This is a genomic window from Gemmiger qucibialis (genome assembly GCF_027689445.1).
In the GTDB taxonomy this organism is placed as follows: Bacteria; Bacillota; Clostridia; order Oscillospirales; family Ruminococcaceae; genus Gemmiger; species Gemmiger qucibialis.
Genome location: NZ_JAQFEN010000002.1, coordinates 1 through 115,343, shown reverse-complemented (window position 1 = coordinate 115,343; position 115,343 = coordinate 1). Strand labels below are relative to the sequence as shown.

Sequence of the window (115,343 nt, the reverse complement as noted above, 5' to 3'; positions counted from 1 at the left end):
CCGCGCTGGGCCAGTCGTTCCGAGTTCTGGCGGATGGTGGTCAGCCGCGGGTTGCTGTAGCGCCCCAGCGCAATACCGTCATAGCCCGAAACCGAGATATCCTGCGGCACACGCAGGCCATGGTCATTCAGGGCACGGATCGCGCCCAGGGCCATCAGGTCCGACATGGCAAACACTGCCGTAATATCCGGGCAGTGCTTGAGCAGGTATTCCATGGCGGTATATCCGCTTTGCAGCGAAAACCGGGCATAGGCATACTGCTTTTCCATCTCGAACGGCAGGCCAAGGCGGAACATAGCGCTCTGGCTGCCGGTCAGACGGGACAGACTGGGGCGGGACTGGTCTGGCTTACCGCCGATCAGCCCGATCTTGCGGTGGCCCTGCGCATACAGGTACTCAATCATCAGGGACGATGCCGAAACATCGTCCACGCTGACGCTGGACAGGTTGGGGATGTTCAGGGTTGCGGCGCTGTTGGTCAGCAGCAGGCATGGAACACGCAGTTCCGCCAGCTGCGGTGTGAAGTATTCCAGGTTAGAGCCAAGGAAAGCAATACCATAAGGTTTGCGCTCGGCGCAGATCAGTTCGGCCTGCGCAACTTCGTTGGCTTCTTCATCAATATAATAGACCGTGGAAACATATCCGCGTTCCTCCAGGATAGCCTGCATTTTTTCCAGAATGTCCACAAACAACATGTTCTGGGTGCCCTTTACGATCAGGGCAAGGCCATCGCTGCTTTGCTGTTTCAGGTGTTTGGCGTTGGAGTTTGGCTGATAATTATACCGCTTGATGACCTCAAGAATCTTGGCGCGGGCGGCCGGACTGACGCTGGGGTTATTGTTGAGCACCCGCGAAACCGTGCCGATGGCATACCCCGATTCTTTTGCAATATCTTTGATGGTCATACACAGAAAACTCCTTCCGGCAGCAGGGTGCCGCAGCCATTAGCCCTTTACAGCACCGGCCACCACACCATCAATGATATACTTTTGGCAGATCAGATACAGAATAATGACCGGCAGAATGGTGATCATGATGCAGGCCATCATGGGCGCCATTTCCACCTTGCCGTAACTGCCGCGGAAATACTGAATCGCCATGGGGATGGTGCGGTAGGTTTTGATATCCAGCACCAGGGTGGGCAGCAGATAGTCGTTCCAGACCCACATGGTTTCCAGGATTGCGGTAGAGATCATCGTCGGCTTTAAGATCGGGCAGACCACGCGGAAGAAAATCTGCAGCGGGTTGCAGCCATCGATCATAGCGGCTTCCTCAATTTCAACCGGCATGCTCTTCATAAAGCCGGTGAACATGAACACCGCGAGACCGGCACCGAAACCGAGGTAGATGATGCAGATGTTGTAAGGGTTGTTCAATTTTAAGCTATCCGCTGTTTTGGCCAGGGTAAACATGACCATCTGGAACGGCACCACCATGCTGAACATGCACAAGCCGTACATCAGTTTGGAAAGTTTGCCGTTGACACGGGTGATGAACCATGCGCACATGGAGCAGCACAGCAGAATCAGCACAACGGAACTGACAGTAATGACTAGGCTATACCAGAAGGAAGACAAAAAGTCCATTTCCTGGATGCCGTAAATATAGTTTTTGAGACCGACAAAGGTTCCGGCCGTGGGCAGCTCAAACGCGCGGGAGGTGGTAATGGCGCGCTCGGTTTTGAGGGAGTTAAAGAAGATCATGACGATGGGGTAGATCCATGCAACGCACAGCACTCCAAGCACCACGCTGAGAATGGCATTGATGCGGCGGTCCGCTTTGCCAACGGTAGGTTTTTCTTCCACCGGTTTTTTGATGGTTTTTTCCATTACTGCTGCACCTCCTTGGACTGGGTCAGCTTTTGCTGGAGTACGGCCAGCACCACAACAAACAGGCAGAACACAACAGCCTTTGCCTGGCCGATGCCCTTCCACTGGGGTCCGGAGCGGGCATAGAAGGTATCATAAATGTTGTAAGCCAGCATCATGGTCTGCTTGGCCGGTTCGCCGCCGGTCAGGGACAGGTTCTGGTCAAACAGCTTGAAGGAGTTGGTCAAAGTCAGGAAGGTGCAGATGGTAATGCTGGGCATAACCATGGGGATCTTGATCTTGAACAGGATCTGCTTGGCGTTTGCGCCATCGATCTTGGCGGCTTCGATCAGATCCAGCGGCACGTTCTGCAGGCCAGCAATGTAGATGATCATCATGTAACCGATCTGCTGCCAGCACATCAGAATGACAAGGCCCAAGAAGCCGTACGTGGCGTTCAGGGAAAGCAGCGGTTTTTCGAGTGCGCTGAGTACGCCGTTGAGCAGAATCTGCCAGATATAGCCAAGGATAATGCCGCCGATCAGGTTGGGCATAAAGAAGGTGGTACGGAAGATGTTGGTGCCGCGGATGCCGCGGGTAAGCAGCAGCGCAATGCCGAACGCCAGCACATTGATGAGCACCGTGGACACCACAGTAAACACCGCAGTGAACCAGAACGCATGGGTGAAGGTATCATCCAGCCAGATCTTGGCATAGTTGCCGAGACCAACAAAGGTAACATTTTGAACAGTTGTGAATTTGCAGAACGAAAGCGCCACGCCCCAGATAAACGGCCAGATAAAGCCGATGATAAAGGCCAGCAGGGTGGGCAACACGAACACGGGCCAATAGCGCTGGATCGCTTTTTCCATAACAGTACCCCCTTGAGCACGTACTTGAGCACATAAAAGAGCAGGGCGGGCGAATCATCGCCCGCCCCGCTTTTAACATTCAGGTCTCGCTATTTTGGTTCATATCAGCCTGCATTCAGGGCAGCTTCGGTCTTCCAGCCATCCACAAAGGCGGTCACAACAGCGTTCCAATCGCCAGTGCCGGCTGCGTAAGCAGTCAGAGCAGAGCCAACGCCGTTCTTCCAGTTTTCGGAAGGCATGGTGGAGAAGCACCAGGCAACAGGAGTCTTGCCCTCAGCGGTCAGAGCATTATCAACCTTAACGAAGAGGTTGGGGGATTCCTGAGCATTCTTGAAGGGGATAACAAAGCCCATATCGTTTGCCATGGCCTTGGTGCCCTCATCAGAGCTGACGCACCAGTAGATGAAGTCGAGAGTTGCATCGATATCTGCCTGGTCGGCTTCCTTGTTTACACACCAGTAGTTCTCGGTGCCGGTGCACAGGCCCTGGTTGGCCTCATCGCCCACGCCAATGTAGATGGGGATCATGGTCAGGTCGTCATCGGTGAAGGGCTTGCCATCGCCGACGAGGTTGGTATATTCCCAAGAACCGTTCTGGAAGAAGACAGCCTCATTGTCCAGGAACTCGTTGCGGCTGTCATCGCCAGTCTTGCCAGCCAGCTCAGTGGGAGCGCAGGTGGAGTTGTTGATGTACAGGTCAAACATGTTCTTGTAGTTATCCAGGTAGGTGCCCTTGATGGCATCCGTGGAGCCGATGCCGTCAGCCTGGTACTCAAAGTAGATGGGCAGGTTGGCCAGGTGGGTCTTGAAGCGCCAGTCAGAGGAAGAATCCATACCGGCGGAGGTGAATGCTGCAAAGCCAAGTTCGTCCTTGCGGGCGGTGATGTCCTCGGCAACCTTCTTCAGGTCTGCGAAGCTCTTGATATCATCGGTGGTGTAACCGGCCTTTTCCAGCAGGGTCTTGTTGGTGATCAGGCCGTAGCTCTCGATAACGTAGCCGATGGCCACGGTGGCGTCGCCATCTTTCAGGGCGTAAGAATCGCTGGTCAGGTCGCCCAGGATCTTGGAGCCGGTCAGGTCATAGCAGTAATCCTTCCAGTTAGCCAGGCCGACAGGGCCGTTGACCTGGAACAGGGTGGGCGCATCGCTCTTGGCCATTTCGCTCATCAGAGTGGTTTCGTACTGGCCGGAAGCAGCGGTCACAACGGTAACGGGAACGCCGGTCTCTTCGGTGTAGGTCTTTGCCAGGGCCTGCCAGGCTTCATCCTGCTCGGGCTTGAAGTTCAGGTAGTAGACCTTGCCGGCGGCAGTGGTATCTGCCGGGGCGGCTGCTTCGGAGCTGGCAGCTTCGGAAGAAGCTGCGGTGCTTTCTGCAGCAGAGGAAGCAGTGGAAGATGCGGTGGAACCGCAACCTGCCAGCAGGCCGGCAGCCATCATGGATGCCACGGCGAGAGAGATTGTTTGCTTGGATTTCATGGTATTATCCTCCTTTTTAAGTGGAACCAGTTGCACCGTTGCTGACGGGTGTGGTTCACGGGTTGGTAACGTTTCCAACCTTGCTATGGCTTTATACTACACCCGTGTTTTGCAAAAATCAATCGTTTTTTGGATTTTGAGTGCAAGATTGTAGCCTTGCACGAATCGCAACCGTTTTCCTTGTCGAATATAACAAGAAAGTAGTATTCATTTTGATGAAACGTTTCAATTTCACGGCAAAATGCGACTTTATAAACCAAAAGCAGCCCCGCGGCGGCGGGAGCTGCTTTTGATTGTCATATTTTTGCGCAACTTGTTTCACACCCGCTGGTAAGCGAACCAGTAGAAAGCGGCGTGGTTGGTGCCGGTGGTGCCGTTGGCGGAGGCATACATGCCAACGGTGCAGCCGGTAAAGCCGCCGGTTATCTCGGTGCTCAAAAAGCTCAGGGCAATACATGGATTTTTCGGTGCATTTTCGGCCCGGCCCTTACACTTTTTTCGTTTCCGCCTGTACCAGGGCGCGGTACAGGGTAAAATCCGGCACGGGGGCCGCCGGGGCACCAGGCAGTGGAGCCTGCCAGGCGGCATAATCCGGCCCGTCCCCGGCCGCGCGGGGAATCGCCATCAGACCGGTCAGAACGCGGGCGGTCAGTGCGCCGTCCAGCATGGTATCGCTGCAAAAGCCGACCCAGAACCCAGTTTTGGGCTGCAGCAGAGCCGCCATGGCACCAAAATCATCCGCCGCACGGCCCAGGGTGCAAAAACAGTTCTGCCAGTCCTTATCCAAAAACTGCTCCCGCGCGGTGCAAAAGCGCACCGCCCCGCGCAGGGCGTACAGGTACAGCCGCACGCTGAACACCACCTGCTCCTGCCAGAGCGGCGTGGTGGCCCGCCCGGCGTAAGAACAGCCGGGCAGCAGCGTTTCATAATTTTCCAGCGCGGAAGTGCAGAGCTGCTGATAGGCAGCCAGCTGTTCCGCATAGCTTTCTGCGGGCAGCAGAGCGGCAAGTTCCTGAATCGGACCCTGCGTTTTGCCGCACAGCCAGGCCGAAGCAAACAGCCGGGTGCTGCGGGTCAGGAACGCTTCGCCCACCGGCTGCGGCGGGCTGCCCGCCTGCACGGCGCTTTCGGCACGGGCGCGCAGGCAGACCGAAAGATCCTCCAGTGCGCTGTCCGTCAGTGCCCAGCCATCCGGCGCACGGTAGGTACAGCGCAGGTAAGCCGTGCGCTGCGCGGCGCAGTCGGTATCCGGGGTACACCACAAAGCACCGGTCAGGTTCAACTCCATCAGGGAGGGGCGCAGGTCCCCGGTGCCAACCATCCAGAAGCTGCGCACCCCGCCGCGCCAGGCTCCCTGCAGCATTCCGTTAACGGCGGTATCGCCGCCGGGGTAGGCGGTCATGGGGTTGCCGGTCAGCTTATCGCGGCGGCAAAGGCTGAACCACAGCCCGTGCTGCGCGCCGGGACCAGGGCCGCCCGCACTGCTGGCACTGGGGGCCGGGGTTAAAACGGGGATAACGCTATCCGGGATTTTGAGTTTTCCCTCCTGGTAGAGCGCAACGGTTTCGCCCTGCAGCAGAATATAGGCAGCGGCACCGGGCACCGTGGCGTTCAGCAGCTGCCATTGCTCTTGCAGCGCCGCAGTGCTGGCTGTGCCATCGGGATCACCCCCCATCCCGTCAATGCCCAGCGCCCAGATGCGCGGGCTGGTTTTGAGAGTGCGGATAGAATCCTGCCAGATTTTATGGCGTTCTTCCGGGTTTTCCGCCGCAGCCTGCTGCGGGGCAGCCCCCAGCGGGGTCTGCGGGTTCTGCACAGGGCGCAGGCCCATGGCGGCGGCAAGGTCCGCCTGTTTGTCGGTGCGCACCATATTGCCGCGGTAGCGCAGCAGGGATTCAAAAATCATCTCCCAGCCGTTTTCGGTGGCATCCGCCCAGGCGGACAGCCATGGTGCATCCGAAAGATCCCACCCGCGCAAGCCGACAGCGGCGGCTGGCCCGGTAATGCGGCCCTCCGGCACAGTGGCAAAGGGTTTGGGCTCAAACTGCTGCTGGTTCCAGAACCAGAATGGTGCTACCCCCAGGTAATGACGGCTGATATCCAGCAGGCCGTACACCGCGCCCAAATCATCCGCCGCGCAGAGGGTGAGCTGGTTTTCCGTCACATCCAGCGTATAACTTTCCGGCGGCAGGGCGGGGGCAAGGCAGATCATCAGGCGGTTATCCGGCACAAAACCGGTGGTGGAAAGAGTCATTTCCATATCACGCCAAAAGCGCGCCACGGCATGCTGCACGGGCGCACTGGCCCACTGCGCCGTGACCCGTGTGGCACGGCTGAGCATAAAATCCATTGTTTTCCTGCCTTTCAATACACTCTACCATCATCCCCGCCGTATCGGCGCTTGGATGGATGCAGTATTCCCTTACTGGTCCAAAAATTCGCGGATCTCGGCTTCCACGGCACGCACCTCGCGCTCAAATGCGCGGGCGGATACCCGTAGCGCACCGTTGCCCAGAATAATGATCTGTTCCGCACCATCGGAGCTGACCACCCGCACGCGGTGGTTTTTGGCCAGCTCATGGGTGGTGCGCTCGATGAACATATCGGCGGTTTCGGCTTCGCGGGTATAAATCACGTGCAGGTTGTGCCAGGTTTCTTGTTCCCGCCCGGCGCCCTTGACGCGGTAGGCGTCAAACACCAGGATGGGCACACACTTGCGGTAGCCCGCATAGTTGCACAGAATGTCCATCAACCGGCGGCGGGCGGCATCCAGGTTTTCCGCCGCGATCTTCTTTAATTCATCCCACGCAAAAATCACGTTGTAGCCGTCTACCAGCAGGTACTCCGGCCCGCTGGGCGGCGGTGCAGCGGGGGTACGGTTCTGGCTTGGCCCCACACTGCGGAAGGCTTTGCGCGCGGCAAGCTGGTCATGCTGACCTGCGGCTTCCCCCCGGCGCTTGATCGGCCCATAGGTGCGCTCAAAAATCGCCAGCAGCTCTTTGTCCTGCTCCAGTGTGCCGCAGTAAGCGGCAGCACGGCGGCGGGCATCGGAGGCTTCATCGGAGGCATCCGCTTCTTCCTGTTTCGCCTGCTGGGCACCGGGCGCGTTGCGCCCCAGGCCGCTGGCCACATGGGCGTGGGCGGGAACTTCGTCCCATTTGACAAGGTAGCCCGCGCCGTGGCTGCAAAATACGGAATCCGCCGGGTTTTCAGTATCGGCATCCGGCTGGTAGCCAATGGCTTCCAGCACGGCTTCGGTGTTGTGGCAGGGCGCATAGCCGCGGGGCATACAGCTCAGGCGGCCCGCACCGCGGGTGTAGGCGGTCACTTCCCGCGCACAGCCCCGCATTTCGGCAACCGGGGCTTTGCCGGTAATGACGGCCAGGCCATCCTCGTTTTCCGGCGTGCTGAATTCCGCGCAGCGGCGCTGCAGATCGGCCATGGCGCGGCCAACACAGTCCTGCGGGACTTCCAGCCGGAAGTCATACCAGGGTTCCAGCAAGACCGCCTGCCCCCGGGCCGCCGCGGTGCGCAGCCCCTGCCGCACGGCGCGGTAAGTTGCCTGGCGAAAGTCCCCGCCCTCGGTGTGCTTGATGTGGGCACGGCCTGCCGTCAGGGTGATTTTCACATCGGTCAGCGGCGCACCGGCCAGCACGCCGGGGTGGCTGCGCTCCGCCAGGTGGGTCAAAATCAACCGCTGCCAGTTCAGGTCCAGCGCATCGGTGCGGCAAATGCTGGCAAACTGCAGGCCGCTGCCCGGCTCGCCGGGTTCCAGCAGCAGATGAACCTCCGCATAATGGCGCAGCGGTTCATAATGTCCCACGCCCTCCACCGGGGCAGAGATGGTCTCTTTGTATAGAATGCCGCCCTCGCCGAAGGCCACTTCCAATCCAAAGCGGCTTTGCAGCACGCTCTGCAAAATTTCCAGTTGAATTTCACCCATCAGCTGCAGGTGGATCTCGCCCAGAGCGGCGTTCCACACCACATGCAGCTGTGGATCCTCGTCCTCCAGGGTGCGCAGAGCCAGAAGGGCATTGTGGGGGGCAGCTCCTTCCGGCAGCTCCACCCGGTAGTTCAGCACCGGTTCCAGCATCGGCTGGCGGGCATCCGGCTGTACGCCAAGGCCCTGTCCGGGATAGGTTTTTGTGGGGCCCAGCACCGCGCAGACGGTGCCCGCCGGGGCTTCGCTGACCAGGCGGTATTTGCTGCCGGAGTAGACCCGCAGCTGGTCGGCCTTTTCTTCAAACTCCACACGGGCATCTGGGCGGGATACCAGGTTGGATTTGACTTTCAGCACGCCGTCCGTCACTTTCAGGTAGGTCATGCGCGCGCCGGATTCGTCTGCCCCGATCTTGAAGATGCGCGCGCCAAAGCTGCCGCCATCTGGCGGCATGCGGGTATCCCGCTGCAGACCATTGAGCAGGTCGTCAATGCCATCCAGCCGCAGAGCCGCGCCAAAATAGCAGGGGAACACCTGCCGCCGCGTGATTGCCGTGATGAGATCCGCCTGCGGCACCGTTCCTGTTGCCAACACGGCTTCCATCAGCGGTTCACTGCACACGCCAAGGGCTTCGGCGCGTTCTTCCGCCGGAACGGTGGGGGTAAAGTCCACACAGCCATCCCCAAAGCGGCCCCGCAGCTCCCGCAGGCGCAGGGCTTTGTCCGCACCGGGCAGATCCATTTTGTTGACATAGATAAAGGTTGGCACATGGTAGCGCTCCAACAGCCGCCACAATGTCATCGTGTGGCTTTGGATGCCGTCCGTGCCGGAAATGACCAGCACCGCATAATCCAGCACCTGCAGCGTGCGCTCGGCCTCCGCCGAAAAGTCCACGTGGCCGGGGGTATCCAGCAGGGTGATCTGGGTCTCTTTCAGCGGGGTGCCCGTCACCGTTCCGGCCGGCAGGGTAAGCACGGCCTGTTTGGCAAAAATGGTAATGCCGCGGGCTTTTTCCAGCGCATCGGTGTCCAAAAATGCATCCCGGTGGTCTACGCGCCCCAGCTTGCGGATACTGCCCGCACGGTAGAGCAGTGCTTCCGAAAGAGTGGTTTTTCCGCTGTCCACGTGTGCCAGAACCCCAACGACCAGACGTTTCATAACTTTCCTAACCTCATTCACAGCGTTCCCGGCTGCTGCGCCAGGGGCACCGTTTATTTTTTGCACCGCCGCCCGCCGGGCAAGGGATATCTGCCGGATTTTGGCGATCCTTTTCTATTATAATAGTACCCGTTTTAACTAGGGGATTCAACCACTAATTTGCGCGGGCTTTTGTTTTTGGGGCAGGATGCAAAAAATATTTTATAAAGGGTATTGACATTGCGGGATGTGGATGCTATACTATTTAGGCACTCAAGAGAGAGCAACTAAATATCGCGGGGTAGAGCAGATGGTAGCTCGTCGGGCTCATAACCCGGAGGTCGCAGGTTCAAGTCCTGTCCCCGCAACCAACAAAGAACGGTAAGACGTCAAGTTTTACCGTTCTTTTCTTTTGTTTTGGAATACAGTCTTAAAAATCTTAGATTTTGACCCCAAAATGACCCCAAAACGATTTTTTCTTTTCCACCGTTCATTTCTATTTGGTGGAAAATCGTAACGGACAATATAACGGACAACAGCCCCGGCCATCTGGCCAGGGCTGTTTCTGTTTGTTCAGGCTGTCTTCAGGAGAATCAGCACGCTGTTCTCCGGCACCACGATGTCTTCCTGCCGGGTGGGGATCGGCGGGTATTTGAACTGGCTCAGCGCCTTTTGGATTTGCTTTTTCGCTTCCATCAGGGCTGTTTCCATTGTGCCGGCTTGAATCTGTATTTTCGGGAAGTCCGGCGCAAAGGCTTTGCATCCCTCTTCTGTGACGGTGAACAGCACCGGGTAAGGCTGTTGCTCTACCGAGATCTCCAGGCTTATCCCGAACAGGTCATCCATTTTATCCATCTCGTTTCGCTTGTGCTCATCCATGCTGTGCACATAAGTATCCATCGTGAATGATACGGAGTAATGCCCCAGGATGGCGGACAGGGTTTTGTAGTCCATTCCCCTTTCCAGGGCTCTGGTTGCAAAGGTATGACGCAACGCATGGAACGTAAAGTGACCTATACCTGCATCCTGCAGCATCCGGTTGTAATAGTCTTTGAATGTGCGTTGCTCAAAATACATGCCTAGTTCATTGGTAACCACAAAGCCCGTGTCCTGGTATGCTGCGCCGGCCGCGTTTTGATCGGCCAGCTGAATGCTGCGCCACCTTTTGAGATCCTCGATGACGCTTCGGGTCAAAGGAATCGTCCGGCGGGCATTTTGGGTTTTGGGGGTGTCAAACACAATCTCGGTTGAGTGCTTCCCCTCGTCCTGCTCATAACGTGCCAACCGGTTGATCGTGCGCTTTACTGTCAGTTGGGCGCCGACCAGGTCGATATCTTCCCATCTGAGCGCCAGCAGTTCGCCCATCCGAAGTCCCGTGCTAAGATCCAGCCGTACGAACACACCATAACGGTGGCGATAGCTGATCTGCACCAGTGCACGCTGTTGTTCATTGGTGAGAGCCGCTATTTCCGGCTTTTCTCCCGATGGCAAGGTAACCGCATCACAGGGATTGGTTACGATCAGCCGTTCCTTTACTGCTTGCTGCAGACATTTGTGCAGCGCCATGTGGTAGTTGCGAAGCGTTTTAGCCGACAGTCCCTCTTCCCGATATTTGTAATTGTAGAACTCCTGCAGGATGCGGCCTTCCAGTTTTTTCAGGCGTATTTTGTACAACACACAAAAATGTTTATTCCCGTACCCGCGATAACTCATGTAAGTGGACTGTTTGACCTTGTCTTTCATATATGTGACCAGCCAATATTCGTACCACTCTCCCAGGGTCACAGACATCGGGTCGCGCCAACCATTCACACGGATATCATGCGCCTGCTCCTGAAGGATCGCAATAGCCTCTTGTTTCGTGTTGCAGCAGGTAGAAGTCCGCTTTGGTTTGCCGGTTTTATAGTCGATGCCGGCCGATAGGCGTACCTCCCATCGCCCGTCCGTACGTTGGCGAATATTGCCTTCATTGTGACCGCGATGCATCGGCTTTTTCGTTTTGCCTTCCATTTTTCAACGTTCCTTCTTATTTTTTTTGCAACACAAACAATACTCGAAAGCCGAGCAGAAAGCTATATCAAATACCAACAATCTTCGGGTTCTGGTTTGGGGTATTTTCTAGGGACTGCAGTTCCATCCAATCAAAAAGTCTGTCCCTGGGGATTCGCAGCATGCCCCCTACACGAATCACGGGGAATCCGGGTGTATGCAGTAACCGATATGATGCACTCCGTGAAATTCCGAACAAGGCTTGTAAATCCGACACTTTCATAACTACGGGCAATTCTGTAATCGAGTAATAGCGCGTCTTTAAATTTATGCTGTCGGGCAAGACCGTTCATCCGCCTTTCTCATGGTATGCTTGACCAGCACTGTATCCAGACCATACAGGTAGAGCTGATACCGCAGATTTTCTTCTGTTGTAATCAAAGCCACATTGTGCTTTTGCAAAGTTGCCAAGATCTTGATCAGTTTTTTCCTTGTGCGCCCCAAGCTCGAGATCCAAGTTACGGCCACCGCATCGACCTCTCCTCGTCGCACTACATGCAACATGGCCGATAAACCAGAACACCATATTACCTTTGGCGAAGCGAAGTCATAGCTCCTGCCCACACCCCTGTACCCCTCCTGTGCTGCCCAGTCAGCTAATTCACTCAGCTGCCAATCTACTGCATCATGGTCTTTTGTGCTGGTTCGCGCATACAGCCACACCCGTGGAAAGAAAAGATGCTTTTCCTTATCTTCAACCATTCCAGACCTCCTCATCATATCCGGGGAGGACCATCCAGCGACGTCCGCCGGGCTCGATCCAGTTTCCATCCTTTGCCCCGAAGGTATGGATACCATAGTGCAAAAGCGATGCCAGCAAACCTTCCAACTCCGGACGCCCACAGTACAGATGTGCTGCATCTACAACGACCAAGACGTCCGCTTCTCCGTTGGCGGCGGCATGCAGCAGCTCCACCATGCCCGGTCTGAGGGACAAAGGCTGTTCCTCTGTGCCGGCCTGCGCAAACAGTTCCAGCACGCACGGCCACCGAAGTTTGCGCAGCGCTCTACGGCACACCAGCATCTGTTCACGGATGGTCAGATCGCCTTCCTTGACTTCCTGCATAAAACAAATCGCTTTCATATCAGTTGTCCTCCGTATCGTTTTGGGGCAAAAAGTAATCCGGACCTTTATGTATCCGGAAGAAGCTGTGTATATCCTCAATCGTTTCCGCAATCGGCATATCGGGCAATGCTTCCAACACCACCTGATGATATCGCTTTCCTGGTGCTGCACGGGGGTCGAGAATAGCAACCACGCAGCTGTCGGTTTCAGTTCGGATGGCACGGCCAAAGCCCTGCCGCAGTTTGATCTGCATTTCAGGCACGACTTCAGCCTGGATATAACTGTGCAGATTGCTGTACTGCTTCCGCATGGCTTCTCCCAGCGGGTCGGGTACCTGAAATGGCAGCTTCACAATGATGAGCAAGGAGACCATATCTCCGGGGAAATCCACACCTTCCCAGCACGCTCCACTGGCGAACAGGACGGCGTTGGGAAGTTGTTTGAAGCGTTCCAGATAGATCTGTGGGTTGCGTTGTGCCTGCAGCACAGGCACCGGGAACTTATCTTTCAGTTTTTCATAGACACGGCCCATCTGATCGTAGGATGTGAACAGCACCAACGTGTGTCCGTTGTCGGTGTTGATCAGCTCCTGGATCTGACGGGCCACGCGGTCCGTATTCTGTTTGTAAGGGGCCTTCTTTCTGTGTGTTGCTGGAAAACAAAGCAAACAGTTGTTTTCGTAGTGGAAGGGGGATGGGATGCGAAGCGTGCGCAATGATGTTCCTCGATCCAGCCCGAATTGCTGTTCCGTATGCGTGAAATCCTCTCCCACCGCCAGGGTCCCTGATGTAAGGATGGCTGGTTTCTGCTCCCTCCAGAGCGCATCATACACGCACTGGGGCAGATCAAAAGGCACTGCACACAGATCAATGGCCAGAGCCCCATTTTCCTGATGGTATTCCACATAGCGAACAAAAGTGGTATCGCTGCGAAGGAAGAGCGGAATGAGTTCGTGAACATCACTCAGTTTGTTGCGCAAAACGGGCGGTACTTCCTTATTCTCCAGCCTGAAAATTTCCTGAATAGCTTTGTCCAAATGCTGCAAGGCGGCGGATTGCTCAGCTGTCAAGCAGAACAATTTTTCCCTTTCCGATTCGTTCTCTGCAGGCGCAAATGCTGTCAGGAACGCCATCCTTACACCACGGAGCTTCTGGGCTCCCAATGTGCAGTGGCTGGTGGTCAGGATTCTTTCAAAATGAAGCAAGTCTGACGAACGAATCCGCCGGGTGTTCATTTGGCGAACTGTTTCCGGCAGTTTGTGTGCCTCATCGATGACCAGTGCCTGGTAGTCTTTCAGCAGGGGCTTCCACCCGTTTTGCCGGTGGGCTGCGTCTGCCAGCAGGTAATTGTGATTGCAGACCTGAATGGTAACCGATGCACCGTTGGAATCTTTCAAATACTGTCGATACCGGCAATCGGAGTGCAAGATGCAACTGCGGCTGCAACGCTCCGGAACACAGATCAGACGGCGATCATGACGAGATATTCCCGGCAAAAGATCCAGGTCCAGGCATTGGTTGGCAGCGCGCAAGGCAGCTGCACGCCTGCGGAACCGTTCGCCACGAATGCCGATCTGCTTTTGTCGAATCAAAAGCCGCCGATCACAAGCGAAACGTTCTTTTCCTTTTCTCAGCACAGCACAAATAGGCTTCTGAATGTATCCATTTTGTATTAAAACGTTTGATAAAAACGGTATGTACTCTGTGAGAATAGCGCTTTGAAGGGCGACACTAGCAGTAGAAATCACCACCGGACGTTGCATCTGTCGTGGCCTTTGCAGCTGCCACAGCATGCAGGCAACCAGGTAGGCATAGGTCTTTCCCAGCCCCACACCGGCATCACACAGGGCCACATCCAGGCCAAACAGGGCGTCCAGCATCATGTGGCACAGACGGATCTGCCCTTCGCGTGTAACCATCCCCCTGGCTGGGAAAAATTGGCGGAAGATCTGCTCAACCTGACGATGAGCTTTTTCATAACCGGTTTCCGGATTTGTCATAGAATCATCTCCTCGTTTGAGTTGATGGCAAAATAATACGGCGCAGTGGCTTGCACTGCGCCGCACGGGTTCGACATCAACACATGGAGCTGTTGATGTTCAGAAAAAAAGAATAACATACAGAAATGCCATATTTGCTGCTCGCCCCCTGGCATTGGGGAACACGGTTCACTTTCGTTCGGCAAGCCACTTTCGCAGCTTTCACTGGTGTTCCAGGGGTCTAAGGATTTCAACCCAAGGTCGGCCACCCCGTCTGATGTGCGGGGCAACAGGCGTATCATTATCTCCCTTGCAGATCATGGCGAAGCAGTTGCCGCTGCTTTTTCAGTAGAATGGATCGCTCGGTACAATCTCGCCCATCTTGCTGGGTGTTGATTTTACGTCATGGCGCTTCTCTGATTACGCTTCCTGCACTAGGAACGTGCCTCCGTGCTGGGTATTCAGTTGTCAAGGTAAGGCACGTTGCCTATTAGGAGCCAAAATCATGAAGAATGGACTGAATGATAAGACGCTTTTCCTCTGATAAAGAAGGCAAAAGTTGTTCAAGTACTTGAATCTGAGATGAACTAAGCGATTTACGAATGGGCCTCTTTTTTCTAAAAGGTAGATTCCACCATTCTGACCGCGTTCTGTGTAAATATCGCAGTGAAGCGATAAGACAGTTATGTCTTGGCAGATTGTTTGACGTGTCACATGAAAACGCTTGGCTAGTTCTCGAGCTTTCACCTTTCCTTTCTGGCGAAGGAGCTCAACAATCGCATCTCTTCGCCAGTTCGCGTCCACCTCCCTTCACCACCTTGATTTTTGGTTCTGAAACCATCGTATCAGCTATATGTCAAATAACCCTTTACATTAAAATGTTAATTTTTTGTGTACATTGCTTTTCCATCTGCATGTATGGTCGTAGTACGCAAAGACCATAAAATAAAAATGCGCCCGCCGCATACGGGATGCGACGGGCGCGATGGGGGGGGGGACCTTGCGGTCACTGTTTACTTCTTTTCCTGCGGTTTGGGCAGGGGCTTTTCGGGGCGATGAGGCTGATAAACACCGCAAGGCGAAAACGGCGGCCAGCCGTCATAGGTACGGCGGATCATAACATCAAGGGCCTTCCGGGTTGCTTTGTGCATCATGGATTCCTTCTCATTCATGGTTTTGGATAACCTCCTTTTGGTTGACGTGTTCTTTTTTGAAACGGTGTATCTCACCGTCATCAACATGCGCAACCGCCAAAAGCACTGCTACCGCAAAGGTGGCCATCGCAATGCAGCTGGCAACCATCCCCTGATGCGCCAGTAGCGCTACAACATAAGCCAAAAACATAGTGGCTTGACGCACATACATTCTGGGTTTTACCGCTTTCAATTCTTTGGCGCTTAAATGCAACTCGGGATGGTTTGCTGGTCCCAACAGAAAAATTGCTACTTCGGACAAAAGAATAACCGTTGTCAAAACGTAGAGATCTTTTGTTGCTGCTGCAAGTAACGAAAACAGAACCTGCAACACGAATGAAACCAAAAGGCATCCATGCGGTGTACGAGCATGATAACCGCCTGTGCGTTGACGCAAGATACGGAAAGTTGCTGTATAAAACACAGACCCCCATACACCAACAATGGCGGCGCTTACCGGGAGTAACAGGCAAAGCGAAAGAATGCTCATCGTAGATTGCATCAGCATATAATGGCACCATTCCGACTGTTCCGGTACGATTAAATGCTTTTTCAGTAACCAATGGGTCATGTGTTTGACCACCTGCTCCATCTGCCGCCCACCTGCCTTGCTCTTTATGTTATGTAGAGTATATCATTATCCGAGTAAAAATGCCCAAAAAGTTGCGCTAAGTGCAAGATTTGCTCTGTAACTGCAAACTTTTAGGGATTCTGAAGAGCTACCGGCATCTTGCGGTTTTCATCATTTTCAAGTGCGACATCCGGCCATTCAACGGCAAACAAAAAATGTCTATCCTCGCAGGTCATCACATATTCGGCATTATACGATTTCAGGATGGATAGAACATTCGACAGACCGTAGCCATGTAATTCAGGCGGATGCTTAGTACTTGGGAGATGATCACCTACGATCGTAAGCGGCAAGCTTGAATTCATTACTGAGAAGAACAGTGAATTTGGCTGCGCCTCCGTGTAGATTGCTTTGACCAGAATCCGGCGCTTTTGATCTGCCGGAAGTCTCTGACAGCCTTCTATCGCGTTATCCAACAGATTGCTCATAACAACGGTAAGATCCACCACAGGGATACCCACCTTTGATAGATCGTTCAAAACAAACTGAATATCGATGTCGTTTGACTGCGCTTCATAACCTGCTTGGTTGAGGATAGCGTCGATCGTCGGATGATGAGAATTGACGAGCAAGATTCGCTCGGTTTGTTGAACTTTCAATTGTTCCAAGTATTTGCTCGCATCTTCTACTTTACCCAGCGCAAGCATATTGGACAGTGTAAAAAGATATTTGCGAAAATCATGGGTCAGACGGCGCTGGGCTGAGTAAGAGTCTGTTAGTGCCTTGATGTTCGACGCTTGGGTTTCGGCGCGCTGCCGAGTGACGGCCAACATCTCCCTCGACTGAATCCCGCTTTCTAACTGATCCAACAGGAACAACAGCGAAATATCAACGATGCACATGGCAGCGAGACAAACAAGCCAGGCAGTATTGGTCGGGTCTCCGACTTTACTCATGAAAAGGATAAAAAGCGTGCATCCCGGGAAAAATACGCCAAGTGTTACCCAGGCATGCGGCTTGGCGCGTTCCGTAAGCGGTGAATGGAAGCGGCGAAGGATGAGAGGAAGGCTGAAAAACTCAATGAGGGTTATGAACAGCACGCCAGTGTACAAAGCTCTTTGGTTCACCAGTTCTTCCCATGAAATGGACATAACAAATGCAAACAGCAGCTGTGTGAGGTAAGAAATTGAAAAAGCGCCTGCATACTGTGTGACTGTCACAAAGATTCGCCGGTCCCAGGAACCCTTGTACAGCGTTACATTCATCAAATAAAAGGCAGCAATCTCACATAAAAACAACAGAGCGCCGATGCGGTTTTGGAGGATGTTGGCTTCCACAATTATAACCGCCATCCAAAGGGCCAGCAAAGCATAAAACTTCTTTCCGGTGTACCGCCGCTCAAAAAACACGTCGAATAGCAGCGAAAATGCCCATACCTGTAGGCTCGTCAATATAACGCTCAAAGCGTAACCCATTTCATCCGAGCCCCTTCCATTCCAGATATTTTTTCTTAATCTCGGGGTAATTGTGCTGGCTGACCATCAGGAACTTCCCGTCAAGTAGAGTAACACCGCTAGACAGCAAACGCTCAATGTACGCCATATTTACCAAATAGCTGCTGTGGATACGCAAGAATCCTTCATTGGCCAGCATTTCTTCCAATTTTCTCATTGTCATTCTGCTTTTTCGTTCCGGCCGGTCTGTTTCATCCATGTGAAAAATCAGTAGGCCAGACTTTGTTTCCACATAAATGATCGTATCAATGGCTAAAGAGGTTTCTTCGCCATCACAGATCAGATTCAGCGTTCTCGCGTGTGCCTGGCATGCAGCCACTGCCTTTTCAAAATAGTCCGGCAGCTTTTCGTCCAGGCGCAGCTTCGGCAGAAAACGGAAAGCGTTCACTTCGTATCCTTCCGCCGCATACTCGCCATAATTGGTGACAAAAATCAGAATACTGTCTTTGCGTACTTCGCGAAACTTGGCAGCCAACTGGATTCCGTTTACGCTTCCCATATCAATGTCGAGGAAAATCAGGTCCATATCGCGCGCCATCTGCACCGTGATGCTCCGTGGGTCCGTAACGCATTCGATGCTCATTCGCCGCCGTGAGTAGGTGGGCAACCCTGTTATCTTCGCTTTTAACAGCGATGCAAATTCCGGCTCATCGTCACAAATCAGGATATGTAACATGGATATCCCTTCCTGCGGATATTGATCCGCGTCTACTCGTTTTTTTATCACAATAGCTGACCCTCCTTTTTCTGTCAAGACGTCTCCAAGTAAATCGGACAAATGAATAGATTCAAATCATTTTATACGTCTTTTTGTCTGCTGTCAACTTGTAATATAGATGTATATAAGCGGGAGGGGAGACATTTGCATGCTGTTTGCATTCGGTGAGCGGCTTCGGCAGTTACGACACGATAAGAACTATACAATGGGCATGGTGGAAGACCGCCTTGCGCAAAAGAATGTGTCGATTGGACAATCTGCGCTGGGAAAATATGAAGCAGGCCGAACCTATCCCAACTTGGAAACGGCTGCGGCCTTGGCAGACATATTCGATGTCTCGCTAGACTACCTTGCAATGGGATCAAAGTCTAAGACATTGACACTTCAGGATTTAAGCGAGGAGCAAATCAAGCTGTTGACAGAGTTGGCGGCTTTGCTGCGCCAGCACAACCACTCAAGTGTTTCTCCGTCCCCAACCCCTACATCGGAAGAACAAGATGTTCTATTTAGATTGATCTCACAATTCATGAAATAGGAACCTGATCGGATGCGAAGATTTGCATCCGATTTTGCATTTAGCGACGCTTTCTTGCAGTTAGGCACGATTAGTGGCGAACTCGTGCACGGTGTGGTATCGTATAGCCATAGGAAAGGGTCAGCGAACCCGGGAACTGACCACGACTTGTAATGGTCATCACTGGCGCGCGGGTGATGACTAGTCTGCTCCGAAACCACCCCAAATCACAAAATCTCATGAGAAGGAGGATTTGTGCGATGAAAACCCTGACCAAAAAGATTTTGACCGTTTGCCTGACTCTGGCAATGGCCTGCGCCCTGGCTATTCCCGCCTTTGCCGATTTCGATAATGGTTACAATGGATACCACATTCGTAACGAATCTATCGGCGGGAATAACTATTTGAACATGGAAGGTAGCGGAGGACCCTATAATAGCCGCAATGTGACGGTTTACTCCCGCACTGGTGATGGCGACCAGATTTGGTCTATTGCTAACCGCGGCAACGGCAAAAAAGTTTACAACAGCAAAACGGATAGTGCAGGCAATGCTTACACTCTCAACATCAACAGCTCTAATAACAACTGCAATGTTTATCGTGACCTTTCCAGCAATAACAACGATTCCGTCGTTTCTAACGCTGGGAATATGAGCGCGTTTACCATCCGCCTGGTAAATCACGGTAACGTCTTTGCCTACGTTAGCGGCAACAACGTTGTTTGGGGCAGTGTTGCACATGTATGGAATGAACTTGCCTGAGTAACCCAACATTTTTCTTACCAAATCCCATTCACTGAATTGACAGATGCCAGCCCGAATTGTGAGCTTCGGGCTGGCTTATCGTGATATATGGGTGGTGTAACTACTATTAATAATTGGGCCCTAGCAACTCAATCAAGTAGTTCCTTTATACGACGCAATCTGCCAATAAACTATTTCCACTGTTAAAACACTTTATGCGAGGTCATCTTATGCGAAGAAGAATTATTGCCGTCATAGCTCTTATCCCTGCCCTGCTATTTGGCTGTGCCGGTCCTACTACCAACACAACAGCACAAACAGGAAACACTTCTTCTCAAGAAGTGGCGCAAGAAGATTCTACACAGAATTCGGTTACGCTTACGGCCTTGCAACGCAGTGATGGCTGGAATTACGGCGGAAGCGGAAGTGACGGTTTTTACTATGTGAGTTCTTCCGTGCGCGATGACGGTTCCGCTAATCTCATGTATCTTGATTATGCAACCATGGAAAAAATTTACCTGTGCAACCAGCCAAATTGCAATCATGATACGGAAGCCTGTACAAGTTACTTGCCATACTCTGCGGGCGGGATTTTGCCTTGCGTAATTGGGCAGAATCTGGTACTTGTTTTTCCCGGCAACGTACATGCCTCTGCTGATACATCCTCTACCGTCATGCCTCACTTGGAGGTGATGGGTTTGGATGGGTCTAACCGCAAAACCACATTTACATTTGAATCAAATCAGCAGATAAATCGTCCTCTGGTTACGGATGGGACAAACATCTACTGTGAGCTCGATACAGCAACGGAAGATGGCCAGCTAAAGGCCGAATTAGTGCGTGTAAACCCCGTCACCGGTACAAAAGACACACTTTGTGCCTTAAATCAGGAATGGATTAAAGGCAGTGCCGGATCTACAATCATTTTGCTAAATGCCAATGGTTGCTACTCTTCCTATGACCCTGTCTCTGGTGACAGGAAGGATATTGTTACTGTTGACAACGCATCCGTGGATTCACTGCTGCAGGGGACAACACTGGCATATAAGGACAATGGCTTTTTTTGCTTGATGGATTTGTTGTCTGGAGAGAAAACATCACTTAGTGGTTTCGCGGTTCCCAGCCCCGAGGAAGCTTTTGTAAACCTTGTTGATGCTGATTCAACACACCTTTTGATCAAGATTGAAACTGCTTCACATCAGAGTGGATCAAGCATGGAAGACGGTTATTACATGATAACCGGAAGCAGCACCCCTCAACAGTGGACTCTTCTGTACTCTTCCGGCGACCAAGACACCCCATTTGAAAGAGTTACTACCATTTCCAGCAATGAGTATCTTGTTATATCTGGTGAAGAGACTCTGCCAGATACAACTGCCAACAGTCACTATGTAGCGACAGGCGAAAAGCAGTATGTAATTATGTCCCAAGAGGATTATTGGAATAGCATCGCTCCCACAGCATCCTCTACACAATAATAACTGGAAAAATTATGCCAAATGCATTATTGACAATCCGAGATTTGAAAAAATCCTACTTGATTTCCGCACCCTTATTTCGTAAATCCATTGGAAGCCGTTCTAAACAAGCCCTGGCCGGGGTATCCCTGACCCTCGGCCCAGGGCTTTACGGCCTTTTAGGCCCCAACGGTGCAGGCAAAAGTACGCTCATCAGCATCATCACCGACACGCTAGCCGCGGATTCGGGCGAGGTGCTTTGGTGCGGCAAACCCGCTAGGGGCATTCGCTTCCGCCGCGTGCTCGGGTATATGCCGCAGCAGCAGGGGTTGTATGACAGCTATACCGGTCGGCGCTTTCTGGCCTACATGGCGGCACTGAAAGAGCTTCCCCGCAAAAGCGTCCCGGCTGAGGTGGATCGCGTGGCCGCGGCAGTGAATCTTTCGTCTGAATTGGACAAGCGTCTGTCCGCCTACTCCGGCGGCATGAAGCAGCGGCTGTTACTGGCGTCTGCCTTACTGGGCGACCCCAAGTTGCTGATTCTGGACGAACCTACCGCCGGACTGGACCCCAAGGAGAGGGTGCGGCTGCGCACACTGTTGGCAGAAATGGCCACTGACCGCATTATTCTGGTAGCCACTCATGTGGTCAGTGATGTGGAGACCGTCGCCACGGAGGTGATTTTGCTGTGCGCCGGAAAAATCGTAGACGCCGCCCCGGTGCCGGACCTCATCGACAAGTACGCCCCCGGCCAGGGACTTGAGGATGTGTACCTCGCAGTATTCGGGGAGGGAGACGGGAAATGAGCCTGCTCACTGCCGAACTGCGCAAGGTCTGGGGCAACCGTGTGTTCCCGATGCTGCTTGCCGTGCTGGTGACCGCTAACCTATTATTACTCTGGATGGGTACCCGTCCCACTTCCAACCAGCCCCCCGCTGCGGCCTACCGCGCCGTGGGGGCTGATTTGGCTGCCTTGGGTTCGGATATGGCCGCCAAGGGCGACTTGTTGCACAGCAAATTGGACGAAACTGAATCCTTGCTGCGGTTGGAAAACTACTTCCGGGATTCAGCGTATGGCAACAGCGTCATTCAACAAAATTACCGGGAGGAAAATGCCGCCCTGTTCGACCAGTACGAACAGATGTACCGCGACAAGAGCTACACGCTCTACACCGATAGCCTGACGATGGAATACCGTCTGCTCACTCAACTGGTGAATGAGTATGACACGGTGGCCGGGTACACCGACTTTCTGGAAAGCGTGCAAACCAAGGCAGGACAGTTGGCAGGCATCTCGATTTTCCAAAACGATGAGACCGGGTACGATCTGAAAAACATCGAGGTCACAGCAGCGGTGTATGCCGGTTTGGGCGAAACGGCCATCGACTACTACCCGCAAAAAGGGTTGTATACCGCCATCTCCTATGCTTTTACTGATCTGATTTTGTTGGCATCCATGCTGGTGCTGGCGCTTCTGCTCGTCCGGCAGGAACGGGACAGCGGGCTCCTCTCGCTGGTGCGCAGTCTGCCCGCTGGACGTCTGCACACTGCGCTGGCAAAGCTGGGCTCGTTTGCCCTCTCATTGCTGGCTGTGCTTGTGTTGCTCTACGGCGTAAATCTCGCCTACTGTGCTGCCACCTTCGATTTGGGTCCGCTGACCCGCACGATTCAGAGTGTGCCCGCCTTAATGCGCTGTACCATGCAGATCACGGTTGGGCAGTATCTGTTCCGCTTTCTGCTAGCCAAGTGGGCTGGGGCCTTTGTCATGGGGCTTTGGGTCATGCTGGCGGCGTTGGTTGCCCGCCGAGCGACTGCCGGATGGGCTGCCGCCCTAGTTGGGCCGCTCGTGATGTTCGGCATCCGTGCCACAATCCCGGCTACCAGCCGGCTGAATGCCATCAAATACGCAAACCTTGCCAGCCTACTGCAAACCAACGAGCTGTTGGGGAACTACCGCAATCTGTATTGGTTCGGTGACCCTATCGGTTTACCGCTGGTTGAGTGGACAGCAGCTGTTCTTTACGGCGGAGCCCTGGCCTTTTCGTTTTGCTGGGTGTTCGCCCGCGCGCAACTGCTGTCTGCCACCAAGCGTGGGTTTCTGCTGGGGTTACGGCACAAGACCTGTGCCACCTCTATTATTAAGGAGGAGGCACGAAAGCTGCTGCTTCTCAACGGCGCGGCGGTGGTGCTGGCCGTCTTTATTGGATTTGGCGTTTACCAGGGTGTAACAGCTGAAAGTTACATCGGGCCAGATGAAATCTATTACGCCTACTACATGAAACATATCTCGGGCCCCTTTACTCCGGAGACCTACGATTGGCTGGAAGAGCAGGGCGAGGAATTTGCCCCGATGCTCGAAGTCCAGCAGAAGGTAGCAGCCGGCGAACTTTCCAGCGACGCAATGCTGGCCTTCAGTTCCTTGCAGCAAAAGTACAGCGTCTACAGCCAAGTCATCAACCAGAACATCAACTACTATCTGAAAGAACACCCTGGCGCCTGGCTGGTATATGAAAGCGGATACAAGGAACTGTTCGGCTTCACTGGTCAGGCTGATGTGCAAGATGCGCTGCTGGCCGGATTGGCCTGTGCGCTCTGCTTTTCCGGGCTGTTCTCGATGGAGCGCCGCGGCGGCATGGAGACCATCCTCTGCACAACGCCGCTGGGCCGTAAACGAACGGTACGGGCGAAACTTCTAGTTAGTGCTGTCGTAGCAGTGGGCATCGCGGCAACTTCCTGCTTGCCACATCTCATTCAGGTACTGCGGGACTACGGTTTGCCTGCGATGTTTGCCCCGGCCATGAGCATTTCCGAATTTGAGAGCCTTCCGGCTATCTTTACCTTGTCTGATGTGATGTTATTCTGGTTTCTTTGCCGGGTAGCGGCTTGTCTGTGCATGGGCACAATGACTTTGACTTTGGGACGCATGTTCGGCAACTTACTTCCGGCCTTATTCACCAGTGCTGTGGCCTATTGCCTCCCCGCACTCCTGAGCCTCTCCGGGATGGAAGGGGGGATTGAATGGCTGGGTTTTTGGCCACTGTTTCATGCAGCAGCCTTTTTGACTACACAAGGTTATCGCGTAACTGATGGTGAGCCGTACAACTTTTCTTGGATTGTCATTCTACTCTTGGCAGCTGTTTTATTTATTTCCTGGTTTCTAGCTATATGTTTACAAGATTCTTATGCGATGAGAGGACGGAACCTGAAGAATGACAGATAATGCACAGGCATGGACCGTGTATAATTCGCTTATGGTGGATCCTTTAACCCATACTGTGTATTCCGCCGGGGAGGAAGTTCATCTACCAGAAATGGAATATCAACTTTTATATTATTTTCTTCAGCATCCAGGGCAAACACTTTCACGTAAAACTCTTATGCTAGCGGTGTGGGGAGCACCGCCGGGTTTGAAAACGCGCACGTTAGATATTCATATCTGCCAGCTTAGGAAAAAACTCAAACTGGGCAGTTCCTTGCAAACTGTTTTTAAAGTCGGCTATAAGCTCCGTTTGCCCACAAATAGAAATGAAGGAGAACGTTGTAACCCATGAAAACAGAAGAGAAAAGTGAAAAGATCAATCGTATTCTCGGGATCATTTCCGCAGTCATCGGTATTGTTGGTAGTATCTTTGGAATCTTTCAGGCTCAGCAGGCTGCTACGTTAAAAAACGAGGTGAACAGTCTTCAGACCGCATCACAACAGACAATTGTAAATGTTGTTTCCACCTTAGGGGATGATGCTAAGACTAGTGAACTAACCGAAACCGGTGACATGGTAGCTGCAACCGATCAGCTAATCAGTGTATATAGTTCGACAAAAACTCAAAATGCGCAGCTGACAAGTGAAGCCCAAACACTACAAAGCGAAAATGAAGCCCTTAAAGCACAGGTTGAAAACCTCAAGTCAGTACTTCTGAATACCTATTCAATGGATGAAGTTGATAAAGTTGTTGCCCAAGGCTACCTAGATGAAGTAGAAACGAAGCGGTTGGATAATTTGGAAATGCTGGATAGCGAACGCTGTGAACAAGTATCATCTGTAAAAGACCTGTATGGCACAACACACAGTGTTTCTTATAAATTTGATCCCTGGCAGGAAGCCTGGGCCAAATTCAAGCTGGATGGAAAGTATGATACGTTTGAAGCAAACATCGTAACCTCTGACGACACGAACCGTGACGCCAACATGAGCATTGAAATCTATGTAGACGATGTCTTGGTCGGACGAGTTGACGATATCGTTCGTGATGAAAATGTTCGTCCTATCAGTGTAAGTGTCAACGGTGGCAAAGTTTTGATGATCAAAGCAGTAAACACGAATTCTGCAGGCAACAGTTATTGCTACGTTTCCGACACAAACTTGGCTTTGCTGCAATGATGTCTTCTATATAGGTATATCAATCATAATTGCGCATTTCAAAATGCAGATGCGCTCCCGTTGCACGTCCTGTATGCCCCACATAGGCTATAACCTGCCCTGCCTTTACCTCCTGACCCACTGTGACACAGATTCTGGAACAATGCGCATACAGCGTAGTCAGTCCACCGCCATGGTCGATTTTGACGTAATAGCCATAGCTTCCACCCCAACTGTCGAGGGCGTTGGCGACGGTCACGGTGCCGTCGGCAGCGGCCAGGATCGGGGTACCCTCGGGCACGGCGATGTCGGTGCCGCTGTGGTAGCTGGTTTTGCCGGTAAGCGGGTCGGTTCGATAGCCTTGTGGCGAGGTGATCGTACCCGCCACCGGCAGCGGCCATTGTAGGGCCCCATCTGCAAACACTGTATCCATACCGGGCGCCATGAGTTCATCGCTTCCCTGAATCAAACCACCCAGCAGTTTACCCCAAAGGATTGCGGTATCTTCTCCTGAGAGCAATGTCAGGTATTCATTCTGCCTGTCTGTAAAGTGATAGGTTTCCCGCATTTCTTCCGGTGTATGGTGGGTCAGTTCAATGATCAGAACGGTTTCGGTGATGGTTGTGGTTTCTGTCTCACCTTCCTCATTTGTTTGTTCCTCCTCTTGGAGTTGGCTTTCGGTGCGCCAATCCAGCTCGTTCATATCCCAAAGAACGGTGCGCAGCCGATCTACATTCTCCTCGTTCAAATAGGCAACAGTAGTACCGTTGGCATCACCCTCCGTTTGAGAAGCAAAGACCGCCAGGACATCCTGCCACACAATGGCATAGCTACCATCGTTGGACTCGATTTTCTGGCGGTCACATTCTACGCTGTTTTCGATTTCTTCCAACCGGTCCCGATATTCTTCGGTAAGCAGTTCTACGGCCTCTTGCACACTGATAGCATTCTCATCAGGGGACTCTGCTGCGAAAAAGATGCCATAAGCGGACCCAGCTACTAAGGCTATCAAACACATCAGCAGGATGATAAACACGGATACCCAGCCACCAGCAATCAGTGCAGCCGCAAGGCTCTGCATGGCAGTCATCCAATGTCGAATCGCCGAGCGTATGACAGCAATCCCTTTCTTGGTTGCTTCTGCGCTTTCCCCAGCGGCTTGCTTGGCCCGGTAGATCATTCTTTGTGTACGTTGTGTTACTTGACCTGCCTTTTTCCCCTTGCGGGCAGTATTGGCTGCAGTGCGGAGTTGTTTTTGATCTATATCAACGCCACGTATTTCCCGAGCTACTTTTTTGACCTGTTGCTCTATTTGTTTCTGAGCAGTGCACCGTTGCTGCTCTTGCTTTGAGGTGCCTTGCGGATTGGTTTTCGAGGGCTCTCGAACTACTGTTTCCTTCTCTCTCGGTTCCAGAGTATTCCTATACAGGGAACCTTCCTGATGGGGTTTATGCAGTTCCCTTTTGCAGGCGATCCTGTCTTTGTAAGCGGCACCTGCCTTTTGCAGCGTTAAAAGAGTAGCATCTTCCAAACAATTTTCTACTTGTTGAACACTATCTTCTTCCATCTCCTGTGCGTAAGCGTAGTTGCTATCGGGATTTGTGCGTTTTGCTGGAATCAGGTTTTCTTTGCTTTTCACCCAAGCCTCCCGTGCAATCGTTTTCGGCAATCGGGATCCTGTCTGTATTCTTTCTGCCTGGCCCCATGGTTTTTGCCTAGGTTCCTTATGTCTATTATCTTTCATTGAATCACCTGCCATTGAAATGGTTATAAAAAAGCGATATCTGCTTAATTGGGCAGATACCGCTTCTGTCTATCCTGTTACGGATCACATTGCCCACAAGGTGTATATCCTCGGGCGATCAATTCTTCACGAGGCTCATCCGTAAAACTTTTGTTTTTTTCATTCATTTGGTTAACGCCTGGGCAAGCTGGAAAATGAAACTTTTTCGTGTGTGTATACAACAAAAAATCATAATCACACACCCTTTGCCTGTCACTGTGACAAAGTAGGTGGCCCTTTATTTTTTTGTTTCATTCATATCATCCTTTCAGTTGTTCATCGGGCTTGGTGGTCATCAGGCGGTAGAGCTGCGTATTCCTGGGGAAGCTGTTGGTAAAGGGCACCAGATTTCCTGCGCAGCGGATCAGGCCGCAGCCCGCAGGCACGTTGGTGATGTATCCCAGCTGGGTGTCCGAGATGTTCAGCAGCTTGGCCAGCTCCTCCCGGTCGGTGGCGCTCTGGTTGAGCATGATCAAAAACTCCGAGTTGGCAAGCATCAGGCGGGCCGTGTCGGAACGCAGCAGTTCATCCACATTCTGCGTCATGCCGGTGATCAGGCCGTTGTACTTCCGGATGCGCTTCCAGAGCTTGTAGAAGAAATTGGCGCTGTACTCGTACCGGAACAGGATATAAAACTCATCACAGAAGATCCAGGTACGGTGTCCCCGCTTCCAGTTCTGGATCACACGGTTGTAGATGGCATTCAGTGTCACCAGCATTCCGATAGGCATCAGCTGTTCGCCCAGTTCCCGGATATCGTAGGCGATAATCTGCGCCTTGGTATCCACGTTGGTAGGCTGGGCGAATGTGCCCAGGGTGCCGGTGATGAAGAGTTCCGAGGAAAGGGCCAGCCCCTGTGCTTCCGGTTCCGGCTGCATCTTGAGCAGACGGTAGAAGTCTTTCAGCGTGGGGACCGCCCCCTTGTACCCGTTGCGGACGTAAGGCATATAGACCTGTTCCGTGCAGCGGCCCAGGATGGACTTTTCTTTGGCCGTGACCAGCCCGCTGCCGATCAGCTGCTCAAACAGGCTCAAGACAAACTCGCTCTTGGACACGATAGGATTGCGCTCATCGCCATAGGCGCGGTCCATATCCAACGCATTGATGTGGGTGTCCGACGTAGCCGAGATGCGGATGACCTCGCCGCCGAAGGCTTCCACCAGATGTCCGAACTCGGATTCCACGTCAAGAATCAGGATATCATCCTCCGTGGACAGGGCGATCTGCGCGATCTCCTCTTTGGCGCTCATCGATTTGCCGGAGCCGGATACACCCAAGCGGAAGCTGTTGCCGTTGAGCAGCTGCCGACGGTCCACCACGATACGGTTCTTACTGACGGCGTTCTGACCGTAGTACATCCCCTTATGCTGCATAATCTCCTGGGCGTGGAACGGAATGAGTACCGCCGTGCTCTCGGTGGTCAGGGTGCGCAGTGCTTCGATGCGCTGCAGTCCGTAGGGCAGCACGGTGTCCAGACCGTCCCGCTGCTGCCAGCGCAGCGTGGAAAGCTGGCACAGGTGCTTACGGGCAACGGAGAGCAGCGATTCGGTATCATCATCCAGTTGCTCTTTGGTACCTGCCATATGGACGAGGGTGACCAGCCCAAACATCATCCTCTGGTCGCGGGTGGTCAGATCATCCAGCATCTCCTTGGTTTCCTTGCGCTGAAGTTCCATGTCATAAGGTACAATGGCCGACCAGTTGTTGTTGGCGTTCTGCTTCCGCTGCCAGTTGGTCACGTTGGTTTCCACACCCAGCAGCGTGTTCTGCAACTGGCGGGCGGCCTCATCGGTGGGGATGGGCAGAATATCGATGGACAGCATCAGTTCCCGATCCAGGTCGCAGAGCTCCGACACAAAGCTGTCTTTCAGGTAGCTGGCGAAATCTTGGAGGTAGAGCACACGGCCCACGCGGTCATCGATCTTGAAATGGTCAGCAGTGAACTCCATGCTGCTGGGGCACAACCAGTCTTTGAAATGTTGGCCCCTCCGGGCCTTCTGGTGGATATCGAACTCGGCAGCAGGCGGGTCTGCAGGACGGAAAAAGTCGCGGAAGATCCGCAGGCGCTCATTGAGCGAGAGTTCCTGCGCCACCGAGGACAGTGCCGCCAGCTTGGTGGTCAGATCGGTACCGACGCGGGCAAAGTAGGTGCGGGCTTCCTCGATGTTGCGCTTGACGACACTGATGGTAAGATACCGCTCCCGGACGATGCTATTGTTGCTCTCGGTGACCTGAGCGCGCAGCATCTCGTTGAATTCCTCCCGGTAGTTGTCCAGGCCATCTTCCTTGAGAGGCAGCAGAACAGACCGCTCGAATTCCTCCTTGTTGATCCGCCGGTTGTACAGAGTGATCTTGGCCGAGGCTCCGGAGGCCAGTGCATTGAGCAGGTCACAGTAGTCCAGGAACATCGCCGTCTTATCATCCTTGCCGGCGATGGAATAGTTGATGTCGGTGAACGACCAGGTCTTGGAGAACTGGTGGCCCACCTGGAAGATCCCGTCCGCCCAGATGCGACGAATGGGAATGCAGTCCTGCACGCTGCGCGGAATGAGGAACTTTACACGCTCCTGTTTCCGCGCTTTGGACAGGGTCTTGATCAATGGCGCCTCTCCTTACGGCTGCGCTTCTTCTGTTTTGGTTTCTTCATACGCATCCCTCCCTGGATTGCATCGTAGTAATAGCTGTTGTAACGATAGACCAGCCGCTTGGGGCTCAGGAGCTCGGATTTGCACCACGCCCAAAACAACTGCTCGGCGGTCATACTGTGGTAGGAGAAGAATCCGCAAGCCGCGAAGGGCGCGGCGGCCAAGATGCAGACCCAGCCGACTTCCTCTGTTCCCAGCAGCGGACGGAGCAAAAAATAAACGCCCACTGCCACCCCGAGGGCCAACAGTGAGCAGATAAACTGCCGGGTGTTGAGACCGAAGAAGATGGTCTCGTGATAGTCCCGGACTTCTTTGGGAATTTTGATTTCGATAAGCGTCACCTCTGATTCTAATAGGAAAAGGGGCAGCCATGCCTGGCTGCCCCTTTCGGTTTACTCTATATCTTCTTCTGTTTCCTCTGGTTGGAACGAACATCCCAGCAAGATACGGATGGTATCACGTCGACCATACAGCACCCGTACCACCTGTGCGGTGGTATGTGTTCCAATGTAAAATGTCACATAGTTACCACTGGTCACATAGCGATACCCGGTATCTACTCCGTTATACTGCAAAGGTGTCCCGGACAGCGGAAATTGCTCCAACTGGCGAATTGCCTTCAGAATTCGCTCGACAGTACGCCGGGCGGCTACTGGATTGCCCAATTCCGTTTCGATATACTGCCGGATATTCAGCATATCCTGCTGTGCCAACGGAGAAATCTGTACCTTCGCCATATTTCACCCCAGCAGTGTCTTTTCCACATCGTCCAGTGCGAGCCAACCTTCTTCCTGCCCGGATCGAACGCCACGGGCCAGTTCGGTCAGCAATTTGACCATTGCCTGGCTTTTCTCGTACTCCTGAATATCCACCACGGCATAACGACCGCGGCCGTTTTTGGTCAAGAAAACCGGTTCTCCGGCCGTAACATCCCGCAAGACTTCATTGTAATTGCGCAAATCAGAGATTGGTTTGATATTCGGCATGGAGAACACCATCCTTTCTGCCATCTAGTATAGCAGAATTTTGAATCAAATTCAACGAACAATTTTAAGAATTATCTTTCACAATCATAGCCCCATAATTTCCTTGACGATCCGGTCACACCCCTTCACCGCGCCGACCAAGACCAGCAGGTTGAAGGCCAGTTCTCCCACGTAGGTCCAGACGGCGGTCACCACCGAGACGCTGGTATCCACAGCGGGCGGGCTGGAGGACACGGCGGAGAAGATAATGCAGGCCAGGGCGATGACCACGCCCTGCAGACAGACTCCGGCGTAACTGCGCAGGAAGTTCTTGCCCACATTGGACGTGGGTTCTCCGGCAAAGGACGAAAGCGGAACAGGCGCAATGGCCGCATACATCCAAAGGGAAAACATCCGGCCATACACGGTCAGGATCATCACGAAGGATAGTACGGTAATGAGCAGCCCGCCGATCAGCGTCACAGCCCAGAGCGGGATGGAGTCCCAGAAGCCCACCTCATTGATGGCGTCGATCAACTCCTGAGGTAGTGTAACGGCGCTCATTCCCAGCACACCAGATTGGTTAATAACCGTGGAGACCATCCCCTGCACGATCTGGAAGATGGCCAGCATCAGATCCAGGCCATAGGTCACAGCAGCCTTGGCCAGGGCGAAGCGGATAAAGAGCTTGAGAGCCTGTTCGGGGCGTTTGGCCTCCACGAAGGTGCCACAGGTCTTGACCACACCGGCTGCGAAGAAGAGCACCAGCAGCCCGTAGCCAATGGCCTGCAAGGCCCCGTGAATCCCCACCATCACAGCCCATACCTGGCCATCCTTGAAGGTCTGCGGACTCTGGGTCAGAAGCTGCCAGATCTCTCCCAGCTTGTCATTCCAGGTGGTCAGAGCAGCGTTGAGGTTGCTTACGATCCAGCTGTCATCCACGGTGCATCACCTCCCTCCTGATATATTCCGGCGCATCAAACTCCGGTGCCAACGATCAGGTCCAGGATTTCTTTGGCGAAGGTGATGATGATACCGCCGGCCAGCGTCAGGAAGCCCTGGCTGCGCTGGCTGGGGTCATGGCTCTGCAGCGACAGGCCCACCTGCACAATGCCCCAGCCCAGCAGGATCAGGCCGATGGCCCGGATGATGGAAAAGATGAAGGTACTGAGGTTGTTGACAACAGTCAGCGGGTCGCCCTCGGCCAGCACCGGCGTGGCGGCGCAGCAGACCAGAACCAGAGCGGCATACAGCGCGAAGGCGCGGCGGGTCAGACGTTTGGTGCGGGGCATATCAATCTTGTTGCGATGCATGGGCATTCCTCCTTGGATAAGTAAACATGGGTTTCGGTTGTTCGGCTGCCGGCAGGAAATCATCCATGTCCAGCAGTTCGTAGTTTTCGGCATTGCCCGCCAGATCCTCGTGAGCATCCGGTGCGACGGTGTAGTCATAGGGCGGTGCGCCGCCATCTTCGGTGAATCGGATGTTCGGGTGCCGGAGCAGATTGTACTTCCAGTCCATGACCGGACGTTCCCCGCGCACAAACAGCAGCGCCTTGTCATTGGAAAGCAGGCGCACTTCGTCGGGGGTCATCAGGTCGCGGGCCGTTTGCTGGTGGCTGGTACTGCTGCTTCCGCTGCGTCCTCGGGAAAGGCTTCGACTGGTGGTTTCCACTGTTTCCTTGCCGATCAGCTCGGACACATACTTGTGGGTGCCTTGCTCATTGCCGCCCAGGTAGAGAAACTCATCGCACAGACCTACCAGCGATTCCCAGCTATCCTTGTACATGGACTTCAGCTGGGCAATGTTCTGCACAATGATGGAGCAGAAGATACCGCGGGAACGCATGGTCGCCAGTGCTGACTGGAAGCTATCCTTGGGCAGTGAAATGTTGGGGAATTCGTCCATCAGGCAGTGGACCGGCACCGGGAGCCTTCCCCGATGTACACGGTCCGCCTGGTAGAAAAGCGTCTGGATCAGCTGGGTGTAGACCATACCCACCAGATAGTTCAGGCTCTTGTCGGAATCTGGAATGCAGCAGAACAGGGCCACCCGGCGTTCTCCCAAATCGTCCAGATGCAGTTCATCGGTCATGGTCAGCCGGGCAATCTGCGGCAGGTTGAAGGCAGCAAGCCGGACCCCGACACTCACCAGGATGGACTTTGCGGTTTTGCCGGCGGCCTGCTTGTAAATGCCATATTGCTTGACCGCAATGCTTTCCGGGTCACGCATGGCCAGACGCTCGAAGAGGATATCCAGAGGCGACTCGAAGTTCTCGTCCTTCTCCTTGACCTGGGCACTCCCCAGCAGTTCCATAACCATGCCGAAGTTTTGTTCCTCCGGTGGAGCCTCATGCAGCAGATACAGCATAAGAGCCTGGAGCAATGCAGTCTCAGATTTTTCCCAAAACGGGTCGGAGCTCTGCGCATGGGGCGGCGTGGTGTTTTGGATCAGGTTGGTGATCAGCTGCAACACCTCTTTGTCATCCCGCACATACCGGAATGGGTTATAGCAGAAGGACGCATCCGGGTTGAGCAGATCGAACACCCGTACTTCATATCCCGCTCGTTTGAGAAAGCCGCCAGTCTTGCGCAGAATTTCTCCTTTGGGATCTGTGATGACCATGGAACAGCCAGCTTCCAGCACATTGGGAACTGCATACGTCCGGGTCTTGCCGGTGCCGGAGCCGCCCACAACGAGTACGTTGGTATTGTGCTTGTGCTTATAGCCATCCACACCGATGCGGATGTTGCGCGTCATCAGGAGGTTTGGGCCTTGGGTATCGCGGTAACGGCGGTTGAGTTCTTTGGCGTTCCCCCAGCGGGCAGAGCCGTGTTCCTCCCCGGGGCGCGTGTTACGGTGTTCACTGGACGCGGCCAGGACAATCACGGCATACAGGCCGGTGAAGATCAGCAGGAAGCGCGGGGTCTGGTTGCTCCACTCAAAGGGAAGCGGCTCTGCCAGCATCTCATTGCAGGCGTTCAGCAGACCGGACAGATTCATACCGGGCTGCCAGCGCATGGCCAGAGCAGCTGCGACCCACCAAATCAGCGGAAGAGGCAGCAGCCAGATCCACCAAGGGGTTGGTGTTTTCTGCAATCAGCGTTCTGCCGGTTTGTGGCGGGCTTTGCTGCTTTGGTGCGGCATCTGATCAAGCAGGTTCCAGAAATCATCAGTATTCAGAACACATCCCTCCTTATCAAATAAAAATGCCAGGGAAAACTTCCCTGGCAGGATATAGATGGTAATTCAGCGCATATGGCCGAAGAGATGGAACGGCACTTTGGCGCGCAGCAGATTGGCAAGGGCCGCGTCGGCGGCATCGGTGTAACCGCCGCTGGCAATGCGCTGGTTGCGCAGGTCATTGAGGGCATTCCTTGCCAACAGGTATTCGTCATCCCCCAGGCACAGACGTCCGGGTGCCGTGGCATCGATGCGCAGAATCAGCTGGCCGATTTCGGTATAGGATTTGCCCTTGGCCTTTCTCTCGCGGTACTGCGCATGGAGTGCGCGAATGAGGATGCTTTTGTCGTTCCGGTCTATCTTCATAACTCGTTCGCTCATTGGGGTTCCTCCTTTGGTTCGTTTTACCGAAACAGTATCACGCGCCAGCACAAATAGCCATCCCCCAATTGAAAACAATCGGAAAACTTTTACCCGCGTACCAGACCGTCACGACGGATTCGGATGGGCGATCTGGGCATGGGAGAATGTTCCTTGCGGGCGGCCAGAATGGCGCGGATCTCGCCCAGTTCCAGCCGAACGCTGGGGCGCTTACCCCGGGCCCGCACCTGGTCGGCGTGGAATCCGGGCCACATAGGCGGCGATTTCTCGCTGCTGTTCGAGGAAGGCATGGACGGAGGGGCGGGTTCCGGCTCCGTCTGGTGACGGGCCGGGAAAGGAAAAACCGGTGCTTCTTCCTCCTTCCGAGGGTCTTTCTGCGGAGTGTCTGGTGCTTCAGTGGGCACAGCCTCCATGTCCTGCGCCACCTCGCCCACCGCTTCTGCTATGCCGGTGTCCACCACATCCAGCTGCAGGCGGTCAAAGATACGATTGACCTTGGAGGCATCGTCAGCCAGGATTGCAATCTCGATATGGTCGGGATCGGTCTTGTCCCGCATGGGGACAAACAGCAGGCCGTGCATTTTCGCTTCGTGGGCGAACTCCCGCATCCGCTCTTTCTCCACCGAGAAGAACTTCAGCGGCTTGCCTTCCCGCAGCAGGCGGACCAGCCTGGTTTTGCCGTGGGTCTTTTTCTGATCCTGAAGCACCGCGGCCACAAACTTGGCAAAGGTGACCGCTGCCCTGCCCGAGAGCCGCAGAGCAACCTCGGTGCCCTCCAGCGAGTAGCGAACGACCTGATCTGCCGGTTCTGCTCCGTAGTTCATCTGGCTTCTCCTTTGCGCTGATGAGTTTCTTTGGCCTTCGGACGGCTGATCACCTCAAAGGAATCCGTTCCGGGCAGAAGGCTCAGTGACCGGCCGTTGTCCCACTTCATAAGAAGCTGCCCCGCATCATCCACGCCCATCACCGTGCCTGTCGTTCCTGGCGGGATAGGCTGGGGATCGTCGGGCATAGCCAGCAACCGAACGCGGGTGCCGGGCGGATAGTGGTCACGGGCGTATTGGAGCCGATGTTTCCATTGTGTTTCGTTCATAAGCGTTTCTCCTTTCCTGTTCGGCACGGCGCTTCTGTTCTTCTTCCTGGCGCTGCGCTATTTCCAGAGAATGTTCTTCGATTCGTTTGCACAATTTGATGGTCTTGCGCAGTTCCCGCAGACGTTGGGTGAACAGCGGGATTTGGTCGCTTTCCGGATTGGTTTTGTACAGGCGATTGCGCTCTGCGTTCAGCTTCCGCACCTCTGCTTCCGTTTGGGCACGGAGATCCCGTAGCTGCGCCAGAGTGCGGGTATCCCGGTTCATCAGAAATTCGTACTGCTCAATTCGTTTGTCGAGCTGACGGATTTCCTCCCGCACGGCCGGGGATGGATGCCAAGGTTTACGGTGAAAGACCCCCAGCATATACAGTTCCCGATAATAGAAAACGCGCAAGCCTTTGAGCTTGCGCACTTTCTGATAGGTCCCGTGCAGCCGGACATGACGGACGTGTGGTTCGGCGGGGTAGGTTTTCTGTGAGTAGAGGATACGCTGTTGGATAGCCTCCGGGGTGTACTGCTTTCCCAAGGTTTTGAACCGAATCGGACGAGGTTTTCCGGGCGGCTTCAGCGTAGGATATTTTCGATTGAAACGGAAGGTGTATCCTTTCTGACTTAAACACTGCAGAAATTGCCGCCAGGTCAGAGCCTGTGAGATCGCTTCATCCACGTCCTGGCGCACCATAGATGTCCAGTTTGGACGATTCTCCTGTTCGTCCAGCCAAACGTGGTACGGCATGGAGGACTGTTCGCTTTCTTTGGTCTCAATGATGGAAAGTCCATATTTTCTGCATAGCGCATCAGAACGTGCCCGCACTTCAGTATAGTAGGACTTGGCATTGCTGTGGTATTTCCGGCCATTATCCAAAGCCACCGAACACCACACAATGTGATTGTGATAGTGTTTGGTGTTGAGGTGGGTGGTAACCACCGTTTGAAAACGGCCTTGCAGCAGTTGCTCGGCCAGCTCGACCCCGATTTGGTGAGCCAGTTCCGGCGTGACTTCTCCTTCGGCAAAACTCTGGACAAGGTGGTATCCTTGCACACCGGCTGTTTGCTGCCACCGTTGTACCGTGTCTCGCATATCCTCAAAGGCGGTTTCGCACACACAGCTGAGTCCCGTTTCAAAACAATCCAACTCCGTCTTTTCTCGGTTTATGGCATAGTCCACTGCGTCCTGCAAAGACTTGGGACCGCGTGTCGTCTTGGTTTTATCCCGCACATAGTCCACCGCTCGGTCCAGGCAGCGGACGGGGATAATGGATGTATAAGCCATCCCGCATACAACCTCCTTATGTTATGTAAATTGTCGCATATAGCCTCTTGTGCTATACTGATACCAGATATTTCATTGAGTTATCGATTAAAGGCATATTTTTCAAAGACTTGGCATGGGAGGTTGAACATGGATAAATATTTGAACGAAGATGCAATTACTGCGGAAATCATGTCCTATGTAAAGAACAGAATATACAACTATGCAGTTCTCATCGATGGTGATTGGGGAACAGGTAAAACATACTTCATCCAGAAAAGTATTATCCCAACCCTCGAAGGTTCTGGCTATATGCCTATATACATTTCTCTATACGGCGTCAACTCTACGGACACTGTTTCGCAAAAGATTGCGCTTTCCATTTTGACAAATAAGCTTCCCTCTGATAAAAGGACTGTTGCAAAGCAATGTTTACCAGCTATCGGTTCTTTTGTCCTTCCAATAGGCCAAACTCTACTAAATGCCACAGGCATATCCATTCTCGAACCACTTTTCAAATCTCCTGTAGAAGATATTCCTTGGGATACCATTTTCAAAAAATTTAATGATTCAAGAAAACGTATTTTTATCTTTGATGACTTAGAACGTTGCTCATTGCCTATCAATGAAATACTAGGTTATATCAACAGTTTGGTTGAACACGAATCTGAAAAAGTTCTTATTGTGGCCAATCAGCAGGCTATCGGAAAAATGTCTTTGCGTAATGATTTGGAAGCCAAGTATCAGGTAGTACTAACCCCCCAACTACATCTAACAGAAAAAGTACGCGACCCTTCCCAACCATACTACACATTGCAGAACAATCTTGTGGATCAACACATCACTGAATTTACACCGGATCAGCTAAAGCAACACACTGCAGAACTATTCAGTGAAAATGTGTTGTATAAAGAAATCAAGGAAAAACTGGTAGGGCAGGAACTCTATTTTCACCCCACGTTGAAAAATATACTTCCTCACATAATTGCCGAGAGTTCCTTGGATGAGGAAGTCAAAGAAGTTTTGACCCAGTCACTCGACAAAATCGTGTATGTTTTTCAACAAGAGAATTGTTTGAATTTGCGTTCTTTCCAATCAGCCCTCCTAACATTCAGCCGCATTTGGAATCTTAATTTTAATATGAACATTAACCCACTGGACAGGCACTCTCTATTAGAAACCCTGTTTATTGCAATTTTACACAGTACAATTCAGCAAAAGAGAGGCGGTCCGCGATTTAACTGGTCGGAGAAACGGTCGTACCAGCAATATTCTTATTCGAAGAAAGTCTTGGATTTTGCCAGAATGTTTGTCGGGTTCAAGTTTGTTGAGGATTATGTATTTGACTCCGAACTTGATTGTGAGAGTGCTATTTCTACTATAAATTCTTACGTCCAGAATGAAATCACCAAACCAAGAGAAAGAAGCTTCGATCCAATTCAAAAGGCAGAAAAATATTGGCTTATGGATGATCTGAAGGTTGAAGCAATTTATACTGAACTATCCAATTGCATTGAAACCCACAACTATACCCTCATTGAACTTTTCAAAATATTATCCTTTGCACATAAGCTGTCTGAGTTAGGTTTTACGGTTGATGTAGACCAGTATTTTCACAAAGTCTATAATGCCATAAACAATATGGAGCCTATCTCTAAAGAGCAGATGAGGTACTTTGAATTGTCCATGTTTGACGGTAGCTTTTTATCACAAGATTCACCTTGCTTTTCCGTCTTCAAACAACAATGTAATGAATTGCTGGCTCTTATAGAGAAAAAATCTACCAATAAAGACGACCTTCAACTCGATAATATCCTTAAGGAAAAGTTACACTGGGGGCATAAACTCTACAAATACGTTTTCGAAAGGAGGGATGCTTTTCTATCTGAAAGAGCTTTCCTTTCAAAATTCAATATTGATATTATCGTTGACAAACTCAAAAACTCGCCTCCTGATGATTGGCAAGATTTCAGGCATTGCCTCAGTGCCGTTTATGGTTTTTCAAATCTAAGGGATTACTATTCCAATGATTTAAAAAATGCAATAGCTTTAAAGGAGAAATTGGATGTCCTTGTCCTCCCCACTAAAATTCTCAATAATTTGCACAAAAAATGGTTGATTGCGGATCTCCAAGAAATAATCAACAAACTTACTCCCCAGAGTCCCAACAATAAAGAAACGGCAAATAATGGGGGTTCAGATACTACCAATTCTCAACATGTATAACACCCGATTTTTTCAACGTGCACTTTCCCTTCTGGTTTTTCTCAGAATTTTCCGTTTAGGTTGCGGTACTTTTTCCGGCAGACACGGATGGCTAATATTGCGGTAGTCCATGTTGAAGAAGATACCTCGCAGCTTGCCCGAGAAGTGGTTTGCCTTGGCGATCTTTTCCGGTGTTCCACGGCTCTCGATGTAATCGTTGGGGCCGCCATACAGGCGGGTCACCATCTCATTCTTTTCCGGGTCATAGGACATAAAGCGCAGATCAAAGCACACCGTCGACAGCTGCATCCCCACAAAGGACGCGAAGTGCTGTTGACGGTTTTCTTGCTCCGTCAGCGGAGGATGTGCTTCTGCCGAAGGCTGCAGCTGGAGCGTGGTAGTACAGACGTTGGTCCAGAACTCCACCGACAGATCAGCCGACAGGTTCAGGTTGGTGTGGTCGGGGACATAGGCCATATAGTAGCGCTCGGCGTCCGGCTCTTTCCCCACCAGAATGCCGTCTTTGCTGATTTCGCTCACCACCAGTAGGCAGTTCCAGGCTTTCTTCTTCACGTCAAATCCCATGTACCGTTGTTTGGCGCGGATGACGACGGGCGGTCTGCGAAAGTCATCATTCACAAACAACTGGTAGTCAGCATCACTGAGCACCAGCACCCGCTGTATGGAGAACTTTTGCGGCTTACTCATGAACGGCGAAATATTCTGAAGTTCAGTAACATCCAGTACACCGGATACAAAATTGGCGGTTTCCTGATATTTCTTTACCATTGATTTTTCACCTCCTTCCAGATTTCCCGGGAGATTTGAATCATTTTGTTAACACTCTCCTGACCGGCCACACCCGTACTGTTTGCCCGATGGGCCAACCATGGTTAAGCAATTTGATGTCGTTTTCTTCACCTGATATAATTATTTCAGCATCCTAGGTTATGGAAAAGGTCTAAAGACAGAAAAAGAATTCAGGATATAGGAGGTCAAAATCAAAATGCTTTTAAATGGAATGTTCGCTTTCAGAAAAACAATTGTACAAATAAAAAGGAATCCCGATACAAGCACGGAATCCATTGCAGACCAGCAACCTTCTACGTATCCTCAGCACTTATACAAATATGTTTCACTTACGACCGCTGTTCAAATTTCTCGTCTATTCGATATTCTTATGTCTCATAGACTGTATTTCCCTAGATATACTGAGCTAAATGATCCCTTGGAAGGAGCTGCAATTGATATTCCCGTAGGTGGATATGCGGGAAGTTCTATATACAAGCAAGAAGATAGAGAAGACCCCTTCATTGGAGGACTCAAGGCCCAGTATAGGATTCTTTCGCTTTCTGATGATCCATGCTCTCCCCAACTATGGGCGCATTATGCAGGGAATTATACCGGCGCATGCTTATGCTTTAGGACAGATGGGAAATTTAGTTCCGCAAAAAAGGTCCAGTATTTCCAAAGGAAACCCAAACCGAAAACCGAGACAATGGAAAATCAGCTTGAACCCTCAGTAGAAGATTGTAAGAAAATGGTGTATTCCAATTGGTTTTTAAAACAAAAAGGCTGGGAATATGAAAGAGAGTGGCGAATTGTAGAAGAATCAACATCAAATTATTTCGACTATAATCCTGGCGAGTTGGTTGGAATTATACTCGGAACCAATTTGGATTCTCATATCGGCGATGCTATTAAGCATTGTGTGCCTTCGTCTGTTCGGATACTCAAAGCTTGGCCTGGACAACGCACTTTTGAAATATTAATTACAGATGGTGAGTATCAGAAATTAGGCGATGGGTCTCCAATACCTAAAATCACAGATATAGATTCCTTTTTGTCCAGCAACGTATAAGTCATTTGGCCATTATATTTATATATCTTTTACCAATTTATCTTGACAGCATTGTAGACCTTTCGTGTTAGCTCTATCATTTTTTCCACGCTTTTTTGCTCTGCTCTTCCAGTAGAATTAGCCTGATGAGCAAGTTGGTTTGCATTATTACAAAGTCCGGACACTTTTCGCAGCAGGTCCTCATGATGGGTACAAGGACGCGGACGAATGGTTTCACCCATAATCAGCGCCCGCAGGAGTTTTTCACGAGATAACCCGCTTTGCGCTGCCAGCCGGTTCAGATGCTGCAGTTCCTTCTCGGTCAGCCGAAGGGAAATAACACGGCGGCGCTTCCGTCCGGTCACCGGACGGCATCCGGATGCCCGATGTGAATTTCCGGGTTGTGGCACGACTCAAGGGTCACCTGCTTCTTCGGCACCCCCGTAAGATCCAGAAGTGTCTTGTCCGGCAGATAGGCGCCGAATATCTGCGCGGCCACCCTGGTCAGGAGAATTGCTTCTTTTTCGGATACTGCAGTAACCAGAGAACAATGGAAGGCCCCGTACACCGTATCGTACCCTTCCTTGGGAATGTCGGTTTCAAAGGCATACCGCTGACCCAGGGCGCTGCAGAACTGCCGGTAGTCTTTGGGCGAGAGCTCCAGCAATTCTTCCGTAACGAAGGGGTACGGCACGCCTTCCGCAGCTTCTTCTTTCAGCCGTTCCAAGTCGGTCACCAGCGGGTAAAATTGTGCCCGCATTTCAAATCCACTCATGATTTCACCTGTTCCTTTCCAAATGTAACACGGCACTGTTCTCGTAGGCCGTCGGGGGTTTGGGGCATGCCCCAAGGATCTGCGTTTGGATATCCAAACGCTATGCTTGCAAAACACGTTCCCGCCCAAAGCATGGCAATCAAGTCGGATACACATACAAATTCGTATATGCTCCAGAGTGAATCAGTTCTGATTCATCCAAAAATCTTGACTCAAAAAGTGAATCAGCTTTGATTCACTCCCATGGATAGAGGTATATGCTTCTACCTGTCAAGTGTATACAAGGCGGATAAGCAGCACAATGATTTATTGAAAATTCGGAAAATAATCTGTATAATACTTATTAGATAAAGCCTATACCCATGAAAAACAAACGGTTTAACCGTCGGCACATAAACCCATTTGTTGCCCCCAAAAGGAGAACACATCGTGAACCACATCGCAGTAGTCGAGGACAGCGCGCAGGATCGGGCAGTGCTGGACTCGTATCTGGAAAAATACCAACAGGAGAAAAACTGCCATTTTCAAATCACACATTTTTCAGATGGTGACGAGATCGCGCTGGGCTATAAGGGCGGCTATGACCTGATCTTGATGGACATCGAGATGACCTTCATGGATGGTATGTCAGCAGCCGAGGAAATCCGCCGAGCCGACCCGGAGGTGCTTATCATCTTCATCACCAACTCGCCGCAGTATGCCATCAAGGGGTACGCGGTGCAGGCGCTGGACTATATCTTAAAGCCGCTGAGTTATTACGCTTTCTGCCAGCGGATGAACCATGTGCGGGAGCTGCTGGGACGCCGCCAGAAGCATTTCCTCACGGTACCCTGCGCGGGCGGTGTGCAGAAGCTCGACGCCTCCGACATTTATTATGTAGAAATTTGCGACCACGACCTGCTGTTCCACACCAAGCAGGGCGAGGTGCATTCCACCGGCTCCATGCGCGATGTGGAGCAGAAGCTGCCGCCGGAGAATTTCTTCCGCAGCAGCAAGGCGTACCTTGTCAATTTGGAGCACGTTGACGGCATCCAGGACGAGGACGCCATCGTCAACGGTGATCGGGTGCAGATCAGCCGCGCCAAGCGCAAGGCATTTTTGGCGGCGCTCAATCACTACATGGGGGAAAACATCTGATGCAAGCGGAAATTCTGGGCAACATTCCCCGCCTGTATACCGCGCTGGCGGACTGGCTTGCCTGCCTTTTGTATCTGTACTATCTGCCCAAGCGTACAGCAGGCTGGCGGCGGTATACGATCCACGCGGTGTTTTTGCTGCTGCTCGGCGTCTTTATGCAGGCAACGGGGCAGGTGCCGCAATTCTGGTTTCTGCCCTGCATTGCGGTATCCATCTTAATCATGTATCTGTACATCCGAATGCAGACCGACGTGCCCGCCCGGTGCGCGGGGTATTATTGTGTCCGCGCGTTTATTTTGGGGGAACTGGCCGCCTCGCTGGAATGGCAGCTCTACTACTATATGGTCGGGCAGCATGGCACGCCGGGCGCGGGTGTGCGTGTGTGCATTTTGGCAGTCGTCTATGCCGCAGTGTATGGTGTGGTGTTCGCGCAGGAACGCAATTATAACGATATAGCCTCGCCTCTGCACGTCCATAAAAAGGAATTTCTCAGCACGCTGTTCATCGGTGTGGCGGTCTATGCCACCAGCAACCTGAGCTATGTCAGCCCGGACACGCCGTTTTCCGGCAAGGTGACAGCGGAAATTTACAACATCCGCACGCTGGTAGACCTGGGCGGCATGGCCATTCTGTTTGCGCACCACATGCAGCTGGTGGAGTACCGCCGCAAAAAGGAGCGCGACGCTTTGCAGAACGTCTTGCAGGCGCAGTACGCACAGTACCGCTCGGCGCAGGACAGCATTGACCTTATCAATAAAAAATATCACAACCTCAAGCACCAGATTGCTGTGCTGCGCAGCGAGACCTCAGAGGAAAAAGCCCACTATCTCGACGCGATGGAGCAGGAGATCCGCAGCTATGAGGCGCAGAACAAGACCGGCAACGAGGTGCTGGACACGATCCTGACCAGCAAAAGCCTGTACTGCCAGCAGCACGGCATCACGCTGACCTGCGTGGCAGACGGTGCGGCGCTGGATTTTATGGATACGATGGACCTGTGCTCGCTGTTCGGCAATGCGCTGGACAACGCCATCGAGAGTGTAGAAAAGCTGCCCGACAGCGAGCAACGGCTCATCCATCTGGTGGTGACGCGGAAAAAGAACTTTGTGTGGATTCGGGTCGAAAACACCTACGACGGTGCTTTCCGCGCGGACGGCACGCTGCCCAAGACCACTAAGACCGACGCCCGCTACCACGGCTACGGATTAAAGAGCATCTACGACACCGCCGAAAAATACGGCGGCACGGCAGAGATCAGCACACAGGAAAAGCGCTTTACGCTGAAGGTGCTGCTGCCGGTGCAGCAAAAATAAGCCGCAGCCTGCCGGTTTGGCAGGCTGTTTTTGCGTTTTTGGCGACCTGCACAAAGACACCGGCAGATCGTTTGTCAATTATGACACACCCCAAAACCGTTCACGGTGCAAAAAGCACGGTTTACGAATGGAACACTCCTTCAAAACGAATCTTGTGCTACACTGAGAGCATCAAAGGGGAGATACCCCCCCCAAAAAAATAAGAAGGAGAAGAACATGAAGAAGCAAACGAAGAAAACTTTATGGCGCGGTCTGACCTCTACCTCGGCTGTGCTGATGGTTGTATCTCTGTTTGGTACGCAGTGCGCCATCACCTACACTGGTACGCTGAACTCGTACCTGGGCACAACGACCAGTCGTATCGTATCCACCGGGGACCCCTCGGCAGAGGATACAAACTACTACACCAGCGAGTTCGGTGACTATTCGGCGGAAAATCTCCAAAAGCTGATCCAAGCCACCTACGATGAATCTGTGCTGGAGCAGGAGGAAGGTTCTGTTCTGCTGCGTAATAACAACAGCGCCCTGCCGCTTTCCCCCAACAGCCATGTGACGCTGTTTGGTCACGCCGTTGTGCAGCCGGTGTATGCCCCCGGTGGTGCAAACAGCGGCGCAGCGTCCACCGGTACATATGTAATCGATCTGTATCAGGCGTTGAAGGATGTCGGTTTCTCTATCAATGATACGTTGTACGATGCCTATAAAAACAGCTCGACCTCTCGTGTGGCCAGCAACAACCTGACGATTTCGGGTGGTCCGAATTCTACCGGCGATTTCAATGCAGCGCCTGTATTGGGCGAAGAACCTAAGTCTTTCTACACTGCGCAGCTGCAGCAAAGCTGGGAGAACGACTACAACGATGTCGCTATCGTCATGCTGGCACGCGAGGGCGGTGAGGACTGTGAAATGATGATGGAAGACCCGGACGGTATCAGCGCCCTGGCTTTGCATCAGGACGAAAAAGATATGCTGGCAATGATCCGCGATTCCGGAAAATTCAGCAAGATCGTTGTGCTGCTGAACAGCGCCTACCCCATGGAATTAGGCTGGATGGACGAGTACAACGTGGACGCCTGTCTGTGGATCGGCGACCCCGGCCAGCGCGGCTTTGAGGGTGTCGCCAACCTGCTGACCGGCAAGGCAAATCCCTCCGGCCACCTGACCGACACCTACGCAGCTAACTCGCTGTCCTCCCCGGCTGCATACACCCAGAGCCAGAACGTTGCCGAGTGGAGCAACGTGGACGAGGTGCTGAACTCCGGTATTGTCACGGATTCCCCGCTGCATGTTTCCTATACGGCAACGCAGGCGGAGGGCATCTACGTTGGCTACAAGTACTACGAGACCCGTTATGAGGATTCTATCCTGAATCCCGCTTCCGGTGCCTCCGGCACGACAGGTTCGTCCTTTGGCGGCGGCTGGAATTATGCCGCTGAGGTCACCTACCCCTTTGGCTACGGTCTGTCCTATACAACCTTTGAGCAGACGCTGAACAGCGTGAGCTATGACGCTGATCAGGATATGTTCACTGCAACTGTCACGGTGAAAAACACCGGCAGCGTCAGCGGCAAATCGGTCGTGCAGTTGTATGTGCAGACCCCCTACGGCGACTACGAAAAGCAGAACGCCGTGGAAAAATCCGCCGTGCAGGTCATTGGCTACGGCAAGACCGACGAGCTGAAGCCCGGCCAGTCGGAGCAGGTCACGGTCACGATGGATCGCTACATGATGGCCAGCTATGACTACACCAACGCCAAGGGTTATATCCTGAGCGCAGGTGACTACTATCTGGCGCTGGGCGATAATGCCCATGACGCCCTGAACAACATTCTGGCGGCCAAGGGCGCATCCGGCATGGTCGATCAGGATGGCAATACCGTGGAGGGCAACGCCGCCAAGACCTACCGTTGGAGCTATGATACGCTGGATACCGAGAGCTACCGCTACTCTGTCACCGGCGAGGAAGTCACCAACCAGTTTGATGACTGTGACGCAAACTACTGGCAGGAGGGTTCTGTTACCTACCTGACCCGTCAGGACTGGAACGGCACATTCCCGACTAAAGCCCCCGCCATCACCTGCACCGAGGAAATGATGCAGATTTTGCAGGGCGAGCTCTACACCAAGCCGGAGGACTCCCCCTCTGTCAGCGATATTACGCAGGGGCAGAACAATGGTCTGACCTTTGTCTCGATGAAAGACGTCTCCTTTGACGATACAGAAACCTGGGATAAATACCTTGACCAGATGACGGTGGAGGAACTGGCAAGCCAAATCTCCGATATGTTCGGCACGCCGGAGGTTTCCTCCGTGGCAAAGCCCGCTTTCAGTGAGGGCGACGGAACGGCCAGTGTCGGCGCAAACACCTTCCCCGAAGAATACGGCGACACCCGCGATGTCTGCCTGTATCCCTGTTCTGTTGTGGCGGCCTGCATGTGGAACAGCGACCGCCTGACCCGCCGTGGCGAACTGATGGCGGAGGAAGCGCTGTACTGCAAGTTGCCCCTCTTCTGGACAGGCGGCGGCAATCTGCATCGCACACCGTTCGGCGGCCGCAACGGCGAATATTTCTCAGAGGATGCCATTCTGACCAACCTGTACACCACCACCGAACTGACCGCTGTGCAGAGCCGTGGCGTCACCCCCGGCATCAAGCACGTAGCTGGCAACGATCAGGAATTCCACCGCGAAGGTCTTGCCGTGTTCTTCAACGAGCAGGCTTTCCGTGAGCAGACCCTGCGCGCCTTTGAGGGTGCGCTTTCCAACGAAAACACGATGGCCTTGATGCAGTCCTTTAACCGACTCGGCCTCGTTTGGTCTTCCTCCAGCAAGGCGCTCTGCACGCAGGTGCTGCGCAAGGAATGGGGCTTCAACGGCCAGCAGGAGACCGACGGCGTGGCTGGCGGTGCGTACAAGAGCCACTTTGCCACCTCTCTGAGCGCCGGTACCACGACCTACTGCATCGATCCCACCGGCTCTGCGGCATCCGCCATTGTGGAGGAAATTCGCGGCAATGACGACGGCAATATGCTGTTGAACCTGCGTGATGCCGTCAAGCGCTACCACTATATGCTCTCTCGCACGAATTTGATTAACGGTCTGAGCATGGATGCTACGGTCGAGTCAATCATGCCGTGGTGGCAGATCGCACTGTATGCCATTGATGTCGTGTTTGTACTGCTGATGGCGGGCAGCTTGTTCATGATGTTCCGCGCCAAGCGCCGCAGCGAAGAAAAAGCCTGAGATAGGAGGACACGAAAATGAAGAACCTGTTTCAAAACAGAGCCGTAGGCTTCTGGTTGGATCTTGCCGGGACCGTTCTGGCGCTGGTCGGTATTATCCTGTATGCCTTGTATGCTGCCGACACCGGCAGCAGCAACGTCTGGGTATACATTGGACTTGTGGCGGCCGTGGCGGCCGGTGCAGCCGGGCTGGTAACGGACAATGACCTGCTGGCAATCGCAGCCCCGGCGCTCAGCGCGGTCTCCCTCTGCGCTTTTATTACGGATTCCGTTTATACCTTTGTCGGCTACTTCTTCGGCTTGGCAATGTTCGGTGACGTCAGCAAAATCGGCGCGATCATGCGTATCTGCGTGGTGGTCGCCATCAGTATGCTGGCACTTCTCATCAGTTCTTTCGTGCGCAAAGATAAAGCCATGTAAAGTGATAAAGGTCTCGGAGGCTGTGCAGCGTCCGAGGCCTTTTGGAATCTCAGGAAAGGTATACCACTATGAAACCAACCCCACTTCTCACCGGCTGGACCTGCCGCCATTTGGGCGATACCGCACCCGGCAAACCGGTGACCCTGCCCCATGATGCCATGCTGGCTGAACCCCGCACCGCCCTGAGCGCGGGCGGCACCAATACCGGCTGGTACGAGGGACATGACTACGAGTACCGGCGCACCCTGACCGTGCCGGAAAACGAGCTGGCAGACACCCACATTCTGGAGTTTGAGGGCGTCTACCATAATGCCGAGGTCTGGCTCAACGGTCAAAAGGCTGCGTTCCGCCCCTACGGCTACACCAACTTTTATGTTGATTGTGCGCCGTATCTGCACGCAGGCGAGAACGAGCTGCGTGTCATTGCCCGCAACGCCGACCAGCCCAACAGCCGATGGTATTCCGGTGCGGGCATCTACCGCCCGGTGCAGCTTTGGACGGCAAGGGGCGCGCATATCGCACTGAACGGCGTTAAAATCCGCACCCTGTCGCTTGACCCCGCCGTCGTGGAGGTGCGCGTAAAGACCACCGCCCCCGGCACGGTACGCCTGACGGTGGACGACCTGCCCGCCATGCAGCAGGAGAGCGACGGCGAGGCCGTATTTACCCTGACCCTTGATAACGCCCGCCTTTGGACACCCGAAACGCCCAACCTGTACACCTGCCGCGTCCACTTTGCCGATGATGTGGTAACCGAGACGTTCGGTGTTCGCAAGGTCGAGTGGGGTACGGACGGCTTCCTGCTCAACGGCAAGCGGTACATCATCCAGGGCGCGTGCATCCACCACGATAATGGTTTGTTGGGCGCAGTTTGTGACCCCGACGCCGTGGCGCGCAAGGTACGCCTGCTGAAAGCGAACGGCTACAACGCCATTCGCTCAGCGCACAACCCCTGCTCCAAGGCGCTGCTGACCGAGTGCGACCGCCAGGGTATGCTTGTCATGGACGAGTACATCGACCATTGGTACATCCACAAAACCGAGTATGACTACGTGGATCATTTCAACGACTGGTGGCATCAGGATCTGACCGACATGGTGGAAAAAGACTACAACCACCCCTGCGTCGTGCTCTACTCTACCGGCAACGAGGTCAGCGAGACTGCCCAAAAGCGCGGCATCGCCCTGACCAAAGAGATGACTGACTTCCTGCACGGGCTGGACGATTCCCGCCCGGTGACCTGCGGTGTGAACATCTTCTTCAACTTTTTAAGTTCCATCGGCTTCGGCGTGTACAGCGACGAAAAGGCAAAAAAAGAAGCCGAGCGTGCCGAAAAAGCCAAACAGCGCGGCGAGAAGACCTCCAAGAAAAAGGCGGTCGGCAGTCAGTTCTTCAACAATCTGGCGGGGCTGCTGGGCGATGAGTTCATGAAGCGCGGCGCGACCCTGCACGGCTGCGACGTCAAGACCCGTGACGCCTTTGCCAACATGGACATTGCGGGCTACAATTACGGCATCTACCGCTATAAGCGCGATCTAAAAAAGTACCCGCAGCGGTTGATTTTGGGCAGCGAGACCTTCTGCAACGATGCTTATAAATTCCGCGAGCTGGCCAAACAGGAGCCACGCTTAGTGGGCGACTTTGTCTGGGCGGGCATGGACTACCTTGGAGAAGTCATGGTCGGCTCATGGGAGTACGCCGACTACGCCGAAACGTTCGATGGCGGTCCGGGCTGGGTGTCGGCGGGTTCGGGACGCATCGACCTGACCGGCAAACCGCTGGGCGAAGCCCTTTATACCCGCGTGGCGCTGGAGGCCGACAACGGCCCCTATATCGCCGTCTGCCCGGTCAACCATACCGGAGACCGCCACAGCCCCAGTGCGTGGAAGATGACGAATGCCATGCCCAGCTGGAGCTGGACCGGATGCGAGGGGCGCAAGGCCAACGTGGAGGTCTACGCCCGCGCCGCCCGTGTAGAGTTGGTGCTGAACGGCCGCACCGTGGGCAGTAAAACGCTGAAAAATGATTGCCTTGCGAGGTTCAGCATTCCCTACGAGAGTGGCACGCTGGAAGCCGTCAGCTATGACGCAGCCGATCACGAAATGGGTCGCTGCAAGCTGCAGAGTGCCGGCGGCACGACCCGCCTGACGCTGGATGCAGAAGAACCCGCCGCCAAGCCAGGGCACCTGTGCTACGTCCGTCTGCGCTACACCGATGAAAACGGCATCACCAAGCCGCTGGCGCGCGGCAATATTCAGGTACAGGTGCGCGGCGGCACATTGGTGGGGCTGGGCAGTGCCTGCCCTTTCAACAAGCACAGCTATCTGGACAGAGAAACCGATACCTACTACGGCGAGGCTCTTGCCATAGTCCGCATGGGGGACGACGACGCCATGACGATTGCTGCTTCCGACGGCGAATACAGCGCGGAGCTGACCGTGCCTGCGCAAGCATGAGGTGAGCTATGGAAACGATAAAAAATTGGTGGACAAACTTCTCCCAAAAGCATAAGCTCGTGGCACAGTTTGTGAAATTCTACGCCTTTTCGCTGTTTGTCACGGTGCTGCAATATCTGCTGCTGACTTTTTTGCCGGGGCTGTTCTACAACCTGACCGACTGGTGCAGCATCCCCTGCCAGCTGATTCATCTGAACCTTGGTCCGGTGGATACCTATGTATTCAACTACCCAGTCACCGGCGACGCTACCGGCGGTATGGGCTATTTTGCGGCGTTTGCCATCACGCTGTTTCTGGCGCAGTGCGTTAATTTTCCGATGCAGCGTAATATCACGTTTAAGTCGAAGGGCAATGTGTGGTATCAGATCGCGTGGTACGTGGTGGCGTTCGTACTCATCACCATCGTGTGCAGCTTTTTGATGGGCATTTATGTGCCGCTGTGCAAGCAATTCTTCCCGCCCGCGCTGTACAACGTCCTCATCACCGTCATCAACGGCGGTGTGCAGATGGTGATTTATTTTCCAATCTATAAGATCATCTTCCCGGAGGGTGAGCAGAAGAAAAACTAAACTGCCCTTTGGAAAATAAAGCAGCAGGAAGCCTTAATCGGTTTCCTGCTGCTTTTTTATTGGTTTTCAACTTTCCAATGCCCGCTGAAGCCGCGGCCGATGTAGCGGACATTTCCCATCGCCTTGATATGGCGGCGGATGGTTTTGTAGCTGACGCCCAGCGCCATGCCGAGTTTTTCGGTGCTGATTTTGTTGTCTTTTTTGATTAAAGCCAGAATTTTGGCATCCAAATCATCTTGGGGGACATCTTGGGGGACACATTGGGGGACATCTTGAGGGACAACGTAATTCAAGTTCGGCATAACGACCGTAAACTGGTAGCGGTCAGAACGGAATGCGGGACGCTTATCTTCGGTGTAGTTGATTTGCGCTTTGTAGCCGTTCAGAATTTTACCGAAGCCGCTGCCCTTGCGCTCCATGTAGCCAAGGCGGTTGAACACATCGGCCAACGATCTGCCCGTCATCCGCCATGCCGAAAATCAGCGCGCCGCCCAGCGTGTTCGCAAAAGCACTTACGCTCTTGCACCAGCTTTTGGGCTTTTTTACCTCAAGCGCCGCTTTCTTGTCGTATTCGGTTGTTTCACCGATCAGGTTCTCGATATCCATCTGTTCCGACCACCTTTTGCGCGAAATATCGGTGCTTTTATTATACAGCCTGGCGGGGGCAGTTTGCAATCGTAAGTTGTACTCTCTGGTGTTAAGTTGTACGCATCACGGCAAGACCAGAGTGGGAAAAATCCGACTCTTTGTGGTTTTACGGATGGGATACGATAGTATCTTAGTATTTTATTTATTTAGTTATTTATTTGTGCAGGATTTACCTGTACAGGGAAATCCCGTTCAGGTAAATGCCTTTGCGGTAAAATAAAAAATCCCCGGAAAACGGGGAATTTGGGGCAATATTTGGCTGGGAGGGCAACGCTCCGACGCGGTGTGAATGCGCCCCAAAAAGGGCGTTTCTCGCGGCGACAGGGGCGGTGTGCGGGAATGTTGCGGGTTGGGTTTGCATACAACTTCTTGCTAGGGAGTAAAACTTATATATTAGTTTGCTGGGCTTTTCACTTGCGTAAACCCTGTGATGTAAGTATCCACATTTCTCAATGGAACCAAAGCTGGGCATTTATTTGATTGGTGCGTATGAGAATCTGTCTTGCAGATTTGCCCCCAAAACTGCCCCCAAAAGGAGTTGGGACGGTTCATCACCGTATGGCATTCTTTTGTACACATGGGACAAAATCCATTTCGCTCCATGGTACGCAACACTACCAAACCCAACAAAACAGCACTGTAATGCACAAATCTTAGATTTCTCATAACCCGGAGGTCGCAGGTTCAAGTCCTGTCCCCGCAACCAACAAAAGCTCGTTGAAACGACAAGTTTCAACGAGCTTTTTTCTACATCATGGAAAAAGTGGTAACAAGCTGGTAACTTTGACCCCAAAATGACCCCAAAACGGAATAATGACTGCGCCCGGGCGGTTGAGATTTTCAACCGTCCGGGCGCTTTTTGTAGATAAATTTTGCGGAGTTGGCAGGTAAAAATAGGAACGGTCGGTGCGGTCAGCTTGCCTTGACGAGTACCAACACGCTGTTGTTTGGCACGACGATCTGTTCCTGTTTGGTGGGAATGGGCGGTTTTTTGTACTGGCGCAGGGCTTTTTGGATTTGCTGCTTGACTTCCAGCAGGGCAGCATCCAATGTAGGGGTCTCCACTTCAATTTTTGGGAAATCGGGAACATGGGTAGTGCAGCCGTCTGGGGATAAGGTGCAGAGTACAGGGTAGGGCTGGTTCTCTATGGAGATACTGTACTGCATCCCGAACATATCATCCATTTTGTCCATTTCGTGCCGCTTGTGTTCGTCCATGCTGTGGACGTATGTGTCCATTGTGAACGCCACCGAGTAGTGACCGAGGATGGCTGACAGGGTCTTGTAGTCCATACCGCGCTCCAGCGCACGGGTGGCGAAGGTGTGGCGCAGGGCGTGGAAGGTAAAGTGCCCGATGTCGGCATCCTTCAACAATCGGTTGTAGTAATCCTTGAAGGTTTTCTGCTCGAAGTAGTGACCAAACTCGTTGGTGACGATGAATCCCTCGCCGGTGTACTTATCCCCTGCCCGAATCTTATCCTGCGCTTGCTGTTGTTTCCAGCGGGCAAGCTCGTCTGCCATTGTGCGGGTCAGCGGAATCGTGCGGCGAGAGTTTTTCGTTTTGGGTGTGTCGAATACGATTTCGGTCTTGTTCTCGCCGTCGTGGGATTCGTACTTGACAAGGCGGTTGATTGTACGCCTAACATGAAGCTGCGCGGTACTGAAATCAATATCTTCCCATTTCAGTGCCAGCAATTCACCCATGCGTAATCCGGTACACAAGTCTAAGCGAATAAACACGCCGTAGCGGTGGCGGTAGCTGGCTTGCACCAGTGCCCGCTGTTGGTCGTTGGTAAATACGCTGATTTCGGGCTTTTCTCCGCTGGGTAGGGTCACGGCATCACAGGGATTGTACACTAATAAGCGCTCCTTTACGGCCTGTTGTAAGCACTTGTGTAATGCCATGTGGTAGTTGCGAAGCGTCTTGGGCGACAGCCCTTCCTCGCGGAATTTGTAGTTGTAAAATTCCTGCAAGGTGTGTGGCTCTAACTTTTTCAGCAGGATTTTTCCCAGTACACAAAAGTGCTTGTTGAGATAACTGCGGTAGCTGGCGTAAGTAGATTGCTTGACGGTGTCCTTCATATAGGTGTTCAGCCAGTATTCATACCATTCGCCCAATGTCACCGACATAGGATCGCGCCAGCCCTGTGTGCGGACTTCATGGGCTTGCTGCTGTAAAATGGAGATTGCCTCTTGTCTGGTGTTACAGCAGGTGGATGTACGCTTGGGCTTGCCGGTTTTGTAGTCGATTCCGGCTGACAGTCGAACCTCCCACCGCCCGTCTGCGCGCTGACGAATGTTGCCCTCGTTATGCCCACGGCGCAGGAATGTTTTAGATGTGTCTTTCACGCTGCATCGTCTCCTTTCGTGACACAAAGACTACCACAGGTACGACCACAAAGCTATTCATCAGACCCGACAATCTTCGGGTTCTCGTTTTGGGCTTTATTGACCTTTTGCCGTTCCAGCCAGTCCAGCAGTTCATCACGTCGCACCAGCAGTCGGTTTCCAATGTGGAATGCCGGGAAACTCGCGTCATGGAATATGCGGTAGGTGGTCGAGCGTGAGATGCCAAGGTAAAAACTTACACTTTTCAAAATAAAAGGCAAGCCGTTTTATTCTGCGACTTGCCTTTTTTATTGACGCAGAGCGACCTCAGGGGGTCTGGGGGTACACCCCAGAAATGTGCATGTGGATGACCACATGCTATGCTAGCAAAACACGTTCCCGCTCAAAGCGGGAGTAATCAAAGCGGATACGCATACAAATTCACATATACTCCAGAGTGAATCAGTTTAGATTCATCCAAAAATCTTGACTCGAAAAAGTGAATCAGTTCTGATTCACTTTCCAAAGTGCTGTTATTATTCCCCTTCCTCCACGCGCGTGGTCATCACGGCGATGCTCTTTTTTCCGGGAACGGGGTAACGCACCTTCTTAAATAACAAGAAAAAACAAGAATATAGTCATGGCGTTTTCAGAGAGCCGTGTTAAAATGATATTCATGATGAATTGGAAGGATATTTGGATGACACTGTTTGGCACAGTGGATTTGTTGGGACTCAACGAGGGCTTTTGGGTGTCCATGGCGGTGGTCGCGCTGATCGTGGTCGTGATGAATGCCGTTTTTGGGGGTATGAAGCCCCGGAAGAAAGCGACCAGCGAAGTCAAGCGCACCTGACGCAGAAATACAGTCGTAGGGATCTACAAGCTGCAGAGCAAGGAGGACTGAGCCATGAAACCGCAAAAAAAATATGTGGATCACAAGCTCCATCTGTACCGTGCAGTGGCGTATATCGTTATGTTCCTGCTGAGCTTTCTGTGCTTGTTTTTCTTCTATATTCTGATCGACAACGCAACCCACAACAACTTTGATATTCAAAAGGGCTTTCAGCTGCTGCCCGGCGGCAGTTTTCTGACCAACCTGAAGAATACCATGAATGATGCCAACGTGCCGGTTCTGAGCGGTCTGCGCAACAGCCTGATTGTGGCAGGATGTTCTGCAGCACTTTCCTGCTACTTCAGCGCGCTGACAGCATACGCAATCTACGCCTACGACTTCAAGTTCAAGAATGCAGCATTTACCATCATCCTGCTCATTATGACGATGCCTATGCAGGTATCGGCGCTGGGGTTCCTTCGCCTGATGGACAATATGCACCTGACCAATACGCTGTGGCCGCTGATTTTGCCCAGCATTGCGGCACCGACTGTGTTCTTTTTCATGAAGCAATACATGGATTCCAGCCTGCCGAAGGAACTGATTGAGGCAGCTCGCATTGATGGCTCCGGCGAGTTCCACACCTTCAATGTGATCATCCTGCCGATCCTGAAGCCCGCTGTCGCAGTGCAGGCCATCTTTTCCTTTGTGGGATCGTGGAACAACTATTTCACCCCGGCGCTGATTATCAGTGATGCCAAGTGGAAAACCGTTCCGATTCTGATTGTCCAGCTGCGCGGTGCGGACTTTCTGAAGTTTGATATGGGCAAGGTCTATATGATGATCGCACTTGCGATACTTCCGGTCATCATAGTCTATCTGATTCTTTCCAAATACATTGTCCGCGGTATTGCGCTCGGCAGCGTGAAAGGGTAAAATAACACTTACGGAGGTGCAGTGCGCTTGCGCTGCACCTTTTTTGGTGTTTATGCGAAAAAAAACGACAGAAAGAACGGAGGAATACACGATGTCATTTCCGGAAAATTTCGTCTGGGGCGCGGCAACCGCAGCCTATCAGATCGAGGGCGCAGTGCAGGAGGATGGCAGGGGACTGTCCATCTGGGATACCTTCAGCCATACGCCGGGCAAAACAAGGAACGGTGATACAGGGGACATCGCCTGCGACAGCTACCACCGCTGGGCAGAGGATATTGCACTGCTGAAAGAGATGCACCTGAAGGCGTACCGGTTCTCGATTGCCTGGCCGCGCATCTTCCCGCAGGGCACGGGACCAGTCAATCCGGCAGGTCTTGCCTGGTATGACCGGCTGGTCGATGCGCTGCTTGCGGCAGGGATCGAGCCTTATGTCACGCTCTACCACTGGGATCTGCCGCAAGCCCTGCAGGACAAGGGCGGCTGGCTGAATGATGATACGGCAAAAGCCTTCGCCGGGTATGCCGCCGCGGTGGCCGCGCACTTTAAGGGGCGGGTGCAGTACTATTTTACCCTCAATGAGCCGCAGTGCAGCGTGGGGCTGGGCTACAGCAGCGGTGTACACGCACCCGGTTTCCGTCTGGATGACGGCTCGGTGTTTACAGCGTGGCACAACACGATCTACGCCCACTGCCTTGCGGCCGATGCGATCCGCAGGGCTGACCCCGATGCCCGGGTCGGCATGGCCCCGACAGGGCGCATCTGCACCCCGGCAACAGACGACCCTGCCGATATTGCGGCGGCCCGCGAGGCAACCTTTGCGCTGGCGGACGGAGACTGGACCTTCACCTATGCCCCGGCACTTGATCCGCTGTGCGGGCGCGGCTGGCCTGTGATCGCGGGCGGTCAGGCCCAGCGTGTGGTGGATGCCATCCCGCAGGAGCAGCTGGACGCTTTGCCGCTGGGCAGGCTGGATTTCATCGGGATGAACATTTACAACTCCGTCATGGTGCGCGCCGGGGCAAACGGCAAGCCGGAATTCTGCCCCCGGGCCGCAGGACATCCGCGCACAGCCATCGGCTGGCCCATCACCCCGGAGTCGATGGAGTGGGGGACACGCTTTATCTGGGAACGGTACGGTCTGCCCATCTACATCACCGAGAACGGCCTTTCCTGCACCGACAGCATCCATCTGGACGGCAAGGTGCATGACCCTGCGCGCATTGACTTCACCCACCGCTATCTTCTGGCGCTGCGCCGCGCGATTGACAGTGGCGTGGATGTGCGCGGCTATTTCCACTGGTCACTGCTGGATAATTTTGAGTGGAGCGAGGGCTATAACGAGCGCTTTGGTCTGATCTATCTCGATTACGCAACCGGCAAACGAACCCCCAAAGATAGTGCTGCCTGGTACGCCAAGGTGGCCGAAACGAACGGAAAAAATCTGTGAAAAGGCACGGTATGGCCCCTCGCTATGTGTTTGTTTCCTCTAAGAGATGCCCTCTGCGCTGATGGTCGTGCTTGCGATCGATGCAGAGAAATGCTCGCGGAATAACCATACCTGACAGGCTGCACACAAAAAATACTCCCTTATTCTGCTGCGCGCGCAGCAGGATAAGGGAGTTTTCTGGTTCGTGAAGCAGCACGCCGGTGTATAAAGACCGTACAGAAAAAGCAGCAGCCCACTGCGGGCTGCTGCTTTGCGGTAAAAGGCGGGCGGTCAGCCCATGACGATCTTGACCTCTACGGTTGAGCCGGCGGGAACAGGGGAAAGGATGTTACCGCTTACAGGCTTGCCGTCCACGGTCATGGCTTTGACGCCCTTTTCCAGATGGTCAGGGTTCTCCACAACGATTTCATAGGTTGCCCCGCGCCAGACACGGCGCAGGGTAAAGCCGTCCATCTCGTGCGGGATGCAGGGATCGATCTTCAGCCCGGCCAGCGTGGGCTGGATGCCCAGGATATACTGGCTCACATCCACAAAGGTCCAGGCCGCCGTGCCGGTCAGCCAGCTGTTTTTTGCTTCGCCAAAGGTGGCGGCGTCGCGGCCAGCCACCATCTGGCTGTAGACATACGGCTCGGTGCGGTGGATCTCACTGATGTCCTCAATGAATGCCGGGCAGGTCTTTTTGTAGATCTCAAACGCGCGGTCACCATGGCCGACTACAGTCTCGGCACAGCTGACCCATGGGTTGTTGTGGCAGAAGATGCCTGCGTTCTCCTTGTATCCCGGGGGATAGCTGGAAATTTCGCCCAGTTCGAGATGGTACTTCGTGTAGGCGGGCTGCAGCAGCACAATGCCGTACTTTGTGTCGAGCTTGTCTTTCACGCTCTGCAAAGCGGTCACGGCCTCACCGGTGTCCACACCAATACCCGCCATGACGCACATGCCCTGCGGCTCGATGAAGATCTTGCCTTCCTCGCATTCCTCACCGCCGATCACATGGCCAAAGGCATCGTAGGCGCGGCGGAACCAGCTGCCGTCCCAACCGGCAGTCAGTACGGTATGTTCCATCTCTGCAACCTCGGCGCGCACGGCGGCAGCTTCGTCGGTGTGGCCGGTGCTGTCAAGAATTTCGGCAAACTGGTTGCCGTACTTGACATACATACCGGCGATGAACACGCTCTCGGCTACGGGACCCTCGCTCGGGCCGGTGGTCTGGAAGCTTTCGCCCGGCTCCTTGCTGAAGCAGTTCAGGTTCAGGCAGTCGTTCCAGTCAGCACGGCCAATCAGCGGCAGACCGTGCGGCCCCTTGTGGGTGCGCAGATAGCCGAAGCTGCGGCGCAGATGCTCAAGCAGCGGCTGTGCAAGGCTGTGGTCGTTGTTAAAGTCCACCGGTTCGTCCAGAATCGAGTAGTCGCCCGTCTCGCCCAGATAGGCGTACACGGCAGCAATCAGCCACAGCGGGTCATCGTTGAAGCCGGAGCCGATGTCCATGTTACCCTTTTTCGTCAGCGGCTGGTACTGGTGGTAGGCGCTGCCGTCGGGGAACTGGGTGGCGGCAATGTCCAGAATGCGCTCCCGCGCGCGGGCGGGGATCAGATGCACAAAGCCGAGCAGATCCTGACAGGAATCGCGGAAGCCCATGCCGCGGCCGGTGCCGCTCTCATAATAGCTGGCAGAGCGGCTCATGTTGAAGGTGACCATGCACTGGTACTGGTTCCAGGTATTGACCATGCGGTCGAGCTTTTCATCGCTGCTCTTGACCGAGTAGGTGGACAGCAGGTTGTTCCAGTGGTCGTGCAGCCTGGCAAGTGCCGCATCGACCTGCGCATCCGTGGCATAGCGGGCAGCCATCGCCTGGGCGCGGGTCTTATTGATGACGCCGGGCGCGGTCCACTTCTCGTCCTCCGGGTTTTCTATATAGCCCAAAACAAAAATCAGGCTGCGGCTTTCGCCGGGCTGCAGGGTGACATTGACTTGATGCACGCCAACGGGTGCCCAGCCGTGGGCAACAGAGTTGGTGCAACGGCCGTTTTCCACGACCTCGGGATTCGCATTGCTGCGCCATGCGCCTAAAAAGGCGTCCCGGCTCGTGTCAAAGCCGTCAATGCGCGTGTTGACGGTGAACAATGCGTAATGGTTGCGGCGCTCGCGGTACTCGGTCTTGTGGTAGATGGTGCTGCCCTCGACCTCGACTTCGCCGGTAGAGAAATTGCGCTGGAAGTTGGTGGAATCGTCCACAGCATTCCAGAGGCAGAACTCCAGATAGCTGAATACAGTAAACGATTTCGGTGCATCACTCTCGTTGGTCAGCACCAGACGGTCGATCTCGCAGTTGTCGCCTACCGGCACAAACAGCTCCAGCTTCGCGGTCAGACTGTTCTTTTTGCCGGTAATGATGCTGTATCCGAGGCCGTGGCGGCACTCATAGCTGTCCAGCTCGGTCTGGGTGGGCTGCCAGCCGGGATTCCAGACGGTATCGCCGTCCTTAATATAGTAATACCGGCCGTTAGAGTCCGCAGGTACATTATTGTAGCGGTAGCGAGTGATACGCCGCAGCTTGGCATCCTTGTAAAAGCTGTACCCACCGGCCGTGTGGGAAACAAGGCTGAAGAATGCCTCGCTGCCCAGATAGTTGATCCACGGCAGCGGCGTGCGCGGCGTGGTGATGACATATTCGCGTGCGCTATCGGAAAAATGACCGAACTTCATAGAGACCCTCTCCTTACTTATGGAAAGCAGATAAAATCGTAAGTTCAAGCCGAAAACGATTAAGTTATTACCCTTACAATACCGCGTTTTCCGGATAATTGCAAGGGCTGCAGCTGAAATTAACGATGATTTGGCAAGTTTCACAATTTTGAAAACCGAAAATTGGCACGAAAATCGAATGCCACCTATTTTATATAAGAGTGTTTTCCGGTTGTGGCACCATAAAGAGCAAATTTGGGTCTGCATCACCGGGCCGAAAAGTGTAAAAACGGCAAGCTGGGGCACAAATTATGTCTCTTTTTCAGCGAAACTCCAAACGAAATAGCCAAAACAGGTGTTTTGGCTTTTTGCAAATCGCCAAATCGAATCGAAATGCACAAAAAATGCAAAAAAGGCATTGATTTTATGGTTGACATATTGTATAGTGAAGATGCGAAAACGATTAAGCAAGATGCAAGGAGGCGATATCATGGCATCCATCAAAGACATCGCAAAGGCATGCGGGGTCTCGGTGGCTACCGTGAGCAAGGCTCTGAACGGTCACAACGATATCAGTCAGGCCACCAAAGAAAAAGTGCGTGAGGCTGCAAGGCAGATCGGCTACATGCCAAACTCCGCAGCGCGGGCCTTAAAAACGAACCGTACCTATAATCTGGGCGTCCTTTTTGTGGACGAGGCACAAAGCGGTCTGACGCATGAATTCTTCGCGGCTGTTCTGGACAGCTTCAAACGCCACGCCGAGGGCAGAGGCTATGATATCACCTTTATCAACCATAACATTGGCCACGGCCACTCCAGCTATTTAGAGCACTGCCGCTACAGAGGCGTTGACGGTGTGATCGCTGCCTGTATCAAGTTCGATGACCCGGAGGTCATTGAGTTGGCCTACAGCAACCTGCCGATCGTCACAGTCGACCATGTCTTTAACAACCGGGCTGCCGTACTTTCCGATAACACCGACGGCGTTCACAAGCTGGTGGATCAGCTTGCCGCCTTAGGGCATGAGCGGATCGCCTATATCCACGGAGAGAATCACAGCGCAGTCACCCAGAAGCGTCTGGTCGGTTTCTACCGCGCCTGCGCCGCCCATGGGATCACGGTGCCGGATACCTACATCGTGCCGAGCACCTACCGAGATGCGAAAAGCTGCGCCGCTGCGACCCGTCAGCTGCTGGCATTGCCGCAGCGCCCCACGGCGATCCTCTTCCCGGATGACTTCTCCGCCATCGGCGGCATCCAGACGATCCGGCAGGAAGGACTTCTGATTCCGCGGGATATTTCGGTGGCCGGCTATGATGGCAACCTGATCTCGCAGATCATGTCCCCGCAGCTGACCACCTACCGGCAGGACACCGAAGCGCTGGGCCGCGCCGCGGCAGAGCTGCTTATCGAGCAGATCGAATCCCCGCGCACGGCATTGCCGGAACAGAAACTGATCTCCGGCAGCCTGCTGAAAGGGCAGTCCGTCGATGTCCCCAATCCATAGGTTCAAACCCGCGAGGATGCGGGTCACAATATCTGATTCATACATGAGTTCTTTTTTAAAAGGAGGAAAAGACATTATGAAAAAGGCAATGAGTTTATTGACCGCCACTGCAATGGCAGCCACCTTGCTGGCAGGCTGCGGCGGAGGCGCCGCAAGCTCGTCCGCAGCCCCTGCCGCTGATTCGACCTCTACCGAAGCCAGCAGCACGGCCGCAGAGCCTGCTGCCGATGCAGCCGCAGAGGAGGGAAAGGTCCTGAACATCTGGTGCTGGAACGATGAATTCCAGTCCCGCTTCAACGACTATTACCCCGGCGTCAAGGAGATTGCCGCCGACAAGTCCACCACGACGCTGGATAACGGTGTCACCGTAAAGTGGACCATCAACCCCAACGATAACAACAACTACCAGAATAAGCTGGACGAGGCCCTGCTCAAGCAGGACAGCGCCGCTGCCGATGACAAGATCGACATCTTCCTGATCGAGGCGGACTACGCGCTGAAATATGTGGATTCCGAATATACGCTGGATGTCAAGAAGGATGTCGGCCTGACCGATGATGATCTCAAGGATCAGTACCAGTACACCAAGGACATCGTTACCGTGGATGGCGTGCAGAAGGGTACCACATGGCAGGCGACCCCGGGCCTGTTTGCCTACCGCCGCTCCATCGCCAAGGATGTGCTGGGCACCGATGACCCGACCGAGGTTCAGGCCGCGCTGAGCGATTGGGATAAGTTCAACGATGTGGCTGAGAAGGCCGCTGCCAAGGGCTACAAGATGCTCTCCGGCTACGATGATTCCTACCGCACCTTCTCCAACAATGTTTCCGCCGGTTGGGTGGACGGCACGACCGTCAAGGTCGACCCCAACATTATGAACTGGGTCGATCAGACCAAGACCTACACCGATAACGGCTACAACAACAAGACCAGCCTGTGGAGCGACCAGTGGGCCGCCGATCAGGGCCCTGCCGGCAAGGTTTTCGGCTTCTTCTACTCCACTTGGGGCATCAACTTCACCCTGCTGGGCAACTCTCTGGCCACGCCTGAGTCTGAGGGAGGCAAGCAGGAAGTCGGCAACGGTATCTTCGGCGATTATGCAGTCTGTCAGGGTCCTCAGCCGTATTACTGGGGCGGCACCTGGATCTGCGCAGCAACCGGCACCGACAACATCCCCACGATCAAGGATGTTATGTACTCTCTGACCTGCGATGCCGACATCATGACCAAGATCACCGAGGATACGCAGGACTACACCAACAGCAAGAGCGCTATGGATTCCATCGCAGCTGACCCGAACTTCGGCTCCGCATTCCTCGGCGGCCAGAACCACATTGCCCTCTTTGCAGAGGTTGCACCTACCATTGATATGTCCAACGCCGGTCCGTATGATCAGGGCTGCAACGAGACCTTCCAGAGCTGCTTCAAGGATTACTTTGACGGTACGGTTGACCTTGAGACCGCGAAGAAGAACTTTGAGGATCAGATCAAGGTCAAGTATCCTGAGCTGACAAGCGTCGAATGGCCCGCATAAATACCTGTGTGACCTTAAGGCAACACCGCACAATTCCCGCCTGACGGCTTAAGCACCGCTCCGGCGGCTGCGGCACCTCGCTCGCCGTATCGGCACTTAGAATTATGCGGTATTACCTTGAACAAAACGAACTGAACCGCAAACGCCATGCCAGGGGCGGGGAGAGACGCCCGCCCCTGGTTTTGTTTTTATCAGATTTTGAAAGGCTCTGCCCCCAGCAGGGCAATGCCCACACAGCTAAGGAGGGCGAGACCTATGAAAACAAAGAGAAAGGGCATGAGCTACGCCAAATGGGGCTATATATTTCTGGCGCCGTTCTTTATTACCTTTTTCATCTTCCAGTTCTGGCCGCTGGCAACGACCATCTACTATTCCTTCTTTGAGTATTTCCGCAGCGGTCTAAAGATCATCGGCCCTAACTTTGTAGGGCTGAAAAACTATGCTGCCATGATCCAAGAGGTGCCGAAGTATTTCAGCAATACCATGATCATGTGGCTGATGGGCTTTATCCCGCAGATTATTGTATCGTTGGTGCTGGCGGCGTGGTTTACTGATCTTCGGTTGAAGCTGCGGTTTCAGGGCTTCTTCAAGACCGTCATTTATATGCCCAACCTTATCATGGCATCGGCGTTCGCCATGCTGTTCTTTACCCTGTTTTCAAACGCGGAGACAGGGCCGATCAACTCGATCCTGCTCAAGCTCGGCATTGTGGCCGAGCCGGTGCGCTGGCTTTCCAATGTCTGGACAGCGCGCGGTCTGGTTGGGCTGATGAACTTCCTGATGTGGTTCGGCAATACGACCATCATTCTGATGGCTGCCATCATGGGTGTGGACCCCGGCCTGTATGAGGCCGCCCAGCTGGACGGTGCATCCTCGACCACAATGTTCTGGCGCATCACGATCCCGCTGATCCGCCCGCTGCTCGTCTACACGCTGATCACCAGCCTCATCGGCGGCCTGCAGATGTTTGATGTGCCGCAGGTTTTGACCAACGGCAAGGGCGACCCGAACGGCTCGACCAACACCATTATCATGTACCTGAACCAGCACCTGTACAGCAAAAACTACGGCACAGCCGGCGCTATCTCGGTGCTGATGTTCCTGCTTTGCGCGGTGCTTTGCGTCATCATCTACTTTACCCTCACGCAGGAGGATGACGGCCTGACCCGTGAGCAGCGCAAGGCTGAGAAAGCCCGCATCAAGGCAGCCAAAGCGGCCGCTAAGCATCACTAAGGAAGGAGCGTGAACGGTATGCCGAACGAGACCAAAACTGCAGCCACCACTACCGCAAAGGCAAGCAAAATTCACGACCCTATGCTGACACTGCAGCGTGCAGTGGCCTATATCGTGCTGTTTGTCCTCTGCTTTATCTGCCTGTTCTTCTTCTATGTGCTGATCGTCAACGCCACGCACAACAACTTTACCATCCAGCAGGGGTTTGACCCGCTGCCCCGCGGCAGCTTTGGCGTTAACTTCTTCAACACCACCCATGATGCCAATGTGCCGATCCTGACCGGTCTGCGCAACAGCCTGATCGTGTCGGCTGCCTGTGCGGCGCTGTCGGTCTATTTCAGCGCACTGACGGCCTACGCCATCTATGCGTATGACTTCAAGCTGCGCAAGCTGGCCTTTACCGTCATTCTGCTCATCATGACGATGCCCACACAGGTTTCGGCGCTCGGCTTTTTGAACCTGATGGACTCGATGAAGCTGACCAACACCCTCTGGCCGCTGATTCTGCCGAGCATCGCCGCACCGACAGTGTTCTTCTTCATGAAGCAGTATATGGATTCGAGCCTGCCGCGCGACATTATTGATGCGGCGCGCATTGACGGCTCGGGGGAGTTCCACACCTTCAACACGGTCATTCTGCCGATCCTGAAGCCCGCCATGGCGGTACAGGCAATATTCAGCTTTGTGGGCGCATGGAACAACTACTTTATCCCGGCGCTGATCATCAACGATGCCAAGTGGAAAACGGTGCCCATTCTCGTAGCACAGCTGCGCAGCGCGGACTTTTTGAAGTTCGATATGGGCAAGGTGTATATGATGATCACCATTGCAATCCTGCCTGTTATGATCGTCTATCTGCTCCTCTCAAAATATATTGTGCGGGGCGTTGCATTGGGCAGTGTGAAAGGCTAAAAAAGTTTTATAGACCGTAAAAAGCGGGCGAACAGAAATGTTCGCCCGCTTCAGTTTGTCGAAAAAGCCCTTTTTCGGGTAGAAATGTAGAGCGCGTGTCTATCTCCGCGCTAAGAGCCGCCGCTGTGCGGCGGTTGCGCTCCGAAACGCGCCTGCGGGCGCAGTGACCGCGCCGCACCGCTGGCTGCGCGCAGCGCATAAAATCGCGCCGGACGGCGCGCGGTTTCACGGTATATCGTACTATTGGATAGGCTCCATGCGCGTCTTGATGATCTCGCTGATTTTCTCGGCGTCGCTGTCGGGTTCGGTCAGCCCAACGATCTGCCCGTCATCCGCCATGCCGAAAATAAGCGCGCCGCCCAGCGTGTTCGCAAAAGCGCTCATGCTCTTGCACCAGCTTTTGCGCGAACTATCGGTGCTTTAATTATACAACTTGGCAGGGTCGGTTTGCAATCGTAAGTTGTACTCTCCGGTGGTAAGTTGTACGCATGGCCGTAAGACCATAGCGGGATGAATCCAATTTTTTGTAGTTTTACGGATAGGATACGATAGTATATTAGTATTTTATTTATTTAATTATTTATTTGTGCAGAATTTACCTGTACAGGGAAATCCCGTTCAGGTAAATGCCTTTGCGGTAAAATAAAAAAATCCCCGGAAAGCGGGGATTTTGGGGCGGTATTTGGCTGGACGAGTACCACGCCGATGCACCGCGAATGCGCCCAAACAGGGGCATTTCTTGCGGCGACAGGGGCGGTGTGCGGGAATGCTGCGGAGTAGTGCTTGTGTACAACTTCTTGTTGGAGAATAAAACTTATATACGGATTCGTAGGGCTTTTCACTGGCAAGAACCCAGTGATGCTCGTATTCATGTTTCTCAATGAGACTAAAGCTGCACATTTATTTGAGAGTTGCGAGTCAGAATCCGTCTCACAGATTTGCCCCCAAAACTGCCCCCAAAAGGGTTTGGAACAGGTCAGCACGATGCAGCACTCCTTTGTACACATGGGACAAAATCTATTTCGAGCCTTGGTACGCAACACCACCAAACCCAACAAAACAGCACTGTAACGCACAAATTTTAGATTTCTCATAACCCGGAGGTCGCAGGTTCAAGTCCTGTCCCCGCAACCATATGAAGAGCGGTAGAACGTCAGGTTTTACCGCTCTTTTTCTTTTTTCGTGGTAACAAGTCAATTTTTTATTCAGTTTTTATTCAGCCGGTATTTCCGTGGCGGCAAAGCCAATGATGGAATTCATTGCGTTTGCTGCCTGTACCCTCCCATCATTGATAAGATGGGCATAGTAACGGTCAAGGGTTGCAGGGTCATCACCAACAAAGTCCGCCACGGAAATTTTATCAACCCCGTTATGCAACAGCAAAGAAACAACCGTATGCCGGAATTCACATCATGCAGAAGTAAACGAAAACCATAAAACCGGAGGCCGCCGCAAAGCCCCCGGTTTTATGCGTAAACAGCAGCGATTTTCGTTGCATTGCCTGCCCGGCTGCGGTACAATAACAGTGCTGCGGCAAGGAAGTACAACGATGAAAACAACAGCTATGACGGCGGAAGAGCGCGTGCGCTATATGACACAAGCACCGGTGCGCCGCCTGATTTTGGAAATGTCTGTGCCCACGGTTATCTCGATGTTCGCAAACTCGGCGCTTATTGGCTTTGGGCAGGGCTTCCAGCCAGTGTGCGGCACAAACTACGGCGCAGGCAAATGCACCCGCGTGCGGCAGGCGTTCTACTTCTGCATCCGCCTGGGCTGTGGCGCGGTGGCGGCGCTGTCGGTGCTGGCCTTCGCTTTCGCACCGCAGCTGATCCAGTTGTTCCGGGATGACGCCGACGTTGTGATTATCAGCACAGCGGTGCTGCGTGCGCAGTGCCTGACGCTGGTGCTGACGGTCTGGATTATCCTGTGTACGATGCTGCTGCAAACCATCGGTATGGCGTGGCAAGCGTCGCTGGTGGCCGCCGCGCGGCAGGGATTGTTTTTGATCCCGGTCGTCTTTATCCTGCCAAATCTTTTAGGGCAATACCGCATAATTCTAAGTGCCGATACGGCGAGCGAGGTGCGGCAGATGCCAAGCCAAAAGCGCAGATAATACTGGATGCTGCAAAGGTGAGCGCCGCCAGTGGCGGAAACAGCGAACCGAAGCAGGGGCAGCGGTCGCAGAGTGCGAGGGGCTTTTGCCCCCGAAGCACGATGCGGGTACCGTAACCCGACATTATCGAGCATTTTGGCAACGCAGATGCCGTGCCGCAGCTGCCGGAGCGGTGCTTAAGCCGCAAGGCGGGAATTGTGCGGTGTTGCCTTAGGGCTTGCAGGCGCGGAGTACGCCCAGCCCGCCGCGGATCTGCTGGCCTTTGCGCTGGCGCTGCCTATGGGGCTGTCCGTGCTGAAGACGTTTCGCAGTGATGCGCCGACACCGGCGCACACTTTACGCGAAGAATAGAAACATGGAGGAAAAGTATGTTAGTACCTGTTTTACTTTTTATCGTCGGTCTGCTGTTCCTGATTAAAGGCGGCGACTGGTTCGTCGACGGCGCATCTGCGCTGGCGCGGCGCTTCCACCTGCCGGAGCTGCTGATTGGCGCGACGGTCGTTTCCATCGGCACAACGCTGCCGGAGGTCATGGTTTCCACGATGTCGGCGGTTTCCGGCCACGGCGAGATTGCCTACGGCAATGCCATCGGCTCGGTCATCTGCAACTCGGCGCTGATCGCAGCCATCACGATTGCCGTGCGCCCTGGCAAGGTTGACCCCAAGACGCTGAAAACGCCGGTTATCTTCTTCTTTATCGCCGCCGCCATCTACTGCGTGGCTGCCTACGGCTTCGGTGAATTTACCCGCCCGATGGGCTTTATCATGCTGGCAATGTTCGTGGCCTACATGGTCGCCAACGTCCGGCAGATGAAGAACGCCCCCGCTGAGGAACACGCCGAAGAGGAAGAGCTGATCCCCTTGTCCAAGACGCTGATCCTGCTGGTCGCCGGTGCGGCAGTCATCGCCGTTGGCGCAAATCTGCTCGTTGATAATGGTACACTGATCGCCCAAGCGCTGGGCGTGCCCGAAAGCGTCATCGCCCTGACCTTTGTCGCGCTGGGTACTTCTTTGCCGGAGCTGGTCACGGCCATTACTTCGCTGATTAAAGGTCACAGTGATTTGTCCGTTGGCAACGTCGTCGGCGCAAACGTCTTCAACCTTGTGCTGGTCAGCGGTGTTTCCGTTACGCTGGCTCCGTTCACCATCCCGCAGAGCTCGACGCTGTTCGGAGTAAACTCCAGCCTGGTGTTAGACCTGCCGGTCATGCTGGCCGTCATGCTGATCATGACAGTACCTGCCCTTGTCAAAGGTAAGATGAACCGCGCACAGGGTATTATTTTGCTGGCCATTTACGCAGCTTTCTGTGCAATCCAGTTTACGATGTAAACGCTAATCACAATAATCACTGGGGCGCTGCCGGGAAACGGCAGTGCCTTTTTTTGTGGGGAGAGCCGTCTTGCGCGGTGCTGCCAGGTAGTTTGCCGGGCAAGCTGCTGGGTAAAGTCCTGCCCAAAACGCGGAAGGAACAGCTGCCCACGATGTTCTGGCTATGTTCCATCGGCGTCAACTCAGTCATCAATGCTCATGTGCGGTAAAGTAACAAACAAGAACTTGATAGCCAGCAGCTTACTATTCCGAATATGACAAAGGGAAAGAAGAACATAAAATAGTTTTTCTTTCCCTCATATTTTAGGCAAAAAGACCTTTTGCCCGTTCTCTTGCTTTTCGTAGATTGTCGGGAACATCATCTTCCTGCATTGTTTCATGTACTTTACATGAGCCTGCTTTTTCCGCAGTTTCATAATACCATTTTTTGTAGTCCAGCATGGAAAGAGTTTCTTTGAGCTGTTGAATTTGAAATAGAACAACCTGTCGCTGCTTTTCAATCAATTCTTTTCGTTTACTAATTGTTGTATCTCCCTCTATGCACCAGTCTATAAAGACTTTAATTTCTTTGATAGGCATACCTGTCTTTTTTAGACATTCAATAATGGAAAGCCATTCAAAATCAGTGTCTTTAAACATTCGTATGCCGCCATCGGAACGTTCTATAAACGGAAGCAACCCCTCTTTATCGTAATAACGCAATGTGGAAGGGGCTACACCTAATCGTTTTGCCATTTCACTAACGGTATATAACATAAATTGAACCTCTCATTTTCTGAAAATTTATGTGTATTTGGCATTGACTTAAACCTGACTTTAAGTTGTATCATTTAAACGAGCTTACAGGAGGATTATACTTGTTTGTACTAAATGCGTCAATAGGAGGAAAACATGAAACAGAAGAATACTTTATCAGAAACATACACACTTATGAATGGAATTAACATTCCCAAGATAGGATTAGGTACATGGTTCATTCCAGATGATGAGGCGGCAACAGCAGTTTGTAAAGCGGTAGAAATAGGCTATCGTCATATTGATACTGCACAGGCTTACGAGAATGAGCGTGGTATCGGTAAAGGTGTCCGGGATTGTGGAATAAACCGCCAAGAGCTTTTTATTACAACGAAATTAGCCGCAGAATTAAAAACTTACGAGGAAGCTGTTCAGGCAATTACAGGCTCCCTTGAAAAAATGGGACTTGATTATATTGATTTAATGCTCATTCACAGTCCGCAGCCATGGACGGATTTTCGTGGCGGAGATTATGCAGCGGGGAACCGAGAAGCATGGAGAGCATTAGAGGACGCCTATAAAGCCGGAAAAATTCGTGCAATCGGTATATCTAATTTTCAAGAACATGATATTGAAAATATTCTTTCTTCCTGTACGATAAAGCCTATGGTAAATCAGCTGTTGGCACATATCGGGAATACTCCGGCAAATCTGATTGAATACTGCCGGGAAAACGGTATTTTAGTAGAAGCCTATTCGCCCGTAGCACATGGGGAAATTTTAAAGAGTGAGGAAGTTCAGGCAATCGCCGAAAAATATCAAGTAACTGTACCGCAGCTTTGTATTCGATATGATTTACAGCTTGGAACTCTCCCACTCCCTAAAACAGCAAACCCTGCACACATGCTTGAAAATGCAAAAGTCGATTTTGAAATTTCCGAGCAGGATATGGAGATTTTGAAATCTATAAAACCGCTGAAAGATTATGGCGAGTACAGTTCATTTCCTGTGTTCAGCGGAAAATAAAGGCAATACCGCATAATTCTAAGTGCCGATACGGCGAGCGAGGTGCGGCAGATGCTAAGCCAAAAGCGCAGATAATACTGGATGTCTTATCGAGCATTTTGGCAACGCAGATGCCGTGCCGCAGCCGCCGAAGCGGTGCTTAAGCCGCTAGGCGGGAATTGTGCGGTGTTGCCTAAAATATTCGAGGAGAGAAAAAATGAATAGACCTTATATTTTTTGTCATATGATGACTTCCCTTGACGGGAAAATTATGGGTTCTTATATGAACACCAAAGAGGGAGAAAACGCTGGAAATGTATTTTATAACATATCCTTTGGAGAAAATCCTTATTACAAACATCAAGGCTGGCTTTCCGGCAGAGTAACGACTGATGACAATTTTACTTTTTATGAAAAACCTGCATTAGACGAAAATGCCCCTGTCGTGCCGGAGGGGGATTTTGTTGCAAACGGAAACGCAGGTATGTACTATGTTTCTGTTGACCCTGCTGGAAAGCTGGGTTGGAAAAGCGGCAAGCTTACCTATGTTGATACCCACGCTCATGTGATTGAAGTATTGACAGAAAAAGCCAGCAATTCCTATAAAGCCTTTTTGCGAAAGTTAGGAATTTCCTACATCGTTGCCGGAGTGGAAACCTTAGATTATGAAATGGCTATGGAAAAGCTGAAAAAGCTGTTCGGTATTGAAACGCTTATGCTGGGCGGCGGCGGTGTTTTGAACTGGTCTTTTATTCAGGCTGGTATGTGCGATGAAGTAAGCGTTGTAATTGCACCTGTTGCAGACGGTTCTTCCAAAACTCCCGCCCTTTTCAATGCAAAAGATGAATGGGCTTCTGACACGCCTGTTGCTTTTGAACTTCAAAGTGCAGAGATAAAAGACGGCGGAAGTGTATGGCTTCGGTATTTAGTAAAACGATAAGGAGGGGCTTTATGAAACCGGAAAATATCAGCGTTTTTCCTATGGGAGAAAAGAATGAAGCATTTGCACAATATTTCGTTGGGCAAAGTTACTTGAATATGCTTTCCACAGAACGGGTAACAATCGGAAATGTGACTTTTGAGCCGGGTTGCCGTAATAACTGGCACATTCACCATAAAGGCGGTCAAATTCTGCTTTGTACCGCTGGACGGGGCTATTATCAGGAGTGGGGCAAAGAAGCACAAGAATTACACCCCGGTGATGTTGTGAACATTCCGCCGGAAGTAAAGCACTGGCATGGTGCGGCAAAAGACAGCTGGTTTGCACATCTTGCCGTAGAAGTACCCGCAGAGGGTGCTTCCAATGAATGGCTGGAAGTCGTAAACGAAGAAGATTATGAAAAGTTAAAGTAAGGACAGAAAGGGGAAAACTTTATGGTTAAGCAGACAGCAGGACATGACGCACTGGGAACCTTTGCGCCGAAATTTGCAGAATTGAACGATGATGTTTTATTTGGGGAGGTATGGAGCAGAGAGAAACAGCTCTCTTTGCGTGACCGCAGCATAGTGACCGTCACAGCGTTAATGGCGCAGGGCTTGACAGATAGCTCTTTCAAATACCATCTGGAAACGGCAAAAAAGAATGGCGTTACTGGCGAGGAAATGGCGGAAATTTTAACTCATGCTGCATTTTATGCAGGGTGGCCAAAAGCATGGGCTGCGTTTAGAATGGCAAAGGAAGTTTATGCTGAATGAGTGCAGCTATGACGAGAACAAGACCCGCAGACAGGACATTGAGATTTATTATTCTTTCGTTGGCAAGGTGGACTTGCCCGAATAACCGCCCGACCTATCCGACACAAGAGCTAAGTGCCGGATAGGAACGGCAAAATTTTTTACACTTCTATTACTTCTTTATCACACATCAGTAAAGGCGTCGGGCATGACGGCGGTTGTGCTGGCACTTTTGGTTGGCTTATATTTTTTGATATCTGGTCTGCAACACAAGTCGGCGACAATACATTGTCAAAAGATTGTACAAACGCCCCCGCCCAAACAAGACTCTGTTGGGCGGGGGCGCTCATTTTACTCTTTTATTTATGGCAACACCGCACAATTCCCGCCTAGCGGCTTAAGCACCGCTTCGGCGGCTGCGGCACTTAGAATTATGCGGTATTGCCTTATCTCTTGCCCAATCGGTACTTGAAATCTTCGTAGCCGAAGGACACGATGCTGCGGGTGGTGCCGCTGGCGGCGCGGGCAAAGATAGCGGGCAGAGGCATGCCGTTGAAGGTATTATTTTTGCAGGTGGTATAGATTGCCATATCGCCGAACACCAGCAGATCTCCCACGTTGGGAACGGCGTCCACGCCGTAATCCCCGATGACATCCCCGGCCAGGCAGGTCGGCCCGGCAAGGCGCACGGTGCAGGGCTTTTCTCCCGGTTCGGCTGCGGCAAACAGCGGCGGACGGTAGGGCATTTCGATCACATCCGGCATATGGCAGGCGGCGCTGGCATCCAGAATGGCGATGGTTGTATCGCCGTTCTGCACCACATCCAGCACGCGGCTGAGCAGGAAGCCCGCGTTCAGGGCGCAGGCTTCGCCAGGTTCCAGATAGACCGTCACGCCCCAGTCCTGCTGGGCGCGGGTGATGCAGCGTTCCAGCATGGCGATATCGTAACCGGGGCGGGTGATATGGTGCCCACCGCCAAAGTTGAGCCACTGCATCCGAGGCAGCAGGTCACCGAATTTTTGGGCCACAGCGTCCAGCGTCGTGGCCAGCGCATCGGAGTCCTGCTCGCACAGGGTGTGGAAGTGCAGGCCATCCAGCAAATTGGGCAGCGCGGGGTTCGCCGCTACTGCGGCGTTCCACTGGGCGCGGGTGGTGCCAAGGCGGCTGCCGGGGGCGCAGGGGTCATAAATAGCGTGGCCGTCCTGGGTGGAGCATTCCGGGTTGATGCGCAGCCCCACGCTTTTGCCTGCCGCTTTTGCGGCAGGGCCGAACTTTGCCAGCTGGGCGGGGGAGTTAAAGACGATATGGTCCGCGTATTGCACCAGTTCATCCATTTCGTCCGCACGGTAGGCCGCGCAGAACACATGGACTTCCTTGCCGGGCATCTCTTCCGCACCCAGGCGGGCTTCAAACAGGCCGCTGGCTTCGGTACCGGCCAGGTGTGGCGCCAGCAGGGGGTAGCAGTCATAATTGCTGAACGCCTTTTGGGCCAGCAGCACCTTGCAGCCGGTACGCTGGGCCAGGCCGCCCAGAATTTCCGCGTTGCGGGTCAGGGCGTCTTCATCCAGCAGGTAGCAGGGGGTAGGCAGTTTTTCCAGTTCCGGCGGGATGGTTCCGCCGAGTGCCGCAAAAGGCGGCCGCATATCCCGCTGGTTCATCAATCCACCAGCACGGGGTTATGGTTTTCGCTGCGGGGCAGACCGTACTTGTCCAGCGCATCCAGGAACGGATCGGGGTTGAACTCCTCAACGGTATATACGCCGGGCTTGGTCCATTCGCCGGTCAGCATCATCAAGGCGCCGCACATGGCAGGCACACCGGTGGTGTAGCTGATGGCCTGACTGCCGACTTCGCGGTAGCATTCCTGATGGTCGCAGACGTTATAGATATAGTAGGTTTTATCCTTGCCGTCCTTTTTGCCGGTAAAGATGCAGCCGATGTTGGTTTTGCCCTTGGTGCGGGGGCCCAGGCTGGCGGGGTCCGGTAACAGGGCTTTGAGGAACTGGATGGGTACGATTTCCTGACCGTTAAAATTGATGGGGGTGGTGGAGAGCATTCCCACATCCTCCAGGCAACGCATATGGTCCAGGTAGCTCTGGCCAAAGGTCATAAAAAAGCGGATGCGCTTGACGTCTGGCAGGTTCTTGCCCAAAGATTCAATTTCCTCGTGGTGCAGCAGGTACATATCCTTCTGACCGACCTGGTCAAAGTTATATTCCCGCTTGATGCTCATGGCCGGGATCTCGACCCACTTGCCGTTTTCCATATAGCTGCCGGGGGCAGAAACTTCGCGCAGGTTGATTTCGGGGTTAAAGTTGGTGGCGAAGGCATAGCCATGGTCGCCGCCGTTGCAGTCCAGGATATCGATGGTGTCGATGGTGTCAAACTCATGCTTGGCGGCGTAAGCGCAGTAAGCCTGGGTAACGCCCGGGTCAAAGCCGCAGCCCAGCAGGGCAGTCAGGCCGGCATCCTCAAACTTTTTCTTATAGGCCCACTGCCAGCTGTAATCAAAGTAGGCGGAGAAGCCTGCTTCCTTGCAGCGCTTTTCATAGATAGCGCGCCATTCCGGGTCATCGGTATTTTCCGGCTCATAGTTGGCGGTGTCCATATAGTTGACGCCGCAGGCCAGGCAGGCATCCATGATGGTCAGATCCTGATAGGGCAGGGCAATGTTCATGACCAGATCGGGCTTGTAGCTGTTGATAAGATCGCACAGCTGCTGCACATCATCGGCATCCACCTGGGCGGTGGTGATTTTTGTTTTGGTGTTGGGGGCCAGCTTTGCCGCCAGGGCATCGCACTTGGACTTGGTGCGGCTGGCAATGCACAGCTCGGTAAAAACATCGCTGACCTGGCAGCACTTGGAGATGGCTACACTGGCCACGCCGCCGCAGCCGATAACAAGAACTTTGCTCATGATGGTACTCCTTTATGTTTTATTTGAGGCAACACCGCACAATTCCCGCCTTACGGCTTAAGCACCGCTCCGGCGGCTGCGGCACGGCATCTGCGTTGCCAAAATGCTCGATAATGTCGGGTTGCGGTACCCGCATCGTGCTTCGGGGGCAAAAGCCCCTCGCACTCTGCGACCGCTGCCCCTGCTTCGGTTCGCTGTTTCCGCCACTGGCGGCGCTCACCTTTGCAGCATCCAGTATTATCTGCGCTTTTGGCTTAGCATCTGCCGCACCTCGCTCGCTGTATCGGTACTTAGAATTATGCGGTATTGCCTTGAATGTAGGGTGTACAGATCTTCGATCAGTCCAGCGCCAGCAGCAGCTCACGCAGCACTTTGCAGGCAGTTGCGGTGGAAACGCCGCTCTGGTCCAGCATGGGGGCCAGCTCGTTCACATCCGCGCCGATGATGTTTGCTTTGGTTACGGTGCGGATGGCTCCCAGCAGCTGCAAGAAGCTGACTCCGCCCGCTTCGGGGGTTCCGGTTCCGGGGAATGCCGATGGATCCAGGCAGTCAAGGTCAATTGTCAGGTAAACCGGCACATTTGCCTGGCACAGCCAATCGGTCAATTCCTGCAGACCGGTGAAATCGAACTTGTGAATATCGGTATGGCGGGCGGCAAACTGGAATTCTTCCCGATCGCCGCTGCGGATACAGAACTGGTGGATGCGGCCATCGCCCAAAAGGTCATGGCAGCGGCGCAGCACACAGGCATGGCTGAGCTGTGCGCCGAGATAGTCATCCCGCAGGTCGGCGTGAGCGTCAAAATGGACGATGTGCAGGTCGGGGTATTTTTTCACGGCAGCCCGCACGGCCCCCAGCGTGACGAGATGTTCACCGCCCAGAAGCAGGGGCAGCTTGCCATCCCGCAGGATCTCTGCCGCGCGGGATTCAATATCCACCAGAGCGCTTTCGCTGGAGCCGAAGCAGAGCTCCAGATCTCCGCTGTCAAACACGTTGCAGTCGGTCAGGTCTTTATCCTGATAGGGGCTGTAGGTTTCCAGGCCATAGCTTTCGTGGCGGATGGCGGCAGGGCCAAAACGTGCGCCGGGGCGGTAGCTGGTGGTGGAATCGAACGGCGCGCCGTACAGCACAATGCCGGCGGTACGGTAGCTGCTGTCACAGCCGATAAAGTTTTCTACATTGCGGTGCAGCATCAACAGTCCTCCACTTCGCGCAGCATCTCTTCCAAAAATGCCGGCAGGTAAAACGCCCCGACATGCAGCCGGGTGGTGTAATAACGGGTGCGCATGTTCAGCGCATTCCAGGCGTCACTGTCCATATCATTGATGGGGTGGTATTTTTTGCTGGCAAAGCCGAAGAGCCAGTAGCCCGCAGCAAAGGTGGGGATGTGCGCCTGATACACCTTGCTGATGGGGAAGGTGCTGGCAATGCGCTTGTGGCTGCGCTGCATGGCGGTGGCATCCTCGGCATAGAAAGGGCTGCCCTGCTGGTTTACCATAATGCCGTCATCACGCAGGGCGTTATAGCAGTTGCCGTAAAATTCGCGGGTGAAAAGCCCCTCCGACGGGCCGAACGGGTCGGAGGAGTCCACAATGATAAGGTCATATTCATCCTCACACTTGCGGATGAACTTGAGTGCGTTTTCGTAATAGATATGCACGCGGCGGTCATCCATACGGCAGGCGTTGCCGGGCAGGTAGGCGCGGCAAGCTTCAATAACCTGGGGGTCCATTTCCACCAGGTCAATGCGCTCCACACGGTCATAGCGGGTCAGTTCCCGCACAACGCCGCCATCGCCCGCGCCGATGACGAGGATGTCCTTTGCGCTTCTGTGCACCGACATCGGCACATGGGTGATCATTTCATCGTAAATGAACTCATCACGCTCCGTCAGCATGACATTGCCGTCCAGCGTAAGCACCCGGCCAAATTCCGGCGTTTCAAAAATATCAATGCGCTGGTAGTCGCTCTGTTTGGAATAGAGCTGGCGGTTGACCCGGATGCTGTGCTTTACATCGGGGGTATGAAATTCCGAAAACCACATTTCCATTGTACAAACCTCCTTCTTAATGTGTATCTGAAAACAAAGAAAATGACGGATATTTCGCAAACACAAGCAGGATTTAAGGCAAAGAGCCGCGGGAATCCTTTGTGGATTCCAAGGCTTTTTAAGGCAACACCGCACAATTCCCGCCTTGCGGCTTAAGCACCGCTCCGGCAGCTGCGGCACGGCATCTGCGTTGCCAAAATGCTCGATAAGACATCCAGTATTATCTGCGCTTTTGGCTTGGCATCTGCCGCACCTCGCTCGCCGTATCGGCACTTAGAATTATGCGGTATTGCCTTAACGCATAATCCGGCTGTGTTTGTAGTAATAGACTGAATTTTCGGCTTTTCAGATACACCCTAGGCCAGAACGTTCAGGCGCAGAATGTCAGGATCTTCCGGTCCGGTCATGCTGCAGCCTTTGGCTTTGGCGTATTCGATATAATCCAGGATCTCAGCAGTGATGCGCTCGCCCGGCGCCAGGATGGGGATACCCGGCGGATAACACATGACGAACTCACTGCAAACCATGCCTTCCGTTTCGCGCAGGGGCAGGCTCTTTTTGGGGGCATAGAATGCTTCCTGCGGGCTGGTGGCAACTTCGGGGTCAATGTATTCCTGGCTCAACAGGCCCGCGCCGTCGGTATGGTAGCGACGTTTGATTTCGGCCAGGGCACTGACAAGACGTTCCACCTCCTGCGGGCGGTCACCGATGGAAAGATAGGCCAGGATGTTGCCGATATCACCAAATTCGATCTGGATATCATATTCATCGCGCAGAATATCATAGACTTCGATCCCTGCAAGGCCAATATCCAGCGTGTGGACGCTGAGTTTTGTTGTATCAAAATCAAACACGGAGTTGCCGTTGCAGAGCTCTTTGCCAAAGGCGTAATAGCCGCCCACGGCGTTGATTTCCTCCCGCGCATACTCGGCCATATCTGCCACCTGGTGGAACACCTGGCGGCCGCGCAGGGCCAGGTTGCGGCGGGAGATATCCAGGCTGGACATCAGCAGATAGCTGCCGGAGGTCGTCTGTGTCAGGTTGATGATCTGCCGCACATAGCCAGCGTGGACGTTGGGGCCGGTCAGCAGCAGGCTGGACTGGGTCAGGCTGCCGCCGCTTTTGTGCATGGAAACCGACGCCATATCCGCCCCGGCTGCCATGGCGGAAACCGGCAGGCCGCCGCCGAAGTAAAAGTGGGTGCCGTGGGCTTCATCAGCCAGGCACAGCATCCCGGCATCGTGGGCCATCCGCACAATGGCGCGCAGGTCGCTGCAGATGCCGTAATAGGTGGGGTTGTTGACCAGAACCGCCACCGCGTTGGGGTGCTCGGCAATGGCTTTGGCCACCTGTTCCCGCTTCATGCCCAGGCTGATGCCGAGCCGCTGGTCCACTTCGGGGTTGACATACACCGGCACAGCGCCGCAGAGCACCAGTGCGTTCAGCACGCTGCGGTGCACGTTGCGGGGCAGGATGATCTCATCCCCGCGCTTGCAGGCGGTCAGCACCATGCTTTGCACCGAGCTGGTGGTGCCGCCCACCATCAAAAACGCGTGGGCAGCGCCGAACGCATCGGCGGCCAGTTCCTCCGCTTCGCGGATGACGGATACCGGATGGCAGAGATTATCCAGCGGCTTCATGCTGTTCACATCCACCCCAACGCACTGCTGGCCCAAAAAGGCGGTCAGTTCCGGGTTGCCGCGTCCCCGCTTATGACCGGGCACATCAAAGGGAACCACGCGCATCTGGCGGAAATTTTCCAGCGCTTCGTGGATGGGGGCGCGGCGCTGGTCCAACCGGGCGCGTTTTTTCTCACCGTTCATGTTTACCTCCGTTCGCGGTTCCTTTGGGAAGTGCCGTTTGGCAAAACAAAAAACGCAAGTCTTACACGGGTGTGCAGACTTGCGTTTGAAACCAGCTTTTTAAATTTTGCCACAGGCCAAATCCCCCCGGCATGTTTACCGGGAGAGCGAATGCGGCATGATTCAAAAAGGTTAAGCGTGTCAGAGTCTATATAGCAATCTTACTTTTACTACTCTTTATTGACCGTTTCACAAGTCTGCGCAGCTGACTGCGCAATTTCATGGTTGTAAAGGAACCAACTTATAAAATTTGAGCTTTTAACTCAATCAATAAGGCAACTAAAGTTGCCGATCGGCAGTGGACCCGGCTGTCCGTATGGCCATGGGTCGGAACACTAACATTTCCGGCTTCGCCTGAAACGCCACATCAGCGGCTGCAAAGTGCAATCTGTGTTGAAAAAATGCTCGGTCATACAATCCGTATGACGCTGCGCTTTTCTCTTAGCAGCTTACACTTTTCGCTCGCCGCTGCGGCATTCAAATGTCAGTATTCCGGCCCGCCCCTGTTGGGCGGTCCGTAGGTAAATTGCTTTGAAAAACTCTTGCAAACACGATTCGTCTTTCAAAATCGAAAAAAGTGTATCATATATTATTTGCGCTGTCAACAAAAATTGCAAAAAAGTGCAGTTTTATTTGTTTTTCCATACATTTTGGTGGTAAGAATTCTGTTCCGCCTTTATTTGGGGGCCTGCCCCAGCAGACAAACAGCCTTATATTCGTTGAAAGTTTCAACAGGTACAGGGTTGTTTTGTGGATAACTTGTTTTTGTTTTCCATACTGGCGGCAGATCAAGCCATACCGCAGGGCATTACCATGCAAAACTAGGGCAATACCGCATAATTCTAAGTGCCGATACGGCGAGCGAGGTGCGGCAGATGCCAAGCCAAAAGCGCAGATAATACTGGATGTCTTATCGAGCATTTTGGCAACGCAGATGCCGTGCCGCAGCTGCCGGAGCGGTGCTTAAGCCGCAAGGCGGGAATTGTGCGGTGTTGCCCTAGCATGGTTTTAATGAAATAATACTATTTTACATATAAGTCTTTCTGCTGTATGATAGCCATAGTGCCGCGCGGGGGTGGGCTTTGCGCGGCAGGCAAAAGTTTTGAACAATTCACACAGCAAAAGGTGGAAAATAAAATGAATCAGCATAACCGCGCGGCAAGGCTTTGCCGGTTATTTTTCAGCACACTTTACATCAGCAGCTTTACCTTTGGCGGCGGGTTTGTGATTGTGACACTGATGAAAAAGAAATTTGTGGACGAGCTGCACTGGATCACCGAGGAGGAAATGCTGGATATGACCGCGCTGGCGGAAAGCGCCCCCGGTGCCATCGCTGTCAATGCGGCTATCCTGGTAGGGTGGCAGGTGGAAGGGCTGCTGGGCATGATTACTGCCGTTGTGGGCACCATTCTGCCGCCCATGGTTATCCTGTCCATCATCTCTTATTTTTACAATGTGTTTGCCGCCAACGTGTATGTGGCGCTGGTGCTGAAAGGGATGCAGGCCGGGGTTGCGGCGGTCATCTTAGACGTTGTGTGCAGTATGGGCGGCAAGGTCATTGCCTCGCATTCGGCGGTATCCCTGTTTTTGATGGTAGCAGCGTTTGCGGCCAACTACATTTTTGGCGTCAATGTGGTGCTTATCATTCTGGCCGCAGCGTTGTTTGGGGTTGTGCGCGCTGCGCTGGCCCGCAAAAGGACGGTGTGAGGATGATTTACTTACAGTTATATCTCAGCTTTTTGCAGGTGGGGCTGTTCAGCGTGGGCGGCGGTTACGCTGCCATGCCGCTGATTCGCAGCCAGGTTGTGGAGCTGCACCCCTGGATGACCTTGCAGGAATTCACCAATCTGATTACCATTGCCGAAATGACGCCCGGCCCGATTGCGGTCAACTGCGCCACCTTTGTGGGGCTGCGCATTGCCCAGCTGCCGGGGGCGGTGATCGCCACGCTGGGGTGCATTACCCCCGCGCTGGTGCTGGTCTCGCTGCTGGCGTGGTGTTACCGGCGCTGGCGGGATCTTTCGGTTTTGCAGAGCGTGCTGGCCTGTCTGCGACCGGCGGTGGTTGCCTTGATTCTGGGGGCAGGGCTTTCGATTTTGGGGATCGTGGTGTTCCCCAACGGAATCTTGGGGCTGGGCAGCATTGACTGGATCGGCACGGGCAGCTTTTTTGCCGCGTTTATCCTGCTGCGCAAATATAAGTGGAACCCCATTTTGACGATGTGCCTGTGCGGCGCGGCGGGGCTTGGGTTGCATTTGTTGGCGGGAACGGTAGGGTAATAATTAAGGCAATACCGCATAATTCTAAGTGCCGATACGGCGAGCGAGGTGCGGCAGATGCCAAGCCAAAAGCGCAGATAATACTGGATGCTGCAAAGGTGAGCGCCGCCAGTGGCGGAAACAGCGAACCGAAGCAGGGGCAGCGGTCGCAGAGTGCGAGGGGCTTTTGCCCCCGAAGCACGATGCGGGTACCGCAACCCGACATTATCGAGCATTTTGGCAACGCAGATGCCGTGCCGCAGCCGCCGAAGCGGTGCTTAAGCCGTCAGGTGGGAATTGTGCGGTGTTGCCTTAGGTGTATCTGTTCAGCGCTTCACGTTGAAAGCAGCCATACCGGGGTAAACGGCAGAATCGCCCAGCTCTTCCTCAATGCGGAGCAGCTGGTTGTACTTGGCCACACGCTCGGTACGGCTAGGCGCACCGGTCTTGATCTGGCATGTGTTCAGGGCAACGGCCAGGTCGGCAATGGTGGTATCCTCGGTTTCGCCGGAGCGGTGAGAAGAAATGGCGGTGTAACCAGCCTTGTGGGCCATCTTGATGGCTTCCAGGGTTTCGGAAACGGAGCCGATCTGGTTCAGCTTGATCAGGATTGCGTTGCCGCAGCCCAGCTGAATGCCCTTGGACAGGCGCTCGGTGTTAGTAACAAACAGGTCATCACCAACCAGCTGGACCTTGCCGCCCAGCTCGCGGGTCAGCTCCTGCCAGCCTTCCCAGTCCTCCTCATCCAGGGCATCCTCAATGGAGATGATGGGGTACTTTTCAACCAAGCTCTTCCAGTGGGCGATCAGTTCACTGCTGGTGTAATGGGTGCCGGCTTTGGGCAGGATATATTCGCCCTTCTTGGTGCCCTTCCATTCGCTGGAAGCAGCGTCCATAGCCAGCATGAAGTCTTTGCCCGGCTCATAGCCTGCATTGCGGATGGCTTCCAGAATGGTCTCGATGGTCTCTTCATCGCTGGACAGGTTGGGGGCAAAGCCGCCCTCATCGCCCACAGAGGTGGCCAGGCCGCGACTCTTGAGCAGAGCTGCCAGGGCATGGAACACCTCAGCGCACCAGCGCAGGGCTTCCTTGAAGGAAGGTGCGCCGACAGGCATGATCATGAACTCCTGGGTATCGACGGTGTTGGTTGCGTGGGCACCGCCGTTCAGGATGTTCATCATGGGAACCGGCAGACGGTTGCCGGAAATACCGCCCAGGAAGCGGTAGAGAGGAATATCCAGAGAAAGGGCTGCTGCGCGGGCAGAAGCGATAGAAACAGCCAGGATAGCGTTTGCACCCAGGTTGGATTTATCCTTGGTACCGTCTGCCTTGATCATGGCAGCATCGACAGCGTAAATATCGGAAGCATCCATGCCGGTCAGAACATCATTGATGGTGGTGTTGATGTTCTCCACAGCCTTCTGCACACCCTTGCCGCCGTAACGGGCTTTGTCGCCATCGCGCAGCTCCAGGGCTTCAAATTCGCCCGTAGATGCGCCGGAAGGTGCCATGCCGCGGCCAACGGTGCCGTCAGCCAGCCAGACCTCAGCTTCAACGGTGGGGTTTCCGCGGGAGTCCAGAATTTCGCGGCCTACAACTTTTTCAATTTCCAGGTATGCCATTATCGATCGATCCTTTCTTTGGGAAACTATTTAATCAGCAGTGAGCACTGCCCCAATGATTAGCATTAACTAACCATTAACACCGTCATTCTATCACAGGTTGTTACAAAATGCAAGGTACTTTTTGTGTTTGGCGGCTGCGGCAGAGTATTCTTATTTTTGCCGAGAAAGCGTTTATTTAATCTAACTTTTTGAATATTTTGAAACTTTTTTATTTTGATTTGCTCCGGGGCTTGACAAAATCCTGGCGGCGTGGTATTGTTTGTTCATGGTTAGTTTGCGCTAATCTCGCAGGCAGCGACCCTCACAGCATGTAGGGAACAGCCCTCCCTTACATGGGTTGCTGCTTTGCCCCCCTTACATCAATAGGACCCTCGCCTTTTTTCTCTCTTTTGCAGGCGGGGGTCTTATTGTATTATTTTGCCTGCGCGGGGCCGGGGGAACAGACCCATACAAACAAAACCGGCACCCATGTGGCTCATTCCATGGGTGCCGGCCTTGCTTTGATTCGGTATGCCCTTGCAGGCGATAATGGCATTTTTGCGCGGCATGCTTGCGTGCCCGGTGGGCACTGCCGCAAATGAAACGGATGCAATAAGGAGATTTGTGGGGATATGATGCAGCCGGAACGGAGGTCAATCAGCTGGCTGCGCGCCAGTTAGTGTTATCTAATCAGCAAAGATATAGTAGCATACTCCGGCGGGGGTTGTCAAGCAAAAGCAGGGAATTTGTTCAAAAAGTTTTGGAGGGGATGCAACACGATAAAAAAGGCACGCTACCTGTTTGTGCGGGCAGCGTGCTGGATTTGCTTTAGTGCTGTTCCTGGTTTTCCGCTTGCAGCTGTTTGCGGAAAATAGCGCGGAAGATAAACCGGCTGAGCGGGCCGCAGTAGAACATCTGCCAGCAGAGCGCCATAGGGAAGTTGCAGCCCCAGGTATGCACCCATGTGCCAAAGCTGGGCTCCTTGAACAGCAGGGTAGCCACAAGGCTCATAACTGGGCACATGATGCAGACGATCATCAGGGAGATAGCATAGGTAATGAACTGCGGGCGGTCCGTGGGGCGCATAAAGGTGAACGCCAGGGCGGTGGCCAGCTTTTCGACCACAAAGAATTCCAGCACAAAGGCCACGGGCACCATAATGGGCATTTCGTGCAGAGCCATGCCAAAGGTAGCGTTGGTAACGCCGCCGGTGTTCAAGGCAACGTTATAAACGATCATGCCATACACCATGATGGTGGCCATGACGATGGTAAATACGATTCTTTGCGGCAGTGTTTTGGGCATAGGAAAGTGCTCCTTTCTGAAATCAAGACCGCAGACAAAAAAGAAAGACAGCGAAACTTTCGTCTCGCTGTCTTTCCGTGCTGCGACTACCATTTATTGTGGCTATCATAGTACGTTTTGAAATTTTGTGTAATAGGGAAATTACAGATTCTCCGCCTTGCGCAGATTAAACAGATTTGATTGGATGCATTTGTGCAGGATGCGTATGGGGCAAACCGGAAGGGTTGGATGTTTTCAACAGGTGCGGGAGAAATTGTGGAAAAAGGAAGCGTTTTTTCAGTTGTGGCCGATTATTTAGGTTTCTCCACGGCGGGATGAGGGCATCCCGCCCTACAGCATGGTTGTGAGCAAATAAACAATCATTTTTTCACATCGTCCTATACAAATATTTTACGGCGCGGGGCATTTGGTTGGCAATTTTCAGGCTCGTCCGGGACATTGAGGACGCCGTTCCCTACCGACAGCTTAAAAAGCTCGGCTCCAATTGCTAATGGCTAATGGCTAATGGCTAATTTGGTCTTACTTTTTTGCGGCACGTAAAAAAGTGCCCGGCTGCTAGGCAGCCGGGCGTTACGCTTATTGCAGGGAGTTAATGTACTCGTTCAGGGCCTCTTTCCAGGGGCGGGGCTGGGGCAGGTTGTCCAGGCGGAGCATTAGGTTATCCAGCACGGTGTAGCTAGGGGTGCTGCCAGCGTCCGCTGCGCGGATGGGGTGCAGCTCCAGTTTATCTTCCATATGGGCAGCTTTCAGGATGGCTTTGGCGAAGTCATAGCGGCTGCAGCGGCCCTGGCACACGATATGGTAAATGCCCAGGGTATCATGGTCGATCAACTGCTCCACCGCGGCGGTCAGGTCATCGGCCGAGGTAGGGGAGGCAAAGCGATCCGTGGGAACGGCCAACCAGGGGCAGGTGGGGTCTGCGGCGGCGTTCAGCACGGTGGAAACAAAATCCCGCCCGATGCCGTACACCCAGGCGCTGCGCACGATCAGGTAGCGGTGGCACAGCGTGCGCACAAACTCTTCGCCCGCAAGCTTGCTTTTACCATACAGGCTTTCAGGGGCGGGGGCATCGAACTCATTATAGGGGTGGTGGCTCGCCTTGGCAAACACATCATCGGTGGAGAACTGCACCATCTTGGCCCCCAGCGCATCGGCGGCAAGGGCCAGGTTGCGGGGGGCCAGGGCGTTGACGCGGTAAGCGCGGTCGGGGTCCGTCTCGCAGCCGTCCTCATCATTAAAGCCGGTGCAGTTGATGATGACATCCGGGCGGTTGGCATCCGCAAAGGCGCGGACTTCGGCGGGGACAGTCACGTCCACTTCCGCCACATCAGTGGCGATCAGCTGGTATTTTTCGCGGTCAAGCCGTGTACACAGCGCCTGACCAAGATGGCCGTTGGCACCGCTGATCCAAACTTTGAGCATTGCTGTTTTCCTCCATCTGGAACGGGGCAGTAGAGCACCCCGGAATTCTTCTCATACGCGGTTTTATTATAGCCCTGCTGGCTGAGAAGTGCAATGCGTTTTGCCGGATTTGGCGAAAAAAAGCGGCGGGATCAGCCTACATCCGTTACGGCAACATTGCTTACCAGGTTGTAGCTGGTTTTGGTGTTCCAGTCGCGGCGGATGACGGCTTCGGCGGTCAGGGCGGTGTTATCGTACAGGATGCTCCACTGGGTATTGCTGGTCACATCCTGCGGGTTGGGGGCCTGAGAGGCCGCCTGCAGGGCCTGCCAGGCAATTTCCCGGTCAATACTGCCTGCATTGGCATCCAGGATTTCCTCGATGGCATCATAGCGCTCCCGGCCATGGCCGTAAACGCCGTTGCGCTGGTTGGGCAGAACGTTATCCTTGTACATGACAAAGAAGTTGGTTACGCTGCGGCTGGGGGTAACGGTCAGGGGGCGGGCGGGGTCATTGCAGTCGTATTCCAGCACGCGGCCATCACCGGAAGCATCGGTGATATAGAAGTGGTAATCCCGCCCGCTGGAAGCGAACATATCATATTTGCTCAGCAGCTCTACAGCTTCGGCTGTGGTGGCGGCGCGGTCCAGCACCAGGCGGATGGCAAGGGTGGTAGCGATCATCGGCTTGCCGGTCTGCTGGTAGGTGGGGTCACTGTCCAGCGTGAGAACGGCGATAGAAACGCCTTTTTCATTCATGCCGTCCAGGCAGATGAACGGCGCGGTGAGGGTTGCCAGCTTTTTGGCCATGCTCGCGTCCGGCGTGTTGGCGTTGATGTTATCCAGTGCGGCAAAGGCGACCGAGGCGTAACCGTCCTTGGGGGTGCAGTAGACCAGCATGGCGGAGGTATCGTTCTTGAAATCATAGTTGCGGCCCATCAGGGTGTGGCCGTCCGTGCCCTGGGTGCAGAACGCGCTGCAGCCAAAGTTTGGGGCTTTCATATGGATGGGCAGGTAGGGCAGGGCTTCGGCCAGGATGGCATTGATCATGCTCTGGTTATCGGTAATGCCGCGGTCGATCAGGCGGTCGAGATCATACGCATAGTCAATATCCATGCGGTAGAGGTTATAGTCTTCGTAATCGGTCAGTTTGCGGATGCTGTGGATGCTTTTGAGCCGGGTAAAGTACACCCCGCCGCCAACGGCGGCGGCGATGATGACCACGGCAACCAGAGCGGAAATGATCCATTGAATCGCTTTCATCTTTTTCTCCTGTTCATGACGGGTTGGCGGACAAACGGGGGCGGTGCTGGCTGATTATGCTTTTACGGAATCCGGCAGCGGGAAGGAAAAACGCATGGCAAGCGCTTTGAACAGCTCCTGCATGACCTGCACGGCAATGGCGCGGATATCCAGCTTGGCGATAAAATCCAGCACCTGCTTTTGCTCTGCGGCGGGCACCGCGTAAGCGTTTAAACTCATGGAAAGGAAGCGGGCCAACTTTTTTTCCAGCGTAAAGTATTTATCGCACGGGCGGGACATATAGCCCCGCATTATACCCGCAGAGCCGATCTCCAGTTCATAGAAGTCGCTTTCGGTATAGCTGGGCAGGTAGGGGCCGAAAATGCGGTACAGTTCGCTGGAGGTGTGCTGGTAGATATACTCGGACGCGTCGGTGTGGCTGTAGGCTTCCAGGTAGATATCCCGCAGGTTCTCGTTCAGCTCGGTCAAAGCCAGCTGGATGCTGGTCTCCACCGCGTACACATAGACGGGCGGCAGCTTTTGGCCTGCGATCTGGCCCGCCATATCAAACTGACTGCCGAACATGAATTTGACCAGCTCCACCAGAACGCCATCCTTGGTGCGGAACACGTTCTGGAAGGTACTGATGCTGACATCGGCTTCCTTGACAATTTCGGCAACAGTGGTGCGGGTATAGCCTTTTTCCAGAAAGAACCGAACACAGGCCGTTAAAATGCGGCGCTTGGCGTCGGCGCTGTCATATCGTCTGGGCATTAGAATCACGCTTTCTGTATTGGTTTATATGCCAATTATAGCATTTGGATGCAGCGGGAACAAGTGGCCGGGATGGAGAAGATTTGGGCGGATATTTGGTGATATTGGATATCGGTTTTGATTGGGGTAACGTAACCAAAGGAGCCGCCGCAGATGCGGCAGCTCCTTTGGATTATGTAGACATTTCTTTTAGATATAATAGGATTTATTGCAGGCCCTTGTCCGGTACAATCCCAAAGGGCCGCCATCTCTTTTCCGGTTGGCGGGCGCACGATGTGCGCCCCCTACGGGGAGCGCGCCAGATTACGGCTGATTTTTACGGCAAAACAAAAAGCCCGCACCCATACGGGTGCGGGCCAGAAAAGCTGAAAAGGTCAGAAATTACTTATTCTTCTCTTCATCCAGGCGGTCGAGCAAATCCCAGACACCGAGCATATACTGGATGCCGAGGGCACGGTCATACTTGCCGTAGCCGGGGCGGCAGTTGCCGGGGCCTTCCTCCCACAGCTGACGGCCGTGGTCGGGGCGGATATAGCCCTCAAAGCCGTTGTCGTGGTAAGCGCGCAGGATCTCGATGATGCCGGTCTCACCGCAGCAATCGCGGTGGGCAGCCTCAGAGAAGTCACCGTTATCAAAGTGATGGATGTTGCGGATGTGAGCGAAAGCGATGCGGTCGCAGTGCTTGCGGACGATCTCGGCAACATTGTTGTTGGGGTTGGCGTTCAGGCTGCCGGAGCACAGAGTCAGGCAGTTGTACGGATCATCCACCATGGACAGGAAGCGGTCGATGCTCTCGGCGTCCACCAGCAGGCGGGGCAAGCCGAAGATATCCCATGGGGGATCGTCCATATGGATGGCCATCTTGATGTCGCACTCGCGGCAGGTGGGCATGAGGGCTTCCAGGAAGTACTTCAGATTCTCCCACAGCTTCTCCTTGGTGACAGGGGCATAGGCCTTAAACAGCTCGTCCAGCTTAGCCATACGCTCCGGCTCCCAGCCGGGGAAGGTCATGTGGTACTTCTCGGTGAAGTCCAGGATATACTTGGCCATAGCCTTGTAATCGTCCTTGATCATATCCTTCTGATAGAACAGGGCGGTGGAGCCATCACCGACAGGGTGGAACAGGTCAGTGCGGGTCCAGTCAAAGATAGGCATGAAGTTATAGCAGATAACCTTAACGCCAAACTTGGACAGGTTGCGGATGCACTGCTTGTAGTTTTCGATATACTGGTCGCGGGTAGGCAGGCCGATCTTGATATCGTCATGGACGTTCACAGATTCAACAACGTCGCCGTTGAAGCCGTAAGCGTGGATCTGATCCATGACTTCCTTGATTTCGCTCTCTTCCCAGATCTCACCGGGCATTTTGTGGTGCAGAGCCCAGACGATGGTGCTGACACCGGGGATCTGCTTGATGTCGTTCAGTGTGATGGGGTCGTTGCCCTCACCATACCAACGCCAACCCATTTGCATAGGCATAAGTGTTTCCTCCTTGGTTGTTGTTTATATCGCAATCATCGGATTGAGAATCAATAAAGCAATCAGGCGTTGACAGCGTCATGCAGGGTCTTGCGGACAGCGCCGGGGCCTGCGATCTCAGCCTTGAAGTAAGCCTTGACCTTGTCGGCCAGAACGGTCTTGGTCAGGTCAGAGCCAAAGATGGAAGCATTGCTCAGGATGCTGTCCAGCTGGTCGGTGCAGCTGTCGGGAGCACCGAACTTGATGGTAGCCAGCTTAGCCTGCAGGTCATCCTTCAGGGGGTCTGCAGAAACTTCAAATGCGTTGCCGTTGTCATCAACAGCCAGCAGGTAACGCAGCCAGCCAGCAATGGCCAGCGGGATGGACACCAGGGTGTTCAGGTCGCGGCCTTCAGCAACATAGCTCTTGATGGTCTCGCCAAAGCGGATGCCGACCTTCTGGGAAGTATCGGTAGCGATACGCTGCGGGGCGTCCGGCATGAACGGGTTGGGCAGGCGCTGCTCAACAACTTCATCGATGAATGCCTTGGGCTCCAGGATGCCGGGGTTGACCACAACGGGCAGGCCTTCAACATAGCCCAGGCGCTTGATGAGGGCAACGATATCTGCATCCTTCATCTCGTCGCAGATCAGGGTGTAGCCCAGCATGCAGCCGTAAACGCTCATGGCGGTGTGCAGCGGGTTCAGGCAGGTGGTGACCTTCATGCGCTCGGTCTTGTTGACGGTGTCGCGGTCGGTCATATAGACGCCGGCCTTTTCCAGCGGGGGACGGCCATTGGGGAACTTGTCCTCAACAACCAGGTACTGCGGGCGCTCTGCGTTGACAAAGGCAGCAATGAAAGTGTTCTTGCTGGTAACGATGGGCTCCATATCCTCGATGTTATCCTTGACCAGCTGCGCTTCCACGATCTTGTGGGGGCGCGGGGTGATCTTGTCGATCATGGACCAGGGGAATGCGATCTTGCTCTCGTCTTCCAGGTAAGCGATGAAGTCCTGGCCGACATAGCCCTTTTCAGCCCATGCCTTGGCAACGGTCATCACGCTGGACTGCAGCTTTTCGCCGTTGTGGGAGCAGTTGTCCATGCTGACAACAGCCAGTGGGGCGGCACCAGCCTGGAAACGCTCGAACAGCAGGGCAGCGACCATGCTCATGGCGTGGCGTGCGTGTGCCGGACCTTCGTCGATATCAGCCTGCACAACGGGCATCAGGCTGCCATCGGGACGGTACAAGGCATAGCCCTTCTCGGTGATGGTGAAGGAGATCATCTGCAGGCCGGGATCGGTGAAGATCTCCTTGAAGCGTGCCATCATGGCAGCGTCAGAAGAATCAGCGCGCAGGCCCTCGGCAACAGAACCGATGATCTCGCGGCTGGTGGAGCCATCCGGGTTCAGGGTGACCATCATGGTCAGATTGTCGAACGGGGTGTAGATCTTATCAATGATGTCATAGTCAAAGGTATCGGCTGCAATGATGCCGCGGTCCTGCAGACCTTCGTTCAGCAGGCGCTGCTGGAGAGCTGCGATAAAGCCGCGGAAGATGTTGCCTGCGCCAAAGTGGACCCAAACCGGATGCTCCTTGGTTTTGGCAGTCATAGCGTCATGGTCAAAGGCGGGCAGCTTAACGCCCAGAGCTTCCCATTCAGCCTTCTGGTTCTTGATGGATGCAGCGTTCATTTTCATGGCGAAACACTCCTTCAGATTTTGTTTTGTGATATCTTCGGTGGCCTTGCTTTGCAGCACGGCCGGTGTTGTTCATTCAAACTGTGGATAAGTATAACCCTTATTTTTTGCAAATCAAATTGGCGTAATTGCTTGAAAGATTGCAAAAATTGCGGTACTATGAAAGTAGAAAGAGAGATGACAGGATTATGGCAGAAAACAGCTTTCAACCCTTTACACGGCGGCAGACCATGATCCGCCGGGATTTTGAAATTTACCGCTACCGCTACATGGATGAAGTGGAGCTGCACCACCACGATTTTTATGAAATCTACATGCTTTTGCGCGGCAGTGTATCTTATACAGTCGAAAACCGCATCTTCCACATGCGCGCGGGGGATCTGATGCTGATCAGCCCGCTGGAGCTGCACCAAGCGCGGGTTGACAGCAATGATGAACCTTACGAGCGCATTGTGCTGTGGGTGGACCGCGGGTATCTGGAATCCCTTTCCAGCCCGCACACCAGCCTGACCCGTTGCTTTGACACCACGGTGCCCGGCCATACCAATCTGCTGCGCCTGCCCGGCCCCCGCAGCGCCGAGATGCGCCGTGAGCTGGACAAGCTGCGCAGCCTGCACATGCAGGAAAGTTATGGCAGCGACCTGCTGGCCGTTTGCAGCCTGGTGGAGCTGATGGTTGCCATCAATCAGAGCGCGGCGGACCGCAGCATGCAGAGCGCGCTTTCGGCCGATATGGCGTCTGACCGGGTGGTGGACGGGGTATTGAGCTACATCAACGAGCACTACAGCGAAGCCCTGACGCTGGATGCGCTGGCAGAGCGCTTTTTTATCAGCAAGTACCATTTGCTGCGCAAGTTTGAAGCGCAGGTGGGCACCACGGTGCACCGGTATATCCTGCAAAAGCGGCTGCTGAACGCCAAGCAGCTTTTGGCCGGCGGGCTTGCCCCCAGTGAAGTCTGCACCTACTGCGGGTTTGGGGATTACGCCAACTTTTACCGCGCGTTCCGCGCGGAATACGGCACCACGCCCCGGCAGTATGTACAGAGTTTGCGTGGGTAAAGTTCAAAAAACTGTCGTTATTGGTATTATAGCATACCCTGCCAATGGCTACAATAGGCGATTTTTCGAAAATTTTGGCAGGCAGTGCAGCAGCCGTGCTGCACCGCTGCACGCAAGGTCAAGTTTTCACTTTCCTTTTGCGACAAAATAGCGTACAATGGGGGCAGCTGTTTTTGGGGGTATCAGATACACCTTAACAGCTAAGGCAATACCGCATAATTCCCGCCTTACGGCTTAAGCACCGCTCCGACGGCTGCGGCACGGCATCTGCGTTGCCAAAATGCTCGATAAGACATCCAGTATTATCTGCGCTTTTGGCCTAGCAGCTGCCGCACCTCGCTCGCCGTATCGGCACTTAGACTTATGCGGTGTTGCCCTAAGTCGGGAGGTGGGCAGATGAACCAGCCAGACCCACAGCGCCGCATTGCGGGCGGGGTCGAATATGAATTGACGCGCCGCCGGGTGCGCAACCTGAACATACGGGTCCGCACGGATGGCAGTGTAGCCGTCAGCGCGCCGCGCCGGGTACCCTTGAGCAGTGTGGACGCTTTTGTGGCGGCGCATGCCGGATGGGTTGCCGCGGCGCAGGGCCGGATGGCGGTCCACATGGCAAACCGTGCCGCCGAACCGCCGCTGCCGAGCAAAGCCATCGCCCTGCACCAGATGCAGGCACTATGTGCGCAGTATTACCCGCTGTTTGCCGCCACCTGCCCGCGCGGAGAAATGCCCCGCATAGCGGTGCGGGACATGAGCACCCGGTGGGGGAGCTGCTCCCTAAAAACAGGAACGCTGTGTTTTGCCCTGCGGCTGTGTGTGATGCCGCTGCCCGCGCAGGAGTATGTGGTGGTACACGAGTTTTGCCACTTTGCCCACCCCAACCACAGCCCGGCTTTCTGGGCCGCCGTGGCCAGGGTGATGCCGGACTATAAGGCACGGCAGGCGCTGCTGAAAGGGAGATAGTACCATTATTTGGTTTCCATTCCCCATATATTGGCTGGCTGCCGTGATTGAAGAGTTCTATCGAACAGGTTCTAATTATTGAGTGCTTCTACTCTTTACCCACAGCATGTGGCGCATATCCCACCTGATATTTTTGAGCCGCGCCACACGCGGCGATCCACCAACATTATTCTTTTTTCTTTATTCTTTTTTAATTCAAATTTAATATCGAGGAGGCGCTCTGCACTTTGTCAGATTCCAAACGCTACTCCACGCTGGTGAACAACACCATCCTGTTTGCCATTTCCAACTTTGGCTCCAAAATCATCAGCCTGATTATTCAGCCATACCTGAGTTACGCGCTGGCCAGCCCGGATGTGATGGGTGTGACCAGCCTGATGCAGTCGGTGGCCAACCTGCTGATTCCGGTGGTCAGCCTGGGCGTCAGCTTTGCGGTGATCCGGTTTGGCCTGGACCGCAAGGTGGATAAATCCAGCGTATTCATGAACGGCCTTGCCACCATCCTGCTGGGCTTTGCCTTAATGGCGGTCTGCTGGCCGCTGGTGCGGCTGATCCCCAATGCGGCGGATTATCTGGTTCTGATTTACGCCTGTGTATTGATGAGCTGCCTGCGCACGCTCTGCACCCAGTTCATCCGTTCCCGCATGCTGAACCGTCTGGTTGCGGTGGATGGCGTTTTGACTTCCGCCACGCTGCTTGGGTTCTATTATCTGTTCCTGGATGTGCTGGATTTGGGCGCGAACGGCTACCTGCTTGCCATGGCCTGTTCGGATGCGCTTTCGGCAATCTTTGTTTTTATTGCCGGGCACTGCCATCAGTATTTCAGTTTCAAAAAGTTCAACAAAGCCCTTTGGAAGGACATGCTGCGTTATTGCATCCCCATGATCCCGGCTTCCATCAGCTTTTGGATCATCAACGCTTCGGACCTGTTCTATGTACAGGGCATGTGTGACGGCATTGACGGCAAAAGCAGCACCTGGTGGGTGGGCCTGCTGAAAGCCGGGTATTATCTGCCGCAGATCATTACCATTGTGGGGCAGATTTTTTATGAGGCATGGCAGCTTTCGGCTGTGACAGAGGAATCCGAGCGTTCGGCGTTCTTCAGCAAGGTGTTCCGGGTATATGCGGCGGTCATGTTCTGCTGTGTGGCGGGCGTCATCTGGCTGTGCCAGCCCATGATGCACGTTTTCCGCGAGGATTACTTCCTTGGCTGGCAGTTTGTGCCGTTCCTGACACTGGCTTCCATGTGCACCTGCCTGAACAACTTCCTGAACAGCGTGTATGTGGTATACAAGCGGTCCACCAGTTCGTTCTACACCATGTTGGTAGGTGCCGTGGTTAATCTGGTTCTGAACTTTTTGTTCATCCGCTGGTTTGGGCCGTGGGGCGTTACGGTGGCAAGTTTCATCTCCCTGCTGATTGTTTTCCTGCTGCGTGCTTACTCCACCCATGGGCTGCTGGAGATCGACTTTCACCCCGCCTGGATGCTGCTGAACCTGGGGCTGATCTTTGTGGAGATTGCCATGCTGTTCAAGCTGGAGCACTGGGTGCTGCCGGTCACGGTGCTGACCTTTGCCATCTGCCTGCTGAACTTCCGCGAGGTGTTTGCCATGGTGGAAAAGCTGCTGGGCATGGTTCTGCACCGCCGCAAAAAATCAAATTAAGTTTTAAACAAGTTTTGTTTTTCTTGTTGAAAGATTGCCCGTGCGTTGTGCACGGGCTTTTTTCTTTTCCGTTTTGTGGGCGGGTTCTATTATATCGTGCCGCACTATGATATAATACGGGTGATAATTATTTTGGGGCTTTGGCCCGTGGCAGCCTAAAACGGCACCGTTATATTTTTAGGTAGACAGGCGCACGATGTGCGCCCCCACGGTCTCTACAGGGTAAAAATAGCATTTTTGATTTACAAAATCATTATATTTTGATAAAAGCAGGAGGGAAACCAACTATGCCGCAGATCACGATCGGCAAAGGGCTTGCTTTTTATGAGGAAGCACAGGCCCTGCCCGGTGTAAAACGGGTTGCCGGAATGGTAAAGCAGGATATTGAACTGGTGACGGGCGTTTCGCCCGCCGGAATCACCTCCGGGCAGGGAAGTGGCTGTGCCGTGCTGTACGGTACCATCGGGCACAGCCCCATGCTGGATGCGCTGGAAGCCGCAGGCAAACTTGACCTGAATGCCATCCGGGGCAAATGGGAATGCTACAGCTTCCAGGTCATTGAGACCCCCCTGGCGGGCATTGGCGCCGCGCTGGTGATTGCGGGGAACGACAAGCGCGGCACCATTTACGGGCTGTTCCATCTTTCGGAGCTGATCGGCGTTTCCCCGCTGGTCAACTGGAACCATGTCCTGCCGCGGCACCAGGACACTGTGGTATTGGATGATCGGGTGAACATGGTATCCAGGGTGCCGTCCGTCAAGTACCGCGGCTTTTTTATCAACGATGAATGGCCCGCCTTTGGCAACTGGGCCAAGACCCATTTTGGCAGCATGAACGCCGCCTGCTATGCGCCGGTATTTGAGCTGCTGCTGCGCATGAAAGGCAACTACCTGTGGCCTGCCATGTGGAATTCCAATTTCAGCCTAGACGGCCCTGGGCTGGAAAACGCCGTACTGGCGGACGAACTGGGTGTGGTGATGAGCACCTCCCACCACGAACCCTGTATGCGCAGCGGGCAGGAATACAGCATGGTGCGGGGCAGTGGTTCCATTTACGGCGATGCCTGGGATTACATTGCCAACCCAGAAGGCATTACCCGCTTTTGGCGCGACGGCCTGACCCGCAACAAAGATTTTGAGAACGTCATCACTCTTGGCATGCGCGGCGAAAATGACACTGCCATTATGCAGCACGCCACGCTGGAAGAGAACATTCAACTGATCCGCAATGTGCTGAAAACCCAGAACCAGCTGATCCGGGAGATTATTAACCCGGATATCAGGCAGGTGCCGCGGCAGATCGTTTTCTTCTCAGAAACCGAAGAGTTCTTTTACGGCAGCAAGGAAACGCCAGGCCTAATCGGTGATCCGGAACTGGACGGCGTGACCCTGATGCTGAGCGACAACAACCACGGCTCCACCCGCACGCTGCCAAGCCCGGAAATGCGCAGCCACCCCGGCGGGTACGGCATGTACTACCACATGGACATGCACGGCGGGCCCCACTCATTTGAATGGGTGGGTGCCACCTACCTGCCCAAAGTGTGGGAGGAGATGACCTCCGCTTACGAATACGGCGTGCGGGAGATCTGGGTAACGAACATCGGTGATATTGGCACGCAGGAGTTCGGGCTTTCCTACTTCCTGGACCTGGCTTATGATATTGACGTCTGGGGCGGGCAGGATGCTGCCATTACCACCCAGTACACCGCACAGTGGGTGCGCCGCAACTTTGGCGCGGCTTTTGCACCGGCGGACCTGCCCCGCATTGAGGGCATCATCACCGACTACACCCGCCTGCTGGCCCGCAGAAAGCACGAGAAGATGGGGGAGAACACCTACCACCCGACCCATTACGGCGAGGCGGAGGAAGTGCTGCAAATTTCTGAGCATATCCTTACCGAATGTGATGCGCTGAAAACCGCCTGCCCGCAGGAGAACCTGAGCGCTTTTATCTCGCTGATCTACTTCCCGGCGTGCGGCACGGCCAATTTGATGAAGATGTGGATCCTGACCGGGCGCAACCATCTGTACGCCAAACAGAACCGCGTTGCCGCCAACCGGCTGGCCGATGAAGTGCAGGCCTGCATTGAAGCAGACGAAGCGCTGGTGAACGAATACCACACCGTGGACGGCGGCAAGTATTACGGGTTCGGGTTATCGGAGCACATCGGCTTTGTGTACTGGAACGACGAGGACAACAAGCTGCCCATCCGGATGTACATCACCCCGGCCAACCGGCCGCGGATGATCGTATCCCGCGTGGAAGATACCGAGTACGCCACCGGCTTTTGGTGGAATGGCCGCAAGCCGCAGGTATGGCAGGACTTTTTGCGGCCGGATGTCAGCCAGGTTGCGTTTGACGTTGCCTGCGGCAGCAAGTGCCCCATCAGCTGGCACATTGAGACCGACTGCCCCTGGATGCAGTTCAGCTGCACCGGCGGCACCGTGGCCGAAAATCAGCACGTGACCCTGACGATTGACCGCAGCCAGATCACCGGCAAAGCGGCTGGACAGTTCGCTGTGGTGAATGAGCATATCCAGGAGGGGACCGGTGCGGCCAACATCATTGTGGAAGTGGACAATACGCCAGTCAGTTACCCCAAAGGAACTTTTGTGGAAGCTAACGGTTGCATTGCCATGGAAGCACAGCACTACACTGCCAAGCGGGATGTTCCCGGCGGCGGCTTTGCGCTGCTCAAGCCGTATGGCCGCCTGGGCACCGCGCTGAAAGTGTTCCCGGCTACCGCCAACTTTGAAAACAGCGAAGAGCGCCCCTATCTGGAATATACGTTTGCTGCGGCAAAAGACGGAAACTATCATGTACAGTTCCATATGTCCGCCACCACACCGGTCACCTTTGAGCCAAAGCAGTATATCGGCTATTCGGTCAATGGCGGAGCGGTGCAGGTTGTAAACACCGTGCACGAGGAGAACCGACCGTTCTTTGGCAGCGAACAGTGGTACGCCGAGGGCTTTGCCAATGTAAAGCTGACCGAGGCCGTCATCCTGTGCCATGCGGGGGTCAACACACTGCGCTTTTATGCGGTCAGCCCGGCCATCATTCTGGAAAAGATCGTGCTTTGGCCGGACGGCACCACCCTGCCGGAATCCTACCTTGGCCCGCGGGAGAGTTACCGCTGCTGACGCAGCCAAGGCCAGCATAAAGCCAACAACAGATAAGTTCGAGGTATTGATATGAGTTCTACTATTTGCGCCCTTGCCACCCCACCGGGGGCAGGCGGCATTGCGGTCGTTCGGGTATCCGGACCGGAAGCGTATGCGGTGGTGGGGGAGATCTTCACCCCGCGCAACCCGGCAAAGCGGATTGCGGAAGCCAAAGGCTACACCGCCATGCTGGGGCATTACCATCTGCGGGGTGAGGAGATGGATGAGACCATCGCCCTGTTTTTCCGCGCGCCGCACAGCTACACTGGTGAGGATGTGATCGAGCTTTCAGTCCACGGCGGCAACGCCATGGCCCAGGGCCTGCTGGAAGCGCTGTACCTGGCCGGTGCTGCGCCCGCCGGCCCCGGCGAGTTTACCCGCCGCGCACTGGAAAACGGCCGCATGAGCCTGACCCAGGCCGAAGCCGTGATGGAGATCATCTCCGCCGAAGGGCGGCAAGGGGCAGCGCTGGCAAAGTCCGCTTTGGACGGTGCGCTGGCACGGCGCATTGCGGGCATCCAGGCCGCTTTGCAAACACTGGCTGCCCACCTGACCGCCTGGATCGACTACCCGGAGGAGGATGTGCCGGAGGTATCGCAGGCAGAGCTGATCGCCACACTGAGCGAGCAGAGGGACACGCTGGACCAGCTGATTGCCGGGTACGGGGCCGGGGCGGTTTTGCGCCGCGGGGTGGACTGTGTGCTGCTGGGCCGCCCCAATGTGGGCAAAAGCACCCTGCTGAACCTGCTGGCCGGGTTTGACCGCGCCATTGTGACCCCCATTGCGGGCACCACCCGCGATGTGCTGGAGCAGGCCGTGATGCTGGGGGATACCGGCATCCGGCTGAACCTGTTTGACACCGCCGGTGTGCGGGATGTGGGGGAACACGGCGATGCTGTGGAAGCCGAGGGCATCCGCCGCAGCTGGAAAAAGCTGGAGGAAGCCGGGCTGGTGCTGGCCGTGTTCGACCTGGCCGCCCCGCTGAATGAGGAAGACCTGGAAATTGCACGCCGCTGCCAGGGCCGCCCTGCGCTGGCCATCCTGAACAAGCAGGATCTGGCCGGGCAGGGGGAAGCATTCACTGCCGCACAGCAGCAGTTAGCGCCTTACTTCAAGGCCATCATTCCTCTGACCGCGCGGGACGCCGCCAGCCTGCAGCCTTTGTGTCAGGCGGTCGCCCAACTGCTGGGCACCGCCAACCTGGACCCCAACGCTGCCGCGCTGTGCAGCGCCCGCCAGCTGAGCGCCGCCAAGGAAGCCCGCGATGCCCTGGCCGAAGCCCTGAACAGCCAGGAGGACGGCTTTGGGCTGGATGCTGCCGGGGTGTGCATCAGCGATGCGCAGCGTGCCCTTGCCCGCCTGACCGGTGAGGATGCCACCGAAGCTACCATTGACGAAGTGTTTTCTACCTTCTGTGTGGGCAAATAACCCACCTGTTCTTCTGCGTTCCAAGAGCGCCTGTTTACCCGCTATTTTCTGCGGGGGCAGGCGCTCTTTTATTGTGTTCCGGGCGCGGCTGTGATACAATGAAGTGACGAAAATTTCTTCCATCAAAGAGTTTTGATTTGAGGCATAGAGATTATGGATTTTTTGGGAAATTATGATGTGGTCGTGGTGGGTGCCGGACACGCCGGAATTGAAGCTGCCCATGCGGCAGCCATGCTTGGCGCCAAGACGGCGATCTTTACGTTGACATTGGATTTTATCGGCAACATGCCCTGCAACCCGTCCATTGGCGGCACAGCCAAGGGGCATCTGGTGCGGGAGATCGATGCGCTGGGCGGTCTGATGGGCATTGCGGCGGACGCCACCTTTTTGCAGAGCCGGATGCTGAACCGCGGCAAAGGCCCCGCGGTACACAGCCTGCGCGTGCAGACTGACCGCAAGCGCTACCACATGTGGATGAAGCATGCGCTGGAGCTGACCCCCAACCTGGAAATTCACCAGGCAGAGATCGTGCGGCTGGATGTGCAGGACGGCCATGTGTGCGGGGTGGTAACGGCGCTGGGCGGCTATTACAGCTGCAAGTGCGTGGTGATTGCCACCGGCACAGCGCTGGGCGGGCGCATTTTTGTGGGCGAAGCCCACTATGACGGCGGCCCGGATGGTACCCATGCGGCCACCGCGCTGACCAAGGATCTGACGGCCCACGGTGTGCCGCTGCGCCGCTTCAAAACCGGCACCCCGGCCCGCGTACACCGCCGCAGCATTGACTTCAGCAAGCTGGACTGCCAGCCCGGCGACCCGGACGAGCTGCTGCAGCCGTTCAGCTTTATGACCCACAAGCCGATGCACAACAAGGTGGACTGCTACATTGCTTACACCAACCCGGAGACCCACAAGGTCATCCTGGACAATCTGAGCCGCTCGCCGCTGTACGGCGGGGACATTCAGGGTGTCGGCCCGCGGTACTGCCCTTCGATTGAAGATAAGGTGGTGCGCTTTAAGGGCAAGGAACGCCACCCGGTGTTTGTGGAGCCCTGCGGCGAGGACACCGAGGAGATGTACCTGCAGGGGATGAGTTCCTCCCTGCCGGAAGCCGTGCAGAATGCCATGTACCGCACCATCAAGGGGTTTGAGAACCTGGAGATCATGCGCCCGGCTTATGCCATCGAGTATGACTGTGTGGACCCCACCAGCATGCTGCCCACGCTGGAAAGCAAAGTGATCGGCGGCATGTACGGGGCAGGGCAGTTCAACGGAACTTCCGGCTATGAGGAAGCCGCCGCGCAGGGCCTGCTGGCCGGCCTGAACGCCGCCCGCCAGGCTCTGGGCAAGAGCGAGCTGGTGCTGGCACGGCATACTTCCTATCTTGGCACGCTGGTGGACGACCTAGTAACCAAGGGCGTGATGGACCCCTACCGCATGATGACCAGCCGCAGCGAGTACCGCCTGAGCCTGCGGCAGGACAACGCCGATGAGCGCCTGACCCCCATTGGCCGGGAATACGGCCTTGTGGACGACACCCGCTGGGCGGCGTTCACCCACGACATGGAAGTGAAAAAGGCCGAGCTGCACCGGCTGGAAACCACCAAAGTACCGCTGGCGGAGCTGCGCACCGTTGCCCCGCCGGAAGTGCTGGAAACGCTGGGTGAATCCGGCGGCACGGCGGCGGAGCTGCTCAAGCGGCCCGGCGTACACTATGAGCTGCTGGCCAAGGTGATTGGCCGCGGGCAGGATGTGAGTGCTGCCATGGCCTTGCGCATTGAAACCGAGATCCGCTATGCCGGTTATATTGCCCGTGAGCAGCGCGCTATCCACGAGGTACAGCGCCACGAAAATGTGGTGATCCCCGATGACTTTGATTACGCCCCGCTGGAAACCGTGACGCTGGAAGCCCGCGAAAAGCTGGCGAAGATTCGCCCCCGCACGCTGGCACAGGCCGGACGCATTCCTGGTGTAAGCCCCAGCGACCTGGCCCAGCTGAGCATTGCCCTGATGAAAGCAGGGAAGACTGCGGCAGAATAAGGGGCGGGATACTCATTTTAAATTAAAAAAGAATAGAGAATAATGAATAATTGTTGTGTGATGCCCACGGCATCACATTTTAATTAAGTCAGCTGTTCCGGAAAAAATCATGGTCGCTCCATCGCAGCCAACCTATTTTATTTGCGCCGCAGCGGGCGGCGCACCGACATTGTTCTTTATTCATTATTATTTATTATTTTTATAAAGGAGCTTATATGATCGATAAAGAACGCCTTGCACAAAAATGTTCCACGTGGAACATTGTGCTGAGCGGTGCCCAGCTGGACCTGCTGGACCGCTATGCGGAAATTCTGGTGGATTACAACCAGAAGGTGAACCTGACGGCCATCACCAGCCCGGAGGGCATTGAGGACCGCCACTTTGCGGACAGCCTGCTGTTTGCCGCCCAGCCGGAAGTAACCGGCAAACTGGTGGACGTTGGCACCGGGGCAGGGTTCCCCGGTGTGGTGGCAAAAATTTTCAAGCCGGATTTGCAGCTGACCCTGATGGAGCCCACCGGCAAGCGGGTGGACTTTTTGAAGTACCTGTGCGGGGAACTTGGCCTGACGGGGGTAGAGTTCGCCAAGGAGCGCGCAGAGGAAGCCGCCCGCAAAATCTGGCGTGAACAGTTTGATGTCGCCAGCGCCCGTGCGGTAGCCGCCCTGCCGGTGCTGTGCGAATACTGCCTGCCGCTTGTGCGGGTTGGCGGGGTGTTCATTGCAATGAAAGGCCCTGATGCGGATGCTGAGTTGGGCGGTTCCGCTGCCGCCCTGAAAAAGCTGGGCGGTGCCTACGGCGATACCCGCGCGTTCACCCTGCCGGACGGCAGCGAGCGGCGGCTGGTAGTTTGCAAAAAGATTTCGCAAACGCCGACAGCTTACCCCCGCAACGGCGGAAAAATTGCAAAAAAGCCTCTTTAATTTAACAAAACTCCGGGTTTTACCTCGAATTGCGGCGAACGAATTTTCTTTCTAACCGGTTTGGCCTGTGCTATGCTTTTGATAAAAGGCAAGCACAGGCTTTTTTATTGCCTGTGCGGGGGAGGGAGAAGCCATATGTCCAAACCGGATAAAAAAGCCGCCAATCAGAAACCCGGCAAAATTGTTTTACTGCCGGTGGAGCAGATCGAGCCATCGCCGTTCCAGGCGCGCACCGCCTTTGATGAAACCGAGATTGCGGCGCTGGCTGTCAGCATTTTACAGAACGGGCTGCTGCAGCCCATCAGCGTGCGCAAGACAGGCTACCACAAGTACCAGCTTGTGGCAGGGGAGCGGCGGCTGCGGGCCTGCCGCCTGGCGAAGCTGGAACGCATCCCGGCCATCATTCAGGACTTTGACGACAGCGAAACCGCTGCGCTGGGGCTGCTGGAAAATTTACAGCGCGCCCAACTGGATGCCTTTGATGCGGCAAGGGGCATCCGGGAGGTGATCCGGCTTTGGAACTGCACCCAGGCCGAAGCTGCACGCCGCCTGGGGTTAAGCCAGCCCGCGCTGGCCAACAAGCTGCGCTTACTTACCCTGACCACCGCCCAGCAGCAGCTCTGCACCGCTGCCGGTCTGACCGAGCGCCACGCCCGCGCTGTACTGCGCCTGCCGGAAAGCCGCCGCACCGCCGCGCTGGAAAAGATCGCACGGGACAAGCTGAGTGTGCGGGAAGCCGACCGTCTGGTGGACGCCATGCTGGCTGCCCCCAAAGACACCCCCGGCCCCTGCCGCAGCACGGTGCCGATGGTGGGGGATGTGCGGCTGTTTGTAAACACCTTACAGCACGCGGTTGACCTGATGACCCAGCGGGGCATTCCCGCCGTGACCAGCTGTGAGCAAGCGGATGGATTTTTGGAATACACGGTACGCATCCCCACCGCTACCCCTGCACCGCTGCCCGTGCCCAACACGCTGCCGGCGTGCCATGAGCCAGAGATGCCGAGCGGGGAAGGAAGCAGCCTTGGGGAAGTGGATGAGTTAGTTAGGAGTTAGGAGGGAGGAGTTTGGGCGAATGCGAAATTAGGAATTAGAAATGAGGAATTGGAGGTAGGGTGGGGGCACTTGACCCCGCCGGTACTATGGCTTACCTCGCCTGCAAATTTTGTGCCAACCTTTTCCCTGATTTTTGTAGTTGACGGCGTCCTCGACGTCCCGCGGACGGGCGTATATATCATTCGACGTTTGCGGACAATTACGCGGTAGGGCGGCCATCTCCGGCCTAAGAGCCGTGGCGTTGCCCCGGTTGGCCTCCGAAACGCGCCTGCGGGCGCAGAGCCCTCTGGCCGCCGGTGGGGGATTTGCACCATGAATTTTGGGGCACTACCTGTGGAACCACCCCTCAGGCCTCTCCGCGTCCAGCTCCCCTCTAGGGGAGCCATCATTTATTGAAACTTTGCGGCTAATTTAGTAATGGCATATATCGCAAGGCCTCGGAACGGTCGAGACCGTTCTCTACAGTGCATTTTATAATAGGCAATCAACATTTTACCATGCATCCCACCCGTAGGGGCGCACATTGTGCGCCCGCCGTCTCATACCATATAGCAGAATGAAATATTACACAAAGCCCGCCATGCGGGACGATGCAAGCATCGTCCCCTACAAACTGTTTTTATGCACAATCAATCTTACCGACAAAATAGATTTAGCTGAGGTTTGAGGTTCCCATACAAGAAGCGTTAAAATAGAAAAAGACTGGCTGTTCCGATGTGAACAGTCAGTCTTTTTTGGTATCTGGTATATATTCGATTACATCCCAAATTTCACAATCCAATATCCGGCACAAATCATCCAGTGTATTCGTTGTTACATTTCGTGTCTGTTTCAGTCTGTCTAATGTGCCCCGGCTGAACCCATACTGCGAAATTAAGGCATATGTTGAAACACCACGCTGCTTCATTGTCCGCCACAGCGGTGCGTAAGATATCATGGCTACATTTTCCTTTACTTGGTGCAATCCACTTTTATCTTTTATTATATTATGGAATTGATTCTTGACTATTCCCCATATACGGGGTATAATCCAGATATCAAGACGTTCAGCTTTTATAAAGGAGGTAATCATGAAAAAAGCAACTGCGATTCTTTTATCATCCGTAATTTTTGCATCCCTGTTGTGCAGCTGCGGCAAATCGGCGGATTCCTCTGCGGTTTCTTCTGCCGTCTCAACCAAAACTACTTCCCCCACAGCGGCACCGACCGAAGCACCCACGCCAGAACCCACCCAACAACCAGCCGGGCAGCCCGCCAGCCAGTTGTTCAGCAAAGTAACCGGTTTCAGCAGGGAATGGCAGGATGGAAAGCACGTTATCAACGGGCTTGATACTTCCGGTAACAAAATTTGCGGCATTATCGATGGCGGCGGCAACACCGTTTTAATGGATGGGTACACCGCGCTATATCCTTTGGCCGATGGGCACCTGATTGCTGCAACAGACGAAAATGTTTCCGGCGAATGCGTCTACACCGGGCGAACCATGGAGCTTTCCACCGCCGGTTTTGCCGGGGTTATTCTTGATGAAAACGGCAATGTGATTTATCAGCCGGATGAATCTCTGGGGTATGAACGGCTGTATCCGATCAATTCTCATCTCATTCTGTCCATCCGTGCCAAAACGGGTTTTGACGGGAAATCAGCATCCATGTGCGTATTGGACCAGGATGGTCAGTTTTTGTATGACTGCACCGATAGTTCCCACAATCTTGCTGATTTCATGGACTTTGATGACGATGGCATCGTATGGACTTTCTCCGGCGGTTTAATGTGGAAAATATCTTTTGGTCCTGATGATGATCTTGGTGAGAATCGTGTTCTCAAGATGGTCTTTAACTACGGTATTAACGGTATCACCTGCAACTTTTTTGAACATGATACTTACACTAGTAATTATATGTCCTTTTCTGAGTTTCCTTATCTACAAAACTATGGTACTTACTTTTCTTGTCTTGACCCCTATAATTCTTCCTGCTTTATTGTTGGAGGAAGAGCTTTTAATCCTGCAAGTGAGAGCACCTATCTTCTTCCTTGGAGTGCCTTTCCTTCTGACGCACTTGACTGTACCGCCATCAACACCTGGCAAGATACTCTCGCAAATGAAGTATCGAATAGTAAAATTTCATTTTTAGGTTCTGATTCTTCCGGTCTTGGCTACTTCTGCCGCACCATTTACCCTGATATGATGCTCCGCGATTCAACGAAAACTTACTTTACTGCGGCTGGAGATGAAATTGACATTCCTCAAAACTATATGGATGCTCTTGAATCTGTAAACCTTTTGGATAATAAATTTTTGCTTACCCTAAAGGGTGCCGATGGGAAAACTTATTTCACCCTGTTGGATCTTGCCGATGGCAGTACATTCGCTCCTGTCCTTATTCCGGATTCTCCACAAGTTGTCGCACAAAACGGTTCTGTACTTGCAATCTGTTCTCCCGGCAAATCTTTCCGGATTTACAGCGTTGAAAACGGAACGGAACTGGATACATTTGATATCTCTGAATCGGACGGCTACAGAGTTGATGACATTTTCTTTAGTGGTAACTATCTTATCATTTGCTGCTATGATGACAGCAATGAGGATTTTCTCTATCATGTATACTCTTTGAATGACGGCGCACTTATTATTTAAGCAACGCCACAAAAACAGGGTAACCATTTTTTCCTTTATCCATCCCATTCACATAAACCGCACAAAAATGAATCGTTCCCGGTAATTTTCCCCCGGGAATGTTCCACGTGGAACATTCCCGGGGGGATTTTTTGTGTTTTTGGGGGTTAGGACTTCCACAAAAGGGGCTGCTGTGTTATAATAAATAAGTTCTTAGCGGTTCCAAACGATACATGGAGGGTAAAATGGCAAAAGTAATTGCAATCGCAAACCAAAAGGGCGGCGTTGGCAAAACGACCACCTGCGTCAACCTTTCTTCCTGCGTGGCTGCGCTGGGCAAAAAGGTTCTCGTGGTTGACCTTGACCCGCAGGGCAATACCACCTCGGGTTACGGCGTTGCAAAAAAAGGCCAGCAATCCAACATTTACACCTGCCTGATCAACGATGATGACGTTCGGCAGGCCATCGTTCACACTAAGTTCAACGCAGACCTGATTGCTTCCAACACGCAGCTGGCCGGTGCTGTGGTGGAGCTGGTGGAGCTGCCCCGGCGCGAAAACCGCCTGCGCAGCATCCTGGCACCGCTGATTCCTTTGTACGATTATGTGTTCATTGACTGCCCGCCCTCGCTGGATCTGCTGACCGTCAACGGTCTTTGCGCCTGCGATACGGTGCTGATCCCCATTCAGTGCGAGTATTATGCGCTGGAGGGGCTTTCGGAGCTGATGAATACCTTAAAGATCGTGCGCAAAAAATACAACCATTACCTGGACATTGAGGGCGTGGTGTTCACCATGTACTCCGGCCGGTTCAACCTGACCATGCAGGTGGTTGCACAGGTCAAAAAGTACTATGGCAACAAGGTTTACAAAACCGTTGTGCCACGCACCGTGCGCCTTTCGGAAGCGCCCAGTTTTGGTATGCCCATCAATTTTTACGAGCCGAACGGCAAGGGCAGCGAAGCCTATATGGCCATGGCGCGTGAATTTTTGGAAAATAACGAGCGGGAATGACCCTGGTTTTCCTGTTTGGGAAAGGGAAGTGTGTGAATGGCAAAACGCAAATTGGGCGGCCTTGGCAAAGGGCTGGACAGCCTGTTTGAAGACCTGCCCATGACCGAAGATGCTAGCCCGGATCTGACCCGCCTGCCTGTGCGGGAGATTGAGCCGGACCCCGACCAGCCGCGCAAGAACTTTGACGAGGACGCCATGGCGGCCCTGGCAGAGAGCATTGGCGAAAACGGCCTGCTGCAGCCCATTGCGGTGCGCGCCAAAAAGACCGGGCCGGGCTATGTGATCATTGCGGGTGAGCGCCGCTGGCGTGCCGCGCGCATGGCCGGGCTGGATGAAGTTCCGGTTTTGATCAAAGAAGTTACCGATGAACAGGCCGCTGCGCTGGCCCTGATCGAGAACTTACAGCGTGAGGATCTGGACCCCATTGAAGTGGCTGAGGGCTGCAAAAAGCTGATTGAGCGCTATGGTTTAACGCAGGAAGAAGCCGCCAAGCGGCTGGGCAAAAGCCGCAGCGCCATTACCAACGCCATGCGCCTGCTGAACCTGCCGGAGTATGTGCGGGATCAGGTGCGGACAGGGGACATCAGTGCGGGCCATGCCAAAGCGCTGTTAAGCCTTAACTCACCGGAGCAGATGTCCGCCGCGGCGGACCAAATCATTGCCAAGGACATGAGCGTGCGCCAGGCCGAAGCTTTGTGCCGCAAAATGTCCAAGCCGCCGAAGCCCGCCAAGGAAGAGGATGCCTTTACCCGCCCGGTGCTTGCCGTGGAGGTGGAGGGTGCCCTGAAAGAGACCACCGGCAGTGAAGTGCATGTGGACTACAAGGGCGGCAAGGGCGTGCTGCACATTGCATTTTATTCTGATGCGCAGCTGCAGCAGTTCGCCGGGCTGCTGGGACAGTATGACCCTGAGCAGGCCGCCGAGGCGGCTGATCCGTCCGGTGAGGACGAGGCATAACTCTTTCATTTTATCACTTTAGATTTCAGGCATTTGCAAAATTACAAATAGAGGAAAGGATTTTGAATCATGTTGGATATTCGTTTTGTGCGTGAGCACCCCGACGAGGTCAAGGAGAACATTAAAAAGAAGTTTCAGGATGCCAAGCTGCCGCTGGTAGACGAGGTCATCAATCTGGATGCTGAGTACCGCGCCGCCATTGGCGAGGGTGACACCCTGCGCGCCAACCGCAACAAGCTTTCCAAGCAGATTGGCATGCTGATGGGCCAGGCTAAAAAGGACCCCAGCAAGGCCGCCGAAGCCGAGGAAATCAAGAAGCAGGTGACCGCACAGGCTGACCGCCTGAAAGAGCTGGAAACCAAGGAAGCCGAGCTGCAGGACAAGATCCGCGACATCATGTACACCATCCCGCAGATGATCGACCCCAGTGTGCCCATCGGCCCGGACGACAGCTGCAATGTGGAAGTACAGCGCTTTGGCGATCCTGTTGTGCCGGATTATCCCATCCCGTACCATGTTGACATCATGGAAAGCTTTGACGGCATTGACCTGGATGCTGCAGGCCGCGTTTCCGGCAACGGCTTCTACTATCTGCTGGGCGACATTGCCCGCCTGCACGAAGCTGTTCTGGCTTACGCCCGCGATTTTATGATCGACAAGGGCTTCACCTATGTCATCCCCCCGTTCATGATGCACGGCGATGTGGTGAAGGGCGTTATGTCCTTCCCCGAAATGGATGCCATGATGTACAAGATCGAGGGTGAGGACCTGTACCTGATCGGCACTTCTGAGCACACCATGATCGGCCGTTTCATTGACCAGACCCTGGACGGCGCCAAGCTGCCCCTGACCCTGACCAGCTACAGCCCCTGCTTCCGCAAGGAGAAGGGTGCCCACGGCATTGAGGAGCGAGGCATTTACCGCATCCACCAGTTCGAGAAGCAGGAAATGATCGTCGTCTGCAAGCCGGAGGACAGCATGAGCTGGTACGACAAGCTGTGGCACAACTCTGTTGAGCTGTTCCGCTCTATGGAGATTCCCGTTCGCCAGCTGGAGTGCTGCTCCGGCGACCTGGCTGACCTTAAGGTGAAGAGCTGCGACATTGAGGCTTGGAGCCCGCGTCAGCAGAAGTACTTTGAGGTTTGCAGCTGCTCCAACCTGGGCGATGCCCAGGCACGCCGTCTGCGCATCCGCTACAAGGATGAGAATGGCAAGACCCAGCTGGCCCATACCCTGAACAACACCTGCGTTGCCCCGCCGCGCATGCTGATTGCTTTCCTGGAGAATCACCTGCAGGCTGACGGCACCGTGACCATTCCGGCTGTTCTGCAGCCGTACATGGGCGGCAAGACCGTGCTGGTACCGAAGAAGAAGTAATTTTCTTTTTAGAGTTATTTTCCAGCCTTTTTTGAAAAAAGGCTGGGCGAAAAACTTTAATCAGACCAAATATAAAAAGCCCCGTGTGAAGGGAAAGGGAACAGGCGCAGGTCTGTTGAGCTTTCCCCTGCACGGGGCTTTTGGGGGTCAGCCTTTTTCAAAAAGCTGGGCCGCCGAAACAAAACGAAAATTGCAAAACAAAAATCTCAGCCGTGCGGTATCCTACCTGCACAACTGAGATTTTGTTTTGTGTCTGTTTTTATTGCGGTTACTCTTCCTCTTTCCAGTGCTTCAGCCGGGAAAGGTAAGTATCAAACTGGGCGCGGCAAACGGCGGCGGGGGCGTTATCCGGGTTGGGCATATGTGCCATCAGATAATCCAGCAGGGAAGCTTTGGTGGGATAGGCGAACTGGCCATCGGCATAGCACCACTTACAATAATCCTCGTTAAAGGCACCATCCGGCCCTTTGCTCAAGGTGGAATCATCCAGCGGCATGCCGCAGCACTGGCAGACCATGGTGCGCGGGCTGCCCAACAGGGTGTTGATGGAGACATCAAACAGCTGGGACAGCAGTTTCAGAGTTTCGGTGTTGGGCACGGTTTCGCCCGTCTCCCTTAATTAAAGATATTGTTGGGTAAAAAAGAAAGGTCAGTCGATTTTGCCGATGAAGCGGTAGTAGATTTCTACTTCCTGCTCACGGCTTCCGTCCTCGCCCTTGACAGCTTCGTGGACGGTTATTTTTTCAATTAGAGTGTTCAGAAGTTCGGCGGTCAGCTCCACAGGGTTGACATACTGTTTCATCAGGGCAATCCACTTTTCAGCATCCGCTGCGGTCTGTACGGCGGCTTCCATCGTTTCGTGAAGCTGTCTTATTTTTGTTTCAAGCTCCTTTTGCTCGTTCTGGTACTTCTCGGACAGCATATTGAAGTTATACTCGGTTATGCGTCCGGCAGACCAGTCCTCATACATTTTAGCAAACAGCCCGTCAACCTCGGCTTTACGCTTCTCTGCCTTTTTCAGCTCCGCAGCCTGCTTTTTCTTCGCAGAGTTTCTTTCCCTGTCGCTGGCATTGAGCAGGCGTTTCAGCAGATTGTCCTCGTCTTTCTGTGCCAGCATAGACCAGTATTGCAGTCTTGCAAGCACATAGGCATACAGTACATCATAGCGGATATAGTGCATGGAACACTGGCGTAATCCCTGCCCGTTCTTGCTGCAATGGTAGTACCCGTATGGGTTCTTATTCTGCTTGTTTTCCCCATAGGCTAAAGACCATCCGCAGTCTGCACATTTTATCAATCCTGCGAAAATCTGTGTCGTACCGTTTCTGCGTTTCCTGCGTCTGCTTGCAATCAGCTCCTGAACTTTTTGGAACACTTCTTCAGAAATGATGGCTTCGTGGGTATTTTCCACACGATACCATTCTTCCTGCGGCTTCCGCACCTTTTTCTTGTTCTTGAATGAAATGTTGCTCTGCTTGTTGTGAATGCTGTGACCGATGTAGGTTTCCTCTTTCAAAATGCTCTTGACCTGTGCTATCGTCCACGCATAGGCTTTTTCTGCGGGCGCACCGGCGTAGATATTGGCGAAAGTCCCGTATCTTTCATAGTTCAGCCAGCCGGGGGTAGGTACTTTTTCCTCCACCAGAATCCGTGTAATGCTGGCGGCTCCACGCCCGTGTACAGCAAGGTCAAAAATCTTCTCTACAATCCAGCGTGTTTCCGGGTCGATCAGAAGATGACCTTTTTTGTCCGGGTCTTTTACATAGCCCAGCGGTGCATAGGCTCCATAGTGTGCGCCATTGGCAAATCTTGTGTGCATGGCAGCCTTGACCTTTTTGCTGGTCTGTCGGGCGTGCATTTCATTCAGGATGTTTAAGAACGGTGCAAGCTCGCTTTCTCCGTTGATGGTGTCCACATTGTCATTGATGGCAATGTAGCGTACTCCCTTGCTGGGGAAATAGATTTCCGTGTACTGACCGGTCAGGATATAGTTTCTTCCCAGACGGGATAAGTCCTTTGTGACAACGCAGTTGATTTTCCCGTCTTCGATGTCATCAATCATCCTTTGGAAACTTGGACGCTCGAAATTTGTCCCACTCCATCCGTCGTCAATGTACTCGTCTACAACGGTCAGCCCATGCTCTGCGGCATACTGTCTAAGCATCATGCGCTGGGTCTGGATACTGCCGCTTTCCCCCTGTAATTCATCGTCACGGCTCAATCTCAAATATAGTGCAGTGTTATAAATCGTTGTATTGTATGGTTGTTTCACGGTTAAAAATCCTCCTTCTAAAAGAAACAACCCACGCTTATACAATACTCGCTGGTACAAGTATATCATAAGCGTGGGCTGATTGACAGTCGTTATTCCGTATTTTTTCAGGAAGCGGCGGCAGCGTGCTGGATCACATCTTCCAGCAGGCTGTCAAGCGGCTTCCCATCCTGTGCGAAATGCTCCGATACCTTGATACGGACTTTCCCCATGACAAAATACTGGGTGCCGTCTTTTTCGGTAAGCAGGGTGCCGCTGTTTTTGTTATTGCTCTCGTTTTTGCTTTTTGCCATAGGCAGTTACCTCCATAAATGAAATATGCCCGACAAGGGAATGTCAGACAGGTGTACAGCCGCAGACTGTCTCCGTGTCAACCAAACCGTGTCAACCGGCAGAAAAGACTTTGAAAACAATCCATAGGCGCTCTATTATTACTTTTTACTTTTTCTTTGATTTCTTGGTTGACATGGTTGACAAAGGAGAGAAATGCCCCAAATATCAGGCTTTTCCCCGTCAACCGGCTGTCAACCAAAGCGTCAACCAAACTGTCAACCGGTGGCTTTTCAGAATGGAAGTTCCATTTGCCGGGCTTCTTCTTCCGTGATTTCCTGAAAACCGTCCCCCTCCGGCGGAGCTTGGTTGACACGCTCCCAGCCTTTTTGAGAACCGTATTTCTTATACCGCTTCGGGCTTTTGTAGGCTACCCAGCCCTGTATGATGCCGCCCGCAATGCCGGTATTCATAATCTCGCAGATTGCCCGTGTCTCCCAGTCTGCCGGGGAATTTAAGTTCCCCAGCGCTTCCTCATAAAGCTGCTTGGAACATACCCTGTCGCCGGTGTAGTCCTCCAAATAGGCGTAGATCATGCCGGCCTGTGTGTCTTCCTGCATAAAGTCCTGCTGGTGGGCGTTCAGGTATCGGTTCATTTCCATGCTGAATGACAGCTTATACTTCCCACTGCGATAAACCGTCATGGCTTCCGCCCACATCTGTTCGATATACGCCCTCGCCGCCGCTTCATCGTCCAGTATGTGAACCTCCGCCCGTTCCGGGTACACCGTCACGGGGAGAAAGCGCCGGTTGCCGGTGCGGTCACGGGGCAAAAAGTCCTGCCGGTTGGTCGTCCCTCCAAATACACATTGCCGCAGCCGGTCTGCCGGATGTGTCTCATACGGCACTTTGTAGGTTTCTTTCTGGCGGCTTAAGAATGACTTGATTTCCTCAATACTCTTGGCGTTGGCTGTGGCAATCATCTCCGACATCTCGATAATCCAATGCCCTTGCAGCTTGCGGTACACATTTTCATCGTCCAGCTTTTTCAAATCGTCTGAAAACCATTCGTCCCTGCCTGCCAGCAGCCGGAAAAAGGTAGATTTCCCGGCTCCCTGACCACCAACCAGACAGAGCATGACCTCAAACTTGCTCCCCGGTCTGAATACCCGCCGGATGGCTCCCATCAGGAACAGTTTCAAGGCTTCATAGGTGTATTCGTCCGTATCGGCTCCCAGAAAGTGATGCAGGGCGTAACGGATGCGCTCTGTGCCGTCCCATTGCAGGCTGTTCAGGTAATCCCTGACTGGATGGTAGCGGTTTTCATTGGCAACAATCTTGATGGCGCTCTGCACCTTTTTCTCGCTGGTAAGCCCGTAATTTTCTTCCAGATACAAAAGCAGGTAGTTCATGTCCATGTCGGTCAGCGTGGTACTGGTGCGCTCCCAGCCCAGCGGCTTCACAATGTCAATCTGCTCCGTCAAAAGGTTCAGGCGCAGCGCCCCGCGAAACAGAGGGTCACGCTGGAACACCGTCAGGCAGTTTCGGATGCTGTTCTTCACGCCGCCTTTCTGCGTCCCCTCTAATGTTTCCCGGATTTCTGCCGGTGTCTGCGCCGGTTCCATTGTGTCCATCGTCCTTTTGACCGCTTCCTGCGTTTCCGGCGGCAAGCTCTGAAATTCGCTGTTCAAGCCGCAACACCTCCTTTCCCTGTGCGGCGATCAATGCCGCTTTTTCTTCTATTTCTCCGTATAACAAAATATCCAAAAGGTATTCTGTGTAGCTTATCCTCTGCAACGCTTCCACAAAAAGAGGATGCCAGATGGCATCCTGCGGCTGTGGGGCGTGTGCTGTTTTCCAATGCTCCAGCAGGCGCAGATAATCGCATAGCACCCGGAAACAATACCGTTCCGTTTCCTGAAATCTCTGCTCCGCTGATTTTTGTCGGGGCTGTGACCTGTTGTGACGCTTCCTATCTGGCGGCGCATTGCCGGATTTCTCATAGGAAACGCCGAAGTCCTCCGCAAGCCTGACCGCAGCTTCCCGTTTCCCCAATCCATGCAGCAAAGCGGCAAAGTCGATCACATCCCCGGAAGCCCCGCAGCCGAAGCAGTAAAAGCGGCTGTCCACTTTCATGCTGGGCGTGCGGTCATTGTGGAATGGACAGCAGACCATGCCGTTTCTCCCCACCCGGATTCCATAGAATGAAGCAGCCTGCCGGGTGGTAACAGACTGTTTCACCGCTTCAAATACATTCAAATGCTCCCTCCATAAAAATACTGGTAGCGGTAAAGCTGCCGGTTATATCATAGCTCCATCTCATGTTTCTTTCTCTGTACTGCCTGTGGCTGCTCCCTCCGGCGCAGTGCGGTATCTACGGCGTTCTGCACCTGCCGTAGCCGTATGACTTCCTCCCGGAGTGGCTTGTGCTGCGGAGACAGTTCGGCATACTCTGTTTTTAACTGTGCGTATTCCTGTTTCCATGCTTTCAGGGCAATGGGTTTTCCGTCCAGTTTTTCTTTCAAAATACGGCGGGCGGCATAAAACAGCCGTAACTCCGCATCGTGGGATGTTTCAAATTTCTCCCTCTGTTTCTTAAACTTGATATTGTTCAATTCCGTATGAACAGGTTTTAGCCGCTGGTAATTCTCGCCCTCCCGTATCAATTCCTGCAATTCCTTTATCCGGGCAGATTTCTTTTTCATGGAGTCGCTTAACGCTTCAAATTCTTCGTTGACAGAGGAAAGACGCTCCTGCAAATCCTCTAATGTGAGCAGCTTGTTTTCCGTCAGATAATTGACGGCTTCGGCAAACTGCTTTAAGTTTCCGGTTCTGGCTTTATTGCTCCATGCCCCTGCGTTGCGCTGGTTGTAATAAGCGATCAACAGGTCGGCAAGGCTCGGTGTCTGCGGTTTGGAAAGTTCTTCTTTTACCTCTGCCATCCAGACAAACAGGGCTTTGATCTTCTTCCTCACATCCTGCATGAGCCGGTTGGTGGCTTTAATCCAGCGGTTCAGTTCCCCTTTCTCGGTGCGGATGCCCTTTGCTTCCATCTGCCGGACATTAGCTCCCTCGTGGACAGTAGGTATCAGGTCAAGCCCCTGCCGCACATAGGAACGGTGGTCGATACGCACATCCAGCCCTTTTTCCTCAAATTTTGTATTAACGGCAGCCGCCCACTGCTCCCGCCAGTGTTCCAGCGTTTCCGGCTCATGCCAGTCTGTTGTATGGACAGCGTTAAACATATAATCGCCGTTTTTATCCCGGATTCGGTTTCCATCTTCATCAAGAAGATATTCCCGACGCTGTTTTTGTCCCCATGTGCCATCCGGGTTCAAAGGGCGCATGGTTGTCATCACATGAAAATGCGGGTTAGGGATGCCGCCGTCCTCTTTCTCCGGGCTGTGAAAAGCAAGGTCGGCAATCATGCCTTTTGTCACAAACTGCTCCTGTACGAACTTCCTCGCCAGCTCCATGTTTTCTTCCAGCGTCAATTCATTCTGCATGGCAATATCAAAGGAATAGGCAAGCTGTGCTTTTGGATGTTTCTCGCAGTTCTCCACAGCATTCCAGAGGGTCGCCCGGTCAAGATATATTTCCGGCGCATGGGGCGGCAGCATGATTTCCGAAGCGATCACGCCGCCCTTTTTGGTGTAGTCGCTGACTTCTCCATAGTAGCTGCTGTAAAGACGCTCCCCGGCTCGATAGGCTGCGCTGGCAATGGCGCTCTGACCGGCGCTGCGCTTGATCTGTGCGATTGAAAAATGATAAAGTGCTATCCTTAGTCACCGCCTTTCTCCTGCCCGGAAATACGGGCGTGGTTCTCTGTGGCAGACCGGATGAAATGCTCCGCCTGCGGCAGATTCAAAATGCTTTCCATGAGGGAATAAAATTCCGCTTCGGATAGCTCCTTTGTCTGTGGTGCAATGCTCTCAATAGCTGCCCCACGGGTAATCAGCCGGTGCGTCCTCTGTTTCCGGGAACCGCTTTCCAGATACGCCTGCCGGTTTTTCAAACGCTGCATTTTCCGTTTTTCCTGTTCCAGCAGGACAGTGGTTTTTTCATATTCCTGCTTCAACTGTTCCAAAGATTTTTCCATGTTCTCACATCCTTTGCTGATAAGATAAAGAAAGACCATCCGCAGACAGTCCGTGTGTCAGTGCTTCTATAAAACCCGATGAAAAGGGAAAACCGCAGAGCGGATTTCTCTTTGCGGCGGGTACACAGGGGATAGCCGCTTTAGCGGCGCAAGGGGGTGTAGCCACCTTGTCGGAGCGAAGCGAACGCAGACCTCGGATTGCTGATTTTATCAGCGGCAGAGGTAAGCTCCGCAGGACGCACGATACATGGTCTTTAGACTATGTATAGAAGTGCGCCCTATCCCAGAACTCGGATAGGGCGCATTATC

The 115,343-nt window shown here is 53.8% G+C and carries 103 protein-coding genes, 1 tRNA gene and 2 pseudogenes (1 of these 106 running past the window's edge); 44 read left to right on the top strand and 62 right to left on the bottom strand.

Features of this window, described 5'->3' with window-relative positions; all coding sequences use genetic code 11:
- The 8 genes and pseudogenes from PG062_RS04440 to PG062_RS15960 all read right to left on the bottom strand — a co-directional run.
- On the bottom strand, nucleotides 1-905 hold the 5' portion of the coding sequence (locus PG062_RS04440) for a LacI family DNA-binding transcriptional regulator (RefSeq protein WP_270751365.1). Its footprint begins 109 nt before the window's first position; 905 of the gene's 1,014 nt are visible here — the first part of the coding sequence; it begins with the start codon at nucleotides 903-905; its stop codon lies off the left edge, out of view.
- A gap of 39 nt (nucleotides 906-944) precedes the next feature.
- Complete coding sequence (locus PG062_RS04435; protein WP_270751364.1) at nucleotides 945-1,829, bottom strand: carbohydrate ABC transporter permease; 885 nt, start codon at nucleotides 1,827-1,829, stop codon at nucleotides 945-947.
- Entirely contained in the window at nucleotides 1,829-2,680 is an 852-nt protein-coding gene (locus PG062_RS04430; protein ID WP_270751363.1) for a carbohydrate ABC transporter permease, read from the bottom strand. The genes PG062_RS04435 and PG062_RS04430 overlap by 1 nt, the downstream gene beginning before the upstream one ends.
- Nucleotides 2,681-2,784: 104 nt before the next feature.
- Nucleotides 2,785-4,155 (bottom strand): ABC transporter substrate-binding protein, encoded by a 1,371-nt coding sequence (locus PG062_RS04425; RefSeq protein ID WP_270751362.1) that lies wholly within the window; start codon nucleotides 4,153-4,155, stop codon nucleotides 2,785-2,787.
- A gap of 318 nt (nucleotides 4,156-4,473) precedes the next feature.
- The gene (locus PG062_RS04420) at nucleotides 4,474-4,593 is read right to left on the bottom strand and encodes a beta-xylosidase family glycoside hydrolase (protein WP_270751361.1); all 120 of its coding nucleotides are present in this window, start codon (nucleotides 4,591-4,593) and stop codon (nucleotides 4,474-4,476) included.
- A 49-nt stretch (nucleotides 4,594-4,642) separates the two neighbouring features.
- Nucleotides 4,643-6,523: a glycosyl hydrolase 115 family protein gene (locus PG062_RS04415; protein WP_270751360.1), complete on the bottom strand. Its 1,881-nt coding sequence runs from the start codon at nucleotides 6,521-6,523 to the stop codon at nucleotides 4,643-4,645.
- A gap of 54 nt (nucleotides 6,524-6,577) precedes the next feature.
- Complete coding sequence (locus PG062_RS15965; protein ID WP_456298750.1) at nucleotides 6,578-8,248, bottom strand: NYN domain-containing protein; 1,671 nt, start codon at nucleotides 8,246-8,248, stop codon at nucleotides 6,578-6,580.
- 327 nt (nucleotides 8,249-8,575) lie between these two features.
- Nucleotides 8,576-9,253, bottom strand: a pseudogene (locus PG062_RS15960) (GTP-binding protein); the annotation flags it as partial.
- A gap of 274 nt (nucleotides 9,254-9,527) precedes the next feature.
- Between PG062_RS15960 and PG062_RS04405 the strand changes: the two are divergent.
- Nucleotides 9,528-9,603, top strand: a tRNA-Met gene (locus PG062_RS04405).
- 202 nt (nucleotides 9,604-9,805) lie between these two features.
- Here PG062_RS04405 and PG062_RS04400 read toward each other — a convergent pair.
- The 10 genes from PG062_RS04400 to PG062_RS04365 all read right to left on the bottom strand — a co-directional run bounded on the left by PG062_RS04400 (nucleotide 9,806) and on the right by PG062_RS04365 (nucleotide 18,330).
- Nucleotides 9,806-11,242: a tyrosine-type recombinase/integrase gene (locus PG062_RS04400; RefSeq protein WP_270751358.1), complete on the bottom strand. Its 1,437-nt coding sequence runs from the start codon at nucleotides 11,240-11,242 to the stop codon at nucleotides 9,806-9,808.
- Nucleotides 11,243-11,309: 67 nt separating this feature from the next.
- Entirely contained in the window at nucleotides 11,310-11,504 is a 195-nt protein-coding gene (locus PG062_RS15870) for a helix-turn-helix domain-containing protein (RefSeq protein ID WP_367117200.1), read from the bottom strand.
- A gap of 44 nt (nucleotides 11,505-11,548) precedes the next feature.
- A complete protein-coding gene (locus PG062_RS04395) occupies nucleotides 11,549-11,983 on the bottom strand; it encodes a recombinase family protein (protein WP_270751357.1) in 435 nt (144 codons plus the stop codon).
- Nucleotides 11,976-12,365, bottom strand: a complete 390-nt coding sequence (locus PG062_RS04390; RefSeq protein ID WP_270751356.1) for a recombinase family protein — start codon at nucleotides 12,363-12,365, stop codon at nucleotides 11,976-11,978. The genes PG062_RS04395 and PG062_RS04390 overlap by 8 nt, the downstream gene beginning before the upstream one ends.
- A 1-nt stretch (nucleotide 12,366) precedes the next feature.
- Nucleotides 12,367-14,346 (bottom strand): ATP-dependent DNA helicase, encoded by a 1,980-nt coding sequence (locus tag PG062_RS04385; protein WP_270751355.1) that lies wholly within the window; start codon nucleotides 14,344-14,346, stop codon nucleotides 12,367-12,369.
- Between the two features lie 447 nt (nucleotides 14,347-14,793).
- A complete protein-coding gene (locus PG062_RS15865; RefSeq protein WP_177692856.1) occupies nucleotides 14,794-15,129 on the bottom strand; it encodes an HTH domain-containing protein in 336 nt (111 codons plus the stop codon).
- Between the two features lie 209 nt (nucleotides 15,130-15,338).
- Nucleotides 15,339-15,497 (bottom strand): hypothetical protein, encoded by a 159-nt coding sequence (locus tag PG062_RS04380; protein ID WP_177692857.1) that lies wholly within the window; start codon nucleotides 15,495-15,497, stop codon nucleotides 15,339-15,341.
- On the bottom strand, nucleotides 15,490-16,110 hold the full coding sequence (locus PG062_RS04375; protein ID WP_177692858.1) for an accessory gene regulator B family protein: 621 nt from the start codon (nucleotides 16,108-16,110) through the stop codon (nucleotides 15,490-15,492). The genes PG062_RS04380 and PG062_RS04375 overlap by 8 nt, the downstream gene beginning before the upstream one ends.
- Before the next feature lie 110 nt (nucleotides 16,111-16,220).
- A complete protein-coding gene (locus PG062_RS04370) occupies nucleotides 16,221-17,564 on the bottom strand; it encodes an ATP-binding protein (RefSeq protein WP_177692859.1) in 1,344 nt (447 codons plus the stop codon).
- Nucleotide 17,565: 1 nt separating this feature from the next.
- Complete coding sequence (locus tag PG062_RS04365) at nucleotides 17,566-18,330, bottom strand: LytR/AlgR family response regulator transcription factor (RefSeq protein ID WP_177692860.1); 765 nt, start codon at nucleotides 18,328-18,330, stop codon at nucleotides 17,566-17,568.
- A gap of 139 nt (nucleotides 18,331-18,469) precedes the next feature.
- On the opposite strand from PG062_RS04365, the gene PG062_RS04360 reads away from it, so the two are divergent.
- The 7 genes from PG062_RS04360 (at nucleotide 18,470) to PG062_RS04330 (ending at nucleotide 25,413) form a co-directional block, all read left to right on the top strand.
- The gene (locus PG062_RS04360) at nucleotides 18,470-18,856 is read left to right on the top strand and encodes a helix-turn-helix domain-containing protein (protein ID WP_177692861.1); all 387 of its coding nucleotides are present in this window, start codon (nucleotides 18,470-18,472) and stop codon (nucleotides 18,854-18,856) included.
- A gap of 239 nt (nucleotides 18,857-19,095) precedes the next feature.
- Entirely contained in the window at nucleotides 19,096-19,596 is a 501-nt protein-coding gene (locus PG062_RS04355) for a hypothetical protein (protein WP_177692862.1), read from the top strand.
- A gap of 212 nt (nucleotides 19,597-19,808) precedes the next feature.
- Complete coding sequence (locus PG062_RS04350; protein WP_177692863.1) at nucleotides 19,809-21,056, top strand: hypothetical protein; 1,248 nt, start codon at nucleotides 19,809-19,811, stop codon at nucleotides 21,054-21,056.
- A 44-nt stretch (nucleotides 21,057-21,100) separates the two neighbouring features.
- The gene (locus PG062_RS04345; RefSeq protein WP_270751354.1) at nucleotides 21,101-21,841 is read left to right on the top strand and encodes an ATP-binding cassette domain-containing protein; all 741 of its coding nucleotides are present in this window, start codon (nucleotides 21,101-21,103) and stop codon (nucleotides 21,839-21,841) included.
- On the top strand, nucleotides 21,838-24,255 hold the full coding sequence (locus PG062_RS04340; protein ID WP_177692865.1) for a hypothetical protein: 2,418 nt from the start codon (nucleotides 21,838-21,840) through the stop codon (nucleotides 24,253-24,255). Before PG062_RS04345 ends, PG062_RS04340 begins: the two co-directional genes overlap by 4 nt.
- Entirely contained in the window at nucleotides 24,245-24,586 is a 342-nt protein-coding gene (locus PG062_RS04335) for a winged helix-turn-helix domain-containing protein (protein ID WP_177692866.1), read from the top strand. The genes PG062_RS04340 and PG062_RS04335 overlap by 11 nt, the downstream gene beginning before the upstream one ends.
- Nucleotides 24,583-25,413 carry an NPCBM/NEW2 domain-containing protein gene (locus PG062_RS04330; RefSeq protein ID WP_177692867.1) on the top strand — a complete coding sequence of 277 codons (831 nt, stop codon included), beginning with the start codon at nucleotides 24,583-24,585 and terminating at the stop codon, nucleotides 25,411-25,413. Before PG062_RS04335 ends, PG062_RS04330 begins: the two co-directional genes overlap by 4 nt.
- A gap of 19 nt (nucleotides 25,414-25,432) precedes the next feature.
- Here the strand turns inward: PG062_RS04330 and PG062_RS04325 are convergent, their stop codons facing one another.
- The 12 genes from PG062_RS04325 to PG062_RS04270 all read right to left on the bottom strand — a co-directional run bounded on the left by PG062_RS04325 (nucleotide 25,433) and on the right by PG062_RS04270 (nucleotide 36,715).
- Nucleotides 25,433-27,031: a peptidoglycan DD-metalloendopeptidase family protein gene (locus PG062_RS04325; RefSeq protein ID WP_270751353.1), complete on the bottom strand. Its 1,599-nt coding sequence runs from the start codon at nucleotides 27,029-27,031 to the stop codon at nucleotides 25,433-25,435.
- 404 nt (nucleotides 27,032-27,435) lie between these two features.
- Nucleotides 27,436-29,775, bottom strand: coding sequence for a VirB4-like conjugal transfer ATPase, CD1110 family (locus tag PG062_RS04320; RefSeq protein ID WP_270751352.1), 2,340 nt, complete (start codon nucleotides 29,773-29,775; stop codon nucleotides 27,436-27,438).
- Complete coding sequence (locus PG062_RS04315) at nucleotides 29,772-30,152, bottom strand: PrgI family protein (protein WP_270751651.1); 381 nt, start codon at nucleotides 30,150-30,152, stop codon at nucleotides 29,772-29,774. The genes PG062_RS04320 and PG062_RS04315 overlap by 4 nt, the downstream gene beginning before the upstream one ends.
- A 60-nt stretch (nucleotides 30,153-30,212) precedes the next feature.
- A complete protein-coding gene (locus PG062_RS04310) occupies nucleotides 30,213-30,557 on the bottom strand; it encodes a type II toxin-antitoxin system RelE/ParE family toxin (RefSeq protein WP_177692869.1) in 345 nt (114 codons plus the stop codon).
- A gap of 3 nt (nucleotides 30,558-30,560) precedes the next feature.
- Nucleotides 30,561-30,806 carry a type II toxin-antitoxin system prevent-host-death family antitoxin gene (locus PG062_RS04305; protein WP_177692870.1) on the bottom strand — a complete coding sequence of 82 codons (246 nt, stop codon included), beginning with the start codon at nucleotides 30,804-30,806 and terminating at the stop codon, nucleotides 30,561-30,563.
- 84 nt (nucleotides 30,807-30,890) lie between these two features.
- Entirely contained in the window at nucleotides 30,891-31,727 is an 837-nt protein-coding gene (locus tag PG062_RS04300; protein WP_270751351.1) for a VirB6/TrbL-like conjugal transfer protein, CD1112 family, read from the bottom strand.
- Between the two features lie 35 nt (nucleotides 31,728-31,762).
- On the bottom strand, nucleotides 31,763-32,098 hold the full coding sequence (locus tag PG062_RS04295) for a glutamyl-tRNA amidotransferase (RefSeq protein ID WP_270751350.1): 336 nt from the start codon (nucleotides 32,096-32,098) through the stop codon (nucleotides 31,763-31,765).
- Nucleotides 32,079-33,884, bottom strand: a complete 1,806-nt coding sequence (locus tag PG062_RS04290) for a VirD4-like conjugal transfer protein, CD1115 family (RefSeq protein ID WP_333559373.1) — start codon at nucleotides 33,882-33,884, stop codon at nucleotides 32,079-32,081. Before PG062_RS04290 ends, PG062_RS04295 begins: the two co-directional genes overlap by 20 nt.
- 150 nt (nucleotides 33,885-34,034) lie before the next feature.
- Nucleotides 34,035-34,349 (bottom strand): hypothetical protein, encoded by a 315-nt coding sequence (locus PG062_RS04285; RefSeq protein WP_270751349.1) that lies wholly within the window; start codon nucleotides 34,347-34,349, stop codon nucleotides 34,035-34,037.
- An 89-nt stretch (nucleotides 34,350-34,438) separates the two neighbouring features.
- Nucleotides 34,439-35,173, bottom strand: coding sequence for a PcfB family protein (locus tag PG062_RS04280; protein WP_270751348.1), 735 nt, complete (start codon nucleotides 35,171-35,173; stop codon nucleotides 34,439-34,441).
- Nucleotides 35,170-35,442, bottom strand: coding sequence for a DUF4314 domain-containing protein (locus tag PG062_RS04275; protein WP_270751347.1), 273 nt, complete (start codon nucleotides 35,440-35,442; stop codon nucleotides 35,170-35,172). The genes PG062_RS04280 and PG062_RS04275 overlap by 4 nt, the downstream gene beginning before the upstream one ends.
- Nucleotides 35,399-36,715 carry a relaxase/mobilization nuclease domain-containing protein gene (locus PG062_RS04270; RefSeq protein ID WP_270751346.1) on the bottom strand — a complete coding sequence of 439 codons (1,317 nt, stop codon included), beginning with the start codon at nucleotides 36,713-36,715 and terminating at the stop codon, nucleotides 35,399-35,401. The genes PG062_RS04275 and PG062_RS04270 overlap by 44 nt, the downstream gene beginning before the upstream one ends.
- 129 nt (nucleotides 36,716-36,844) lie before the next feature.
- Here PG062_RS04270 and PG062_RS04265 point away from each other — a divergent pair, with 129 nt between their 5' ends.
- Nucleotides 36,845-38,920, top strand: a complete 2,076-nt coding sequence (locus PG062_RS04265) for a P-loop NTPase fold protein (protein ID WP_270751345.1) — start codon at nucleotides 36,845-36,847, stop codon at nucleotides 38,918-38,920.
- A gap of 12 nt (nucleotides 38,921-38,932) precedes the next feature.
- Here PG062_RS04265 and PG062_RS04260 read toward each other — a convergent pair whose 3' ends face one another.
- Nucleotides 38,933-39,688 carry a hypothetical protein gene (locus tag PG062_RS04260; RefSeq protein ID WP_270751344.1) on the bottom strand — a complete coding sequence of 252 codons (756 nt, stop codon included), beginning with the start codon at nucleotides 39,686-39,688 and terminating at the stop codon, nucleotides 38,933-38,935.
- Between the two features lie 217 nt (nucleotides 39,689-39,905).
- Here PG062_RS04260 and PG062_RS04255 point away from each other — a divergent pair, with 217 nt between their 5' ends.
- Complete coding sequence (locus PG062_RS04255) at nucleotides 39,906-40,760, top strand: DUF2971 domain-containing protein (RefSeq protein WP_270751343.1); 855 nt, start codon at nucleotides 39,906-39,908, stop codon at nucleotides 40,758-40,760.
- 29 nt (nucleotides 40,761-40,789) lie between these two features.
- Here the strand turns inward: PG062_RS04255 and PG062_RS04250 are convergent, their stop codons facing one another.
- Together PG062_RS04250 and PG062_RS04245 are read right to left on the bottom strand one after the other, a co-directional pair.
- Complete coding sequence (locus tag PG062_RS04250) at nucleotides 40,790-41,104, bottom strand: plasmid mobilization protein (RefSeq protein ID WP_270751342.1); 315 nt, start codon at nucleotides 41,102-41,104, stop codon at nucleotides 40,790-40,792.
- Nucleotides 41,101-41,514, bottom strand: coding sequence for a hypothetical protein (locus tag PG062_RS04245; RefSeq protein WP_270751341.1), 414 nt, complete (start codon nucleotides 41,512-41,514; stop codon nucleotides 41,101-41,103). The genes PG062_RS04250 and PG062_RS04245 overlap by 4 nt, the downstream gene beginning before the upstream one ends.
- Nucleotides 41,515-41,943: 429 nt before the next feature.
- Here PG062_RS04245 and PG062_RS04240 point away from each other — a divergent pair, with 429 nt between their 5' ends.
- The 6 genes from PG062_RS04240 (at nucleotide 41,944) to PG062_RS04215 (ending at nucleotide 50,651) form a co-directional block, all read left to right on the top strand.
- Nucleotides 41,944-42,651 carry a LytR/AlgR family response regulator transcription factor gene (locus tag PG062_RS04240; RefSeq protein ID WP_270751340.1) on the top strand — a complete coding sequence of 236 codons (708 nt, stop codon included), beginning with the start codon at nucleotides 41,944-41,946 and terminating at the stop codon, nucleotides 42,649-42,651.
- A complete protein-coding gene (locus tag PG062_RS04235; RefSeq protein ID WP_270751339.1) occupies nucleotides 42,651-43,964 on the top strand; it encodes an ATP-binding protein in 1,314 nt (437 codons plus the stop codon). Before PG062_RS04240 ends, PG062_RS04235 begins: the two co-directional genes overlap by 1 nt.
- A 216-nt stretch (nucleotides 43,965-44,180) precedes the next feature.
- Complete coding sequence (locus PG062_RS04230) at nucleotides 44,181-47,207, top strand: beta-glucosidase (RefSeq protein WP_270751338.1); 3,027 nt, start codon at nucleotides 44,181-44,183, stop codon at nucleotides 47,205-47,207.
- A gap of 17 nt (nucleotides 47,208-47,224) precedes the next feature.
- Nucleotides 47,225-47,626 (top strand): hypothetical protein, encoded by a 402-nt coding sequence (locus PG062_RS04225; RefSeq protein ID WP_270751337.1) that lies wholly within the window; start codon nucleotides 47,225-47,227, stop codon nucleotides 47,624-47,626.
- 68 nt (nucleotides 47,627-47,694) lie between these two features.
- Nucleotides 47,695-50,082, top strand: coding sequence for a glycoside hydrolase family 2 TIM barrel-domain containing protein (locus PG062_RS04220; RefSeq protein ID WP_270751336.1), 2,388 nt, complete (start codon nucleotides 47,695-47,697; stop codon nucleotides 50,080-50,082).
- A gap of 8 nt (nucleotides 50,083-50,090) precedes the next feature.
- Nucleotides 50,091-50,651: a hypothetical protein gene (locus tag PG062_RS04215; protein WP_270751335.1), complete on the top strand. Its 561-nt coding sequence runs from the start codon at nucleotides 50,091-50,093 to the stop codon at nucleotides 50,649-50,651.
- A 56-nt stretch (nucleotides 50,652-50,707) separates the two neighbouring features.
- On the opposite strand, the gene PG062_RS04210 is transcribed toward PG062_RS04215, so the two are convergent.
- The 4 genes from PG062_RS04210 to PG062_RS04195 all read right to left on the bottom strand — a co-directional run bounded on the left by PG062_RS04210 (nucleotide 50,708) and on the right by PG062_RS04195 (nucleotide 53,896).
- Entirely contained in the window at nucleotides 50,708-51,070 is a 363-nt protein-coding gene (locus PG062_RS04210) for an AsnC family transcriptional regulator (protein WP_270751334.1), read from the bottom strand.
- On the bottom strand, nucleotides 51,042-51,257 hold the full coding sequence (locus PG062_RS04205) for an AlbA family DNA-binding domain-containing protein (protein ID WP_270751333.1): 216 nt from the start codon (nucleotides 51,255-51,257) through the stop codon (nucleotides 51,042-51,044). The genes PG062_RS04210 and PG062_RS04205 overlap by 29 nt, the downstream gene beginning before the upstream one ends.
- Before the next feature lie 954 nt (nucleotides 51,258-52,211).
- Nucleotides 52,212-53,648, bottom strand: a complete 1,437-nt coding sequence (locus tag PG062_RS04200; RefSeq protein WP_270751332.1) for a tyrosine-type recombinase/integrase — start codon at nucleotides 53,646-53,648, stop codon at nucleotides 52,212-52,214.
- Between the two features lie 53 nt (nucleotides 53,649-53,701).
- Nucleotides 53,702-53,896 (bottom strand): helix-turn-helix domain-containing protein, encoded by a 195-nt coding sequence (locus tag PG062_RS04195; RefSeq protein WP_270751331.1) that lies wholly within the window; start codon nucleotides 53,894-53,896, stop codon nucleotides 53,702-53,704.
- A gap of 371 nt (nucleotides 53,897-54,267) precedes the next feature.
- Here PG062_RS04195 and PG062_RS04190 point away from each other — a divergent pair, with 371 nt between their 5' ends.
- From PG062_RS04190 to PG062_RS04180, 3 genes are all read left to right on the top strand, one after another.
- Nucleotides 54,268-54,480 (top strand): hypothetical protein, encoded by a 213-nt coding sequence (locus tag PG062_RS04190; protein ID WP_270751658.1) that lies wholly within the window; start codon nucleotides 54,268-54,270, stop codon nucleotides 54,478-54,480.
- A gap of 54 nt (nucleotides 54,481-54,534) precedes the next feature.
- Nucleotides 54,535-55,395, top strand: coding sequence for a carbohydrate ABC transporter permease (locus tag PG062_RS04185; RefSeq protein WP_270751330.1), 861 nt, complete (start codon nucleotides 54,535-54,537; stop codon nucleotides 55,393-55,395).
- Between the two features lie 91 nt (nucleotides 55,396-55,486).
- A complete protein-coding gene (locus PG062_RS04180; RefSeq protein WP_270751329.1) occupies nucleotides 55,487-56,842 on the top strand; it encodes a GH1 family beta-glucosidase in 1,356 nt (451 codons plus the stop codon).
- A gap of 270 nt (nucleotides 56,843-57,112) precedes the next feature.
- Here the strand turns inward: PG062_RS04180 and PG062_RS04175 are convergent, their stop codons facing one another.
- A complete protein-coding gene (locus PG062_RS04175) occupies nucleotides 57,113-59,548 on the bottom strand; it encodes a glycoside hydrolase family 94 protein (protein ID WP_270751328.1) in 2,436 nt (811 codons plus the stop codon).
- A gap of 469 nt (nucleotides 59,549-60,017) precedes the next feature.
- On the opposite strand from PG062_RS04175, the gene PG062_RS04170 reads away from it, so the two are divergent.
- The 4 genes from PG062_RS04170 to PG062_RS04155 all read left to right on the top strand — a co-directional run bounded on the left by PG062_RS04170 (nucleotide 60,018) and on the right by PG062_RS04155 (nucleotide 64,713).
- The gene (locus PG062_RS04170; protein ID WP_270751327.1) at nucleotides 60,018-61,034 is read left to right on the top strand and encodes a LacI family DNA-binding transcriptional regulator; all 1,017 of its coding nucleotides are present in this window, start codon (nucleotides 60,018-60,020) and stop codon (nucleotides 61,032-61,034) included.
- Nucleotides 61,035-61,110: 76 nt separating this feature from the next.
- Entirely contained in the window at nucleotides 61,111-62,568 is a 1,458-nt protein-coding gene (locus PG062_RS04165; RefSeq protein WP_270751326.1) for a carbohydrate ABC transporter substrate-binding protein, read from the top strand.
- Nucleotides 62,569-62,823: 255 nt separating this feature from the next.
- Entirely contained in the window at nucleotides 62,824-63,801 is a 978-nt protein-coding gene (locus PG062_RS04160; protein ID WP_270751325.1) for a carbohydrate ABC transporter permease, read from the top strand.
- A gap of 81 nt (nucleotides 63,802-63,882) precedes the next feature.
- Complete coding sequence (locus PG062_RS04155) at nucleotides 63,883-64,713, top strand: carbohydrate ABC transporter permease (protein WP_242943432.1); 831 nt, start codon at nucleotides 63,883-63,885, stop codon at nucleotides 64,711-64,713.
- 240 nt (nucleotides 64,714-64,953) lie between these two features.
- Here the strand turns inward: PG062_RS04155 and PG062_RS04150 are convergent.
- Nucleotides 64,954-65,109, bottom strand: a pseudogene (locus PG062_RS04150) (AlbA family DNA-binding domain-containing protein); the annotation flags it as partial.
- Nucleotides 65,110-65,925: 816 nt separating this feature from the next.
- Nucleotides 65,926-66,096, bottom strand: a complete 171-nt coding sequence (locus PG062_RS04145; protein WP_270751324.1) for a DUF8579 domain-containing protein — start codon at nucleotides 66,094-66,096, stop codon at nucleotides 65,926-65,928.
- A gap of 166 nt (nucleotides 66,097-66,262) precedes the next feature.
- Here PG062_RS04145 and PG062_RS04140 point away from each other — a divergent pair, with 166 nt between their 5' ends.
- A complete protein-coding gene (locus tag PG062_RS04140) occupies nucleotides 66,263-66,826 on the top strand; it encodes an MATE family efflux transporter (protein ID WP_270751323.1) in 564 nt (187 codons plus the stop codon).
- 368 nt (nucleotides 66,827-67,194) lie between these two features.
- Entirely contained in the window at nucleotides 67,195-68,154 is a 960-nt protein-coding gene (locus PG062_RS04135) for a calcium/sodium antiporter (protein ID WP_114000292.1), read from the top strand.
- A 303-nt stretch (nucleotides 68,155-68,457) separates the two neighbouring features.
- Here the strand turns inward: PG062_RS04135 and PG062_RS04130 are convergent, their stop codons facing one another.
- Nucleotides 68,458-68,910, bottom strand: coding sequence for a MerR family transcriptional regulator (locus tag PG062_RS04130; protein ID WP_114000293.1), 453 nt, complete (start codon nucleotides 68,908-68,910; stop codon nucleotides 68,458-68,460).
- Nucleotides 68,911-69,045: 135 nt separating this feature from the next.
- Between PG062_RS04130 and PG062_RS04125 the strand changes: the two genes are divergently transcribed.
- From PG062_RS04125 to PG062_RS04110, 4 genes are all read left to right on the top strand, one after another.
- Nucleotides 69,046-69,915 carry an aldo/keto reductase gene (locus PG062_RS04125; protein WP_270751322.1) on the top strand — a complete coding sequence of 290 codons (870 nt, stop codon included), beginning with the start codon at nucleotides 69,046-69,048 and terminating at the stop codon, nucleotides 69,913-69,915.
- A gap of 196 nt (nucleotides 69,916-70,111) precedes the next feature.
- Nucleotides 70,112-70,834, top strand: a complete 723-nt coding sequence (locus tag PG062_RS04120; protein WP_270751321.1) for a dihydrofolate reductase family protein — start codon at nucleotides 70,112-70,114, stop codon at nucleotides 70,832-70,834.
- A gap of 11 nt (nucleotides 70,835-70,845) precedes the next feature.
- Nucleotides 70,846-71,247, top strand: coding sequence for a cupin domain-containing protein (locus PG062_RS04115; protein WP_114000296.1), 402 nt, complete (start codon nucleotides 70,846-70,848; stop codon nucleotides 71,245-71,247).
- Between the two features lie 21 nt (nucleotides 71,248-71,268).
- Nucleotides 71,269-71,589: a carboxymuconolactone decarboxylase family protein gene (locus PG062_RS04110; protein ID WP_114000297.1), complete on the top strand. Its 321-nt coding sequence runs from the start codon at nucleotides 71,269-71,271 to the stop codon at nucleotides 71,587-71,589.
- Nucleotides 71,590-72,014: 425 nt separating this feature from the next.
- Here the strand turns inward: PG062_RS04110 and PG062_RS04100 are convergent, their stop codons facing one another.
- From PG062_RS04100 to PG062_RS04075, 6 genes are all read right to left on the bottom strand, one after another.
- Nucleotides 72,015-73,226, bottom strand: coding sequence for a carboxynorspermidine decarboxylase (locus tag PG062_RS04100; RefSeq protein ID WP_114000299.1), 1,212 nt, complete (start codon nucleotides 73,224-73,226; stop codon nucleotides 72,015-72,017).
- Nucleotides 73,226-74,485 carry a saccharopine dehydrogenase family protein gene (locus PG062_RS04095; RefSeq protein ID WP_114000300.1) on the bottom strand — a complete coding sequence of 420 codons (1,260 nt, stop codon included), beginning with the start codon at nucleotides 74,483-74,485 and terminating at the stop codon, nucleotides 73,226-73,228. Before PG062_RS04095 ends, PG062_RS04100 begins: the two co-directional genes overlap by 1 nt.
- A gap of 338 nt (nucleotides 74,486-74,823) precedes the next feature.
- Complete coding sequence (gene speB, locus PG062_RS04090; RefSeq protein WP_114000301.1) at nucleotides 74,824-75,678, bottom strand: agmatinase; 855 nt, start codon at nucleotides 75,676-75,678, stop codon at nucleotides 74,824-74,826.
- Nucleotides 75,678-76,535, bottom strand: coding sequence for a polyamine aminopropyltransferase (speE, locus tag PG062_RS04085; RefSeq protein WP_114000302.1), 858 nt, complete (start codon nucleotides 76,533-76,535; stop codon nucleotides 75,678-75,680). Before speE ends, speB begins: the two co-directional genes overlap by 1 nt.
- A 356-nt stretch (nucleotides 76,536-76,891) precedes the next feature.
- A complete protein-coding gene (locus tag PG062_RS04080) occupies nucleotides 76,892-78,358 on the bottom strand; it encodes an aminotransferase class I/II-fold pyridoxal phosphate-dependent enzyme (protein ID WP_270751320.1) in 1,467 nt (488 codons plus the stop codon).
- Between the two features lie 621 nt (nucleotides 78,359-78,979).
- Entirely contained in the window at nucleotides 78,980-79,318 is a 339-nt protein-coding gene (locus PG062_RS04075; protein WP_270751317.1) for a hypothetical protein, read from the bottom strand.
- Nucleotides 79,319-79,534: 216 nt separating this feature from the next.
- Between PG062_RS04075 and PG062_RS04070 the strand changes: the two genes are divergently transcribed.
- Together PG062_RS04070 and PG062_RS04065 are read left to right on the top strand one after the other, a co-directional pair.
- A complete protein-coding gene (locus tag PG062_RS04070; RefSeq protein WP_270751316.1) occupies nucleotides 79,535-80,104 on the top strand; it encodes a chromate transporter in 570 nt (189 codons plus the stop codon).
- A 2-nt stretch (nucleotides 80,105-80,106) separates the two neighbouring features.
- Nucleotides 80,107-80,676: a chromate transporter gene (locus PG062_RS04065; RefSeq protein WP_270751314.1), complete on the top strand. Its 570-nt coding sequence runs from the start codon at nucleotides 80,107-80,109 to the stop codon at nucleotides 80,674-80,676.
- Between the two features lie 305 nt (nucleotides 80,677-80,981).
- On the opposite strand, the gene eno is transcribed toward PG062_RS04065, so the two are convergent.
- From eno to PG062_RS04030, 7 genes are all read right to left on the bottom strand, one after another.
- Nucleotides 80,982-82,277, bottom strand: a complete 1,296-nt coding sequence (gene eno, locus PG062_RS04060; RefSeq protein WP_270751312.1) for a phosphopyruvate hydratase — start codon at nucleotides 82,275-82,277, stop codon at nucleotides 80,982-80,984.
- 810 nt (nucleotides 82,278-83,087) lie between these two features.
- Nucleotides 83,088-83,564, bottom strand: coding sequence for a DUF2798 domain-containing protein (locus tag PG062_RS04055; RefSeq protein ID WP_114000729.1), 477 nt, complete (start codon nucleotides 83,562-83,564; stop codon nucleotides 83,088-83,090).
- Between the two features lie 576 nt (nucleotides 83,565-84,140).
- Nucleotides 84,141-84,986, bottom strand: a complete 846-nt coding sequence (gene rfbD / locus PG062_RS04050) for a dTDP-4-dehydrorhamnose reductase (protein ID WP_270751307.1) — start codon at nucleotides 84,984-84,986, stop codon at nucleotides 84,141-84,143.
- A 131-nt stretch (nucleotides 84,987-85,117) separates the two neighbouring features.
- Nucleotides 85,118-86,227 carry a linear amide C-N hydrolase gene (locus tag PG062_RS04045; protein WP_270751306.1) on the bottom strand — a complete coding sequence of 370 codons (1,110 nt, stop codon included), beginning with the start codon at nucleotides 86,225-86,227 and terminating at the stop codon, nucleotides 85,118-85,120.
- Nucleotides 86,228-86,281: 54 nt separating this feature from the next.
- Entirely contained in the window at nucleotides 86,282-86,980 is a 699-nt protein-coding gene (locus tag PG062_RS04040) for a TetR/AcrR family transcriptional regulator (protein WP_270751305.1), read from the bottom strand.
- A 381-nt stretch (nucleotides 86,981-87,361) separates the two neighbouring features.
- Nucleotides 87,362-88,459: a mannonate dehydratase gene (gene uxuA / locus PG062_RS04035; RefSeq protein ID WP_270751304.1), complete on the bottom strand. Its 1,098-nt coding sequence runs from the start codon at nucleotides 88,457-88,459 to the stop codon at nucleotides 87,362-87,364.
- A 62-nt stretch (nucleotides 88,460-88,521) separates the two neighbouring features.
- The gene (locus tag PG062_RS04030) at nucleotides 88,522-90,138 is read right to left on the bottom strand and encodes a mannitol dehydrogenase family protein (protein ID WP_270751303.1); all 1,617 of its coding nucleotides are present in this window, start codon (nucleotides 90,136-90,138) and stop codon (nucleotides 88,522-88,524) included.
- 188 nt (nucleotides 90,139-90,326) lie between these two features.
- On the opposite strand from PG062_RS04030, the gene PG062_RS04025 reads away from it, so the two are divergent.
- The 8 genes from PG062_RS04025 (at nucleotide 90,327) to PG062_RS03990 (ending at nucleotide 102,431) form a co-directional block, all read left to right on the top strand.
- Entirely contained in the window at nucleotides 90,327-91,196 is an 870-nt protein-coding gene (locus PG062_RS04025; protein ID WP_242979598.1) for a helix-turn-helix domain-containing protein, read from the top strand.
- A 396-nt stretch (nucleotides 91,197-91,592) separates the two neighbouring features.
- Complete coding sequence (locus PG062_RS04020) at nucleotides 91,593-92,156, top strand: M48 family metallopeptidase (protein WP_114000723.1); 564 nt, start codon at nucleotides 91,593-91,595, stop codon at nucleotides 92,154-92,156.
- 227 nt (nucleotides 92,157-92,383) lie between these two features.
- Nucleotides 92,384-93,820, top strand: a complete 1,437-nt coding sequence (locus tag PG062_RS04015) for a lipopolysaccharide biosynthesis protein (RefSeq protein WP_270751302.1) — start codon at nucleotides 92,384-92,386, stop codon at nucleotides 93,818-93,820.
- 287 nt (nucleotides 93,821-94,107) lie between these two features.
- Nucleotides 94,108-96,966, top strand: a complete 2,859-nt coding sequence (locus tag PG062_RS04010) for a glycosyl hydrolase 115 family protein (protein ID WP_270751301.1) — start codon at nucleotides 94,108-94,110, stop codon at nucleotides 96,964-96,966.
- A gap of 51 nt (nucleotides 96,967-97,017) precedes the next feature.
- On the top strand, nucleotides 97,018-98,415 hold the full coding sequence (gene mnmE, locus PG062_RS04005) for a tRNA uridine-5-carboxymethylaminomethyl(34) synthesis GTPase MnmE (protein WP_270751300.1): 1,398 nt from the start codon (nucleotides 97,018-97,020) through the stop codon (nucleotides 98,413-98,415).
- A gap of 153 nt (nucleotides 98,416-98,568) precedes the next feature.
- On the top strand, nucleotides 98,569-100,455 hold the full coding sequence (gene mnmG / locus PG062_RS04000; protein WP_270751298.1) for a tRNA uridine-5-carboxymethylaminomethyl(34) synthesis enzyme MnmG: 1,887 nt from the start codon (nucleotides 98,569-98,571) through the stop codon (nucleotides 100,453-100,455).
- A 215-nt stretch (nucleotides 100,456-100,670) separates the two neighbouring features.
- Nucleotides 100,671-101,375, top strand: coding sequence for a 16S rRNA (guanine(527)-N(7))-methyltransferase RsmG (gene rsmG, locus PG062_RS03995; protein WP_113998988.1), 705 nt, complete (start codon nucleotides 100,671-100,673; stop codon nucleotides 101,373-101,375).
- Between the two features lie 135 nt (nucleotides 101,376-101,510).
- The gene (locus PG062_RS03990) at nucleotides 101,511-102,431 is read left to right on the top strand and encodes a ParB/RepB/Spo0J family partition protein (protein ID WP_113998987.1); all 921 of its coding nucleotides are present in this window, start codon (nucleotides 101,511-101,513) and stop codon (nucleotides 102,429-102,431) included.
- 724 nt (nucleotides 102,432-103,155) lie between these two features.
- Here PG062_RS03990 and PG062_RS03985 read toward each other — a convergent pair.
- Nucleotides 103,156-103,338, bottom strand: a complete 183-nt coding sequence (locus tag PG062_RS03985; RefSeq protein WP_333559382.1) for a helix-turn-helix domain-containing protein — start codon at nucleotides 103,336-103,338, stop codon at nucleotides 103,156-103,158.
- A 163-nt stretch (nucleotides 103,339-103,501) separates the two neighbouring features.
- Here PG062_RS03985 and PG062_RS03980 point away from each other — a divergent pair, with 163 nt between their 5' ends.
- The 5 genes from PG062_RS03980 (at nucleotide 103,502) to PG062_RS03960 (ending at nucleotide 108,631) form a co-directional block, all read left to right on the top strand.
- Complete coding sequence (locus PG062_RS03980; RefSeq protein WP_113998986.1) at nucleotides 103,502-105,067, top strand: PT domain-containing protein; 1,566 nt, start codon at nucleotides 103,502-103,504, stop codon at nucleotides 105,065-105,067.
- A 224-nt stretch (nucleotides 105,068-105,291) separates the two neighbouring features.
- Complete coding sequence (locus PG062_RS03975; RefSeq protein ID WP_113998985.1) at nucleotides 105,292-106,059, top strand: ParA family protein; 768 nt, start codon at nucleotides 105,292-105,294, stop codon at nucleotides 106,057-106,059.
- A 36-nt stretch (nucleotides 106,060-106,095) separates the two neighbouring features.
- Complete coding sequence (locus PG062_RS03970; protein WP_113998984.1) at nucleotides 106,096-107,016, top strand: ParB/RepB/Spo0J family partition protein; 921 nt, start codon at nucleotides 106,096-106,098, stop codon at nucleotides 107,014-107,016.
- 69 nt (nucleotides 107,017-107,085) lie between these two features.
- Nucleotides 107,086-108,393, top strand: coding sequence for a serine--tRNA ligase (serS, locus tag PG062_RS03965; RefSeq protein WP_113998983.1), 1,308 nt, complete (start codon nucleotides 107,086-107,088; stop codon nucleotides 108,391-108,393).
- A gap of 31 nt (nucleotides 108,394-108,424) precedes the next feature.
- Nucleotides 108,425-108,631: a hypothetical protein gene (locus PG062_RS03960; RefSeq protein WP_270751290.1), complete on the top strand. Its 207-nt coding sequence runs from the start codon at nucleotides 108,425-108,427 to the stop codon at nucleotides 108,629-108,631.
- A gap of 30 nt (nucleotides 108,632-108,661) precedes the next feature.
- Here the strand turns inward: PG062_RS03960 and PG062_RS03955 are convergent, their stop codons facing one another.
- The 7 genes from PG062_RS03955 to PG062_RS03925 form a co-directional block, all read right to left on the bottom strand.
- Nucleotides 108,662-108,991, bottom strand: coding sequence for a zinc ribbon domain-containing protein (locus tag PG062_RS03955; RefSeq protein WP_113998982.1), 330 nt, complete (start codon nucleotides 108,989-108,991; stop codon nucleotides 108,662-108,664).
- A 51-nt stretch (nucleotides 108,992-109,042) separates the two neighbouring features.
- Nucleotides 109,043-110,665: a recombinase family protein gene (locus PG062_RS03950; RefSeq protein WP_014079459.1), complete on the bottom strand. Its 1,623-nt coding sequence runs from the start codon at nucleotides 110,663-110,665 to the stop codon at nucleotides 109,043-109,045.
- Between the two features lie 107 nt (nucleotides 110,666-110,772).
- Nucleotides 110,773-110,958 carry a hypothetical protein gene (locus PG062_RS03945; RefSeq protein WP_004849804.1) on the bottom strand — a complete coding sequence of 62 codons (186 nt, stop codon included), beginning with the start codon at nucleotides 110,956-110,958 and terminating at the stop codon, nucleotides 110,773-110,775.
- 270 nt (nucleotides 110,959-111,228) lie between these two features.
- The gene (locus PG062_RS03940) at nucleotides 111,229-112,569 is read right to left on the bottom strand and encodes a virulence-associated E family protein (RefSeq protein ID WP_009321442.1); all 1,341 of its coding nucleotides are present in this window, start codon (nucleotides 112,567-112,569) and stop codon (nucleotides 111,229-111,231) included.
- Nucleotides 112,454-113,194, bottom strand: a complete 741-nt coding sequence (locus PG062_RS03935) for a CHC2 zinc finger domain-containing protein (RefSeq protein WP_014079457.1) — start codon at nucleotides 113,192-113,194, stop codon at nucleotides 112,454-112,456. Before PG062_RS03935 ends, PG062_RS03940 begins: the two co-directional genes overlap by 116 nt.
- A gap of 47 nt (nucleotides 113,195-113,241) precedes the next feature.
- Nucleotides 113,242-114,714: a MobQ family relaxase gene (gene mobQ, locus PG062_RS03930; RefSeq protein ID WP_074104019.1), complete on the bottom strand. Its 1,473-nt coding sequence runs from the start codon at nucleotides 114,712-114,714 to the stop codon at nucleotides 113,242-113,244.
- Between the two features lie 2 nt (nucleotides 114,715-114,716).
- The gene (locus tag PG062_RS03925; RefSeq protein WP_008816380.1) at nucleotides 114,717-115,034 is read right to left on the bottom strand and encodes a DUF3847 domain-containing protein; all 318 of its coding nucleotides are present in this window, start codon (nucleotides 115,032-115,034) and stop codon (nucleotides 114,717-114,719) included.
- Nucleotides 115,035-115,343: the final 309 nt, after the last annotated feature.

Excerpts from the sequence above, each read along its gene's own strand:
- PG062_RS04260 (WP_270751344.1), bottom strand. The coding sequence starts at position 39,688 with ATGGTAAAGAAATATCAGGAAACCGCCAATTTTGTATCCGGTGTACTG.
- PG062_RS04235 (WP_270751339.1), top strand. The coding sequence starts at position 42,651 with ATGCAAGCGGAAATTCTGGGCAACATTCCCCGCCTGTATACCGCGCTG.
- PG062_RS04360 (WP_177692861.1), top strand. The coding sequence starts at position 18,470 with ATGCTGTTTGCATTCGGTGAGCGGCTTCGGCAGTTACGACACGATAAG.
- PG062_RS04265 (WP_270751345.1), top strand. The coding sequence starts at position 36,845 with ATGGATAAATATTTGAACGAAGATGCAATTACTGCGGAAATCATGTCC.
- PG062_RS04375 (WP_177692858.1), bottom strand. The coding sequence starts at position 16,110 with ATGGAGCAGGTGGTCAAACACATGACCCATTGGTTACTGAAAAAGCAT.
- PG062_RS04125 (WP_270751322.1), top strand. The coding sequence starts at position 69,046 with ATGAAACAGAAGAATACTTTATCAGAAACATACACACTTATGAATGGA.
- PG062_RS04180 (WP_270751329.1), top strand. The coding sequence starts at position 55,487 with ATGTCATTTCCGGAAAATTTCGTCTGGGGCGCGGCAACCGCAGCCTAT.
- PG062_RS03925 (WP_008816380.1), bottom strand. The coding sequence starts at position 115,034 with ATGGAAAAATCTTTGGAACAGTTGAAGCAGGAATATGAAAAAACCACT.
- PG062_RS04310 (WP_177692869.1), bottom strand. The coding sequence starts at position 30,557 with ATGGCGAAGGTACAGATTTCTCCGTTGGCACAGCAGGATATGCTGAAT.
- PG062_RS04095 (WP_114000300.1), bottom strand. The coding sequence starts at position 74,485 with ATGAGCAAAGTTCTTGTTATCGGCTGCGGCGGCGTGGCCAGTGTAGCC.
- PG062_RS04340 (WP_177692865.1), top strand. The coding sequence starts at position 21,838 with ATGAGCCTGCTCACTGCCGAACTGCGCAAGGTCTGGGGCAACCGTGTG.
- PG062_RS04380 (WP_177692857.1), bottom strand. The coding sequence starts at position 15,497 with ATGAATGAGAAGGAATCCATGATGCACAAAGCAACCCGGAAGGCCCTT.
- PG062_RS04400 (WP_270751358.1), bottom strand. The coding sequence starts at position 11,242 with ATGGAAGGCAAAACGAAAAAGCCGATGCATCGCGGTCACAATGAAGGC.
- PG062_RS04430 (WP_270751363.1), bottom strand. The coding sequence starts at position 2,680 with ATGGAAAAAGCGATCCAGCGCTATTGGCCCGTGTTCGTGTTGCCCACC.
- PG062_RS04030 (WP_270751303.1), bottom strand. The coding sequence starts at position 90,138 with ATGAAAATGAACGCTGCATCCATCAAGAACCAGAAGGCTGAATGGGAA.
- PG062_RS04385 (WP_270751355.1), bottom strand. The coding sequence starts at position 14,346 with ATGACAAATCCGGAAACCGGTTATGAAAAAGCTCATCGTCAGGTTGAG.
- PG062_RS04185 (WP_270751330.1), top strand. The coding sequence starts at position 54,535 with ATGAAACCGCAAAAAAAATATGTGGATCACAAGCTCCATCTGTACCGT.
- eno (WP_270751312.1), bottom strand. The coding sequence starts at position 82,277 with ATGGCATACCTGGAAATTGAAAAAGTTGTAGGCCGCGAAATTCTGGAC.
- PG062_RS04115 (WP_114000296.1), top strand. The coding sequence starts at position 70,846 with ATGAAACCGGAAAATATCAGCGTTTTTCCTATGGGAGAAAAGAATGAA.
- PG062_RS04355 (WP_177692862.1), top strand. The coding sequence starts at position 19,096 with ATGAAAACCCTGACCAAAAAGATTTTGACCGTTTGCCTGACTCTGGCA.
- PG062_RS04020 (WP_114000723.1), top strand. The coding sequence starts at position 91,593 with ATGAACCAGCCAGACCCACAGCGCCGCATTGCGGGCGGGGTCGAATAT.
- PG062_RS04215 (WP_270751335.1), top strand. The coding sequence starts at position 50,091 with ATGGAAACGATAAAAAATTGGTGGACAAACTTCTCCCAAAAGCATAAG.
- PG062_RS03975 (WP_113998985.1), top strand. The coding sequence starts at position 105,292 with ATGGCAAAAGTAATTGCAATCGCAAACCAAAAGGGCGGCGTTGGCAAA.
- PG062_RS04285 (WP_270751349.1), bottom strand. The coding sequence starts at position 34,349 with ATGAGCGAACGAGTTATGAAGATAGACCGGAACGACAAAAGCATCCTC.
- PG062_RS04045 (WP_270751306.1), bottom strand. The coding sequence starts at position 86,227 with ATGAAAGCGATTCAATGGATCATTTCCGCTCTGGTTGCCGTGGTCATC.
- PG062_RS04025 (WP_242979598.1), top strand. The coding sequence starts at position 90,327 with ATGGCAGAAAACAGCTTTCAACCCTTTACACGGCGGCAGACCATGATC.
- PG062_RS04280 (WP_270751348.1), bottom strand. The coding sequence starts at position 35,173 with ATGAACTACGGAGCAGAACCGGCAGATCAGGTCGTTCGCTACTCGCTG.
- PG062_RS04170 (WP_270751327.1), top strand. The coding sequence starts at position 60,018 with ATGGCATCCATCAAAGACATCGCAAAGGCATGCGGGGTCTCGGTGGCT.
- speB (WP_114000301.1), bottom strand. The coding sequence starts at position 75,678 with ATGCTGCACCGCAATGTAGAAAACTTTATCGGCTGTGACAGCAGCTAC.
- PG062_RS03970 (WP_113998984.1), top strand. The coding sequence starts at position 106,096 with ATGGCAAAACGCAAATTGGGCGGCCTTGGCAAAGGGCTGGACAGCCTG.
- PG062_RS04010 (WP_270751301.1), top strand. The coding sequence starts at position 94,108 with ATGCCGCAGATCACGATCGGCAAAGGGCTTGCTTTTTATGAGGAAGCA.
- PG062_RS04155 (WP_242943432.1), top strand. The coding sequence starts at position 63,883 with ATGCTGACACTGCAGCGTGCAGTGGCCTATATCGTGCTGTTTGTCCTC.
- PG062_RS04100 (WP_114000299.1), bottom strand. The coding sequence starts at position 73,226 with ATGAACCAGCGGGATATGCGGCCGCCTTTTGCGGCACTCGGCGGAACC.
- PG062_RS04075 (WP_270751317.1), bottom strand. The coding sequence starts at position 79,318 with ATGCTCGATAAGACATCCAGTATTATCTGCGCTTTTGGCTTGGCATCT.
- PG062_RS15965 (WP_456298750.1), bottom strand. The coding sequence starts at position 8,248 with ATGCTGGAACCGGTGCTGAACTACCGGGTGGAGCTGCCGGAAGGAGCT.
- PG062_RS04065 (WP_270751314.1), top strand. The coding sequence starts at position 80,107 with ATGATTTACTTACAGTTATATCTCAGCTTTTTGCAGGTGGGGCTGTTC.
- PG062_RS04295 (WP_270751350.1), bottom strand. The coding sequence starts at position 32,098 with ATGCATCGCAACAAGATTGATATGCCCCGCACCAAACGTCTGACCCGC.
- mnmG (WP_270751298.1), top strand. The coding sequence starts at position 98,569 with ATGGATTTTTTGGGAAATTATGATGTGGTCGTGGTGGGTGCCGGACAC.
- PG062_RS04070 (WP_270751316.1), top strand. The coding sequence starts at position 79,535 with ATGAATCAGCATAACCGCGCGGCAAGGCTTTGCCGGTTATTTTTCAGC.
- PG062_RS04165 (WP_270751326.1), top strand. The coding sequence starts at position 61,111 with ATGAAAAAGGCAATGAGTTTATTGACCGCCACTGCAATGGCAGCCACC.
- PG062_RS04305 (WP_177692870.1), bottom strand. The coding sequence starts at position 30,806 with ATGCCGAATATCAAACCAATCTCTGATTTGCGCAATTACAATGAAGTC.
- rfbD (WP_270751307.1), bottom strand. The coding sequence starts at position 84,986 with ATGCTCAAAGTTTGGATCAGCGGTGCCAACGGCCATCTTGGTCAGGCG.
- PG062_RS04110 (WP_114000297.1), top strand. The coding sequence starts at position 71,269 with ATGGTTAAGCAGACAGCAGGACATGACGCACTGGGAACCTTTGCGCCG.
- PG062_RS04220 (WP_270751336.1), top strand. The coding sequence starts at position 47,695 with ATGAAACCAACCCCACTTCTCACCGGCTGGACCTGCCGCCATTTGGGC.
- PG062_RS04230 (WP_270751338.1), top strand. The coding sequence starts at position 44,181 with ATGAAGAAGCAAACGAAGAAAACTTTATGGCGCGGTCTGACCTCTACC.
- uxuA (WP_270751304.1), bottom strand. The coding sequence starts at position 88,459 with ATGCCTATGCAAATGGGTTGGCGTTGGTATGGTGAGGGCAACGACCCC.
- PG062_RS04205 (WP_270751333.1), bottom strand. The coding sequence starts at position 51,257 with ATGGATATCGAGAACCTGATCGGTGAAACAACCGAATACGACAAGAAA.
- mnmE (WP_270751300.1), top strand. The coding sequence starts at position 97,018 with ATGAGTTCTACTATTTGCGCCCTTGCCACCCCACCGGGGGCAGGCGGC.
- PG062_RS04270 (WP_270751346.1), bottom strand. The coding sequence starts at position 36,715 with ATGGCTTATACATCCATTATCCCCGTCCGCTGCCTGGACCGAGCGGTG.
- PG062_RS04135 (WP_114000292.1), top strand. The coding sequence starts at position 67,195 with ATGTTAGTACCTGTTTTACTTTTTATCGTCGGTCTGCTGTTCCTGATT.
- PG062_RS04225 (WP_270751337.1), top strand. The coding sequence starts at position 47,225 with ATGAAGAACCTGTTTCAAAACAGAGCCGTAGGCTTCTGGTTGGATCTT.
- PG062_RS04040 (WP_270751305.1), bottom strand. The coding sequence starts at position 86,980 with ATGCCCAGACGATATGACAGCGCCGACGCCAAGCGCCGCATTTTAACG.
- PG062_RS03940 (WP_009321442.1), bottom strand. The coding sequence starts at position 112,569 with ATGGACACAATGGAACCGGCGCAGACACCGGCAGAAATCCGGGAAACA.
- PG062_RS04395 (WP_270751357.1), bottom strand. The coding sequence starts at position 11,983 with ATGGTTGAAGATAAGGAAAAGCATCTTTTCTTTCCACGGGTGTGGCTG.
- PG062_RS04245 (WP_270751341.1), bottom strand. The coding sequence starts at position 41,514 with ATGAGTGGATTTGAAATGCGGGCACAATTTTACCCGCTGGTGACCGAC.
- PG062_RS04120 (WP_270751321.1), top strand. The coding sequence starts at position 70,112 with ATGAATAGACCTTATATTTTTTGTCATATGATGACTTCCCTTGACGGG.
- PG062_RS03980 (WP_113998986.1), top strand. The coding sequence starts at position 103,502 with ATGAAAAAAGCAACTGCGATTCTTTTATCATCCGTAATTTTTGCATCC.
- PG062_RS04335 (WP_177692866.1), top strand. The coding sequence starts at position 24,245 with ATGACAGATAATGCACAGGCATGGACCGTGTATAATTCGCTTATGGTG.
- PG062_RS04140 (WP_270751323.1), top strand. The coding sequence starts at position 66,263 with ATGAAAACAACAGCTATGACGGCGGAAGAGCGCGTGCGCTATATGACA.
- PG062_RS04330 (WP_177692867.1), top strand. The coding sequence starts at position 24,583 with ATGAAAACAGAAGAGAAAAGTGAAAAGATCAATCGTATTCTCGGGATC.
- rsmG (WP_113998988.1), top strand. The coding sequence starts at position 100,671 with ATGATCGATAAAGAACGCCTTGCACAAAAATGTTCCACGTGGAACATT.
- PG062_RS04390 (WP_270751356.1), bottom strand. The coding sequence starts at position 12,365 with ATGAAAGCGATTTGTTTTATGCAGGAAGTCAAGGAAGGCGATCTGACC.
- PG062_RS04370 (WP_177692859.1), bottom strand. The coding sequence starts at position 17,564 with ATGGGTTACGCTTTGAGCGTTATATTGACGAGCCTACAGGTATGGGCA.
- PG062_RS04435 (WP_270751364.1), bottom strand. The coding sequence starts at position 1,829 with ATGGAAAAAACCATCAAAAAACCGGTGGAAGAAAAACCTACCGTTGGC.
- PG062_RS03945 (WP_004849804.1), bottom strand. The coding sequence starts at position 110,958 with ATGGCAAAAAGCAAAAACGAGAGCAATAACAAAAACAGCGGCACCCTG.
- PG062_RS04210 (WP_270751334.1), bottom strand. The coding sequence starts at position 51,070 with ATGGAGCGCAAGGGCAGCGGCTTCGGTAAAATTCTGAACGGCTACAAA.
- speE (WP_114000302.1), bottom strand. The coding sequence starts at position 76,535 with ATGGAAATGTGGTTTTCGGAATTTCATACCCCCGATGTAAAGCACAGC.
- PG062_RS04055 (WP_114000729.1), bottom strand. The coding sequence starts at position 83,564 with ATGCCCAAAACACTGCCGCAAAGAATCGTATTTACCATCGTCATGGCC.
- PG062_RS04425 (WP_270751362.1), bottom strand. The coding sequence starts at position 4,155 with ATGAAATCCAAGCAAACAATCTCTCTCGCCGTGGCATCCATGATGGCT.
- PG062_RS03990 (WP_113998987.1), top strand. The coding sequence starts at position 101,511 with ATGTCCAAACCGGATAAAAAAGCCGCCAATCAGAAACCCGGCAAAATT.
- serS (WP_113998983.1), top strand. The coding sequence starts at position 107,086 with ATGTTGGATATTCGTTTTGTGCGTGAGCACCCCGACGAGGTCAAGGAG.
- PG062_RS04080 (WP_270751320.1), bottom strand. The coding sequence starts at position 78,358 with ATGAACGGTGAGAAAAAACGCGCCCGGTTGGACCAGCGCCGCGCCCCC.
- PG062_RS03985 (WP_333559382.1), bottom strand. The coding sequence starts at position 103,338 with ATGAAGCAGCGTGGTGTTTCAACATATGCCTTAATTTCGCAGTATGGG.
- PG062_RS04130 (WP_114000293.1), bottom strand. The coding sequence starts at position 68,910 with ATGTTATATACCGTTAGTGAAATGGCAAAACGATTAGGTGTAGCCCCT.
- PG062_RS04160 (WP_270751325.1), top strand. The coding sequence starts at position 62,824 with ATGAAAACAAAGAGAAAGGGCATGAGCTACGCCAAATGGGGCTATATA.
- PG062_RS15870 (WP_367117200.1), bottom strand. The coding sequence starts at position 11,504 with ATGAAAGTGTCGGATTTACAAGCCTTGTTCGGAATTTCACGGAGTGCA.
- PG062_RS04275 (WP_270751347.1), bottom strand. The coding sequence starts at position 35,442 with ATGAACGAAACACAATGGAAACATCGGCTCCAATACGCCCGTGACCAC.
- PG062_RS04255 (WP_270751343.1), top strand. The coding sequence starts at position 39,906 with ATGCTTTTAAATGGAATGTTCGCTTTCAGAAAAACAATTGTACAAATA.
- PG062_RS04175 (WP_270751328.1), bottom strand. The coding sequence starts at position 59,548 with ATGAAGTTCGGTCATTTTTCCGATAGCGCACGCGAATATGTCATCACC.
- PG062_RS04350 (WP_177692863.1), top strand. The coding sequence starts at position 19,809 with ATGCGAAGAAGAATTATTGCCGTCATAGCTCTTATCCCTGCCCTGCTA.
- PG062_RS04190 (WP_270751658.1), top strand. The coding sequence starts at position 54,268 with ATGGCGTTTTCAGAGAGCCGTGTTAAAATGATATTCATGATGAATTGG.